The sequence below is a fragment of the Pantoea sp. X-Soil-TKNS-1280 genome (genome assembly GCF_059730475.1).
In genome coordinates, this window is record NZ_AP035962.1 from 3,959,515 (window position 1) to 4,074,857 (window position 115,343).

105 protein-coding genes (2 of these 105 only partly in view) are annotated in these 115,343 nt (G+C 55.7%); 50 read left to right on the forward strand and 55 right to left on the reverse strand.

Features of this window, described 5'->3' with window-relative positions:
- A protein-coding gene (gene tauA / locus AC6I8X_RS18500; RefSeq protein ID WP_497840257.1) for a taurine ABC transporter substrate-binding protein crosses the window boundary here: on the reverse strand, positions 1 to 673 show its 5' portion. The gene continues 308 nt to the left of window position 1, outside the view; 673 of the gene's 981 nt are visible here — the first part of the coding sequence; it begins with the start codon at positions 671 to 673; its stop codon lies off the left edge, out of view.
- 160 nt (positions 674 to 833) lie between these two features.
- Complete coding sequence (locus tag AC6I8X_RS18505) at positions 834 to 1,436, reverse strand: LysE family translocator (protein WP_313682990.1); 603 nt, start codon at positions 1,434 to 1,436, stop codon at positions 834 to 836.
- A 60-nt stretch (positions 1,437 to 1,496) separates the two neighbouring features.
- On the opposite strand from AC6I8X_RS18505, the gene AC6I8X_RS18510 reads away from it, so the two are divergent.
- From AC6I8X_RS18510 to AC6I8X_RS18520, 3 genes are all read left to right on the forward strand, one after another.
- Entirely contained in the window at positions 1,497 to 2,513 is a 1,017-nt protein-coding gene (locus AC6I8X_RS18510) for a hydrolase (protein ID WP_313682988.1), read from the forward strand.
- Between the two features lie 2 nt (positions 2,514 to 2,515).
- On the forward strand, positions 2,516 to 2,734 hold the full coding sequence (locus tag AC6I8X_RS18515) for a YheU family protein (RefSeq protein ID WP_041526013.1): 219 nt from the start codon (positions 2,516 to 2,518) through the stop codon (positions 2,732 to 2,734).
- A gap of 61 nt (positions 2,735 to 2,795) precedes the next feature.
- Positions 2,796 to 3,665, forward strand: coding sequence for a phosphoribulokinase (locus tag AC6I8X_RS18520; RefSeq protein WP_313682983.1), 870 nt, complete (start codon positions 2,796 to 2,798; stop codon positions 3,663 to 3,665).
- A gap of 124 nt (positions 3,666 to 3,789) precedes the next feature.
- Here AC6I8X_RS18520 and AC6I8X_RS18525 read toward each other — a convergent pair whose 3' ends face one another.
- The gene (locus tag AC6I8X_RS18525; RefSeq protein ID WP_497840258.1) at positions 3,790 to 4,194 is read right to left on the reverse strand and encodes an OsmC family protein; all 405 of its coding nucleotides are present in this window, start codon (positions 4,192 to 4,194) and stop codon (positions 3,790 to 3,792) included.
- Between the two features lie 301 nt (positions 4,195 to 4,495).
- Here AC6I8X_RS18525 and crp point away from each other — a divergent pair, with 301 nt between their 5' ends.
- Both crp and AC6I8X_RS18535 read left to right on the forward strand, forming a co-directional pair.
- Complete coding sequence (gene crp / locus AC6I8X_RS18530) at positions 4,496 to 5,128, forward strand: cAMP-activated global transcriptional regulator CRP (RefSeq protein ID WP_013510795.1); 633 nt, start codon at positions 4,496 to 4,498, stop codon at positions 5,126 to 5,128.
- Between the two features lie 58 nt (positions 5,129 to 5,186).
- On the forward strand, positions 5,187 to 7,262 hold the full coding sequence (locus AC6I8X_RS18535; RefSeq protein ID WP_299447586.1) for a YccS/YhfK family putative transporter: 2,076 nt from the start codon (positions 5,187 to 5,189) through the stop codon (positions 7,260 to 7,262).
- 1 nt (position 7,263) lies between these two features.
- On the opposite strand, the gene argD is transcribed toward AC6I8X_RS18535, so the two are convergent.
- The 5 genes from argD to ppiA form a co-directional block, all read right to left on the reverse strand.
- A complete protein-coding gene (gene argD / locus AC6I8X_RS18540; RefSeq protein ID WP_299447589.1) occupies positions 7,264 to 8,484 on the reverse strand; it encodes a bifunctional acetylornithine/succinyldiaminopimelate transaminase in 1,221 nt (406 codons plus the stop codon).
- Positions 8,485 to 8,571: 87 nt separating this feature from the next.
- Positions 8,572 to 9,147 (reverse strand): aminodeoxychorismate synthase component II, encoded by a 576-nt coding sequence (locus tag AC6I8X_RS18545; RefSeq protein ID WP_497840259.1) that lies wholly within the window; start codon positions 9,145 to 9,147, stop codon positions 8,572 to 8,574.
- A gap of 41 nt (positions 9,148 to 9,188) precedes the next feature.
- Positions 9,189 to 9,782: a putative adenosine monophosphate-protein transferase Fic gene (locus tag AC6I8X_RS18550; RefSeq protein ID WP_299447596.1), complete on the reverse strand. Its 594-nt coding sequence runs from the start codon at positions 9,780 to 9,782 to the stop codon at positions 9,189 to 9,191.
- Complete coding sequence (locus AC6I8X_RS18555; RefSeq protein WP_299447599.1) at positions 9,772 to 9,942, reverse strand: YhfG family protein; 171 nt, start codon at positions 9,940 to 9,942, stop codon at positions 9,772 to 9,774. The genes AC6I8X_RS18550 and AC6I8X_RS18555 overlap by 11 nt, the downstream gene beginning before the upstream one ends.
- A 99-nt stretch (positions 9,943 to 10,041) precedes the next feature.
- A complete protein-coding gene (gene ppiA / locus AC6I8X_RS18560) occupies positions 10,042 to 10,614 on the reverse strand; it encodes a peptidylprolyl isomerase A (protein ID WP_497840260.1) in 573 nt (190 codons plus the stop codon).
- 264 nt (positions 10,615 to 10,878) lie between these two features.
- Between ppiA and tsgA the strand changes: the two genes are divergently transcribed.
- The gene (gene tsgA, locus AC6I8X_RS18565; RefSeq protein WP_313682972.1) at positions 10,879 to 12,057 is read left to right on the forward strand and encodes an MFS transporter TsgA; all 1,179 of its coding nucleotides are present in this window, start codon (positions 10,879 to 10,881) and stop codon (positions 12,055 to 12,057) included.
- Between the two features lie 33 nt (positions 12,058 to 12,090).
- On the opposite strand, the gene AC6I8X_RS18570 is transcribed toward tsgA, so the two are convergent.
- Entirely contained in the window at positions 12,091 to 13,374 is a 1,284-nt protein-coding gene (locus AC6I8X_RS18570; RefSeq protein WP_497840261.1) for a cytosine deaminase, read from the reverse strand.
- A gap of 179 nt (positions 13,375 to 13,553) precedes the next feature.
- On the opposite strand from AC6I8X_RS18570, the gene nirB reads away from it, so the two are divergent.
- Genes nirB through cysG form a run of 4 tightly spaced genes read left to right on the forward strand, consistent with a single transcriptional unit; the run spans position 13,554 to position 18,660 of the window.
- On the forward strand, positions 13,554 to 16,094 hold the full coding sequence (gene nirB / locus AC6I8X_RS18575) for a nitrite reductase large subunit NirB (RefSeq protein WP_497840262.1): 2,541 nt from the start codon (positions 13,554 to 13,556) through the stop codon (positions 16,092 to 16,094).
- Positions 16,091 to 16,417 carry a nitrite reductase small subunit NirD gene (gene nirD / locus AC6I8X_RS18580; RefSeq protein ID WP_299447610.1) on the forward strand — a complete coding sequence of 109 codons (327 nt, stop codon included), beginning with the start codon at positions 16,091 to 16,093 and terminating at the stop codon, positions 16,415 to 16,417. Before nirB ends, nirD begins: the two co-directional genes overlap by 4 nt.
- A 30-nt stretch (positions 16,418 to 16,447) precedes the next feature.
- A complete protein-coding gene (nirC, locus tag AC6I8X_RS18585; RefSeq protein WP_497840263.1) occupies positions 16,448 to 17,251 on the forward strand; it encodes a nitrite transporter NirC in 804 nt (267 codons plus the stop codon).
- A gap of 44 nt (positions 17,252 to 17,295) precedes the next feature.
- A complete protein-coding gene (cysG, locus tag AC6I8X_RS18590) occupies positions 17,296 to 18,660 on the forward strand; it encodes a siroheme synthase CysG (RefSeq protein WP_497840264.1) in 1,365 nt (454 codons plus the stop codon).
- Positions 18,661 to 18,715: 55 nt separating this feature from the next.
- Here the strand turns inward: cysG and trpS are convergent, their stop codons facing one another.
- The 12 genes from trpS to pilM all read right to left on the reverse strand — a co-directional run bounded on the left by trpS (position 18,716) and on the right by pilM (position 28,787).
- Entirely contained in the window at positions 18,716 to 19,720 is a 1,005-nt protein-coding gene (trpS, locus tag AC6I8X_RS18595; RefSeq protein WP_313682961.1) for a tryptophan--tRNA ligase, read from the reverse strand.
- Between the two features lie 16 nt (positions 19,721 to 19,736).
- Positions 19,737 to 20,414: a phosphoglycolate phosphatase gene (locus AC6I8X_RS18600; RefSeq protein ID WP_497840265.1), complete on the reverse strand. Its 678-nt coding sequence runs from the start codon at positions 20,412 to 20,414 to the stop codon at positions 19,737 to 19,739.
- Complete coding sequence (gene rpe / locus AC6I8X_RS18605) at positions 20,398 to 21,081, reverse strand: ribulose-phosphate 3-epimerase (protein WP_084877443.1); 684 nt, start codon at positions 21,079 to 21,081, stop codon at positions 20,398 to 20,400. The genes AC6I8X_RS18600 and rpe overlap by 17 nt, the downstream gene beginning before the upstream one ends.
- A gap of 65 nt (positions 21,082 to 21,146) precedes the next feature.
- Positions 21,147 to 21,959 carry an adenine-specific DNA-methyltransferase gene (dam, locus tag AC6I8X_RS18610; protein WP_313682956.1) on the reverse strand — a complete coding sequence of 271 codons (813 nt, stop codon included), beginning with the start codon at positions 21,957 to 21,959 and terminating at the stop codon, positions 21,147 to 21,149.
- Positions 21,960 to 22,055: 96 nt separating this feature from the next.
- The gene (locus AC6I8X_RS18615) at positions 22,056 to 23,084 is read right to left on the reverse strand and encodes an SPOR domain-containing protein (RefSeq protein WP_313682954.1); all 1,029 of its coding nucleotides are present in this window, start codon (positions 23,082 to 23,084) and stop codon (positions 22,056 to 22,058) included.
- 170 nt (positions 23,085 to 23,254) lie between these two features.
- Entirely contained in the window at positions 23,255 to 24,346 is a 1,092-nt protein-coding gene (gene aroB, locus AC6I8X_RS18620; protein ID WP_497840266.1) for a 3-dehydroquinate synthase, read from the reverse strand.
- 38 nt (positions 24,347 to 24,384) lie between these two features.
- On the reverse strand, positions 24,385 to 24,906 hold the full coding sequence (gene aroK, locus AC6I8X_RS18625; RefSeq protein WP_041525861.1) for a shikimate kinase AroK: 522 nt from the start codon (positions 24,904 to 24,906) through the stop codon (positions 24,385 to 24,387).
- Between the two features lie 477 nt (positions 24,907 to 25,383).
- On the reverse strand, positions 25,384 to 26,640 hold the full coding sequence (gene hofQ / locus AC6I8X_RS18630; protein ID WP_313683002.1) for a DNA uptake porin HofQ: 1,257 nt from the start codon (positions 26,638 to 26,640) through the stop codon (positions 25,384 to 25,386).
- On the reverse strand, positions 26,588 to 26,974 hold the full coding sequence (locus AC6I8X_RS18635) for a HofP DNA utilization family protein (protein ID WP_313682950.1): 387 nt from the start codon (positions 26,972 to 26,974) through the stop codon (positions 26,588 to 26,590). Before AC6I8X_RS18635 ends, hofQ begins: the two co-directional genes overlap by 53 nt.
- Positions 26,964 to 27,458 carry a HofO family protein gene (locus tag AC6I8X_RS18640; RefSeq protein ID WP_313682948.1) on the reverse strand — a complete coding sequence of 165 codons (495 nt, stop codon included), beginning with the start codon at positions 27,456 to 27,458 and terminating at the stop codon, positions 26,964 to 26,966. Before AC6I8X_RS18640 ends, AC6I8X_RS18635 begins: the two co-directional genes overlap by 11 nt.
- Positions 27,451 to 27,993, reverse strand: coding sequence for a PilN domain-containing protein (locus tag AC6I8X_RS18645; RefSeq protein WP_497840267.1), 543 nt, complete (start codon positions 27,991 to 27,993; stop codon positions 27,451 to 27,453). Before AC6I8X_RS18645 ends, AC6I8X_RS18640 begins: the two co-directional genes overlap by 8 nt.
- Positions 27,993 to 28,787 carry a pilus assembly protein PilM gene (gene pilM / locus AC6I8X_RS18650; RefSeq protein ID WP_497840268.1) on the reverse strand — a complete coding sequence of 265 codons (795 nt, stop codon included), beginning with the start codon at positions 28,785 to 28,787 and terminating at the stop codon, positions 27,993 to 27,995. The genes AC6I8X_RS18645 and pilM overlap by 1 nt, the downstream gene beginning before the upstream one ends.
- 222 nt (positions 28,788 to 29,009) lie before the next feature.
- On the opposite strand from pilM, the gene mrcA reads away from it, so the two are divergent.
- Entirely contained in the window at positions 29,010 to 31,559 is a 2,550-nt protein-coding gene (gene mrcA, locus AC6I8X_RS18655; RefSeq protein WP_299447634.1) for a peptidoglycan glycosyltransferase/peptidoglycan DD-transpeptidase MrcA, read from the forward strand.
- A gap of 68 nt (positions 31,560 to 31,627) precedes the next feature.
- Here the strand turns inward: mrcA and nudE are convergent, their stop codons facing one another.
- The gene (gene nudE, locus AC6I8X_RS18660; RefSeq protein ID WP_313682941.1) at positions 31,628 to 32,194 is read right to left on the reverse strand and encodes an ADP compounds hydrolase NudE; all 567 of its coding nucleotides are present in this window, start codon (positions 32,192 to 32,194) and stop codon (positions 31,628 to 31,630) included.
- Positions 32,195 to 32,599: 405 nt separating this feature from the next.
- Here nudE and AC6I8X_RS18665 point away from each other — a divergent pair, with 405 nt between their 5' ends.
- From AC6I8X_RS18665 to pckA, 5 genes are all read left to right on the forward strand, one after another.
- Positions 32,600 to 34,741 carry an intracellular growth attenuator family protein gene (locus AC6I8X_RS18665; RefSeq protein WP_497840269.1) on the forward strand — a complete coding sequence of 714 codons (2,142 nt, stop codon included), beginning with the start codon at positions 32,600 to 32,602 and terminating at the stop codon, positions 34,739 to 34,741.
- A 52-nt stretch (positions 34,742 to 34,793) separates the two neighbouring features.
- Positions 34,794 to 35,462 carry a GMP/IMP nucleotidase gene (yrfG, locus tag AC6I8X_RS18670; protein ID WP_497840270.1) on the forward strand — a complete coding sequence of 223 codons (669 nt, stop codon included), beginning with the start codon at positions 34,794 to 34,796 and terminating at the stop codon, positions 35,460 to 35,462.
- Between the two features lie 13 nt (positions 35,463 to 35,475).
- On the forward strand, positions 35,476 to 35,877 hold the full coding sequence (gene hslR / locus AC6I8X_RS18675) for a ribosome-associated heat shock protein Hsp15 (protein ID WP_299447648.1): 402 nt from the start codon (positions 35,476 to 35,478) through the stop codon (positions 35,875 to 35,877).
- 25 nt (positions 35,878 to 35,902) lie between these two features.
- Complete coding sequence (hslO, locus tag AC6I8X_RS18680) at positions 35,903 to 36,769, forward strand: Hsp33 family molecular chaperone HslO (protein ID WP_313682933.1); 867 nt, start codon at positions 35,903 to 35,905, stop codon at positions 36,767 to 36,769.
- Between the two features lie 215 nt (positions 36,770 to 36,984).
- Positions 36,985 to 38,604 carry a phosphoenolpyruvate carboxykinase (ATP) gene (gene pckA, locus AC6I8X_RS18685; RefSeq protein ID WP_313682931.1) on the forward strand — a complete coding sequence of 540 codons (1,620 nt, stop codon included), beginning with the start codon at positions 36,985 to 36,987 and terminating at the stop codon, positions 38,602 to 38,604.
- Positions 38,605 to 38,668: 64 nt separating this feature from the next.
- On the opposite strand, the gene envZ is transcribed toward pckA, so the two are convergent.
- Positions 38,669 to 40,027 carry a two-component system sensor histidine kinase EnvZ gene (gene envZ / locus AC6I8X_RS18690; RefSeq protein WP_497840271.1) on the reverse strand — a complete coding sequence of 453 codons (1,359 nt, stop codon included), beginning with the start codon at positions 40,025 to 40,027 and terminating at the stop codon, positions 38,669 to 38,671.
- A complete protein-coding gene (ompR, locus tag AC6I8X_RS18695) occupies positions 40,024 to 40,743 on the reverse strand; it encodes an osmolarity response regulator transcription factor OmpR (RefSeq protein WP_001157751.1) in 720 nt (239 codons plus the stop codon). Before ompR ends, envZ begins: the two co-directional genes overlap by 4 nt.
- Before the next feature lie 512 nt (positions 40,744 to 41,255).
- Between ompR and yjbE the strand changes: the two genes are divergently transcribed.
- Positions 41,256 to 41,501 (forward strand): exopolysaccharide production protein YjbE, encoded by a 246-nt coding sequence (gene yjbE, locus AC6I8X_RS18700; protein WP_299448200.1) that lies wholly within the window; start codon positions 41,256 to 41,258, stop codon positions 41,499 to 41,501.
- A 99-nt stretch (positions 41,502 to 41,600) separates the two neighbouring features.
- Here the strand turns inward: yjbE and greB are convergent, their stop codons facing one another.
- Entirely contained in the window at positions 41,601 to 42,104 is a 504-nt protein-coding gene (gene greB / locus AC6I8X_RS18705; protein WP_497840272.1) for a transcription elongation factor GreB, read from the reverse strand.
- Between the two features lie 208 nt (positions 42,105 to 42,312).
- Between greB and AC6I8X_RS18710 the strand changes: the two genes are divergently transcribed.
- The gene (locus AC6I8X_RS18710; protein ID WP_409521716.1) at positions 42,313 to 44,643 is read left to right on the forward strand and encodes a Tex family protein; all 2,331 of its coding nucleotides are present in this window, start codon (positions 42,313 to 42,315) and stop codon (positions 44,641 to 44,643) included.
- Positions 44,644 to 44,769: 126 nt separating this feature from the next.
- Positions 44,770 to 46,458: an alpha-amylase family glycosyl hydrolase gene (locus AC6I8X_RS18715; RefSeq protein WP_497840273.1), complete on the forward strand. Its 1,689-nt coding sequence runs from the start codon at positions 44,770 to 44,772 to the stop codon at positions 46,456 to 46,458.
- Here AC6I8X_RS18715 and AC6I8X_RS18720 read toward each other — a convergent pair whose 3' ends face one another.
- Positions 46,459 to 46,737 (reverse strand): YdgH/BhsA/McbA family protein, encoded by a 279-nt coding sequence (locus AC6I8X_RS18720; protein ID WP_084877508.1) that lies wholly within the window; start codon positions 46,735 to 46,737, stop codon positions 46,459 to 46,461.
- 132 nt (positions 46,738 to 46,869) lie between these two features.
- Complete coding sequence (bioH, locus tag AC6I8X_RS18725) at positions 46,870 to 47,646, reverse strand: pimeloyl-ACP methyl ester esterase BioH (protein ID WP_313685721.1); 777 nt, start codon at positions 47,644 to 47,646, stop codon at positions 46,870 to 46,872.
- Positions 47,647 to 47,680: 34 nt separating this feature from the next.
- Here bioH and gntX point away from each other — a divergent pair, with 34 nt between their 5' ends.
- Both gntX and nfuA read left to right on the forward strand, forming a co-directional pair.
- Complete coding sequence (gene gntX, locus AC6I8X_RS18730) at positions 47,681 to 48,358, forward strand: DNA utilization protein GntX (RefSeq protein ID WP_313685719.1); 678 nt, start codon at positions 47,681 to 47,683, stop codon at positions 48,356 to 48,358.
- A gap of 58 nt (positions 48,359 to 48,416) precedes the next feature.
- Positions 48,417 to 48,992, forward strand: a complete 576-nt coding sequence (gene nfuA, locus AC6I8X_RS18735) for a Fe-S biogenesis protein NfuA (protein WP_084877517.1) — start codon at positions 48,417 to 48,419, stop codon at positions 48,990 to 48,992.
- Between the two features lie 39 nt (positions 48,993 to 49,031).
- Here nfuA and malQ read toward each other — a convergent pair whose 3' ends face one another.
- The 5 genes from malQ to glpE all read right to left on the reverse strand — a co-directional run bounded on the left by malQ (position 49,032) and on the right by glpE (position 55,650).
- A complete protein-coding gene (malQ, locus tag AC6I8X_RS18740) occupies positions 49,032 to 51,086 on the reverse strand; it encodes a 4-alpha-glucanotransferase (protein ID WP_497840274.1) in 2,055 nt (684 codons plus the stop codon).
- 13 nt (positions 51,087 to 51,099) lie between these two features.
- Positions 51,100 to 53,505, reverse strand: a complete 2,406-nt coding sequence (gene malP / locus AC6I8X_RS18745) for a maltodextrin phosphorylase (protein ID WP_497840275.1) — start codon at positions 53,503 to 53,505, stop codon at positions 51,100 to 51,102.
- Positions 53,506 to 53,655: 150 nt separating this feature from the next.
- Positions 53,656 to 54,414, reverse strand: a complete 759-nt coding sequence (locus tag AC6I8X_RS18750) for a DeoR/GlpR family transcriptional regulator (protein ID WP_084877524.1) — start codon at positions 54,412 to 54,414, stop codon at positions 53,656 to 53,658.
- A 50-nt stretch (positions 54,415 to 54,464) separates the two neighbouring features.
- On the reverse strand, positions 54,465 to 55,292 hold the full coding sequence (gene glpG / locus AC6I8X_RS18755) for a rhomboid family intramembrane serine protease GlpG (RefSeq protein WP_084878615.1): 828 nt from the start codon (positions 55,290 to 55,292) through the stop codon (positions 54,465 to 54,467).
- Positions 55,293 to 55,323: 31 nt separating this feature from the next.
- Complete coding sequence (glpE, locus tag AC6I8X_RS18760) at positions 55,324 to 55,650, reverse strand: thiosulfate sulfurtransferase GlpE (RefSeq protein ID WP_084878617.1); 327 nt, start codon at positions 55,648 to 55,650, stop codon at positions 55,324 to 55,326.
- Between the two features lie 228 nt (positions 55,651 to 55,878).
- Here glpE and glpD point away from each other — a divergent pair, with 228 nt between their 5' ends.
- A complete protein-coding gene (glpD, locus tag AC6I8X_RS18765; protein WP_313685711.1) occupies positions 55,879 to 57,387 on the forward strand; it encodes a glycerol-3-phosphate dehydrogenase in 1,509 nt (502 codons plus the stop codon).
- A 131-nt stretch (positions 57,388 to 57,518) separates the two neighbouring features.
- Positions 57,519 to 58,358, forward strand: a complete 840-nt coding sequence (locus tag AC6I8X_RS18770) for a DUF817 domain-containing protein (protein WP_497840276.1) — start codon at positions 57,519 to 57,521, stop codon at positions 58,356 to 58,358.
- A gap of 80 nt (positions 58,359 to 58,438) precedes the next feature.
- Here AC6I8X_RS18770 and iolE read toward each other — a convergent pair whose 3' ends face one another.
- From iolE to iolD, 3 genes are read right to left on the reverse strand one after another with little or no spacing between them, the layout of a single operon-like run.
- Positions 58,439 to 59,335 carry a myo-inosose-2 dehydratase gene (gene iolE, locus AC6I8X_RS18775; RefSeq protein WP_313685707.1) on the reverse strand — a complete coding sequence of 299 codons (897 nt, stop codon included), beginning with the start codon at positions 59,333 to 59,335 and terminating at the stop codon, positions 58,439 to 58,441.
- 12 nt (positions 59,336 to 59,347) lie between these two features.
- Complete coding sequence (gene iolG, locus AC6I8X_RS18780) at positions 59,348 to 60,361, reverse strand: bifunctional inositol 2-dehydrogenase/D-chiro-inositol 1-dehydrogenase (RefSeq protein ID WP_299448214.1); 1,014 nt, start codon at positions 60,359 to 60,361, stop codon at positions 59,348 to 59,350.
- Between the two features lie 59 nt (positions 60,362 to 60,420).
- Positions 60,421 to 62,355, reverse strand: a complete 1,935-nt coding sequence (gene iolD, locus AC6I8X_RS18785; protein WP_497840277.1) for a 3D-(3,5/4)-trihydroxycyclohexane-1,2-dione acylhydrolase (decyclizing) — start codon at positions 62,353 to 62,355, stop codon at positions 60,421 to 60,423.
- Positions 62,356 to 62,903: 548 nt separating this feature from the next.
- On the opposite strand from iolD, the gene AC6I8X_RS18790 reads away from it, so the two are divergent.
- From AC6I8X_RS18790 to AC6I8X_RS18800, 3 genes are all read left to right on the forward strand, one after another.
- Entirely contained in the window at positions 62,904 to 64,817 is a 1,914-nt protein-coding gene (locus AC6I8X_RS18790) for a bifunctional 5-dehydro-2-deoxygluconokinase/5-dehydro-2-deoxyphosphogluconate aldolase (protein WP_497840278.1), read from the forward strand.
- Positions 64,818 to 65,088: 271 nt separating this feature from the next.
- Positions 65,089 to 65,931 carry a MurR/RpiR family transcriptional regulator gene (locus AC6I8X_RS18795; RefSeq protein WP_084877544.1) on the forward strand — a complete coding sequence of 281 codons (843 nt, stop codon included), beginning with the start codon at positions 65,089 to 65,091 and terminating at the stop codon, positions 65,929 to 65,931.
- 24 nt (positions 65,932 to 65,955) lie between these two features.
- Entirely contained in the window at positions 65,956 to 66,870 is a 915-nt protein-coding gene (locus AC6I8X_RS18800) for a LysR substrate-binding domain-containing protein (RefSeq protein ID WP_313684666.1), read from the forward strand.
- A 132-nt stretch (positions 66,871 to 67,002) separates the two neighbouring features.
- Here AC6I8X_RS18800 and AC6I8X_RS18805 read toward each other — a convergent pair whose 3' ends face one another.
- On the reverse strand, positions 67,003 to 67,284 hold the full coding sequence (locus AC6I8X_RS18805) for a CBU_0592 family membrane protein (RefSeq protein ID WP_084877550.1): 282 nt from the start codon (positions 67,282 to 67,284) through the stop codon (positions 67,003 to 67,005).
- A 196-nt stretch (positions 67,285 to 67,480) separates the two neighbouring features.
- Between AC6I8X_RS18805 and AC6I8X_RS18810 the strand changes: the two genes are divergently transcribed.
- Genes AC6I8X_RS18810 through AC6I8X_RS18830 form a run of 5 tightly spaced genes read left to right on the forward strand, consistent with a single transcriptional unit; the run spans position 67,481 to position 74,488 of the window.
- Positions 67,481 to 69,070, forward strand: coding sequence for an ABC transporter substrate-binding protein (locus AC6I8X_RS18810; RefSeq protein ID WP_497840279.1), 1,590 nt, complete (start codon positions 67,481 to 67,483; stop codon positions 69,068 to 69,070).
- Positions 69,070 to 70,017, forward strand: coding sequence for an ABC transporter permease (locus AC6I8X_RS18815; protein ID WP_299448219.1), 948 nt, complete (start codon positions 69,070 to 69,072; stop codon positions 70,015 to 70,017). The genes AC6I8X_RS18810 and AC6I8X_RS18815 overlap by 1 nt, the downstream gene beginning before the upstream one ends.
- A gap of 3 nt (positions 70,018 to 70,020) precedes the next feature.
- Positions 70,021 to 70,851 (forward strand): ABC transporter permease, encoded by an 831-nt coding sequence (locus AC6I8X_RS18820; RefSeq protein WP_208716779.1) that lies wholly within the window; start codon positions 70,021 to 70,023, stop codon positions 70,849 to 70,851.
- Positions 70,848 to 72,470, forward strand: a complete 1,623-nt coding sequence (locus tag AC6I8X_RS18825; RefSeq protein WP_313684672.1) for an ABC transporter ATP-binding protein — start codon at positions 70,848 to 70,850, stop codon at positions 72,468 to 72,470. Before AC6I8X_RS18820 ends, AC6I8X_RS18825 begins: the two co-directional genes overlap by 4 nt.
- Positions 72,467 to 74,488, forward strand: coding sequence for a CocE/NonD family hydrolase (locus AC6I8X_RS18830; protein WP_497840280.1), 2,022 nt, complete (start codon positions 72,467 to 72,469; stop codon positions 74,486 to 74,488). Before AC6I8X_RS18825 ends, AC6I8X_RS18830 begins: the two co-directional genes overlap by 4 nt.
- Before the next feature lie 79 nt (positions 74,489 to 74,567).
- On the opposite strand, the gene iolB is transcribed toward AC6I8X_RS18830, so the two are convergent.
- Positions 74,568 to 75,383, reverse strand: coding sequence for a 5-deoxy-glucuronate isomerase (gene iolB / locus AC6I8X_RS18835; protein ID WP_313684676.1), 816 nt, complete (start codon positions 75,381 to 75,383; stop codon positions 74,568 to 74,570).
- Between the two features lie 11 nt (positions 75,384 to 75,394).
- The gene (locus AC6I8X_RS18840) at positions 75,395 to 76,900 is read right to left on the reverse strand and encodes a CoA-acylating methylmalonate-semialdehyde dehydrogenase (protein ID WP_313684678.1); all 1,506 of its coding nucleotides are present in this window, start codon (positions 76,898 to 76,900) and stop codon (positions 75,395 to 75,397) included.
- Positions 76,901 to 77,194: 294 nt separating this feature from the next.
- Here AC6I8X_RS18840 and AC6I8X_RS18845 point away from each other — a divergent pair, with 294 nt between their 5' ends.
- Positions 77,195 to 78,010, forward strand: a complete 816-nt coding sequence (locus AC6I8X_RS18845; protein ID WP_497840281.1) for a TIM barrel protein — start codon at positions 77,195 to 77,197, stop codon at positions 78,008 to 78,010.
- 186 nt (positions 78,011 to 78,196) lie between these two features.
- Here the strand turns inward: AC6I8X_RS18845 and AC6I8X_RS18850 are convergent, their stop codons facing one another.
- The gene (locus AC6I8X_RS18850; protein WP_313684682.1) at positions 78,197 to 79,417 is read right to left on the reverse strand and encodes an MFS transporter; all 1,221 of its coding nucleotides are present in this window, start codon (positions 79,415 to 79,417) and stop codon (positions 78,197 to 78,199) included.
- A gap of 234 nt (positions 79,418 to 79,651) precedes the next feature.
- Between AC6I8X_RS18850 and AC6I8X_RS18855 the strand changes: the two genes are divergently transcribed.
- The 5 genes from AC6I8X_RS18855 to AC6I8X_RS18875 all read left to right on the forward strand — a co-directional run bounded on the left by AC6I8X_RS18855 (position 79,652) and on the right by AC6I8X_RS18875 (position 85,788).
- The gene (locus tag AC6I8X_RS18855; protein WP_497840282.1) at positions 79,652 to 80,365 is read left to right on the forward strand and encodes an ABC transporter ATP-binding protein; all 714 of its coding nucleotides are present in this window, start codon (positions 79,652 to 79,654) and stop codon (positions 80,363 to 80,365) included.
- Positions 80,343 to 81,317, forward strand: a complete 975-nt coding sequence (locus AC6I8X_RS18860) for an ABC transporter substrate-binding protein (protein WP_310616994.1) — start codon at positions 80,343 to 80,345, stop codon at positions 81,315 to 81,317. Before AC6I8X_RS18855 ends, AC6I8X_RS18860 begins: the two co-directional genes overlap by 23 nt.
- Before the next feature lie 3 nt (positions 81,318 to 81,320).
- Positions 81,321 to 82,973, forward strand: coding sequence for an ABC transporter permease (locus AC6I8X_RS18865; RefSeq protein ID WP_497840283.1), 1,653 nt, complete (start codon positions 81,321 to 81,323; stop codon positions 82,971 to 82,973).
- Between the two features lie 276 nt (positions 82,974 to 83,249).
- Positions 83,250 to 84,854 carry an EAL domain-containing protein gene (locus AC6I8X_RS18870; RefSeq protein ID WP_497840284.1) on the forward strand — a complete coding sequence of 535 codons (1,605 nt, stop codon included), beginning with the start codon at positions 83,250 to 83,252 and terminating at the stop codon, positions 84,852 to 84,854.
- The gene (locus tag AC6I8X_RS18875; RefSeq protein WP_497840285.1) at positions 84,829 to 85,788 is read left to right on the forward strand and encodes a D-2-hydroxyacid dehydrogenase family protein; all 960 of its coding nucleotides are present in this window, start codon (positions 84,829 to 84,831) and stop codon (positions 85,786 to 85,788) included. Before AC6I8X_RS18870 ends, AC6I8X_RS18875 begins: the two co-directional genes overlap by 26 nt.
- 38 nt (positions 85,789 to 85,826) lie before the next feature.
- On the opposite strand, the gene AC6I8X_RS18880 is transcribed toward AC6I8X_RS18875, so the two are convergent.
- A complete protein-coding gene (locus tag AC6I8X_RS18880) occupies positions 85,827 to 85,952 on the reverse strand; it encodes a hypothetical protein (protein WP_313683704.1) in 126 nt (41 codons plus the stop codon).
- A 189-nt stretch (positions 85,953 to 86,141) separates the two neighbouring features.
- Between AC6I8X_RS18880 and proP the strand changes: the two genes are divergently transcribed.
- From proP to AC6I8X_RS18895, 3 genes are all read left to right on the forward strand, one after another.
- Complete coding sequence (gene proP, locus AC6I8X_RS18885; RefSeq protein WP_084877594.1) at positions 86,142 to 87,647, forward strand: glycine betaine/L-proline transporter ProP; 1,506 nt, start codon at positions 86,142 to 86,144, stop codon at positions 87,645 to 87,647.
- Between the two features lie 121 nt (positions 87,648 to 87,768).
- Positions 87,769 to 88,746, forward strand: coding sequence for a porphobilinogen synthase (hemB, locus tag AC6I8X_RS18890; protein WP_299448246.1), 978 nt, complete (start codon positions 87,769 to 87,771; stop codon positions 88,744 to 88,746).
- 111 nt (positions 88,747 to 88,857) lie between these two features.
- Positions 88,858 to 89,826, forward strand: a complete 969-nt coding sequence (locus AC6I8X_RS18895; RefSeq protein WP_299448248.1) for a GGDEF domain-containing protein — start codon at positions 88,858 to 88,860, stop codon at positions 89,824 to 89,826.
- A gap of 45 nt (positions 89,827 to 89,871) precedes the next feature.
- Here the strand turns inward: AC6I8X_RS18895 and AC6I8X_RS18900 are convergent, their stop codons facing one another.
- On the reverse strand, positions 89,872 to 90,894 hold the full coding sequence (locus tag AC6I8X_RS18900) for an alpha/beta fold hydrolase (protein WP_497840286.1): 1,023 nt from the start codon (positions 90,892 to 90,894) through the stop codon (positions 89,872 to 89,874).
- Positions 90,895 to 91,136: 242 nt separating this feature from the next.
- On the opposite strand from AC6I8X_RS18900, the gene AC6I8X_RS18905 reads away from it, so the two are divergent.
- Positions 91,137 to 91,628: a helix-turn-helix domain-containing protein gene (locus AC6I8X_RS18905; protein ID WP_313683702.1), complete on the forward strand. Its 492-nt coding sequence runs from the start codon at positions 91,137 to 91,139 to the stop codon at positions 91,626 to 91,628.
- A gap of 75 nt (positions 91,629 to 91,703) precedes the next feature.
- Here AC6I8X_RS18905 and AC6I8X_RS18910 read toward each other — a convergent pair whose 3' ends face one another.
- The 3 genes from AC6I8X_RS18910 to AC6I8X_RS18920 form a co-directional block, all read right to left on the reverse strand.
- A complete protein-coding gene (locus tag AC6I8X_RS18910; RefSeq protein ID WP_299448254.1) occupies positions 91,704 to 91,979 on the reverse strand; it encodes a YdgH/BhsA/McbA family protein in 276 nt (91 codons plus the stop codon).
- A gap of 168 nt (positions 91,980 to 92,147) precedes the next feature.
- Positions 92,148 to 92,498: a hypothetical protein gene (locus AC6I8X_RS18915; RefSeq protein ID WP_313683701.1), complete on the reverse strand. Its 351-nt coding sequence runs from the start codon at positions 92,496 to 92,498 to the stop codon at positions 92,148 to 92,150.
- Positions 92,499 to 92,559: 61 nt separating this feature from the next.
- Entirely contained in the window at positions 92,560 to 93,636 is a 1,077-nt protein-coding gene (locus AC6I8X_RS18920) for a nickel/cobalt efflux protein RcnA (protein ID WP_313683700.1), read from the reverse strand.
- A gap of 101 nt (positions 93,637 to 93,737) precedes the next feature.
- On the opposite strand from AC6I8X_RS18920, the gene AC6I8X_RS18925 reads away from it, so the two are divergent.
- Positions 93,738 to 94,013 (forward strand): metal/formaldehyde-sensitive transcriptional repressor, encoded by a 276-nt coding sequence (locus AC6I8X_RS18925; RefSeq protein WP_497840287.1) that lies wholly within the window; start codon positions 93,738 to 93,740, stop codon positions 94,011 to 94,013.
- A 26-nt stretch (positions 94,014 to 94,039) separates the two neighbouring features.
- On the opposite strand, the gene AC6I8X_RS18930 is transcribed toward AC6I8X_RS18925, so the two are convergent.
- Genes AC6I8X_RS18930 through AC6I8X_RS18940 form a run of 3 tightly spaced genes read right to left on the reverse strand, consistent with a single transcriptional unit; the run spans position 94,040 to position 96,929 of the window.
- Positions 94,040 to 95,332, reverse strand: a complete 1,293-nt coding sequence (locus AC6I8X_RS18930; RefSeq protein WP_497840288.1) for an NAD(P)/FAD-dependent oxidoreductase — start codon at positions 95,330 to 95,332, stop codon at positions 94,040 to 94,042.
- A 20-nt stretch (positions 95,333 to 95,352) separates the two neighbouring features.
- Positions 95,353 to 95,775 (reverse strand): Rid family hydrolase, encoded by a 423-nt coding sequence (locus AC6I8X_RS18935; RefSeq protein WP_497840289.1) that lies wholly within the window; start codon positions 95,773 to 95,775, stop codon positions 95,353 to 95,355.
- A 14-nt stretch (positions 95,776 to 95,789) separates the two neighbouring features.
- Positions 95,790 to 96,929: an ornithine cyclodeaminase family protein gene (locus AC6I8X_RS18940; RefSeq protein ID WP_497840290.1), complete on the reverse strand. Its 1,140-nt coding sequence runs from the start codon at positions 96,927 to 96,929 to the stop codon at positions 95,790 to 95,792.
- Between the two features lie 179 nt (positions 96,930 to 97,108).
- On the opposite strand from AC6I8X_RS18940, the gene AC6I8X_RS18945 reads away from it, so the two are divergent.
- On the forward strand, positions 97,109 to 97,942 hold the full coding sequence (locus AC6I8X_RS18945; protein ID WP_313683695.1) for a helix-turn-helix domain-containing protein: 834 nt from the start codon (positions 97,109 to 97,111) through the stop codon (positions 97,940 to 97,942).
- Positions 97,943 to 98,091: 149 nt separating this feature from the next.
- Positions 98,092 to 99,489 carry an APC family permease gene (locus tag AC6I8X_RS18950; protein ID WP_313683694.1) on the forward strand — a complete coding sequence of 466 codons (1,398 nt, stop codon included), beginning with the start codon at positions 98,092 to 98,094 and terminating at the stop codon, positions 99,487 to 99,489.
- 30 nt (positions 99,490 to 99,519) lie between these two features.
- On the opposite strand, the gene AC6I8X_RS18955 is transcribed toward AC6I8X_RS18950, so the two are convergent.
- The gene (locus tag AC6I8X_RS18955; RefSeq protein ID WP_299448271.1) at positions 99,520 to 100,704 is read right to left on the reverse strand and encodes a BaiN/RdsA family NAD(P)/FAD-dependent oxidoreductase; all 1,185 of its coding nucleotides are present in this window, start codon (positions 100,702 to 100,704) and stop codon (positions 99,520 to 99,522) included.
- Positions 100,705 to 100,945: 241 nt separating this feature from the next.
- Here AC6I8X_RS18955 and pitA point away from each other — a divergent pair, with 241 nt between their 5' ends.
- The gene (gene pitA, locus AC6I8X_RS18960; protein WP_299448273.1) at positions 100,946 to 102,445 is read left to right on the forward strand and encodes an inorganic phosphate transporter PitA; all 1,500 of its coding nucleotides are present in this window, start codon (positions 100,946 to 100,948) and stop codon (positions 102,443 to 102,445) included.
- Positions 102,446 to 102,492: 47 nt separating this feature from the next.
- On the opposite strand, the gene uspB is transcribed toward pitA, so the two are convergent.
- Entirely contained in the window at positions 102,493 to 102,828 is a 336-nt protein-coding gene (gene uspB, locus AC6I8X_RS18965) for a universal stress protein UspB (protein ID WP_299448275.1), read from the reverse strand.
- Between the two features lie 421 nt (positions 102,829 to 103,249).
- Between uspB and uspA the strand changes: the two genes are divergently transcribed.
- Positions 103,250 to 103,684: a universal stress protein UspA gene (gene uspA, locus AC6I8X_RS18970; RefSeq protein WP_299448277.1), complete on the forward strand. Its 435-nt coding sequence runs from the start codon at positions 103,250 to 103,252 to the stop codon at positions 103,682 to 103,684.
- 117 nt (positions 103,685 to 103,801) lie between these two features.
- Here uspA and rsmJ read toward each other — a convergent pair whose 3' ends face one another.
- Both rsmJ and prlC read right to left on the reverse strand, forming a co-directional pair.
- Positions 103,802 to 104,551 carry a 16S rRNA (guanine(1516)-N(2))-methyltransferase RsmJ gene (rsmJ, locus tag AC6I8X_RS18975; protein WP_313683691.1) on the reverse strand — a complete coding sequence of 250 codons (750 nt, stop codon included), beginning with the start codon at positions 104,549 to 104,551 and terminating at the stop codon, positions 103,802 to 103,804.
- Between the two features lie 8 nt (positions 104,552 to 104,559).
- On the reverse strand, positions 104,560 to 106,602 hold the full coding sequence (gene prlC / locus AC6I8X_RS18980; protein ID WP_299448282.1) for an oligopeptidase A: 2,043 nt from the start codon (positions 106,600 to 106,602) through the stop codon (positions 104,560 to 104,562).
- A 204-nt stretch (positions 106,603 to 106,806) separates the two neighbouring features.
- On the opposite strand from prlC, the gene AC6I8X_RS18985 reads away from it, so the two are divergent.
- On the forward strand, positions 106,807 to 107,649 hold the full coding sequence (locus AC6I8X_RS18985) for a 23S rRNA (adenine(2030)-N(6))-methyltransferase RlmJ (RefSeq protein WP_497840291.1): 843 nt from the start codon (positions 106,807 to 106,809) through the stop codon (positions 107,647 to 107,649).
- A gap of 6 nt (positions 107,650 to 107,655) precedes the next feature.
- Here the strand turns inward: AC6I8X_RS18985 and rnz are convergent, their stop codons facing one another.
- Complete coding sequence (gene rnz / locus AC6I8X_RS18990; RefSeq protein ID WP_497840292.1) at positions 107,656 to 108,567, reverse strand: ribonuclease Z; 912 nt, start codon at positions 108,565 to 108,567, stop codon at positions 107,656 to 107,658.
- Between the two features lie 123 nt (positions 108,568 to 108,690).
- Here rnz and gorA point away from each other — a divergent pair, with 123 nt between their 5' ends.
- Positions 108,691 to 110,043, forward strand: coding sequence for a glutathione-disulfide reductase (gorA, locus tag AC6I8X_RS18995; RefSeq protein WP_497840293.1), 1,353 nt, complete (start codon positions 108,691 to 108,693; stop codon positions 110,041 to 110,043).
- Between the two features lie 72 nt (positions 110,044 to 110,115).
- On the opposite strand, the gene dinD is transcribed toward gorA, so the two are convergent.
- Positions 110,116 to 110,976 carry a DNA damage-inducible protein D gene (dinD, locus tag AC6I8X_RS19000; protein WP_497840294.1) on the reverse strand — a complete coding sequence of 287 codons (861 nt, stop codon included), beginning with the start codon at positions 110,974 to 110,976 and terminating at the stop codon, positions 110,116 to 110,118.
- 339 nt (positions 110,977 to 111,315) lie between these two features.
- On the opposite strand from dinD, the gene AC6I8X_RS19005 reads away from it, so the two are divergent.
- Both AC6I8X_RS19005 and AC6I8X_RS19010 read left to right on the forward strand, forming a co-directional pair.
- Positions 111,316 to 112,248 (forward strand): nucleoside recognition domain-containing protein, encoded by a 933-nt coding sequence (locus tag AC6I8X_RS19005; RefSeq protein WP_313683686.1) that lies wholly within the window; start codon positions 111,316 to 111,318, stop codon positions 112,246 to 112,248.
- Positions 112,249 to 112,570: 322 nt separating this feature from the next.
- On the forward strand, positions 112,571 to 113,350 hold the full coding sequence (locus AC6I8X_RS19010) for an L-threonylcarbamoyladenylate synthase (protein ID WP_299448292.1): 780 nt from the start codon (positions 112,571 to 112,573) through the stop codon (positions 113,348 to 113,350).
- 105 nt (positions 113,351 to 113,455) lie between these two features.
- On the opposite strand, the gene AC6I8X_RS19015 is transcribed toward AC6I8X_RS19010, so the two are convergent.
- Entirely contained in the window at positions 113,456 to 114,472 is a 1,017-nt protein-coding gene (locus tag AC6I8X_RS19015; protein ID WP_299448294.1) for a zinc-dependent alcohol dehydrogenase family protein, read from the reverse strand.
- A gap of 71 nt (positions 114,473 to 114,543) precedes the next feature.
- Positions 114,544 to 115,343, reverse strand: the 3' portion of a protein-coding gene (locus tag AC6I8X_RS19020; RefSeq protein WP_497840295.1) for an epoxide hydrolase family protein. It continues 337 nt past the right edge of the window; 800 of the gene's 1,137 nt are visible here — the last part of the coding sequence; the start codon falls outside the window, past its right edge — the gene reads right to left on this strand; its stop codon occupies positions 114,544 to 114,546.

Consider the following 115,343-nt stretch of genomic DNA (forward strand, 5'->3'; position numbering starts at 1 on the left):
CCGTGACGATATCCGGGTGCTGCTGTGCAAAGTCTTTACGCACCACCCAGACATCCAGCGTCGGCGCGCCCCATTTGCCGACCTGTGAGGAGTCGGTCAGCACTTTGCCATCCTTTTCCAGTTCATTGACCGCCGGTGCCCAGACGTAAGCGCCGTCAATATCGCCACGCTGCCAGGCGGCAATGATTGCGGGCGGTTGCAGGTTAACCAGCTGCACATCGGTGGGTTTGATGCCCCAGTGCTTCAATGCGGCCAGCAGGCTGTAATGGGTGGTAGAGATAAAGGGGACGGCGATACGTTTGCCGATCAGGTCTTTGGGATGGCTGATGGATTTCTTCACCACCAGCGCCTCGGAATTACCGAGCTGCGATGCTAACAGGAAGGCTTCAATGGGCAGTTGCTGTGTGGCGGCCACCGCCAGCGGACTGGAACCGATATTGCCAATCTGCACGTCGCCGGAGGCCAGGGCGCGCAGCACGCTGGCCCCGCTATCGAACTTTCGCCAGTCAACGCTGGCTCCGCTCTCTTTGGCAAAGGTGTTATCGGCCTGTGCCACCTTGGCCGGTTCCGCGGAGGTCTGATACGCCACCGTGACGCTAACCGCCTCGGCCTGGAAGGTCAGCAACGCCAGCGCTGCGGCTAACGTGGTTATGGTTTTCTTCACTGCCATCATCTTGCACCCCAATATTTTTATGTTGGGTGCAGTGTCGCCAGCAGCAATGGTTTCATAAAGGAATTAAAAATTATCCCTAATGAAAATCGGTTCTTAGATCAACATCGGGCAAGGCTATGCGCAAACAGCAAAAAGGCGCGTTGCCGCGCCTCGGGTTTACTCAGTGCCAAATCAACAGCACACAGGCGGCAGTCAAAATCCCCATCGCCAGGTTAAAGATTTTCCACGCCCGTGGGCTGCGCAGCAGACGGCCGATGATCGAACCAAACCCCATCCAGATCACCCCGGAGACCACGTTGACCAGCGCCATACCAATGCTGATGGCCACCACGGAATGCAGATAGGCGGCCCCGGCCAGACTAAAGCTGGCAACCGCACCCAGCGCCATCAGCCAGGCTTTCGGGTTAATCAGTTGCAGCAGCCCTCCCTGCCAGAACGGCGTGGGTACCGGAGGGGCCGCATCCGTGTCCAGCGTCTCATACTCGGCGGTAGCAATTTTCCACGCCAGCCACAACAGATAGAGGCTACCGGCAATTTTAAGAACCAGATGAAGGGAAGGATAGAGTAGGATGAGGCTACCCACGCCAAAGGCCACCATCAGCAGCATCACCTGCATACCGATCATGATGCCGATTAACAACGAAAAGGTACGCAGAAAGCCAAAGTTGGCAGCGGAGGCGGTAAGTAACATATTATTAGGCCCTGGCGTGATCGCAGCGACCCAGAGAAAGCCCAGCATTGATAAAAACAGACTTAGTTCCATGTTGATTCGGGTGCTCCTCACCCAGGAAAGCCAAAAACCCATCGAAACTATCAGCGAGATATGCATCAGACAAGCGTTTACCACAGTAATTTTGATTCTCCGCCCGGCGAGACCTTCGTCCCGCTGAGTGGCTTTCGCAATCCGCATCTGCAAACCCTGCTCCCGCGCCTGCTGCGGCGGCGTGTCACCCTGCGTCCGCACTGGCAGCGTCTTGATTTGCCGGATGGTGATTTCGTCGATCTCGCGTGGAGTGAAGATCCGGCGCAGGCCGCCCATAAACCGCGCATGGTCCTGTTTCACGGCTTAGAGGGAAGTTTCCACAGCCCCTATGCCCACGGGTTGATGCAGGCATGTCAGGCGCGTGGCTGGCTGGCAGTGGTGATGCACTTTCGTGGTTGCAGTGGCGAACCCAATCGCCTGCATCGTATTTACCATTCCGGCGAAACGGAAGACGCGAGCTATTTCCTGCGCTGGTTAAGGCGTGAATGGGGTACCGTGCCAACCACTGCAGTGGGCGTCTCGCTCGGCGCGAATATGCTGGCGTGCCTCGCCGGGATGGAGGGCAGTGATGCGCCTTTTGATGCCGCCGTCGCTATCTCGGCACCGCTGCTGCTGGAGCCGTGCAGCCAGAAACTGGAGAACGGTTTCTCACGCTTTTATCAGCATTATTTGCTGACGCAGCTGAAAAAAAATGCGAAGCGCAAGCTGCGCGCCTGGCCCGGTACCTTGCCGGTGGATTTACGCCAGCTACGCACCCTGCGGCGTCTGCGCGACTTTGACGATGCCGTCACCTCACGGGCGCACGGATTTATCGATGCGGGAGATTATTATCACCGCGCCAGCGCCATGCCGCACTTAATCAATGTTCGTAAACCGCTGCTGATCATTCACGCCAAAGACGATCCCTTCATGACTGACGCAGTTATCCCGCAGCCGGAGCAACTGTCCTCGTCAATTGAATACCAATTGACGCAGCAAGGCGGCCACGTTGGCTTTGTCGGCGGAACATTGCTGCGCCCACAGATGTGGCTGGAACAACGCGTGCCACAGTGGCTATCAACTTATCTGGATATGTGATCGTGATTATACCGTGGCAACAACTCGACCCCGAAACGCTGGAAAACCTGATTGAAGCCTTTGTATTACGCGAAGGCACCGACTACGGTGAACAGGAACGCAGTCTGGCGCAAAAAGTCGCTGATGTGCGTCGCCAGCTGGAACGCGGTGACGCGGTGCTGGTGTGGTCAGAACTGCACGAAACCGTCAATATCATGGCGCGCGGTGAATTTCGCGGCTAATGCACATCCCGGCATTTCGTGCTAACAATGCTCATCGCCGGACTTCACAGGGAGCTTTGTCATGTCAGCCAGGCATCCAGTTATTGCCGTTACCGGTTCCAGCGGGGCCGGAACCACCACCACCAGCCTTGCCTTCCGGAAAATTTTCCAGCAGCTGGATCTGCACGCCGCAGAAGTGGAAGGCGACAGTTTCCATCGTTATACGCGTCCGGAGATGGACATGGCGATCCGCAAAGCGCGTGATCTGGGCCGTCATATCAGCTACTTCGGACCGGAGGCCAACGATTTTGGCCTGCTGGAGCAAACTTTCAAACAATACGGCCAATCCGGTCTCGGGCAGTCGCGCAAATATCTTCACACCTATGATGAAGCCGTGCCGTGGAATCAGGTTCCTGGCACCTTTACACCGTGGCAACCGCTGCCGGAAAACACGGATGTGCTGTTTTATGAGGGTTTGCACGGCGGCGTCGTGACGCAGCAACACAATGTGGCCGAACATGTGGATTTGCTGGTCGGCGTGGTGCCGATTGTGAACCTCGAGTGGATTCAGAAGTTGATTCGCGACACCAGCGAACGCGGCCATTCACGCGAAGCGGTGATGGATTCGGTGGTACGTTCGATGGAGGATTACATCAACTTCATCACGCCACAGTTCTCGCGCACCCATATTAACTTCCAGCGCGTACCCACCGTTGATACCTCAAATCCGTTTGCCGCACGTGAGATACCGTCGCTGGATGAAAGCTTTGTGGTGATCCATTTTCGTGGGCTGGAAGGCATTGCCTTTCCTTACCTGCTGGCGATGATTCAGGATTCCTTTATCTCGCATATGAACACCCTGGTGGTGCCGGGTGGCAAAATGGGGCTGGCGATGGAGTTGATTATGACACCGCTGGTGCAGCGGCTGATTGAAGGTAAACGGATTGAATAATGTAGCGGCGCGATTTATCGCGCAATTCCAGTGCGCGATATCGGAATAATCCGCGCGATAAATCGCCTGACCGTGCATGCTGCACGAAAAAATCCGCGCGATAAATCGCGCCGCTACGTTCGTGCTATAGCTCAATCACCTCATAGCTGTGGGTAATTTCTACCCCTTTGCCCAGCATGATCGCCACCGAACAATATTTCTCTGCCGACAAATCCACCGCACGCGCCACCGCTTTATCGCCCAGCGCTTTGCCGCTGACAATAAAATGCAGATTGATGTGTGTAAAAATCCGTGGCGCTTCTTCACGACGTTCAGAGGTGAGTTTCACCTCGCAATCGGTCACTTCATTGCGCCCTTTTTGCAGGATAGACACCACGTCAATCGCGCTGCACCCCCCCGCCGCCATCAGCACCATCTCCATCGGGCTCGGCGCTTTATCACCCGAGTTCCCATCCATTAATACCTGATGACCCGATGAGGATTCTCCGAGAAAGGTAAGCCCTTCCACCCATTTGACCCGTGCCTGCATTATTCTTTCTCCTGAATCGGCTGATTTGCCGCCAGAGTACGCTTTCACCTGAGAAACAGCAATCCAGACTAATCGCCCTTTTGCTGAAGCGAGACAACAGAAGACAGCTAGCAAAAGCTGTGCTACAAACAGAGCTGAAAATATTTTCGTCGTAATAGACGAAGGCGGGAAGAATCAGAAGCCTGGCTTAAGAGTCCACCCGAATAATTTCCTTTACTGGAAGCGCTCTACGATTTCACCGCCTGACAGGGAAAATTGCCCCCTGTGTTTTGGGCACGATTACAACAGAGGATAATAGCGAATGGTTCTCGGCAAACCGCAAACAGACCCTACACTCGAATGGTTCCTGTCCCATTGCCATATTCACAAATATCCATCCAAAAGCACCCTGATTCACCAGGGTGAAAAAGCGGAAACGCTCTACTACATCGTGAAAGGTGCCGTTGCGGTACTGATTAAAGATGAAGAAGGCAAAGAGATGATTCTCTCCTACCTCAATCAGGGGGATTTCATCGGCGAGCTTGGCCTGTTTGAAGAAGGTCAGGAACGCAGTGCCTGGGTACGAGCAAAAACTGCCTGCGAAGTGGCTGAAATTTCCTACAAAAAATTCCGTCAGCTGATTCAGGTAAACCCGGATATTTTAATGCGTCTTTCGGCGCAGATGGCACGTCGCCTGCAGGTGACATCAGAAAAAGTCGGCAACCTTGCCTTCCTTGATGTGACCGGTCGCATTGCGCAGACGCTGCTCAATCTGGCCAAACAGCCTGATGCCATGACCCACCCGGACGGGATGCAGATCAAAATCACCCGTCAGGAAATTGGTCAGATCGTTGGCTGCTCACGCGAGACAGTTGGCCGTATTCTGAAAATGCTGGAAGATCAAAACCTGATCTCCGCACATGGTAAAACCATCGTCGTTTACGGCACCCGCTAATTCCTTCTCACCCACGGCGTGATGGTCACATCGCGCCGTTTTTGTCTGCGATGAGCTGATGTGGCGTCGAATCATCTATCATCCCGAAGTTAATTACGCCCTGCGGCAAACGCTGGTGCTTTGCCTGCCCGTGGCTCTCGGCTGGCTGTTTGGTGACCTGCAAAAAGGGCTGCTGTTCTCGCTGGTTCCCGCCTGCTGCAATATCGCAGGCCTGGATACGCCCCATAAACGTTTCTTTAAACGCCTGATTGTTGGCGGTTCCCTGTTTGCTACCGGCAGTTTTCTGATTCAATGGCTGACGGATTACCACGTTCCTCTGCCATTGATTATGCTGGCTCTGCCGCTACTGGTGGGCGTCACTGGCGAAATCAGCCCGCTACATGGCCGTTTGCTGCCCGGCACCCTTATCGCCGCCATCTTCACGCTAAGCCTGGCGGGGCGGATGCCCATTTGGGTGCCACCGCTGCTGTATATCGGCGGGACGCTATGGTACGGGCTGTTTAACTGGCTTTGGTTCTGGCTGTGGAAAGAACAGCCGATGCGCGAAACTCTCAGCCTGCTGTATCGCGAACTGGCAGATTATTGCGATGCCAAATACACCCTGCTAACGCAGCTGACCGACCCGGAAAAAGCCCTGCCTCCGCTGCTGGCACGGCAGCAAAAAGCGGTCGATCTGATCACCACCTGTTATCAGCAGATGCATATGTTGTCTGCCAGCCGAAACAACAGCCATAAACGTCTGACGCGTGCCTTCCAGGTGGCACTCGATCTCCAGGAACACATCTCGGTCAGCCTGCATCAGCCTGAAGAAGTGCAAAAACTGGTGGAGCAGAGCCATGCTGAAGCGGTGATCCGCTGGAATGCGAAGACCATATCGGCGCGGCTGCGACTGTTGGCCGATGCTATCCTCTATCACCAGTTGCCGGAGCGCTTTCATATGGAGAAGCAGCTCGGGGCGCTGGAAAAGATTGCGCGCCAGCACCCGGATAATCCGGTCGGAAATTTTTGCCTGTACCACTTCAGCCGGATTGCCCGCGTCCTGCGCACGCAGAAACCTCTTTATACCCGTGACCTGATGGCCGACCGCCAGCGACGTTTGCCGTTTTTTCCGGCACTGCGCAGTTACCTGTCGCTAAAGTCCCCGGCGTTACGCACCGCAGCGCGTTTTGCCGTAATGCTGATGTTTGGCAGCGCGCTGGCGTTGTTCTTTAACATCCCCAAACCCTACTGGATTCTGATGACCACCATGTTCGTCAGCCAGAACGGCTACAGCGCCACTCGCGTACGTATCCAGCACCGTGCCCTCGGCACCTTCGCCGGGTTATTGATCGCGGCTGCCTCGCTGCGCTTTGCCGTGCCGGAATCCATCACCCTGCTGTTTATGCTGGCGATCACCCTCGCCAGCTATCTGGTGACGCGTAAATATTATGGCTGGTCAATGATTGGCTTTACGGTAACGGCGGTGTACTCGCTTCAGCTGCTGTCGCTCAACGGTGCGCAGTTCCTGCTGCCGCGCATGATGGATACGCTGATGGGATGCCTGATTGCCTTTGGCGGCATGATTTGGCTGTGGCCACAGTGGCAGAGCGGCTTGCTCCGTAAGAACGCACATGACGCGCTGGAGGCTGACCAGGAAGCGTTGCAGCTGCTGCTCGGGCCGGAGCAGTCGCCGGAGAAGCTGGCGTACCAGCGCATTAAGGTTAACCAGGCACACAACGCCATGTTTAACTCGCTCAATCAGGCGATGACCGAACCGGGTTTTAACCCGCAGTATCTGAAAGATATGCGCTTATGGGTGACGCACAGCCAGTTTATTGTCGAACACATCAACGCCATGACGATTCTGGCGCGCGAGCACACCATGCTGACGCCAAAGCTCGCCGAGAAGTATCTGCAATCCTGCGAAATCGCGTTGCAGCGTTGTCAGCAGCGGCTGGAATATGACGGGCCGGGCAACGACAGTAACGTGCTGGAAGCGCCAGAAAATATTAATGAGGGTGCGGTGACCATTGTTGAGCAGCATGTGAAGCGGATTCTGCAACATCTTAATGTGATGCACACCATCTCTTCACTGGCGTGGAGCCAGCGACCGCATCATGGTCGCTGGCTGATGGGCTTGCGGGTGAAAAACTGAATTACGCCGCCAGTACCTTCTCTACCGCCACGGCAAAGCGCGCCATCCCTTCTTCGATATCGGTCGGCTCAATCACCAGCGACGGGACAAAACGGATCACATCGGTACCGGCTGTCAGGATCATCAAACCTTCCGCCGCAGCGGCATGCAGGATATCGCGTGCTTTGCTGGCGTGCTGCGGCTTCAGCGCTGCACCAATCAGCAGGCCTTTGCCACGGATGTCACTGAACAGATCAAACTTGCTATCCAGCGCTTTCAGCGCCGCGACAAACTGCTGACGACGAGCTTCGACACCGTCCAGCACTTCAGGCGTGTTGATGATATCCAGCGCCGTTTCGGCAATCGCACAGGCCAGCGGGTTACCGCCATAAGTGGTGCCGTGCACGCCAGGTGCCATCACTGAAGCGATTTCATTGGTAGTCAGCATGGCGCTCACCGGGAAACCACCGCCCAGCGCTTTCGCCGTGGTGATAATGTCCGGGGTGATGCCGTAGTGTTCGTAAGCAAACAGTTTGCCACTGCGTCCCATGCCGCTCTGCACTTCGTCCAGTACCAGCAGCGCCTTGTATTCATCGCATAAGGCACGCAGACCCTGCATAAATTCTGGGGTAGCCGGCATCACGCCACCTTCGCCCTGAATCGGCTCGACCACGATGGCGCAAGTGTGATCATCAATGACCGCTTTTACCGCCGCCAGGTCGTTGTAAGGCACATGCACGATATCCGCCGGTTTTGGGCCAAAACCATCGGAGTATTTTGGCTGGCCGCCAACCGAGACGGTAAACAGCGTGCGTCCATGAAACGCATTGTGGAAGGCGATGATTTTGCTTTTGAACGGGCTGTGTTTTTTGCAGGCGTAATAACGCGCCAGTTTGAACGCGGCTTCGTTAGCTTCCGCACCGGAGTTGCCAAAGAACACGCGCTCGGCAAAGGTGGCCGCAATCAGTTTGCTTGCCAGGCGCAGCGCCGGTTCATTGGTAAATACGTTGCTGGTGTGCCACAAGGTTTCGCCCTGGGTTTTCAGCGTTTCCACCAGTGCTGGATGGCAATGGCCGAGCGCAGTCACTGCGATGCCGCCGGAAAAATCGATATATTCTTTGCCCTGCTGATCCCAGACTCGGCTACCCTTGCCTTTAACCGGCACAAACTGCGCAGGTGCATAAACAGGCAAAATTACGTTATCGAACGTTTCCCGGGTTACCGCTAGTTTTTCTGCTGCCATTGCCGACCTCATCGGGTTATTTGTTGAGTTGACGTGAAATTATAATCACAAAATATGCATAAAAAATCACACAAAGGCAAACACAACTTAAGGCCGCAGGAAATTTGCCAACAGCTGATGTCCCTGTTCACTGAGAATGCTTTCCGGATGGAACTGTACCCCTTCCAGTGGCAGCATTTTATGACGGAACCCCATAATTTCATCAGGCTCCCCCTCGCGCAGGCTCCAGGCCGTGACCTCAAACGCGTCAGGCAGAGAATCCCGCGCCACAATCAGCGAATGGTAACGGGTCACGGTGAGAGGATTGTTCAGCCCGCGAAACACACCGCTATCGTTATGGCGAATCGCTGACGTTTTGCCATGCATTACCTGACGCGCACGCACCACCTGGGCACCATAAGCCTGAGCAATCGCCTGATGACCGAGGCACACACCGAGGATCGGCAGACGACCGGCAAAATGGCGGATGGCCGCCAGCGAGATACCGGACTGATCCGGGGTACAGGGGCCAGGTGAAATCACCAAATGGCTCAGAGGGAGCGCATCCATCTCGTCCAGGGTGATGGCATCATTGCGCACCACCCTGACGTCAGCGCCCAGCTGGCAGAAATACTGGTAGAGATTCCAGGTGAAAGAGTCGTAATTATCAATTAGCAGCAGCATAACGCCCTCAGGCCGGTAAAACCGCCGCCATTCTACGCATTTTAACGGGCGGGACTTACCACTTTCGCAAATTGCGCGCTGAGCGCGGTTAAATCGCCCTCGACGGCATCGCGAATCGCCGCACGCCAGCTATCACGGTCCAGCTTATCCCACGTCAGCAGATAACCGGCATGTAACGCCAGCTGCTCGAAAAAGATACGCTGGGTTCGACCATTACCGGCCCGGAACGGGTGCAGCACATAGATCTCGCAATAGTAATGTGCAAGGCGCGCGACAAACTCATCCTGCGCCAGATGGGCCAGTCCTTCTTCATCCGCCAGCGCGCTCATCAGGCTGTTGCCTTCTTTCTCGATATAAGCGCAGTGGCAATAAGGGGTGTCATCGCGCCAGATATCGACCGTGCGCAACTCACCGGCCCAGCTGTAGAGATCCTGAAACAGCGTGCGATGAATATGACATAGCCATGGCATACCGCTGTTGCGCGGAGCCAGTTCCAGCGTGGCGAGTCGTGCAGCACTGAACGCCAGCTCAGCTTTGCGTAACTGTGCACTATCGTGAATATCCAGACGGTTTTTCAGCACGCTATCGTTGTGCCACAGATAGGGATCGCGTACCGCCAGAGTGTTATCCGCCATATTGCCTCCTTAGCGAGGTCAGCCGGGCTGAAGCCTGTTCAGGCGTGATCGCGGCTTCGTTCAGCGCATAACCCGCCAGACGGCAGCTGGCCTGATAACTGGCAGCACGGCGTTGTTGCCACAGCGTGGCTTTCTGTTTGTCGGTCAGTTTGCTGGTCATAGAGCCTCCGGCAAGCAATTTGCCCTAAGTATAAGCAGCAAATATTCGCTTTGCCGGAGAGCGGCAGGACGCGCCATCACGCAATGACGCGCCGATAAATCAGGGCAGGACTTTCGCGGAAAGGATAACGATCGGTTTTGACGGCACATTCTGGTACGGACCCACATCTTTGGTCGGCACCTGAGCCATCTTATCGGCCACATCCATTCCTTTCACAACTTTACCAAATACCGCGTAGCCGAAATCACGCTGACCGTGATCGAGGAAGGCATTGTCGGCGACATTAATAAAGAACTGGCTGGTCGCACTGTCTTTTTCTGCGGTACGTGCCATCGCGATGGTGCCACGCAGGTTACGCAGGCCGTTGTCCGCCTCGTTTTTAATCGGTGCGTTGGTTTGCTTCTGCTGCATATCGGTGGTAAAGCCACCACCCTGCACCATAAAGCCAGGGATCACACGATGGAAAATCGTGTTGTTGTAGAAACCGTTATTGACGTAATCAACAAAGTTTTTCACCGAAACCGGGGCTTTCTGTGCATTCAATTCGAGTTCGATATTGCCCGCAGAGGTGGTGAGCAGAACATGGGGATCGCCTTTCGCCGCCAGGGCGGAAGTGGAAATAGATGAGAGCGCTAACAGGGCTACGGCCGCTGTCAAAGTACGTTTAAACATGAAAGATTCCTTACCATGGAGAGCCAGCTCAAAAACGAGATTGATTGTAAAGAGCATGTAATACAAGAGCCAGCGTTTTACTTATATTTACGCGGCGACGGTAAATGTCCCCAATCCCGCGCCACGCAATCATTTGCGTGACCTGAATCACACTATTAATGAAATCTGATAACCATATTTCACTCTTTGTTTATTAAGGTCACAGTTGCATTTACAATTCATGACACTTTTTGCCAACTTCGGTGCTCAAAACAGGTTCCCAACATGACAAACCGTAATCGCATTGGCCTTACCTGGATTAGCTTTTTCTCATATGCGCTGACTGGCGCATTGGTGATTGTGACCGGGATGGTGCTGGACAATATCGCGCAATATTTCCAGTTACCCATCTCAGAAATGAGCAACACCTTTACCTTCCTCAATACCGGCATTCTGGTGGCCGTCTTTCTGAACGCCTGGTTGATGGTGATTGTGCCGTTAAAACGTCAGCTGATATTTGGCTTTGTGCTGATGGTGCTGGCGGTATTGGGTCTGATGACCAGCCACAACCTGTCCGTGTTCTCGCTGTGTATGTTTGTGCTCGGCGTGGTGAGCGGCATTACCATGTCGATCGGTACCTTCCTGATTACCCATCTGTATGATGGCCGTCAGCGCGGTTCACGCCTGCTGTTTACTGACTCCTTCTTCAGTATGGCTGGTACGGTGTTTCCCATCATTGCGGGTATTTTGCTTGCGCGTGCTCTGCCGTGGTACTGGGTCTATGCCTGCATTGGTGTGATTTACCTCGCCATCTTCGTGCTGGCGCTGTGCGTGGAATTCCCGGTGCTGAAAAACAACAGCGAAACCCAGGCGGCGGAAAAAGAAAAATGGGGTATCGGCGTGCTATTCCTGTCGATTGCCGCACTGTGCTACATCCTCGGTCAGCTCGGATTCATCTCCTGGGTGCCGGAATATGCCACCAAAACCATGGGCATGGATATCGCGGCTGCGGGCCAGCTGGTGGGGAATTTCTGGACAGCCTATATGGTGGGCATGTGGGTATTCAGCTTCCTGCTGCGCTTCTTTGATCTGCAACGCATCCTGATGGTGTTGGCAGCCATTGCCACCGTGCTGATGTACTGGTTTGTCAGCACCAGTGACGCCAATATGCTGCACTGGATCATCATGACGCTCGGTTTCAGCTCCAGCGCCATCTACACCACCATCATTACCCTCGGCTCGCTGCAAACCAAAGCGTCCTCACCGAAGCTGGTCAACTTTATCCTGACCTGCGGTACCGTCGGTACCATGCTGACTTTTGTGGTTACCGGCCCGATTGTGGCGAGTGGTGGCGCACATGCCGCACTGGCAACGGCGAATGGCTTGTATGCCGTGGTGTTCGTGATGTGTGTGCTGCTCGGCTTTGTCACCAAACATCGCCAGCACGGTCATATTACCCATTAAGATAGAGGGGCGGACGTCAGTCCGCCCTGCTCCTTAACGCCGGAAGGTGACCGCTTCCGCCTCCTGCAAATAGATTTCACTTCGCGCTGGCTCCGTTGCCGCCACCAGTTCGCCTTTTCTCAACGAATAACGCACCGGCACCTGACGCCGCACCGCATCAAAGCCGCTGTCTGCCGGCAGAATAATCAGGCTGGCATCGTTGCCCGGTTCGATACCGTAATGCGTCAGCTGCAGGGTTTTGGCGCTATGGGTGGTGATCAGCTGCAATCCCGCGTCAATCTGTTCATACCCCATCAGCTGGCAAACGTGCAGCCCCATATGCAGCACCTGCAACATGTTGGCGGTGCCCAATGGATACCAGGGATCAAACACATCATCGTGGCCGAAGCAGACATTGATATTGGCCTCAAGCATCTCCTTCACTCGGGTGATGCCGCGTCGTTTCGGATAGCTGTCAAAGCGGCCCTGCAAATGAATATTCACCAGCGGGTTGGCGACAAAGTTAATCTTTGACAGGCGCAGCAGGCGGAATAAACGCGAGGTGTAAGCGTTGTTATACGAATGCATCGCCGTGGTATGGCTGGCGGTAACACGTTCACCCATCCCCTCACTGTGAGCCAGCGCCGCCACGGTTTCCACAAAGCGCGACTGCTCATCATCGATTTCGTCACAGTGCACATCCACCAGCCGGTCATAACGATTCGCCAGCGCAAAGGCTTTATGTAACGACTCGACGCCATACTCACGGGTAAATTCGTAATGGGGGATCGCGCCCACCACATCGGCACCGAGGCGCAGCGCCTCTTCCAGCAGAGCTTCTCCGTTGGGATAGGACAGGATGCCTTCCTGCGGAAAGGCAACAATCTGGATATCAATCCACGGTGCCATCTCCGCCTTCACTTCCAGCATGGCTTTCAGCGCAGTGAGCGTGGGATCGGAGACATCCACATGGGTACGGACATGCTGGATACCGTTGGCGATTTGCCACTTCAGCGTCTGTTTCGCACGCTGTTTCACATCTTTATGGCTGAGCAACGCTTTACGCTCAGCCCAGCGTTCAATGCCCTCAAACAGCGTACCAGACTGATTCCAGGCAGGTTCTCCAGCGGTTTGCGTGGTATCAAGATGGATATGCGGCTCAATAAAGGGAGCGCTTGCCAGCCCACCTTCCGCATCCAGCACCCCTTCCTGCACGCTACAGGCTGCCGACTGGGGCACCACGCGGGTAATTTTTCCCTGTTCGATTTCGATTTGCCACAGCCCATCCCGCCCCGCTAAGCGCAGGTTGTTGATCCACTTCAGTGATGTCGTCGCCATGCCATTCTCCCGTTGAAACACAACGTCTTAAGCTAGCACGAACCTGACGTCGCTACGAATGTGTTCATAATCAGTAACATACCTCAAAATAGGTATATTAAAGTGCATTTGATATGCATCAATAAGCCCCTGAACGCGCACGTTAAGGTAGCCTCAGATATTTTAATTTTGAGGCAAGCATGAGCAAACACAACGTCGTCATTATTGGCAACGGCATGGTTGGCCACCGCTTTATTGAAGAACTGATCGACAAGGCTGAACCCGGCCAGTTTGCGATCACCGTTTTTTGCGAAGAGCCGCGGGTCGCTTACGACCGTGTCCACCTGTCCGCCTATTTTTCCCATCACACCGCAGAAGAACTTTCGCTGGTGCGCGAAGGTTACTATGAAAAACATCAGGTCAATCTGCTGTTGGGTGAACGCGCCATTACCATCAATCGTGATGAAAAACTGATTCACTCCAATACCGGCCGGGCGGTGCATTACGACACGCTGATTTTCGCGACCGGCTCTTATCCGTGGATCCCACCGATTCAGGGTTCGGAAGGCAGCGACTGTTTTGTCTATCGCACCATTGAAGACCTTAACGCGATTGAAGCCTGTGCGCGTCGCAGCCAACGCGGTGCGGTGATTGGTGGCGGTCTGCTTGGGCTGGAAGCCGCAGGGGCGCTGAAAAATCTCGGCATTGAAACCCATGTGATCGAATTCGCGCCGGTCCTGATGGCAGAGCAGCTCGACGCCCAGGGTGGCGTACAACTGCGTCGCAAGATTGAGCAGATGGGTGTGTATGTACATACGGCAAAAAACACCCGGCAAATTGTTCATCACAGCAAAGGCGGTAAAACCCTGCAATTCGCTGATGACAGCGCACTGGACGTCGATTTTATTGTGTTCTCCACCGGCATTCGCCCGCAGGACCAACTGGCGAAGCAGTGTGGCCTGCCACTCGGCCCGCGCGGGGGCATCGCCATTGATGACCGCTGCCAAACCAGCGATCCGGCCATTTTCGCCATTGGTGAGTGTGCCGCCTGGCAGAACCGGACGTTTGGTCTGGTGGCTCCCGGTTACAAAATGGCGCAGGTCGCCAGTGATACCTTAGTCGGCCGCGATAATATCTTTGCCGGTGCGGATATGAGCGCCAAGCTAAAACTGCTGGGTGTGGATGTCGGCGGCATTGGTGATGCCCACGGACGAACGCCTGGCGCACGTAGCTATGTCTGGCTCGATGAACAACGATCCATTTACAAGCGTCTGATCGTCAGTGAAGACAACAAAACGCTGCTCGGCGCGGTACTGGTGGGTGATACCAGCGACTACGGCAACCTGTTGCAGCTGGCGCTGAATAAAATCACCCTGCCGGAACGGCCGGAGTTGCTGATCCTGCCCGCAGGCAGCGGCGAGAAGCCGTCGATCGGCGTTGATGCATTGCCGGAAAGCGCGCAAATCTGCTCCTGCTTCGATGTCAGCAAGGGCGATATCGTCAACGCCGTGAAGAATGGCTGCCACACCGTTGCGGCACTGAAAGTTGAAACCCGCGCGGGAACGGGCTGTGGCGGTTGTATTCCGTTGATTACGCAGGTGCTGAATGCGGAACTGAGTCGTCAGGGTATCGAGGTGAACAACCATCTGTGCGCCCACTTCCCTTATTCGCGTCAGGAGCTGTATCACCTGATTCGGGTCGAAGAGATCAAATCGTTCGATGCGCTGCTGGCGAAATACGGCCAGGGTTATGGTTGCGAAGTGTGTAAACCGACTGTCGGTTCGCTGCTGGCCTCCTGCTGGAACGAACACATTCTCAAGCCTCAACACACGCCGTTGCAGGACAGCAACGATCTGTTCCTCGGCAACATCCAGAAAGACGGCACCTATTCGGTGATCCCACGCTCTGCAGGCGGCGAAATCAGCCCGGAAGGGTTGATGGCCATCGGCGCAGTAGCACGCCAGTATCATCTCTACACCAAAATCACTGGCTCGCAGCGTATCGGCCTGTTTGGCGCACAACGCGATGACCTGCCCGCCATCTGGTCACAGCTGATTGCCGCTGGCTTTGAAACCGGCCAGGCCTATGCCAAAGCGTTGCGCATGGCGAAAACCTGCGTCGGCAGTACCTGGTGTCGCTACGGTGTCGGTGACAGCCTGGGTTTCGGCATCGAACTGGAAAACCGCTACAAAGGCATCCGCACCCCACACAAGATGAAGTTTGGCGTCTCTGGTTGTACGCGTGAATGCGCCGAAGCGCAGGGCAAGGACGTGGGCGTAATCGCCACGGAAAAAGGCTGGAACCTGTACGTGTGCGGCAACGGTGGGATGAAACCACGTCACGCCGACCTGCTGGCCGCCGACCTCGATCGCGACACGTTGCTGCATTATCTCGACCGTTTCATGATGTTCTACATCCGTACCGGTGACCGCCTGCAACGTACCTCCGTCTGGCTGGAAAATATGGAGGGCGGCATTGATTACCTGCGCAAAGTGATTGTGGATGACAAACTCGGTCTGAACAGCCAGCTGGAGAGCGAACTGGCGCGCCTGCGTGACCTGGCAGAGTGCGAATGGGCGGCAACTGTTAACGATCCACAGCAGCAGAGCCATTTCCCCACCTTTATCAACAGCCCGCAGCGTGACCCGCTGATACAGAATATCAACGTCCGCGATCAGCATCGCCCGGCGCGCCCCGCCGAACGTATTGACGTCACCCTGATTGAGGAGACCAACGTATGAGCCAGTGGAATTCCGTCTGCGAACTGAACCAGATTCTGCCCGCCACCGGTGTATGCGCCCTGGTTCAGGGACAGCAAATTGCCATCTTCCGTCCCAGAGAGGATGAGCAACTCTACGCCCTGAGCAATATCGACCCCTTCGCCGAGGCCAGCGTGCTATCACGCGGCATTATCGCCGAGCATCAGCAGGCATTGTGGGTTGCCAGCCCGCTGAAAAAGCAACGCTTCCGCCTGAGCGACGGTCTCTGCCTTGAGGATGCCTCACGTTCAGTAGCGAGCTACCCGGTGCGCGTCAGTAATGGCCATGTGGAAGTGTGCGCCTGACTGATTTTTAACTTTATGAGATATTTTTTTATGTTTACTGATACCCTGGAAAAATGCGCCGCTAATGCGGCGCGCATAGCGCACACCGCGCAACAAAGCCCGCTGGCATTCTGGATAGGTGCGGCCATGGCAGGTGCCTATGTCGGGCTGGCGATTATCCTGATCTTCACCCTCGGCAATCTTGCCGACCCGGCATACCGTCCGCTGTTAATGGGGGCAACCTTTGGTATCGCGCTGACACTGGTGATTATCGCCGGATCGGAGCTGTTTACCGGTCATACCATGTTCCTCACCATTGGGGTGAAAGCGAGGACCATCACCCACGGCCAGATGTGGTGCGTTCTGCCGCAGACCTGGCTCGGCAACTTGCTTGGTTCGGTGCTGGTAGCGTTGATTTACTACTATGCGGCAGGAGCACTGCTGCCCAATCCCGGCTCCCTGATTCACACTGCTGCGCTGGCTAAAACCAGCCAGACCGCGATGGCGCTATTCTTTAAAGGCGCGTTATGTAACTGGCTGGTTTGCCTGGCGATTTGGATGGCCGTACGCACCGAAGGCACAGCAAAGTTTCTTGCCATCTGGTGGTGTCTGCTGGCGTTTATCGCCTCTGGCTACGAACACTCGGTCGCCAATATGACGCTCTTTGCGCTGTCATGGTTTGGTCAGCATAATGCCGACCTGACGTTGCAAGGTATCGGCCATAATTTGCTGTGGGTGACGCTGGGCAATATGTTCTCTGGCATGGTGCTGATGGGCCTCGGTTACTGGTACGCCACACCGCAGGCACAACGGCCACAGCCGGAAACCCAGACCAGCGCACTTAAATCGGCATAACGCATATGACAGCCCGCCCCAAGCGGGCTTTTTTAGGATCAGCTATGGATTACTTTCCCCTGTTTTGTCGCCTTCACAGCAAGCGTTGTTTACTGGTGGGCGGTGGTGATGTCGCGGAGCGTAAAGCACGCCTGCTACTGGACGCCGGTGCTGACCTGCATGTCGGCGCACTGGATTTCTCCCCTGCTTTTCAGCAATGGGCGCAACAAGGGAAAGTGGTGCTACTGAGCGGAGCTTTCACTGAGGCCTGGCTGGATGACTGCTGGCTGGTGATTGCCGCCACCGATGATGATGCGGTGAATCAGCAGGTGGGCGCAGCCGCAGAAGCGCGCCGGATTTTTTGTAATCTGGTGGATGCACCGGAGCAGGCCAGCGCCATCATGCCTTCGATTGTTGACCGCTCACCGCTCATGATTGCCGTCTCTTCTGGCGGCCGCGCACCGGTGCTGGCACGTCTGCTGCGCGAAAAACTGGAAGCCATGCTGCCACAACATCTCGGGCAACTGGCGACCCTGGCGGGTTCACTGCGTGAGCGGGTGAAAAAACGTTTTAACAGCATGGCGCAGCGTCGTCATTTCTGGGAGCGCTTCTTCGCCAGTGACCGACTGGCGCAAACACTTGCCAACGGTGATCAACCCCGCGCGGATGCCCTGGTCGATACGTTGTTCGATGCCCCGCTGTCGCAGCAAGGTGAAGTGGTGCTGGTGGGTGCCGGGCCAGGGGATGCAGGTTTGCTGACGCTGAAGGGTTTACAGCATATCCAGCAGGCTGATGTGGTGGTGTATGACCGCCTGGTGTCAGAGCCGATTCTCAACCTGGTCCGCCGGGATGCGGAGCGCATCTTCGTAGGTAAACACGCCGGACACCACTGCGTTCCGCAATCGGAGATCAATCAATTGCTGCTGGAGCAGGCACAACGTGGCAAACGCGTGGTGCGACTCAAAGGTGGCGATCCCTTCATTTTTGGTCGCGGGGGTGAGGAGCTGGAAGTGCTGGCGCAGCATGATATTCCTTTCAGCGTGGTGCCCGGCATTACCGCCGCATCAGGCTGTGCGGCCTATAGCGGCATTCCACTCACCCACCGCGATCATGCGCAGAGCGTGCGTTTTGTCACGGGCCATTTGCAACTGCATGGCGAAATTGAGTGGCAAAAGCTGGCAGCGGAACAGCAGACGCTGGTGTTTTATATGGGCCTGACGCAGGCACCGGAGATTCAGCGGCAGTTGATGTTGCATGGCATGGAGGCTGATATGCCAGTCGCGCTGGTGCAAAACGGCACCACGCCACAACAACGCGTGGCAACGGGTCGGCTTGGCGAGCTGGCGACGCTGGCTCAACAGTTTGCCAGCCCGGCGCTGATTATTGTGGGACGCGTGGTCGGCCTGCGTTCGCAGTTGCGCTGGTTCTGATAACAAAACGGCGGGCCATAATGGCCCGCCGCTCTTAGTTTACCTGTGCTGCCGCTTACGGCTGGGCAACAAAGCCAACGGCTTCGTAGACTTTCTTCAGCGTTTCCTGCGCATGAGCACGGGCTTTAGCCGCGCCATCACGCATCACCTGATTGAGGAACGCTTCGTCGTTGCGATAGCGATTGTAACGCTCCTGCAACTCGCTCAGCATGCCGGAAACCGCATCCGCGACCGCACCTTTCAGGTGGCCGTACATTTTGCCTTCGAACTCCTGTTCCAGCTCGGCGATGGTTTTACCCGTCACCCCCGCGAGAATATCCAGCAGGTTCGATACCCCGGCTTTCTCTTTGATGTCATAGCGCACCACTGGCGGCTCTTCGGAATCCGTCACTGCACGTTTGATCTTCTTCACCACCGCTTTAGGATCTTCCAGCAGACCAATCACGTTGTTGCGATTGTCGTCGGATTTCGACATCTTTTTGGTCGGTTCCAGCAGCGACATCACGCGTGCACCCGATTTCGGGATGAACGGCTCCGGCACCTTAAAGATCTCGCCATACAGGGCGTTGAAACGCTGCGCGATATCGCGGCTCAGTTCCAGATGCTGCTTCTGATCTTCCCCCACCGGAACCTGGTTGGTTTGATACAGCAGGATGTCAGCCGCCATCAGCACCGGGTAATCAAACAGGCCGGCGTTGATGTTCTCTTCGTAACGGGCGGATTTGTCTTTGAACTGCGTCATGCGGCTCAGCTCGCCGAAGTAGGCGTAGCAGTTGAGGATCCAGCTCAGTTGAGCGTGCTCCGGCACATGCGACTGAACAAAAATGGTGCTCTTGTTCGGATCGATACCACAGGCAAGATACAACGCCAGCGTATCCAGCGTAGCTTTACGCAGCGCTACCGGGTCCTGGCGAACGGTAATGGCGTGCAGATCGACGATGCAGTAAATGCAGTGGAAATCATCCTGCATCTGCACCCACTGACGCAGCGCACCCATATAGTTGCCAATGGTCAGTTCACCTGAAGGCTGGGCGCCGCTGAAAACGATGGGTTTGCTCATGCTTATGTCCTGATATTCACAGCCCGAGAGCGGGCAAAAGTTCATCAAAAGAGTCGAGAGTTAAATCGGGTTGGCTGCTGGCAATAGGTTCGCCATAGTTGTAGCCAAAGGTCATGCCGATGTTCGGTACGCCTGCCGCCTGGGCAGCGAGGATATCATTGCGTGAATCGCCAACAAACAGTAATTGCTGCGGTAGCACGCCAAATCGTCCCAGAACGAGGAAGATCGCGGCGGGATGCGGCTTTTTCACCACCACATCGTCACCGCCGATGATCAGTGAAAAGTATTCGGCAATCCCCAGCGAGGCCAGTAAAGGCGCAACAAACGGCGTGGGTTTATTGGTGACAATCGCCAACGGCAACCCTTTATCAGCCAGTTTTGCCAGCGTGGCTTTCACCTGGGGAAACAGCGTACTGCCCGCTTCCACCGTCTCCGCGTAATACTTATCAAACAGCGTACGCGCATCACGCTGTTCATTCTCTTGTGGTTCACGGCCCAGTGCCCAGGTTAATGCTCGGGTCATCATCACATCCGCACCGTTGCCAATCCAGGTCGAGGCGCGCGCCACGCCAGCGGGTGGCAATTGCAGATCGGCCAAAGCATGATCGATGGCTTGTGCCAGACCTGGCGCGCTGTCCACCAGCGTGCCATCAAGATCAAACGCCAGCGCGCGAATATCAGTGAAATGAGCCATTAACTTTCTCCAGTTCGCTGCGCATATCATCGATCACTTTTTTGTAATCGGGGTGGCCAAAAATGGCAGAACCGGCGACAAACATGTCGGCACCGGCGGCAGCGATCTGAGCGATGTTGTCAATTTTCACGCCACCATCCACTTCCAGACGGATATCGTAGCCGCTCTGGTCGATAAGGCGACGCGCCTGGCGCAGTTTATCCAGCGTACCGGGAATAAAGGATTGACCGCCAAAGCCAGGATTCACCGACATCAGCAGGATGATGTCCAGTTTATCCATGACGTAATCAAGATAGCTGAGCGGTGTCGCCGGGTTGAACACCAGGCCCGCTTTACAACCGTGTTCTTTGATCAGTTGCAGTGTACGATCGACATGCTGGCTGGCTTCAGGATGGAAGGTGATGTAGCTGGCACCGGCTTTGGCAAATGCCGGGATGAGTTCATCAACCGGTTTCACCATCAGATGAACGTCAATGGGAGCAGTGATGCCGTAATCGCGCAGCGCTTTCAGCACCATCGGCCCCATGGTCAGATTGGGAACATAGTGGTTATCCATCACATCGAAATGCACCACGTCACCACCTGCAGCCAGCGCCCTGGCGGTATCCTCACCCAGACGGGCAAAGTCAGCAGAGAGGATTGAAGGGGCCAGTAAAAATTGTTTCATCCGATTCTCCCAATTTTGTGCGCCAGCGTGCACTGGCGTAATGCGTTGGTCGCGGACGAAACAGGCTAGCGGAAAAGCGCCAGCAGTTCGTCTACGTGCGTGCGACCACTTATGCTTCGGCTGATGGAACGCCGGGCTTTGACAACGTGTAATACCGCATTCCGGTACCACTCACGCGTCAGCTTGGTATCGTGGTTGGAAATCAATACCGGGATCCTGCTCTCTTCCGCCAGCATTGCCGCCAGTTCCGCCAGATGCTGCTGCTCGTACAGGCTGAAACTGTTGGTGTGGTAGGCGGTAAAATTCGCCGTCGCTGTCAGAGGGGCATATGGCGGATCGCAATACACCACCGAGCCTTTATGAGCGCGGTTCAGAGTAACATCGTACGATTCGCAGACAAAGGTGGCTTTTTGCGACCGCTCAGCAAACCACAACAGTTCCGCTTCCGGAAAATAAGGTTTGCGATATCGACCAAACGGCACATTGAACTCGCCCCGCAGATTGTAGCGGCACAGGCCGTTGTAACCATGACGGTTGAGATACAGAAATAACACCGCCCGCTGATAGATATCCCGGCTGGCATTGAAAGCGATGCGCTGCGCGTAGTAAAACTCCGCAGAGTTGGTTTCCGGCGTGAATAGCTTACGGGCATCGTCAATAAATTCCGCAGTGCGCGTTTTGACAATGTTGTACAGATTAATCAGGTCACTGTTGATATCGGCCAGATGATAGCGCTCGTAGTCCGTGTTAAGAAACACAGAACCCGCGCCGACAAAAGGCTCGATCAAGCAGTCGCCTGGTGGCAAATGACGACGAATATCGTCAAGGAGCGGGTATTTCCCTCCAGCCCATTTCAGGAAAGCGCGATTTTTTTTCATGCTGTCGTGGTTATTACATCTTAATTATTGGCTGTGGCGGAACCGACAGCAGATCTGCGCTTAAAACGGGGCCACGTGAATGCGGCCCCACAATGATTATTCGCTCTCTTTTTTAACCTGGCTCAGGGGTTTCACCCAGGGATTCTGCGCCCGGACTTCAGCTGGCAGCGAAGAGACCGCGCGTTTGGCATCAGCCGGTGTGGCATAAGAACCACTCACCAGCACATACCATGGCTGACCATTACGGCTGGTTTTATACACATGGTAGCCACTGAGATTCTGTTTCTTCGCCCAGGCATTCAGGCTCTCGGCCTTCGATGCCCCACTCAGTTGCAGCGTATAGTTGCCTGAAGGCAGAGATTTGCTGGCACCACCACTGCTGACGGGTGCGGCGCTGTGGGCCACTGTCGACTGTGGTTTGCTCTCTCTGACCGCTGGCTTGCTGGCCGCTGGCGCTTTATGCGTACTCGGGTGCGTTTCACGCTGGCTGCTGGCACGTGGTTTCTCTTCGCGTGCAATCGGCGGAGTGATGGCTTTACCGCTGCCGCTTACGGTCGCGGGAGCTGTCGGCAGTGAACTGTTAACCTGTGCACCCTGTGCGGCGTTATCAACCTGCCCCTGCTGATTATTCAGCGCGCTGTTGAGATCGCCCGGCAAGGTGACACGCTGCTGGTTCGGAGGTGTTTCAACCGGTGCAGCCTGAGTAGGAGTCGATGATACGGAAGGCATCGAAATGGATTGAGAACCGTTCGCGTCCGCCTGCGGATTACTGGTATCTGGCGTCGCACCACCTGCGGTTGACGGTGCGGCGTTCTGCTGGCCGCTCATGGAGGTCGAGCCGGAGAGATCAATATTCTTTTCCGAACCGCCAGTCGCAGGAGCAGCACTGTTATTGCCGGTATTACCTGCCGTACTCGCTGGCTTCTTGCTTTCATCGCCGCCATTCAGTGCAGAGCCGATACCCAGCACCAACAGCAACAGAACCAAAATCCCGATACCCATCATCATATGCTGACGGGAAACCGGCACTTTTACTTTCGGTGCAGACGACGATTTGCGGGGCCGCGTGGGACGGCGGTCACTGGCATCAGGTTTTAACTCGTCTTCCGGTTTAAACTCATCCATTTAGCCTCCTCCGTAAAACGGCACGCATCCGACGCACCGCATCACCACTCTCTTTTTTACCCGTCATATTTTGCGTCGCAGCTGCGTTGGCAGCGATCTGGGACGATCAATAACCACTCCCTGGGATGCGCCCGCCAGCCGCGTTCCTGCGACTCGAATTATTCAGGGTATTATAATGACTTCTGACAATCGTTAATTGCAGCCAGCACCATATCATGTGCCACGCCAGCACGCACTTCAGAGCGACCAATAGCGAGAGGCAGCACCAGACGCAATTCACCCGCCAGAACTTTTTTATCGCGCATCATATGCGGCAGATACTCTTCGGCAGCCATACTGGCCGGGCCATGCACCGGCAAACCGGCACGCAGCAACAGCGCAATAATGCGATCGGTATCGACCGGGCTGAACTGACCAAGGCGCTCAGCCGTACGTGCGGCCATCACCATGCCAGCCGCGACCGCTTCACCATGCAGCCAGTTGCCGTAGCCCATATGGGCTTCAATGGCATGACCAAAAGTATGGCCGAGATTGAGCAGCGCACGCTGACCGGTTTCACGTTCATCGGCAGCGACCACTTCGGCTTTCAACTCGCAGCAACGGCGAATACAGTACGCCATGGCTTTTTCATCCAGGGCCAGCAGAGCATCAAGATTTTGCTCCAGCCACTGGAAAAAATCACCATCCAGAATGATGCCGTATTTGATAACTTCAGCCAGACCCGACGCCAGCTCACGCGGCGGCAGGGTTGCCAGGCAATCGGTATCCACCACCACAGACGCTGGCTGATAAAACGCGCCAATCATGTTTTTGCCGAGGGGGTGGTTAACGGCGGTTTTGCCACCAACGGAGGAGTCAACCTGAGAAAGCAGCGTCGTCGGCACCTGAATAAAGCGCACGCCACGCTGATAGCTGGCCGCAGCAAACCCGGTCAGATCACCAATCACGCCGCCACCAAGGGCAATCAGCGTGGTATCGCGACCATGCGGTTTTTGCAGCAATGCCGTAAACACATCATCCATCACGGCCAGCGTTTTGTACTGTTCACCATCGGGCAGGATCACCTGATCCACTTTCACCCCGGCCGCACTCAACAGTGCCGACAGTTTTTGCAGGTACATCGGTGCCAATGTCTGGTTGGTCACCAGCATGGCATTGTCACCTGCTTTCAGCGGCCAAAAAGAAGCCGGATCGTTAAACAGCCCGGCAGCTATGGTGATGGGGTAACTGCGATCCCCCAGTGAGACAGTGATCTTCTCCATGATGACCGATACCTATTACTTAGCCCTCAGGCGCTGGATCAACTTTTTTCCAGCATGTTGATGATCTGATTAGCCACTACTTTTGCGCTCTGATCGTCAGTGCGGATAGTGACATCAGCGATCTCTTCATAAAGCGGATTACGTTCGCCAGCCAGCGCTTCCAGCACTTCGCGCGGCGGAGAGTCAACCTGCAGCAGCGGGCGCTTTTTATCACGCTGGGTGCGGGCAAGTTGCTTTTCGATGGTGGTTTCGAGATAGACGACCACACCGCGGGCGGAGAGACGATTACGGGTTTCCCGGGATTTGACGGAACCGCCACCGGTCGCCAGCACGATGCCCTGCTTTTCGGTTAGCTCGTTGATAATTTTCTCTTCACGATCGCGGAAACCCGCTTCGCCTTCAACGTCAAACACCCAGCCTACATCCGCTCCGGTACGTCGCTCAATTTCCTGATCGGAATCGAAAAATTCCATATTGAGTTGCTGAGCTAACTGACGACCAATAGTGCTTTTGCCGGCACCCATCGGCCCAACCAGAAAGATATTGCGTTTCTCTGCCATTTTGTCGGTATTACTAAGAATTCGTTGATGATACCCCGCGTTCAGCTTTTGCTGGCGGGACAGGAACTGAGACCTCATGAGCGTTAGCAAGAGTCAGACGAAAAATTATCTCAACACTCATGGCCGTTTGGCAACCGAATAAATTGCCCCCGGCGACCTCTTAACAGGACCGGTCTGTGGTTCGCGAGACGGTAACGCACCTCCGCTACCCCTTTAATACTTCAGGTTACAGGTATACTGGTTGCGATCAGTTATCCCCAATCACCTACTGCTCCGGGGGATTCGCTCCCTTGTTGCCTTCCTGCAACACACATTATTTGGGGTGTACATTCTTCTGACGCCAGTATCGCTTGTGACTGTCGCCCACCGGGAGGTTTTTTGTCGCGTTCCGTTACACCGTTTAAAAATCGCTAAACCTTGTAAGCTAATTCCTGTCCTGCGTCAACGCAGTTGGCATCATTGAGCGAATTTTCCTCATTATCCGGACGTAAGCGCTGCTTCCCTGACCAGTCTGGGTGTGATGAAAATCACCAGCTCCTTTTTTTTATGCTCATCCGTTTGATGGCGAAACAGATTTCCCAACAGCGGTAATTCCCCCAGCCAGGGTACCCGATGCTCCCCCTGAGAACGCTGCTGCTGGAAAATGCCGCCCAGCGCTAAAGTTTCACCATCTCGCAGCGTTACCTGCGTGTCGATTTCCTGCTTATCGATACTTAACGCCTGATGATCCCCGGTGTTGATGGTGCGACCCGGCATGTTCTGGCTCAGTCGCAGTTTTAACTGAATGCGTCCGTTTCCCAGTACTACCGGCGTCACTTCCATCCCCAGCACCGCTTCTTTAAATTCAATCGCCGTCGCGCCGCTGTTACCGGATTTCACCTCGTAGGGGATTTCCGTCCCCTGTTTAATGGTGGCGGTTTGCTGATGCGAAGTAAAAAGCCGTGGACTGGCGATGATTTCAATCTGGCTTTCCTGTTCCAGTGCGCTTAGCTCAAGGTTGAGTAATTCTCCCCCTACCTGCCCGAGCGTCACACCCATGCGAAAGGCAGGATTGCTCACCGCCAGCGGAATCTCCAGTTGTGGATTGCGCAGGGCCTGCATCACGTCTTCTGCAGGCGACATCCCCCAATTAACCCCCAATTCGCGCAAATGCTCCTCGCTGATGGTCACGATATGAGCCGACAGCTCGACCTGCTCCAGCGGCAAATCCAGCGCGCTGAGCCAGCGAGTCGCCTCCTTTAATGCCTGCGGCGTATCCCGTAGCAACAGGCTGTTGGTACGACTATCCACTGTGGCGCTGCCGCGCGGTGTCAGTAGCGAGCGCTCCGCCTGCAAACTGCGCCAGACATCGCCAGCGTTGGCGTAATGAAAGGTCACGGTTTGCTGTGCCAGCGCAATTTGCTGCTGCTGTTCTTCGCGTTCCGCCTGGGCTTTTTGCGTCTGCCATTGCTGCCAGCTTTCCGGATAAACCAGCAATACTCCCTCTTCGTGCACCACACTCAGCCGAGCCAGCCGGGATACCAGCGACAGCGCCCGCTGCCAGTCAACATCTTCCAGCCGCAGCGAGAGCCGCCCTTCAACGCCAGGCGCGATCAACAGGTTAGTTTGCTGATAATCCGCCAGCGCCTGCAAAATACGCTCAACCGGCGCATCGTCAAACACCAGACTCAGCCGCTGATCATTAGCGTGCAGTGGCGCGGTCAGCCATAGCAGCAACAGTATCCATACCTTCATCCGTGGCATAAAAACCTCCTTTTATTTGTAGGGTGATCTGCTGCGCTGAGCAGCTCTGGTCCGCATGCAGGCGCAACGTTCGTGACGTTACCTGCTGCACGCGCCAGCTCGAAAAAGGTAAAAGCATCTGCTCAGTCAGTCTGATACTTTTGCCCTGTGGTGAGCGCAGCCAGGCAACATAACGCTGGGGAGTGCCGACGATGCCCTGCAACCGCCATCCTTCAACAGAGGTAACAACGTTATGACAAATGGCAGGCGCAACCGGCTGGAAAGGGTCACGGGCCAGCGCGAGGGCGCTGTACAGTATCAACAGCAGGACAACGCTACTGCGCATCACTTTTCTCCAGCCAGAACTCTGCCATCAAGCCCCCTTGTTCCGACTGCAACTGAAAGCGTTCGGGAACAGGCAATGTCGTGTGCGCCAGCTCAGCAAACAGCGGAGTGAACTGCTGCCAGTTCAGTCTTAACACCACCTGCTGTGGCTGGCTTTCCGGCTGCCATGTGTCCAGTTGAGCGCCCCGCGCAGCCAGGATGGACTCCAGCAGCTTTGGGGAGTCACCCATCACGAGGGGTTGCTGTAACCTGCTGATTTCAGCAATCAGTGCATCAGCTGTGGGCCACAAAGCCAGCTGCTGCTGACGCTGTTGTTCCAATTGGGTCTGCTGTATCAGCTGACGTTCCCGCTCAGCCCGCGCCTGTTGCTGGGGCAACAGCATGACCAACCAACCCGCCACCAATATCGGCAGTGACAGCACCAGCAGCCAGGCCGCTCGCCATGTGAGCGTCAGTTGTCGCCAGCGTTGCAGCCATTCATTCACCGCTCACCTCCTGGACCTGGGCACGCAGGGTGAAACGATAGTGTCCATCGGACTGGCGTTGCACATTTCCCTGACGAATCACCGCAAATAGCGGCAAGGTTGCCAATTGAGAGCGAAAATCACTCACCGCAGTCATCCCGGAGGCCAGCCCTTCCAGTAATAATTGCCCCTGCCTGCGTTCAATGCGGCTGAGCCACAACGTTTCCGGCATCAGTTGCGGTAATCGCTGCCAGAATTGCTGCCAGGCCTGGTGCTGCAACTGTCGGGTCTGTTGCCTGTGTTGCGCCTGCACCAGGAAATCGCGCTGATGCACTAATGCCTGACGGGTATGAATATGTTGTTCCAGCGCGCTAATCCTTTGAGAGATCGCATGTTGCTCAGCACGCTGTTGCTGCGCTGCGTGATACCCCTGCCAGCCGCCTGATAGCACCACCAGCAGAGCAATACCCGGGGCGCTCACCAGTATCATCAGGCTCCGCTGACGCTGACGTTGCCACTGCTGGACGCGCCAGGGGAGCAGGTTTACCGTCAACATCAGGTATCCTCCGGGCGCAACGCCAGCCCGAGAGCCAGCGCAAAAACGCCCTCGTTTTCCGGTTGTGGTAGCTGTAAATAGCGCAACAGCGAAAAGGGTTTGATGGCGGTAAACCCGTCGGCAGGTGCCGTGCACAGCATCGCCTCTGCCTGGGGAAACGTCTCCTGTAAATGCGTCAGCGACAGTGGCCCGGTACCTGATCCAGAAACAACCTCTGAACCGGCCAGATACCAAAGCCAGTGATCGCTTAACGGATGAATCAGCAATTGTTGAGGGTTGAGCCGCAGGCGCTGAGCAACCTGCGCCAGCGCCAGGCTGCTCAACTCAAACACATCGGGCTGTAAACCAGCTTGTTGTAAGGGGGTGAGCCATTGTGCAATCACTTCGCGCCGTGCCGCCGTGATACACAAGTGTGATAAGGAAGATGCGCGATAATCCAGCGCCAGCGAGGCAGGCTCCACCGGAAATAACCTTTGCGCAGACGCCTGCACATAGCGGTTCAGCGCAGGTTCGCGCAGCGTGGTGTCCGGCAGAGGTAACGCACGTTGCAACACCAGTTGCGGCGGCAGGCCAACACGCAATGAAAAGCGCCCGGGTAGCTGGCGTCGCCACTGCTGTAACACCGTCAGCAGTGCCGGTGAGGAGTGCAGGACACCGTTTCTTAACGTATCCTGCGGCAGTGCCTGCTGCTGCCAGTGCCTGAGTTGCCAGCCGTGACGCCGCCGCTGGATCGCCACCGCACAAAACTGTCCATTTTGAATATCCAACCCAATTTGCCAGCGCTGAAAAACCATGCGCGTATTCTCCTTATCCTTAGAGGTAAAAATCCTGAATATCCTGCGTTGCAGGATGGCAGCCGGTGCATAAACCCTCAGGTTACTGGCCCGAGAGAATACAGATAGCGAACGCTCCGGCAACTTGAAGTATGCCGGGTATATCAAAGCGTCAGGCTTGCCTTTATACTACCGCGCGATTGTTTATAAACTGCCCAAACGACAACAGATGGGAAATCTCAGGTGAAGTTCGTAAAGTATTTATTGATCCTTGCAGTGTGTTGCATCTTGCTGGGAGCCGGCTCGATTTATGGTTTGTACAAGTACATAGAGCCGCAGTTGCCCGACGTAAACACATTAAAAGATGTGCGCCTGCAAACCCCGATGCAGGTTTATAGCGCGGATGGCGAGCTTATCGCCCAGTACGGCGAAAAACGCCGTGTGCCGCTTACCCTGCAACAAATGCCGCCTGAGCTGATCAAAGCGTTTATTGCCACCGAAGATAGCCGTTTCTACGAGCATCATGGTGTTGATCCGGTTGGTATTTTCCGTGCTGCCAGCATTGCGCTGGTTTCCGGCCATGCTTCGCAGGGTGCCAGTACCATTACCCAGCAGCTCGCGCGTAACTTCTTCCTCAGCCCGGAACGCACCCTGATGCGTAAGATTAAGGAAGCGTTCCTGGCGATCCGCATCGAACAGTTGCTGACCAAAGATGAAATTCTTGAGCTGTACCTCAATAAGATTTACCTCGGTTACCGCGCCTATGGTGTGGGTGCTGCTGCGCAGGTCTATTTTGGTAAATCAGTCGATCAGCTATCGCTGAGTGAAATGGCGATGATTGCCGGCCTGCCAAAAGCACCGTCAACCTTCAACCCGCTCTATTCGCATCAGCGCGCACTGGCTCGCCGTAATGTCGTGCTGTCCCGCATGCTGGATCAGAATTACATCACCCAGCAGCAGTACGATGATGCACGCAACACGCCGCTGGTAGCCAGTTATCATGGCCCGGAAATCGCCTTCTCCGCCCCTTATCTGAGCGAGATGGTGCGCCAGGAGATGGTGAAGCGCTACGGTGACAGTGCCTACGAGGATGGTTACAAGGTTTACACCACCGTGACGCGTCGTTTGCAGGAAGCGGCACAGCAGGCTGTGCGCAACAACGTGATCGCCTATGATATGCGTCATGGCTATCGTGGTCCGACGAACGTGTTGTGGAAAGCAGGTGAAACCAGCTGGGATCAAACCCGCATCCAGAACGCGCTGAAAGACCTGCCCCTCTATGGCCCGCTTAATCCGGCCGTGGTCACCAGTGTCAGTAACGACGGTGCGACAGCCATGCTGAAAGATGGCAGCAGCGTGTCACTGGCAATGGCCGGTGTTCGCTGGGCCAGAGCCTACAAATCCGACACTCTGCAAGGTCCTACGCCGCGTAGCGTGTCTCAGGTGTTACAGGCAGGCCAGCAGATTTGGGTACGTAAGGTTGATAATGATTGGTGGCTGGGCCAGGTTCCGCTGGTGAACTCGGCTCTGGTATCGCTCAATCCTGAAGATGGTGCGGTACGCGCGCTGGTCGGTGGTTTTGACTTCAATCAGAGCATGTTCAATCGCGCGACCCAGGCGTTGCGTCAGGTTGGCTCCAATATCAAGCCATTCCTGTACACCGCCGCAATGGACCGTGGGCTGACGCTGGCTTCCATTCTGAACGACGTGCCGATTTCACGTTGGGATGCGGGTGCGGGAGCCGACTGGCGACCGAAAAACTCCCCGCCGACCTATGACGGCCCTATTCGTTTGCGTCAGGGCTTAGGTCAGTCGAAAAACGTCGTCATGGTACGTGCGATGCGTGCCATGGGTGTCGATTATGCAGCGCAGTATCTGCAACGTTTCGGCTTCCCGGCACAGAACATCATTCATACCGAATCGCTGGCGTTGGGTGCCGCTTCATTCACCCCGATGCAGGTGGTACGCGGTTACTCGGTGATGGCGAACGGAGGCTTCCTGATCGATCCGTATTTCATTACGAAGATTGAGAACGAACAGGGTGCCACAGTATTTGAAGCCAAACCGAAAATCGCCTGCCCGCAGTGCAATTTGCCGGTAATTTATGGTGATACGCAAAAATCCGTTGCGTTGAATGAGGAGAGCGTCGAAAACGTCGCTGTCTCCAGCCAGGCGCAGAACCAGACGGTTCCACAGCCGGAACTGGAACAGGTGCCAGCTCAGCCGCAACCGGCGGGCGACCAGCAGTATGCTCCGCATGTGATCAATACGCCGCTGTCGTTCCTGATTAAAAGCGCGCTGAACAGTAACGTCTTCGGCGAACCGGGTTGGATGGGTACCGGCTGGCGCGCGGGTCGTGACCTGAAACGTAACGATATCGGCGGTAAAACCGGTACCACCAACAGCTCGAAAGATGCCTGGTTCTCCGGTTACGGTCCTGGCGTCGTGACGTCGGTATGGATCGGCTTCGATGATTCTCGTGCGTTGGGCCGCACCACAGTTTCGGGTGCCATTCCGGATCAAATCTCTGGCTATGAAGGTGGTGCGAAGAGTGCACAACCGGCGTGGGATGATTATATGAAATCCGCACTGGATGGCGTTCCGGTTCAACCGTTAACACCGCCAGATGGCGTGGTAACGGTAACCATCGATCGCGGCACCGGCAAGCTGGCGAATGGCGGCGGTAATACGCGTCAGGAGTTCTTTATCAACGGTACGCAGCCGACCGAATATTCGGTCCATGATGTCGGTACCACCATTATGGACAACGGGCAAAGCCACGAATTGTTCTGATAAAAAAAGCCGGCAAATATGCCGGCTTTTTTATGATGCTCATCCGCAAGAACCTGATGCGTGATGCCTCAGTAACTCAGCCGCCCCTGTTTCACCAGCCATTCGCGCACCAAAAACAATGCACTCACGTTGCGGGCCTCACGGAAATCAGGTTCTTCCAGCAAAGCCAGCAGGTTATTGAGGGGCCAGCGGCGGACAATCAGTGGTTCTGGTTCATCCCCCTCCAGCTTTTCCTCATACAGCCCTTCCGCCACCACAATGTTCATCTTGCTGGAGAAATAAGAGGGAGCCATGGTGAGTTTGCCCAACGTTTCCAGTTTAGTCGCACCAAAACCGACCTCTTCTTTTAGCTCACGATCTGCCGCTTCAAACGCACTTTCACCCGGATCGATGAGTCCTTTTGGGAAACCCAGCTCGTAACTTTCCAGCCCGACGGCATATTCCTGAATCAGAAGCACATCGTCACCGAGGATGGGGACAATCATCACCGCTTCCCGATCGGAAGGTTTCATGCGCTCGTAAACCCGCCGGGCGCCATTACTGAAAGCGAGATCGACTGCTTCGATGGTAAACAATCGGGAGCGGGCCACCGCTGCCACGTTGAGGATGTCAGGTTTTTTCTGTGGAGTTTTCATATCAACCTCAAACTTTGCACGACCTTGTGATGCGATAATGCCAGCATCGGCACAGCATACCGAAGCCCGAATAAATGTGCGACAAACAGCGCAGGTAAACTAAGATGTCATATATTTACTAACCGGTACTAACAACATATTGTTATTTCAGCTTTAAAACTCTCACAATAAGTCAACCGGGAGAAGGTAAATTCAGAAAATACCGATTTTTAATTGAGTGGGGTCCCGATAATATTCCGATAAGGAATAATCTAATAATTTCTAATTTAATGATTTTGCGCGTTATTTTATCTGACATTTCACTTGTCAGAATGACATCAGCTCGCCAAAATTGACCTGTATTGATCATTCACCGGGAGCAGATCGTTAACGTGAAGGCAGTTTTTTGGCTGAACTGAGCATAGCATGAGCACAATTATCATTATTCTGGCCATCGTGATGGCTTGCTCAATGCTGGCAGGCATAGGTTATTGGTACGCTATGCGGCATCGTCCGCCGTTGGCGAAACCTCTGCCGTTCATTAATCCGCCCTGCCGTAAACTCACTGACGAAGAACGCGCTGCTGTTGAAAAGTACATTGCCTCGCTGGCGAAACAGCATCAACAGCAAGACATGCGCGCCAGCAAGAAACAGCGGGAACCTGAAGGATTAACGCTGACGGCGCAAAGCAACAATGTCTATCCTGTCACCCGTGCTATCACCCGTTATGGTTTATCGACCGATGCGCCGCAGAAATGGCGTTACTATCTGGATGCGGTCGAAGTGCATCTGCCGCCACTGTGGGAACAGTACATCGCCGATGAAAATTACGTTGAACTGATTCGCACCCAAACCCTGCCGCTGGTGATCTCGCTGAATGGTCATTCACTGGTGGACTACGCCGTTGAACAGCCCGCGCTGCCGCCACTGGTACGCTCGATGTCGACCAATGCCTCAATCCGCAAGGAGGAGAGTGAAAATGTCGAGCTGTTGCAGGTGCGTAAAGAAACGCCAGAAGAATATGCGCTGTCCCGCACCGATGGTACCCGCGAAGCAGCCACTATCTGTTTTGCTTTCCTGTTGTTCTTCCTGAGTCTGGTACTGCCTGGCAGCATGATGGTATGGATCGCCCTGCTGGGTGGCGCGATGATCGCCGTCAGTCTGTGGTTTCTCTACCGCTGCCCGGGTGAAAAAGATTTACGTGACGTGCATTGCCTGCGCGGCGCACCAAAACGCTGGGGGCTGTTTGGTGAGTCAAATCAGGAACAAAGCAACATCTCCCTCGGTATTATCGATTTAGTCTATCCGTCCCACTGGCAGCCCTACGTGGCACACGATCTGGGCCAGGTGACCGATGTCGAGATTTACCTGAATCGCCAGGTGGTACGCCAGGGGCGTTTCCTGTCATTGCAGGATGAAGTACGTAACTTCCCGGTACAGCGCTGGCGCAAAAATCTGGTGCTGGCCTGCGGTTCGCTGCTGGTGCTGATCATGCTGGTCAGCTGGATTCCGCTCAGCATGCCCATCAAGCTCAGTCTCGCCTGGGTGAAAGGCACCGAAAGCCTGGAAGTGAATAACGTTGATAAGCTGAATGCGATGCCGTTGCATATTGGTGATAGCCTGAAGGTCAGCGGTACCGGCATGTGTTCCGTGCCCGGTAACTACCAGAGCAATCGCAGCTACACTTTTATGCCGTTCGATTGCTCGGCCATCTACTGGAATAACGCCACGCCGCTGCCGCAGCCACAATCCGATATTATCGATAAAGCCGCCGCGCTGCTCGATACCACTACGCGCCAGCTGCACCCTGAAACCAACACCGACCCTAAACTCAACCCGCAACTCGCGTCTGCGATTCAGAAGTCGGGCATGATTTTACTGGATGACTTCTCCGATTTGGTGCTGAAAACTCAGGATTTGTGTAGCCAGCAACAGGACTGTGTGCGACTGAAAAACGCGCTGGTTAACCTCGGCAATGCCAAAGACTGGGATACGTTGATCCATCGCGCGGATTCCGGGCGTCTGAACGGTATGAACGTGCTGCTGCGACCGGTGAGCGCCGAGGCGCTGGAAAATCTGGTCAATACCGCGACCTCTACCTTCTTCTCACGCGAAACCCGCCGGGCAGCGGAAAATCTCAACAGCCCGCCGCCGGGTGGTTTTCTGATTATCAGCGATGAAGGTCGTCAGCTGGTGAACCAACCGCAACCGGCCGTGCCGCTGTTTGACCTTGATGCACCATCGCAGTGGCGCGAACTGCAACGCATGTCCGCAATGCTGCTGCACACGCCCTTCTCCGCCAGCGGTATCATTACCAGCATTACCACTGATGCCAACGGCACCCGCCACATCGCGCTACATAATGAACCCGATGCCATGGCGCAGTGGCGCTATCTCGGCACCGCGTTACTGATGGTGGTGTTGATTGCCTGCGCATTGATTAACGGCCTGCTGGCGTTACGCCGCGTGCATCGCAACCGCCGCCGTATGGCCGAGATACAGCAGTATTACGACAAATGTTTTAATCACAATCTCAGCACTATGCAGAGCGTGCGCTCACTGTTCTGAGCCTTTCCCTTCTGTGCTACCCTGTCGCCCTGTTTTCAGGGCGGGAATTAACATGCAGGCTACGCTTAACTGGACCGGAATCGACACCGTGCTGCTGGACATGGACGGCACCCTGCTCGATCTCGCCTTTGATCGCCATTTCTGGCTGGAACATGTACCAGAAACCCTGAGTCGTGAGCGAGCCATCACGCTGAACGAAGCCCATCAATTGATTCGGGAAAAGTATCATGCCGTGGCGCATACGCTAAACTGGTACTGTCTGGATTACTGGTCGCAAGAGCTGGCGTTAGATATTCGTGCCATGACCTTCGCTCAGCGTGAACGCGCTGCCCTGCGTGAGGATACGCAACCTTTTTTGCAGGCGCTGCGGGCGGCAGGTAAACGCACGATTTTGCTGACCAATGCCCATCCATACAATCTGGACGTCAAACTGGCGCAGACCGGATTGTCTGCCCACCTTGATTTATTACTTTCTACCCATACCTTTGGGTATCCGAAAGAAGACCAGCGTCTCTGGCAGGCGGTACAGCAGCAAACCGGTTTCAACAATGCGCGCACACTGTTCATTGACGACAGTGAACCGATTCTTGATGCCGCGACGCGCTGGGGTATCCGCTGGTGCTTAGGCGTAAGCAATCCGGATTCCGGTCGCCCGGATCAATCCTTCAGTCGCCATCAGGCAGTGAGGGATTATCGTGAGTTGCTTGCTTCGCTTCGTTAAATCAGGAGCCGCAATGAAAGAGAAAGACAGCGAAGGCGTACGCCTCGACAAATGGCTGTGGGCGGCGCGCTTTTATAAAACCCGAGCCATCGCGCGCGAAATGATTGAAGGCGGCAAGGTGCATTACAACGGCCAGCGCAGTAAGCCGAGCAAGCTGGTGGAACTGGAAGCAGAGCTGACGCTGCGTCAGGGCAATGATGAACGCACCGTGATCATCACTGCCATCAGCGATCAACGCCGCCCGGCCACTGAGGCCCAGGCGCTGTACGCAGAAACCGCCGCCAGTATTGAGAAACGGGAAAAGCTGGCTCTGGCGCGCAAAATGAACGCCCTGAGTATGCCGCACCCCGATCGCCGCCCTGATAAGAAGGAGCGCCGCGATCTGATGAAATTTAAATTGTCGGGCGAGGAATAACTCGCGCCCCAACGAGAGAAAATCTATGTCTGTTCAAGATCAACTGCACCGTTACCTGTTTGAAAATGCGGCCGTGCGCGGCGAGCTGGTGAATGTTTCAAAAACCTGGAGCGAGATCGTGGAAAACCACGACTATGCTGAGCCGGTAAAAAACCTGCTGGGCGAGTTACTGGTTGCCACCAGCCTGCTGACCGCCACGCTGAAGTTTGATGGTGACATCACCGTGCAGTTGCAGGGCGATGGCCCGCTGTCGCTGGCGGTGATCAACGGGAATAACCGTCAGGAGCTGCGTGGTGTCGCGCGAGTAAAAGAAGAGATCGCGCCAGACAGCAGCCTGAAGCAGATGGTCGGGAACGGTTATCTGGTCATCACCATTTCCCCGGAAAAGGGCGAGCGCTATCAGGGTGTAGTCGGTCTGGAAGCAGACACGCTGGCAGGATGCCTGGAAGATTACTTTATGCGTTCTGAGCAGTTGCCAACCCGCCTGTTCATTCGCACCAATGAAAAGGGTGCTGCCGGGATTCTGTTGCAGGTGCTGCCTGCTCAGGAGCCAAACCTCGACGATTTCAATCATCTGGCGACACTGACTGAAACCGTCAAAGCTGAAGAGTTGATCGAGCTGCCAGCCACCGATGTCTTGTGGCGTTTGTATCATCAGGAAGAAGCCACGGTGTACGATCCCACGCCGGTAAGCTTCAAATGTACCTGTTCGCGCGAACGCTGTGGCGAAGTGCTGAAAACGCTGCCGGTGGAAGAAGTTGATGAGATCCTCGAAGAGGATGGTGAAATCGACATGCACTGCGATTATTGCGGCGCGCATTATGTTTACGATGCCGTCGATATTGCGGCGATTCGTAATACACCAACCGGTAGCAGCGATCAGCTGCACTGATTGTCTGGGCGGCTACTGCCGCCCTTAATCCTTACTTAAATTACCTTCTTTTCTCTGACATTAGTTTTATAACTAATTGATTTACCTGCCAATGCGCGTTGAGTCGCATTTCTGACTAACAAACCTTTTCCCTCCTGCCCGGTGGAGTACACTGCGCGCGATCATCCCCCTCATAATTAATAATAAAAACAGACACCGATTAAAGGAGCATTCACATGCGCGTTAACGGCCTGACATCGCAAGATCTCGCCACTTTAGGCATCAACGACACCACGGAAGTGGTGTACAACCCGGACTTTGACACCCTGTTTCAGGAAGAAACCCGCCCTGAGCTGGAAGGCTATGCGCGCGGCATCCTGACACAAAGCGGGGCTATCGCTGTTGATACCGGCATTTTCACCGGCCGCTCACCAAAAGATAAATACATCGTGCGCGATGACACCACACGCAACACCCTGTGGTGGAATGACGTAGGGGAAGGCAAGAATGATAACCAGCCCCTGACAGCCGAAACCTGGCAGGCGCTGAAGCAGTGTGTTACCCAGCAGTTATCCGGTAAACGCCTGTTTGTGGTGGATGCGTTCTGCGGTGCCAACCCGGATACACGCCTCAGCGTGCGCTTCGTGATGGAAGTAGCCTGGCAGGCACACTTCGTCACAAACATGTTCATCCGTCCGAGTGATGAAGAACTGGCGCAGTTCACCCCGGATTTCGTGGTGATGAACGCAGCGCGTTGTACCAATCCCAACTGGCAGGCGCAGGGATTGCATTCAGAGAACTTCGTTGCTTTTAACCTGACAGAACGCATGCAACTGATTGGCGGCACCTGGTACGGCGGCGAGATGAAGAAGGGCCTGTTCGCTATCATGAATTATCTGCTGCCGCTGCAGGGTATCGCGTCGATGCACTGCTCGGCCAACGTCGGTAAAGCAGGTGATGTCGCGGTGTTCTTCGGTCTCTCCGGCACCGGCAAGACTACGCTGTCCACCGATCCCGATCGTCAGTTGATTGGTGATGATGAGCACGGCTGGGACGATGATGGGGTCTTCAATTTTGAAGGTGGCTGCTATGCCAAAACCATTAATCTCTCGGCGCAGGCTGAACCGGAAATCTATAACGCGATTCGCCGCAATGCACTGCTGGAGAACGTGGTGGTTAATGCTGATGGTAGCGTCGATTATGCCGATGGCAGCAAAACCGAAAACACCCGTGTTTCCTACCCGATTGAGCACATCGAAAACATCGTGCGGCCGGTGTCCAAAGCGGGTCACGCGCAGCGCGTTATTTTCCTCACTGCCGATGCCTTCGGCGTGCTGCCACCGGTGGCCCGCTTAACACCAGAACAGACGCAATATCATTTCCTGTCTGGCTTTACCGCCAAACTGGCCGGTACGGAACGCGGCGTGACTCAGCCAACGCCCACTTTCTCAGCCTGTTTTGGTGCCGCGTTTCTGACCCTGCATCCAACGCAGTATGCGGATGTGCTGGTTAAACGCATGGAAGCGGCAGGCGCGCAGGCTTACCTGGTGAATACTGGCTGGAACGGTAGCGGAAAACGTATTTCGCTGAAAGACACCCGCGCGATTATCAACGCCATTCTGGCGGGTGAACTGGATGATGTTGAGACGCAAACGCTGCCGGTATTTAACCTGCAAATCCCCACACGGCTGGCACAGGTGAGTGAGGCAATGCTCGATCCACGCGCCAGCTGGTCCAGCCCTGCGGCATGGCAGGAAGCCGCACAGGACCTGGCACAGCGTTTTATCAATAACTTTGAGAAATACACCGATAACGCCGCCGGAGCCGCGTTGGTGAACGCCGGACCGCAAATCTAACAACGGCCCTGACTCGTAGCGGCGCGATTTATTGCGCCGCTACAACAGGTTTTTGCTTTGCCTGTCAGGCGCTATGGTTGCTGTTGACCAGCGCGGTGCCGGTCTCCGGCACCGGCAACCAGGCGCGAATACGCAGGCCACCGTGTTCACTGACGCCAATTTCCAGCGACCCTTCATGCGCATCGATAATACGCTGCACAATCGCCAGACCCAGCCCGGTACCACTGGTACTACGCGCACTATCGCCGCGCACAAAAGGCTGGAACAGATGCTGTAGCTGTTCCGGTTTAATCCCCGGACCATCATCCTCCACCTGGAACCAGGCGCGATTCAGCTCCTGCCCACTGCTGACCTTGATCCAGCCGTTGCCATAACGCGCGGCATTGACCACCAGATTTGCCACGGCACGCTTAATCGACAGTGGGTTGATATCCAGCATCAACTCCTCCGGCATCACCGCATTCTCAATCTCGCGCTCATAACCACTCTCGGCTGCGACGACTTCACCCAGCACACTATTCAGATCGGCACGCTCAGTCTGCATCTCCTGGCCGGTACGCAGATAGTCGATGAACTGCTCGATAATTGCGTTGCACTCTTCGATATCTTTGTTAATCGACTCAGCCAGATAGCCGTCCTCCTCGCTCATCATTTCGGTAGCAAGGCGAATACGCGTCAGCGGGGTGCGCAGATCATGGCTGACACCCGCCATCAGCAGGGTACGGTCATCTGCCAGTTGCTTCACGCCAGCCGCCATCTGGTTAAAGGCGCGCGTCACCGAACGCACTTCCGATGCGCCATATTCACGCAGCGGCGGCGGAATAATGCCTTTCCCCACCTGCAAGGCGGCATGTTCAAGATCAACCAAAGGTCGGTTCTGGATACGGATAAACAGCCAGGCACCGCCTATCGCCAGCAGCATAATCGCCAGCGTGTAGCGGAACAGCGGCGAGAAATCCCCCTGATGGATTTCGGTCAGCGGCACACGCACCCAGATATCGGGTGACAACCAGGTTTTCAGCCACACCACGGGAGAGTTTTTATTCACTTCTACCCGCACATCGGTTGGCCCACCAAGCTGCTGCGCCATCTGCTCGCTCAGGAATTCGTAGTGTTGCGCCCAGCGCAACCCACTCTCTTCCGCCGCAGCATTGGTATACAGCGAGATCCCCAGCTCACGATAGATTTCACGTCGGAAGGCCGGAGGCACTTCCAGCTGCGTGCCATCCTCCAGTTGCAGGCGGTCGGTCATCAGCATACGGACTTCATAAGCGAGGACTTTGTTGAACTGCTGCAGGCTGGGAAGAATGGCGAAATTCAGCACCACCAGATAGGTCGTTACCAGGCTGACGAACAGCAAGGTAACGATCAATAACAGGGTGCGGGCAAACGAACTGCGAGGTGAGAAGCGCAATCGCCTCATGCTTTACTGCCGTCCGGAACGAATACGTAACCAAGACCCCACACGGTCTGAATGTAGCGCGGATGTGCTGGATCTTCTTCCACCATACGACGCAGACGGGAAATCTGCACATCGATGGAACGTTCCATCGCACTGTACTCACGACCACGCGCCAGGTTCATCAGCTTATCGCGCGACAACGGTTCACGCGGGTGGCTGACCAGCGCTTTCAGTACGGCAAATTCCCCGCTGGTGAGCGGCATAGGCTCATCTTCACGGAACATCTCACGCGTACCCAGGTTCAGCTTGAATTTACCAAAGGCAATAACGGCCTCTTCCTGCGAAGGTGCGCCCGGCAGCTCATTCGCCTGACGGCGCAGCACAGCACGGATGCGTGCCAGCAATTCACGCGGGTTGAAAGGCTTCGGAATATAGTCGTCGGCACCAATTTCCAGCCCGACAATACGGTCTACTTCTTCGCCTTTGGCGGTAACCATAATGATTGGCATTGGATTGCTTTGGCTGCGCAGACGGCGGCAAATCGACAAACCATCTTCGCCCGGCAACATCAGGTCAAGCACCATCAGGTGGAAAGATTCGCGGGTTAACAGACGATCCATTTGCTCGGCGTTGGCAACGCTGCGCACCTGAAAGCCCTGTTCGGTGAGATAGCGTTCGAGCAACGCGCGCAAACGCATATCATCATCGACGACCAGAATTTTGTAGTTCTCTTGCATGTTCAACTCCCAAAGGCGCCATTGCCTGAGCCAATATTGTTAAAAAAAGATGCCTTACAGTGACAGTCATTAATGGTTTATATTCTAGCCGAAATTGTTACAAAGCATATTAAACAGCAGCTTATCTTTAATTTCACCGCTTAATTGTGGCGCATTTCTCGCTTTTTGCTCGTTCGATCAATATGTTTGAGGGATCTCTGAAAAATCCCCCCCTTTTCTTTTTGTCACTGGTTCTGCTGACCCTGTCCTGGCGCGGAAGGCATCGTTTGCCATTTTTCTGACCATTCCTTCTCAGAATATCCCATCGAACCTCTGCCGGAAGCATAAAATGTGGTGTTTTTTTATTACGCTGCGCTTCTTCTCTCGGATGAATCTCTGGCTCTGACGAAATTAAGGCCAGAGTTAAATAAAGCAATAAAAATCAATCATTAACATCCACTTCCTTCTCCCGACATGATCTCAGACACTGCTTCCGTACCTGTTGAAATTGAGTTCATGTGGAGAGAAAGAAAATGAAAAAAAGTTTATTTCTGCTGAGCGTATTGGTGCTGACCAGCAGTACCCAGGTCCATGCAGCCCCCGGCATCGGAGAGGCGGCGGGTTCTCAGGCATCTGCAAACGCGAAAGGCACATCGGAAGCCGTCGGTATCGGTACCGTAGCGGCATTGCTGGGTGTGGCGTTAGCGACCGCTGGAGGTAACGGTAACGGCACCTCGACATCCACCTCAACCACTACCATGACCCATCCTGCTAAATAACGGATTGCAGGCGCGGCAGGAACGCGGCGCCTCAGGTGTTTTACCAGCCCTTTCGCCAGCGGAGAATAATTTTTACCCCCGGCTTTCTTACAAAAGCTCTTATTCTCCGCCCCTTTTTTCTTCTGTGTCTTTCACATATTCAATGCGGTTCACCAGCCAAAGCTTCTGCCCTTCCGGCGTCGTCACCGCCACTTCGTCATCCACTTCCTTTTTGATCAGCGCACGCGCCATCGGCGAATCAATCGAGATGTAATCTTTTACGTCGCCGTAGATCTCATCCGGGCCGACAATGCGAAACCGTTTCACATCTCCCTGTTCGTTCTCCACCTCAACCCAGGCGCCAAAGAAAACCTTCCCCTCCTGCTGCGGTGCATAATCGACGATCTTCAGCTCCGCCAGGCATTTACGCAGATAACGTACGCGGCGGTCGATTTGTCGCAGCAGGCGTTTGTTGTAGGTGTAATCGGCATTTTCCGAACGATCGCCCAGGCTGGCGGCCCAGGAGACAATTTTGGTGATTTCCGGACGCTTTTCATTCCACAAATGATCGTGCTCAGCACGCAATTTGTTATAGCCCTCGCGGGTAATCAGTTGGGTTTTCATCGCGTCAACTCGTCGTAGCAGGTCTTATTTAGCATAGTGGAGGCTAACAATATGCGACCAGGCGGACATCAGCAAGATCGGGGCGGCAATGTGCGAAACGCATTCAGAAAATGACGGATTCACCTGCCACCGTCTGGCAATTTTCACCCTCAGCCCGTATAACTGTCCCCTGTTTCTTAACCCCGTGTAAGCAAGACAGTAACTGATGATGAAAGATTCGCTGAGCCAGATTATCGCAAGTGAGCTGAAGGCGCGTGACGAACAGGTTGACGCCGCCATCCGCCTGCTTGACGAAGGGAACACCGTGCCGTTTATCGCACGCTACCGTAAGGAAGTCACCGGCGGGCTGGACGATACCCAGTTGCGCCAGCTGGAGAGCCGCCTCGGCTATCTGCGTGAGCTGGAGGAGCGCCGCCAGTCGATTCTGAAATCCATCGACGAACAGGGCAAACTCACCGCCGACCTCGCCAGTGCCATTAATGGCACCCTCAGTAAAACTGAGCTGGAAGACCTCTACCTGCCGTATAAACCGAAGCGCCGCACCCGTGGTCAGATTGCCATTGAAGCCGGCCTCGAGCCGCTGGCCGACACGCTCTGGCAGGATCCGTCGCACGACCCTGAGCAACTGGCTGCGGGCTATGTCGATGCCGACAAAGGCGTCGCCGATGTGCGTGCCGCGCTGGATGGCGCACGTTATATCCTGATGGAACGCTTTGCTGAAGACGCTACCCTGCTGGCCAAAGTGCGTGACTACCTGTGGAAAAATGCCCACCTGGTTTCCCGCGTCGTCGAAGGCAAAGAAGACGAAGGCGCGAAATTCCGCGACTACTTCGATCATCACGAAGCACTCAGCACCGTGCCTTCACACCGTGCGCTGGCGATGTTCCGTGGCCGCAACGAAGGCGTGCTGCAACTGTCGCTGAATGCCGATCCGCAATTCGAAGAAGCCCCACGCGAAAGCCACGGCGAAACGTTGATCGCCAGCCACCTGAATCTGCGTCTGAACAATGCCCCGGCAGACAGCTGGCGTAAAGCAGTAGTGAGCTGGACATGGCGCATCAAGGTGCTGCTGCATCTGGAAACCGAGCTGATGGGTACGGTACGCGAGCGCGCGGAAGATGAAGCCATCAACGTGTTTGCCCGTAACCTGCATGACCTGCTGATGGCCGCACCTGCGGGCATGCGTTCCACCATGGGTCTCGATCCTGGCCTGCGTACCGGCGTGAAAGTGGCGGTGGTCGATGCCACCGGCAAACTGGTAGCAACCGACACCATTTACCCGCATACCGGCCAGACGGCCAAAGCGGCAACGGCTGTCGCTGCGCTTTGCGCCAAACATCAGGTTGAACTGGTGGCGATTGGTAATGGCACCGCATCGCGCGAGACCGAACGTTTTTTCCTTGATGTGCAGAAGCAGTATCCGCAAATCAAAGCGCAGAAAGTGATTGTTAGCGAAGCCGGTGCATCGGTTTATTCCGCTTCGGAGTTGGCCGCGCTGGAGTTCCCGGATCTGGATGTGTCGCTGCGTGGCGCGGTGTCGATTGCCCGCCGTTTACAGGACCCACTCGCCGAGCTGGTGAAGATCGACCCGAAATCCATAGGGGTGGGCCAGTATCAGCACGACGTCAGCCAGAGCCAGCTGGCGAAGAAACTGGACGCGGTGGTGGAAGATTGTGTGAACGCCGTCGGTGTTGATCTCAACACCGCCTCGGTTGCGCTGCTGACGCGTGTCGCGGGCCTGACCCGTATGATGGCGCAGAACATTGTCAGCTGGCGTGACGAGAATGGCCGTTTCCAGAACCGTCAGCAACTGCTGAAAGTCAGCCGTCTTGGCCCCAAAGCCTTTGAACAGTGTGCGGGCTTCCTGCGCATCAACCACGGCGACAACCCGCTGGATGCCTCCACCGTGCACCCGGAAGCCTACCCGGTGGTTGAGCGCATTCTGGCCGCCACCGAACAGGCGCTGAACGAGTTGATGGGCAATCCTGGCAGCCTGCGTAACCTCAGCGCGCGTGATTTCACCGATGAGCGTTTTGGTCTGCCCACTGTCACCGACATCATCAAAGAGCTGGAAAAGCCGGGCCGTGACCCGCGTCCCGAGTTCAAAACCGCCCAGTTCGCCGAGGGCGTGGAAACGCTCAACGATCTGCTGCCAGGGATGATTCTGGAAGGGGCGGTCACCAACGTGACCAACTTTGGTGCTTTTGTCGATATCGGTGTGCATCAGGATGGCCTGGTTCACATTTCGTCGCTGTCGGATAAGTTTGTCGAAGACCCGCATCAGGTGGTGAAAGCCGGGGATATCGTCAAAGTCAAAGTGATGGAAGTCGATCTGCAACGTAAGCGCATCGCACTCACCATGCGTCTGGACGAGCAACCCGGTGAGAGCAACGTCCGCGGCGGTGGAAACCGCAATGCGGGTAAAGAGTCGGCGCGCCCGGCACAGGCGAACAAAGGCCGGGCAAAACCTGCCAGCCAGCCTGCCGGTAACAGCGCGATGGGTGATGCGCTGGCCGCTGCCTTCGGTAAAAAACGCTAACAACCTGCCCTGAAATGCGCGGTGGCTGCCTGGTCACCGCGCACATCAGGTTGATAAATCTCCTCATCCAGCTACGCTGAAAAAATCCGTGTGAAAAAATGACCTTCCGCGTGGCACAGCGATCTGATGGATATTATCAACGCCTTACTTGATGAGATTTATGCAGGCACCTTCCCCGTGGCGGCCCGTGAGCGTCTGCTTTCCCATATTCGCGCCGCACGTGATACCGTCAAAATCCCGCGCAAACCGCACTGGGATGAAAAGGATGTAGTGCTGATCACCTATGCCGATCAGTTTCGTGAGCCGGAAGTGCCCACGCTTGCCACCTTCTCCCGCTTTTACCAGCAACATCTGCAAGGCACCTTTTCGCTGGTCCACCTGCTGCCGTTTTTTCCCTACTCTTCGGACGATGGTTTTTCGGTCATCGACTATCACCAGGTCAACCCGATTTGTGGCGACTGGCAGGATGTGGCCGCACTGCATACCCATACCCGGCTGATGTTCGATTTCGTCTGTAACCATATGTCCGCACACAGCGCCTGGTTTCGTCACTTTCTGGCGCAGGACCCCGGCTGGGATGACTTTTTTATCAGTATGCCGCCCGCGACCGATCTCAGTGCCGTGACCCGCCCACGCACATCACCACTGCTGACGCCGTTCACCATGGCCGATGGTGCAACGCGTTTTATCTGGACCACCTTCAGCGCCGATCAAATCGATCTCAACTTCGCCAATCCGGAAGTGCTGATCCGCATGGTTAACGTGTTGCTCGATTACCTGAAGAAAGGCGCCGACTATGTCCGGCTGGATGCCGTGGGCTATATGTGGAAAACGCCGGGGACGAACTGCATTCATCTGCCAAAAACCCATCAGCTGGTGAAGCTGTTCCGCGCCATTGCCAATGTGGTCGCACCGGGGACAGTCATCGTCACCGAAACCAACGTGCCGCATAAAGACAACATCGGCTATTTTGGCAATGGCCACGACGAGGCGCAGATGGTGTACCAGTTTTCGCTGCCGCCGCTGGTGCTGCACGCCATTCATTCCGGCTCCGCGCGCGCGCTGCGCCAGTGGGCCAGCTCGCTGGAGCTCAGCAGCAATGACACCACCTTTTTTAACTTTCTCGCCTCGCATGACGGCATTGGCCTCAATCCGGCACGCGGTATTTTATCTGAGGTGGAGATTGTGGCGCTGGTGCGCGATCTGGCGCTGGAAGGCGCGCTGGTGTCATACAAAAACAATCCGGACGGCACCACCAGCCCGTATGAAATCAACGTCACCTATCTTGATGCGTTAAATCTCCAGGATGATGATGACCACACGCGACTGCGCCGTTTTCTGCTGGCCCATGCCATCCTGCTGGTCTTTCCCGGGGTGCCCGCGATCTACATTCAAAGCATCCTCGGCTCGCGTAACGACAACGAAGGGGTGCGCGCTGCCGGACATAACCGCGCCATTAATCGAGAGAAATACAGCTTACGCGAGATGGAGCAGTGCCTGAGTGGCGGCAATGCGCTGCGTCAGCAGGTGTTTGAACGCCTCAGCGCGCTGATTCAATTACGCATACGCCAGCCAGCCTTCCATCCGGACAACCCGATGACGCTGTTCGATAGCGATAACGCCTTGCTGGTGCTGCGCCGTCATAAGCCTGACAGCCAGGAAGGTTTACTTTGCGTGTTTAATCTCAGCAGTCGCGAGGTTGAAACAACATTGCCGCAGGTGCGACATTTTCACGATTTGATCAGCGGTGAGAAGATTGATGGCGGCCAGCCGATCACACTGGCCGCCTGGCAATTTATGTGGTTACGTGGCTGATTACTCGTAGACGTCTGCGATGCCGCTAAACTTCCCGTGCTCACGTCCTGCTATCACCAGAAAATATTTCCCGCCTTTTTCACCCGCCTTCTTCGCCAGAACGGCTTTAGCATCCATCGGCGAGGTGGTTTCATCTGTGGTGTGCACCGTACCAATTTTTTTCAGATGCATTTCCTTCACTTGTTCTTTAGTCACCTCTTTGGCCACCATGGCCGCCAGAGTTGAAAACGATACTGCCCCCATTACCACTGCCGCCAAAACTGTCTTGATGATTTTCATTAAATTACCCTCACTTATTATTGGCTTTTCCGGGATATGAGCGCATCAGGAACCGGGTTCCCAGGGTTTAATTCCAGAGGCAAACGATACGGCTCACCCGGAAAGTATTAACCTTTCCGGGAGAATTGCCAGTTAGCGCGGCAGGCGATCGCTAAAGCTAAGAATATGCTGACAAAATGCATCGGGATGGGAAATGAACGGCGCATGGGCCGCTTTATCCATCACCACTGAGGGTGAGTGCGGCCAGCGGGTGTCCAGCTCTGCCGCGATACGGCGCGGCACCAGACCATCCAGATAACCATACAGGCGCAGAAACGGCAGCCTGAGATCATCCAGCGCGCTGCGCAAATCACTGTGGCGCAGAATTTCCAGCCCCCCTTCCAGCACCGCAACTGAGGGCATTGGCTGCGACAGGACGATTTCTTTCAACTGACGTGCATCCTGGCGGGCGCTTTCGGTACCCAGCGTCTGCAAGGCCAGAAAGCGTTCTACGGTGCGCTGGAAATCGTTGCTCAACTGCTGCTGAAAACCATGCAGGGTTTCGGGTTTAATACCCGGCCATTCATCACTGGCGGTAAAACGGGGCGAGGAGGCAACGCTTATCAACCCACTCACGCGTTCCGGCTGCGTGAGTGCCAGCTGGCTGGCGACCAGTCCGCCCAGCGACCAGCCCAGCAGCAGGCTGCGTTCGGGCAGATGTGTCACCAGTTGTTGTGCCATGGCGGGCAGCGTCAGTGCACCAAAGCCCTGACTGCGGCCAAAACCCGGCAGATCGACCAGATGCAAACGAAAATGCGGGCTGAGTCGCGGAATGATGTTTTGCCACACTTCGGCATTCAATCCCCAGCCGTGCAGCAGCACAAGATCGCGATCTCCCGTGCCTGTGGTGTGCCAGTAGAGCGAACTCATCAGTTACTATCCTGAAAGTGAAAAGGAGGTCGCTATGCTATCAATCCCTGCCCTGTGTTGGCTATGCCGTCTGCCGCTACGGTTGGCGCAGCATGGCCTGTGCAGCAGCTGTTTACGCCTGTTGCCTGCGTTACCGGAACTTTGTCCATGCTGTGGCTTAGCCGCGTATGCCCATCAGCCCTGTGGCCGTTGCCTGCAACGTCCTCCCCCATGGCAGTACCTGATTTGCGTCAGCGACTATCAGCCCCCGCTCAGCCACTGGGTACAACAGCTGAAGTTTTCCCGCGCTACCGCACTCAGGGTGACGCTGGCGCGGCTGCTTTTGCTAAAGTGGTTAGCCATGCGGCGGCGTTATGCGTTGCCTTACCCGGATATCATTCTCAGCGTCCCCCTGCACCCGCGCCGTCACTGGCAGCGTGGCTACAATCAGGCGGCGCTGTTGGCGCAACCTTTGGCACACTGGCTGGGCTGCGATTATGTGGATGGCGTACGCCGGGTACGCAAAGCGGCGATACAGCATGAATTGAGCGCTTCGGCGCGCAGGAAGAACCTGCGTGGGGCATTTCGCCTTGAAATCCCGCTGCGCGGACGCCATATCCTGCTTATCGACGATGTGGTGACCACCGGCAGCACAGTGGCGGAAATCAGCCGCATGTTGCAGGCAGCGGGCGCTGCCAGCGTACAGATTGGATGCCTGTGCCGTACCTTGTAGAGCGTCGGCGTTGGGCGTATTATAACCAACTAAATTAGTCAACTATTGAGCAATCGCCATGATCCGTATTACTGATACTGCGCAAGAGCACTTCTCAAAACTTCTCTCAAAACAGGAAGATGGCACCCAAATTCGCGTATTCGTTATCAATCCGGGTACGCCAACCGCCGAGTGCGGCGTGTCTTATTGTCCACCCGATGCCGTGGAAGCGACCGATACCGAGCTGAAGTTTGAAAAGCTGTCAGCCTATGTTGACGAGCTGAGCGCTCCCTACCTGGAAGACGCGGAGATCGATTTTGTCACCGATAACCTCGGTTCCCAGCTGACGCTGAAAGCACCGAACGCCAAGATGCGTAAAGTCTCTGATGATGCACCGATGGTGGAACGTGTTGAGTATCTGCTGCAGGCGCAGATTAACCCTCAGCTGGCAGGTCACGGTGGTCGCGTTTCGCTGATGGAAATCACCGATGACGGTTATGCCATTCTGCAATTTGGCGGCGGCTGCAACGGTTGTTCGATGATTGACGTGACCCTGAAAGACGGTATCGAGAAAGAGCTGCTGGCAGCCTTCCCGGAGCTGAAAGGCGTGCGCGATCTCACCGAGCATCAGCGCGGCGAGCACTCCTACTACTGATTCTTTGCGCGCGACAGCGACCCGACGCTGTCGCGCGTCTTATTTCCCCCGGCGCCCGGCGCTCACTGCCTTCAGCAAACGCTGCACTTCCCCATCCGCAAACATCGTTTCCAGCGTGACGCTGAGTTTACGTCGCCAGTTGGGATATTGTTCAACCGTGCCCGGCACATTCACCGGTGAGTCCATAGCCAGCCAGTCTTCCGGTTGCAGGCCCAGCAGTGCGCTCTCGGTCGCGGCGAGAAAACGGTGAATCGCCAGATTGAGCGTGGGTGACATCGCAAGTTTCGTCGCCTGCTTAGCGCTACGCGCCGCTAACACACCCGCCTGATGCAACGCATCCAGCAATGACTGCTTCTGCTTTGCCCGCTGCTGTTGCAGGGATCGCAGCACGCTTTCGCCGGGATACAGCCCGAGTTTATTTCCCAGCAACAAATCACCTGCCTCCCAGAACCCGGTCAGCGTGGGTAGGTCATGGGTGCTGGCGCTGGCGATAGACTGGCGCGGATACTCGGCAGGCAGACGGTAGCTTTCATCGTGGTGTTGCTCAAACCACAGCACCTTCCAGGAAAAAATGCCGCTGTTGCGCAGCAGGCTGACAATTTCTTTGGGCACCGTCCCGAGATCTTCACCGATCACCATGCAGCGATGGCGCTGACTCTCCAGAGCGAGGATCGCCAGCAGCTCCTGTACCGGATAGGCGACGTACGCGCCTTTATCCGCCGTTTCCCCATAAGGGATCCACCACAAACGCAGCAGCCCCATCACATGATCGATACGTAACGCGCCACAATCGCGCATATTCGCGCGCAACAGATCAATAAACGGCTGGTAGCCGCGCGCGCGCATCACATGAGGATCGAGCGGCGGCAGCGACCAGTTTTGCCCGAGCGGGCCAAGGCGATCCGGCGGTGCGCCAACCGAGGCACGCAACTTATAGAGTTGCGGATCCTGCCAGGTTTCCGCACTCCCCTGCGCCACACCGACTGCCAGATCGCGATACAGCCCCACCGTCATACCCAGCTGCTGGCTCCGTTGCCAGCAGCGGGCAAACTGCTGCTGTGACAGAAACTGCAACCAGCTCCAGAACTGAATCTCGTCCTCATGCTGTGCGCACCACTGCTGTACTTCCGGCAACTGTGCGTTGCGCCAGCCTTCCGGCCAGTCGGTCCAGCCCCATGTCTGTTGATCCTCTGCGCAGCGTTCAGCCTGAATACCGTCAAACGCCGCCTGATAGCGCAGGTGTTCGCCACCTTGCACCATAAACTGCTGAAATTCGGGCCTGTCATGCTGACGGAACGTCTGCCAGGCGAGACGCAGCGCATGGATTTTAAGCTCTGCTACCGCGCGGTAATCCACCCAGTCACTGGCACGGGCTTGTTCCAGTGCCCGGCGGGTTTTGGCACTTTTCCACCAGCGTTGTGCCGCGCTGCTACACTGGAAATCCTCCAGCTGGCTGACATCGATATACAGCACATTCAGCCAGTAACGCGAGGTAGGACTGTAGGGGCTGGCCATCTCTGGCTGTGCCGGATAAAGCGCATGCAAAGGATTGAGGCCGACGAAATCACCGCCCTGCGCAGCCACCTGTTCCAGCATCCGCTCCAGATCGCCAAAATCGCCGATCCCCCAGTTTTGGTCGGAGCGCAGCGTATACAGCTGCACCAGCGCTCCCCAGCGTTTTTCTCCCTGCTCCAGCGGTGCAGGCAAATAACAACGACGTGGTGCGAGGATGATGCGTGTCAGCCACTGCTGGCGGCCTTTGCGCAGGGTCAGCTGGTGATAGCCTTGCGGCAGACGCGGCGGCAGGCGCAGCACCTCGCCGCCCTGCACGCTGCCCTGCCACTGTTTTCCCTGTTCGGATATCAGTTGCCAGCTGAATTCACCGTTGCCCTGTGGCACCAACTGGCGTTTGGCACGACCGGCAAACACCTGCACCGGTGGCAGCGGCGGCGTTTTGCCCGCCGGAGTCGCCATCACCTCCAGCAACGCACGTTTGGTATCATCACTGATGGCTGCCGGTTCGCCTTTGGCGTTGATAAAACGTAACGCAATACCGGCGTCTTGTGCCGCCTGATCCAGTTTGCTTAGCGTCATGGTTTCTCCGATTTTACCGCTTCGCCTGCCAGATGCGTTTCTGGTAATCACGAATCGAACGGTCAGAACTGAACATCCCGGTGCGCGCCGTATTAAGGATGGCCGCTTTGGTCCAGGCTTCCTGATCTTTCCACAGCGCTTCCACCTGCTGCTGTGCCGCGATATAAGCATCAAAATCAGCCAGCACCAGCCAGGGGTCGCCATTTTTCGTCAGGCTGTCGAGCAGCAGATCAAAGGCATGTTTATCACCATCGCTGAATTTGCCTTTCTCCAGTTCTTTCAGCAGGCCATCGAGATGTTTATTGGCCTTGCGCAGCTTTTTCGGGTGATACCCTTCCGCTTTCAGCGCTTTCACTTCATCCACGGTGTGGCCAAAGATAAAGATATTTTCCGCGCCGACTTCCGCCGCAATCTCCACGTTAGCCCCGTCCAGCGTGCCGATGGTGAGCGCCCCATTCAGCGCCAGCTTCATATTGCCGGTGCCGGAGGCTTCATATCCGGCCGTGGAGATTTGCTCGGAGAGATCCGCCGCCGGGATCATCAGCTCAGCGGCGGTAATACGGTAGTCCGGGATAAACACCACCTTCAGCTTATCCCCCACTTTCGGGTCGTTGTTGACCACCTGAGCCACTTTATTGATGGCATAGATGATGTTTTTCGCCAGGTAATACCCCGGTGCCGCTTTGGCCCCAAACAGGAACACCCGCGGCACGAAGTCCGGGTTGTGCGGATCGTCCCGGAGCTGGCGGTAACAATGGAGAATGTGCAGCAGGCTGAGGTGCTGGCGCTTGTATTCATGCAGACGTTTGATCTGCACATCAAACAATGCCTCGGGGTTCACCTGAATGCCGGTCACCTGATGGATATACTCCGTCAGCTGGTGTTTGTTGGCCTGCTTGATTTTGCGGTACTTCTGGCGAAAGGCTTTTTTCGTCGCAAAGGGTTCCAGCGCTTTCAATGCGTCGAGATTGTTGGCCCATTCAACCTGCAAGGTTTCGTCGAGCAGCGCCGACAGGCGTGGATTACATTGTTGCAACCAGCGACGCGGCGTGATGCCGTTGGTGACGTTGTGGAACTTCTTCGGCCACAGCTGGTGATATTCCGGGAACAGATCGTTGACCACCAGCTCAGAATGCAGCGCCGCCACACCGTTGACGGCAAAGCCGCTGACCACACACAGGTTCGCCATGCGTACCTGGCCATCCGCCACCACGGCCAGCTTGTGCCACACCGCCTCATCATCCGGCCATTGTCGCTGCACCAGCTTCTTCAGACGGCGATTAATTTCGCGGATAATTAACATATGCCGCGGCAGCAAGCTGCGCACCAGGCGCTCATCCCAGCGCTCAAGCGCTTCCGGCATCAGCGTATGGTTGGTATAGGCAAAAACGCGACTGGTGATATGCCAGGCATCATCCCAGCTCAGCTGATGCTCATCCAGCAACAGGCGCAGCATCTCAGGAATGGCGATGGTCGGATGGGTGTCATTCAGCTGAATGACTTCATAATCCGGCAGCTCATGCACAGAACGCCCGGCCAGATGGTGACGCCGCAAAATATCCCCCACCGCGCAGGCGCACTGGAAATATTGCTGCATCAGACGCAGGCGCTTCCCTTCCTGATGATTGTCGTTGGGATACAGCACCTTGGTGAGTTTTGCCGCCTCGATACCCGGCTGCTCGGACTGAAGAAATTTACCGTCATTAAACAGGCTGAGATCAAACGGATGGTCGCTGGTGGCTTTCCACAGGCGCAGCGGCAGGGTGACACCATTACGATAGCCCACCACCGGTAAATCCCAGGCCTCACCTTTCAGCCAGAAATCGGGTTGCCAGTAAAAACCCCCGCCCTCGGTTTTGACGACTTTACCGCCCATCCCCACCTGCACATCGTGCGCCGCGTTATGCCGGAACCACGGGTAGCGATCTCGTTGCCAGTCATCCGGCGCTTCTTTTTGCTGGCCGTCATCAAACGACTGGCGAAACAAACCGTATTGATAATTCAGGCCATGCCCCATCGCCGCCTGGCCGACAGTGGCCATCGAATCCATATAACAGGCGGCTAAGCGCCCCAGCCCGCCATTACCGAGCGCCGGATCGATCTCTTCTTCCAGCAGCTCGCTCAGGGAAACCTGATGCGATGCCAGCGCAGTCTGAACATCGTCATACCAGCCGAGGTTCATCAGGTTGTTGCCCGTCAGACGCCCAATCAAAAACTCCATCGATAAATAATTGACGTGGCGCTGGCCTTTGCGCGGCGTCAGCGGGGGCTGCGTTGCCAGCAACTCCGCCAGCGCAGCGCTCAGCGCCTGCCACCACTGATGCGGCGTCATTTGTTGCGCTGAAGAAAGACCAAGAGATTGCCACTGGCGAGTGAGAGCGGCGTCAAAGCGCGCTTTATTGAATTTTTGTTGCGACATATCAATCCCTTCCGAATCCGGTAACGGTTAAGCGAAATTGGGGAGCGCAGGGCCATGGAAGGCCTGAATGGATAAGTAAAGACGGGGCAGGAGAAAAAAGCGACAGAAAAACAAGGCGGGAGAGAAAAAAAGCCCGCCTGGCTGGAGGATTTAGCAGAGTTCGAGCTGGACTTCGTGCTGCTCAATCACTTTCATCACGCTGGCAGGCGGTACGAGGTCAGTGTACAGATAGTCGATCAGACTCATACTGCCCAGATTGACCATGGCGTTGCGGCCAAATTTCGAGTGATCCACCACCAGCATCACGCAGCGTGAGTTTTCAATGATGGCGCGTTTGGTACGCACTTCGTGGTAATCGAACTCCAGCAGCGAGCCATCCATATCAATACCGCTGATACCAAGAATGCCGTAATCAAGGCGGAACTGGGAGATAAAGTCGAGGGTGGCTTCCCCCATGATACCGCCATCGCGGGTGCGGACTTCACCACCTGCGATGATGACGCGGAAATCAGGCTTCGCCATCAGCAACATCGCCACATTGAGGTTATTGGTGACCACACGCAGATTGCTATGATTCAGCAACGCGTGGGCTACCGCTTCCGGCGTGGTCCCGATATCGATAAACAAGGTCGCGCCATCAGGGATCTGGCTGGCGACGCGCGCCGCAATGCGCGCTTTTTCCGCCGACCACATCATTTTGCGGTCCTGCCAGGCGGTGTTTTCTGAACTGGATGGCAGCGCTGCGCCGCCGTGATGACGCTGAATTTTGTTCTGATCGGCCAGATCGTTCAGATCGCGCCGGATGGTTTGCGGGCTGACCTCAAAATGATCCACCAGCTCTTCCGTGCTGACATATCCCTGACGCCGGACCAGATCGATAATGGCGTCATGACGTTGCGTCTGCTTCACATCTCTCTCCTGTTCACGGCTGCATGCCGCGATCTTCTTCTTTTTTGGTGCTAGCGGCGCAGCGCGCTCGAACGCGTATCGACAAACGCCATCGCCAGTCCAACCAGCAGGCCAGTGACGTGTGCCGCATTGGCAATCGACAAACCAAATGCGCCGTACCAGCCAATAATCAACCATACAATAGCGAAACCCATCAAACCGCGCTCAAGATAAATCCCACTTTCAGGATCGCGCTCGCCGCGCAGCCAGCAATATCCCATCAGCGCGTACACCACACCCGACAGACCACCAAACAGTGCGCCACTGAATTTAGCCTGCATCCAGCCGGTGAGAAGTGCGGAAATGAGCATAATCACAAATAACTTACCGCTGCCAAGACGCTTTTCTACCGCCCCGCCGAGGTACCACCACCACATCAGGTTGAACAGAATATGCAGCAGGGAAAAATGCAGCAGCGCATGGCTAAACCAGCGCCATACCTGGAAATATTGCTCCGGGCCATCGGGCCAGCCCAGCCAGCCGAGCACAGTTTCATCACCGACAATCTGCATCAGGATAAACACTGCCACACAGGCAATCATCATGGTCATGGTGAGCGGACCCGCGCGTTCGCGAATGTTCGCCCAGATATTGCTGCGCTCATAGCGCAAGCCGCTCTCGGTACTGCCGGTGTGCCAGCTGGCGGCCTGATAACGGGGGTGGTTGGGATCACGAACGAACTGTGCGAGCTCGTTTTCGACCATATCCAGTTTGCTTTCATCTTCCAGCAGAATGACGAAATGGCTTTCACGCTCAATCGTCAGCCTGACGCCGCGCGACGCCATATAATCAACAAACGCCTGAGCCATGCGCGGATTATTGAACTGGGTAATGCGCATCATGCGGTGCTCTCCTTCCTTTTATGTACGCTCACATTGAGCCAGTGGCTACCTGAGCCGGAAACGCCGCGCGCCAGGCGTCAAATCCCCCATCAATACTGTATGCCGCACTAAATCCCTGCCCTAACAGGAACTGCGCGGCACCTTTACTGCTGTTACCGTGGTAGCACATCACCAGAACGGGCTGGTCGAGTTTCGCCTGACTGATAAAGTCGGCAAGGTTGTCATTCGACAGATGCTGCGCACCGGCAGCATGGCCCAGAGAGAAGCTTTGCAGGTCGCGGATGTCCACCAGCTGGGCACCTTGTGCCAGATGCTCCTGAGCTTGCAGAACGTTAATACATTCGAAATTTTCCATGGTGTCTCTCATCACATCGTCACAATTGACGCCTAGTTTACCCTGAGTTGTCAGCGCCATAACCTGATAAAGAGTGTGGCTTTGTATTTTTTTTCCTGCCGGAATGTTAGCTGTATCACGCAAAGATGTTTTTATTAGGTTAACCGCTGGCATCGATGTTGGTTTCCGATTATTATTATGCTCGAAAACGAACATTTAAGAACTATTCCGAACATCGGAGGAGATGACGTGGAAACCAAAGACCTGATCGTTATCGGCGGCGGCATCAACGGTGCCGGCATTGCAGTGGACGCTGCAGGACGCGGACTGTCGGTGCTGATGCTGGAGGCGCGGGATTTGGCCTGTGCAACCTCCTCTGCCAGTTCCAAACTGATCCACGGTGGCCTGCGCTACCTGGAACACTACGAATTTCGCCTGGTGGGCGAAGCCCTGGCGGAACGTGAAGTGCTGCTGAAAATGGCACCGCACATTGCCTTCCCGATGCGCTTCCGTCTGCCGCATCGCCCGCATTTGCGCCCGGCGTGGATGATCCGCATGGGGCTGTTTATGTACGACCATCTCGGCAAACGCACCAGTCTGCCGAGCAGTAAAGGCCTGCGTTTTGGCGCGGATTCGGCACTTAAGTCTGAAATCACGCGCGGATTCGAATATTCCGACTGCTGGGTGGACGATGCGCGCATGGTAGTCCTCAATGCCCAGGAAGTGGTGAAACAGGGTGGCGAAGTCCGCACCCGTACCCGTGTGACCCGCGCCTGGCGTGAAAGTGGCCTGTGGATGGTCGAAGCGGAAGATATTGATACCGGTAAAACCTACACCTGGCGTGCCAAAGGTCTGGTGAATGCGGCCGGTCCATGGGTCAAACAGTTCTTCGACGATGGCCTGAAGCTGAAATCCCCGTATGGCATCCGTCTGATCAAAGGCAGCCATATTGTGGTGCCGCGCGTACATCGTGAAAAGCAGGCCTATATTCTGCAGAACGAAGATCACCGTATCGTATTTGTTATTCCGTGGATGGATGAGTTCTCCATCATCGGCACCACTGACGTCGAATATAAAGGCGATCCGAAAGAGGTGAAAATCGATGATAACGAAATCAGCTATCTGCTGAAGGTGTACAACGCACACTTCAAAAAACAGCTGACCAGCGAAGATATCGTCTGGACCTATTCCGGCGTGCGCCCACTGTGTGATGACGAGTCCGACTCACCGCAGGCGATTACCCGTGATTACACGCTGGATGTGCATGACGATAATGGTCAGGCACCGTTGCTGTCAGTATTTGGCGGCAAGCTGACGACTTACCGTAAGCTGGCGGAACACGCGCTGGAGAAACTGGCGAAATATTACCCGAACGCCGGTCCGGCATGGACCAAAAACGCGGTACTGCCGGGTGGCAATATCGCCGGTTCACGCGAGGATTACGCGGCCAATCTGCGTCGCCGTTATCCATTTATCAGCGAAGGCATGGCACGTCATTATGCCCGCACCTATGGCAGCAACACCGAAGTGCTGCTGGAAGGCGCACAGAGCCTGGCGGATCTCGGTGAGAACTTCGGCCATGAATTCTATGAAGCCGAGCTGCGTTACCTGGTGAAACACGAATGGGTGTATGAACTGGATGATGCTATCTGGCGTCGCACCAAACAAGGCATGTGGCTGAACGATGCCGAACAGGCGCGTATTCGTGAATGGCTGGCGACCCACCGCCAAAAACCGACGTTGTCGCTGGCGTCATAAGTTAGCTTCCAGCCAGATAAAAGGCTGTTATCCTGCAAAAGGATAACAGCCTTTTTGTATTCAATGCGCCGCTGGACAAAACAGCCGGTGCACAATCGGAAAGGGAATGCTCAATCTGCAGGGATGAAGTTATGTACAATCAAATCGATCAATTTTTGACTCACCCACCAGAAATGAAGCTAAAAGGGCTAAGGCGTATTAGCATTGAGTTTATCTGGTTCGGTATTAAAGAATTGCGTGCCTGTTTATTTGCCGGGCTATTTTTCCTCGCCATTTTCTGTGTACCTCGTTCAGGTATAGCGGGCATTGCGCGTTACGATATGCTGCTGATTATCGCGGTAGCCATTCAGTTCATTATGGTGATGACCCGGCTGGAAAGCTGGGATGAACTGAAAGCCATTACGCTATTTCATATCCTTGGATTTATTTTAGAAGTATTTAAAACCTCTTCAGCCATCGGCTCATGGCACTATCCAGAGGCGGGCTGGAGCAAGATCGCCGGGGTGCCACTATTTAGCGGTTTTATGTATGCCGCCATCGGTAGCTACATTATTCAATGCTGGCGACTAATGGATATGAAAATCCGCCACCATCCGCCCATCATCTGGGCGGTGATGCTTTCACTGGCGTTATACATCAACTTTTTTACGCACCACTTTATTGGTGATTATCGCTGGTATATCGCGTCGGTAGCTCTGGGGTTATACGCACGTTCAGAGGTGATATTTACGCCGTATGATCGGCCCCACCGGATGCCACTGCTACTGGCGTTTGTTCTGATCGGCTTTTTTATCTGGCTGGCAGAAAACTTAGGAACTTTTTTCGGCATCTGGCAATATCCGAATCAAATTGGTGCCTGGGCGACGGTGCATGTTGGCAAGTGGGGAGCCTGGTCACTGCTGGTAATAATGACGTTTACTATCACGCTATTTCTTAAAGATATTAAAAAACGCGTACATATTGCTCAGTAAAATTTAAACCCGCGCGATAAATTGCGCCGCTACAATAATTGCATATTCCGTAGCGGCGCGATTCATCGCGCATTTTGGTGTTAAAGCCCGGTATTTTCGCGAATATATTTCCGCGCTTTCACCGCATATTCAAATGGGTTCGCCAGCGCCGGGTCCTGCTCTGCTTCAACCACCATCCAGCCTTTATAACCAAAATCATCGAGGATTTTGAACACCGGTTTGAAATCAATCACGCCATCACCCGGAACGGTGAAGGTGCCTTTTTTCACGCCGTCGAGAAAGGACAGTGAATTTTTACGGACTTCCGCCACCACGCTGTCGCGGACATCTTTCAGATGCACGTGGAAAATACGCGGCAGGTACTGGGTCAGCACATCCAGCATCGCCTGCTGCGAACCCTCGGAATAATAAATATGGCCGGTGTCATACAGCAGGCCCACGTTCTCATTGGTGGATGCCATAAAACGGTCGATCTCGGCCGGTGTCTGGATCGCGGTGCCCATATGATGATGCAGGCAGACGCGCATCCCTTTCTGCGCGGCGATCTCCGCCAGCTCGTTGTAGCCTGCTGCTGTCAGACGCCACTCTTCATCGCTGAAAATGGGTTTCTGTTCCAGTACCGGCAGGGTGGTGCCCTGAATACTTTTGCTCTGCTCAGAGCAACCAATCACGCGCGCGCCCATGGCATGCAGGAAATTCATGTGGTTGGTAAATTCGTCGATGGTTTTCGCTTTTTCGCCGTTGGCGAAGAAGGTACTAAACCAGGCGTTGCAGATCTGTATGCCTCGGATATCCAGCATCGGCTTGAGCACCGCCGGATCGCGCGGATATTTGCTGCCCACTTCGCTGCCGGTAAAGCCTGCCAGCGCCATTTCACTGACAGTCTGCTGGAATGTGTTCTCGCTACCGAGCTCCGGCATGTCATCGTTGGTCCAGCCGATCGGCGCAATCGCCAGTCTTACATTGTCTTTGTTCATGGGAAGCCCTGATTATTTGTTATAGAAAGTCGGGCGCGGCGGCATTTCAACCGGCTCAATGGCACCACTGTTCTGCGCCTTCAGGCAGGCATCGGCCGCCACCGAGGCAGCAAAGCCATCCCATGCGGAAGGTCCGGTCAGCTGTCCGGCTTTGACGTCGTTAATAAATGCCTGCAGTTCCACGTCATACGCATCGATAAAGCGATCTTTCCAGTCAGTCAGAATGGCATTACCAAGGCGGGCATTTTTGCGCATCTGAATCGCAGAAGGTTCCGGCAGCTTCGCGATGCCCTCTTCTCCCACCACTTCGCATTGAATGTCGTAGCCATAAGCGCAGTTAACGAAGATTTCCACGTCAATGCGGATCCCTTTCTGCGTTTCAAACAGCACGATTTGCGGGTCTTTCAGTTTCGCGTGCGATTTCGACGTCACGCGCGGGAACACCACCTGCACACTTTTGTAATCGTCTTCGGTCAGCCAGCGCAGCACATCCAGCTCGTGAATCAAGGTATTGGTGATTGCCATGTCGGTAGTGTAGTTCTCGCCCACGCTCTGGTTGCGATGCGCGCAGTGCAGCATCAGCGGCTCACCGATTTCGCCGTCGGTAATCACCTTTTTCAGCGCGCGATAGCCTGAATCGTACGGGCGCATAAAACCAACCTGAACCAGACGCTTGCCGTGTTTCACTTCCGCATCAACGATGCGACGACAGCCGTCAGCGGTCAGCGCCAGCGGCTTTTCGCAGAATACCGGCTTACCCGCAGCAATCGCCGCCAGGGTGAACTCTTCATGCGTCGGGTCCCACGAGGTGACGAGCACCGCATCAACATTCGGTGAGTTGATGACCTGATGGCCATCCTGATACACCTCAGCCTCAATATTCAGACGTTGCAGCGCGGCACGCGCACCTTCAACGTTGATATCTGAAACCGCCACCACCTTCGCGCCCTGCAGCACGTTGTTGCAACGACGGATATGTTCCTGACCAATTGCACCGGTACCGATAACACCGAGTTTGAGCGTCATAATTACACCTGTAGAGTCGGATAAGGGTAAAACAAGGCCGGAGAATACCGGCCAGAAGATTAATACTTACGCGCCTGCTCGATATGCGCGTTAAGGTTGTCAGCCACTTTTTGCGTGCGCTCGGAAGTGGAGGCTTGCGCCACACCCACATGCCACCAGCTGAAATATTTGTGCACCATGGTTTTTGGCAGCACTTTAATGTCGATAAGGGTCGAAACCGTCTGCTTCTGCGCGTCAATCAACGCATCCTTGAGTTGCTCCAGCGTGGTGACGCGATAGGTTTTACAGCCGTAGCCACCCGCAATCGCGGCGAAGTCCACCGGTACAAAGCCACCATCCAGCTTGCCACCTTCCGGGTTGCGGAAGCGGAACTCGGTGGTGAAACTGTCCATACCGTGTTCCATTTGCAGGTTGTTGATGCAGCCGTTGGTCATGTTATCCAGCAGGATCACGTTGATTTTCGCCCCTTCCTGAATCGAGGTGACCAGCTCGGAATGCAGCATCATAAAAGAGCCATCCCCCACCATCGCGTAGACCTCGCGCTGCGGCTGTGCCAGCTTCACACCGAGCGCCGCATTCACCTCATACCCCATACAGGAGTAGCCGTATTCAACGTGGTACGAGTTGTAATCTTTGGTGCGCCACACGCGTTGCAGATCGCCCGGCAGACTGCCCGCGGCAGCCACAATCACCGCATCCTTTGGGAGTTGCTCGTTTAAGGTGCCCAGCACGCTGCTCTGCGTCAGTACCGATTGCGTCAGGCGCTGGAATTCCGCAAACAGCGCTTCACGGTCAATATGGTCGGCGATTTCCGGGATGAAATCGTCAGTGTTATAGACCGCGGCAAAAACGCGCTGGGTTTCTTTCAGCAGCTTGCTCTGCGCCTGGTCAATTTGGCCACCCCAGTGGTTTTCAAAGCCCTGCAAGCCATGTTCCAGCGCCGTCAGTCCTTCACGGGCATCGGCCAGCAGCTGCACCGCATCCAGCTTGTAACTGTCGAAATTGCTGACGTTAATATTGAGGTAGCTGACGTCCGGGTTCTGGAAAATCCATTTCGAGGCAGTGGTAAAGTCGGTGTAACGGGTGCCGATCCCAATGACCAGATCAGCCTCTTTCGCCAGCAGGTTAGCGGCCAGACAACCGGTTTCCCCCACGCCACCGACGTTCAGCGGATGATCGGAGACGATGGTGCCTTTACCCGCCTGAGTTTCCGCAAACGGAATATTGAAACGTTCCGCGAACTTCAGCAGGGCCTGACCCGCTTCGGAGTATTTCACTCCACCACCGACGACGATCAGCGGCTTGTGCTTACGCGCAATCAGCGCCAGAGCTTCTTCAAGCTGAGCGGCGGTTGGCAGACGACGATCAAGACGATGCACACGCTTCTGGAAGAAATATTCCGGGAAGTCCCAGGCTTCGCCCTGCACATCCTGCGGCAACGCGATAGTGACGGCACCGGTTTCCGCCGGATCGGTCAGAACGCGCATGGCATTGATACAGGCGGTCATCAGTTGCTCAGGACGGCTGACGCGATCCCAGTATTTGCTGACGGCGCGGAAGGCATCGTTGGTGCTGATGCTGAGATCGTGGCTCTGCTCGATCTGTTGCAGCACCGGGTCCGGCTGGCGCGTCGCGAACACATCGCCTGGCAGCAGCAGTAAAGGGATACGGTTCGCCGTTGCGGTGGCAGCGGCGGTGATCATATTGGCTGCGCCCGGTCCGACCGACGAGGTACAGGCGATGATCTGGCGGCGCAGCGATTGCTTGGCAAAGCCGATGGCGGCATGCGCCATACCCTGCTCATTGCGGCCCTGATGTACCACCAGATCGCCGCTGTCCTGCTCCAGTGCCTGTCCCAGTCCCAGCACATTACCGTGACCAAAAATAGCGAAAATGCCTTTCACGAACCTGGTTTCAACGCCATCCACGTTCAGATACTGGTTATTGAGAAATTTCACCAGCGCCTGTGCCGTGGTTAATCTGATTGTGCCCATATGATCTTCCTTTACATGCTGGTACCTGCGGACCAGGTACAACGCGGTTAACGTCAACGCACCGGAAATGGCGACCGCGGATAAGTGAAACGTGAGGCGATTATAAACAAATATTTTTTCCATAAAATATGATTACAGAAGAAACATTTCATTTTGCGATGGAGATCAAATTCAGCGATGAAACGGACACAGGGACAGGCCACAAACCGGGCAAAGTGGAACAGCTTTGAAGCATGCTGGGGGAATAACGAAATTTCATTTCACTTCAGTAGCTTCCTTTATTTCACAGTGATTTCCTGCGAGCTGGCTCACAAGCCAGAGCATCCGTGAAATTCATCGCTCCACCATCCGCTGTTTAGCACACTGGCAAGAGTTTTACCTGGTTCACAAAATCGTGACAGATATTTCATTTCATATTGTATTTGGAATTTTTATTCCCCATACTGCGACCATAGCCAATCAGGCACCTTGAGAACCCGGAAGCACAGTGCCCGATACCGGGCCACGCAGCCCGCAGTGTCTGCTTATCACAGAAGGAAACCATAGGTATGAGTACACAACAGAAGCGGCTTGATGTGATTTGTATCGGACGCATCGCCGTCGACCTCTACGGTCAGCAAATTGGATCACGACTGGAAGATATGAGCACCTTCGCCAAATATCTTGGTGGATCTTCCGGTAACGTGGCGTATGGCACGGCCATCCAGGGCCTGAAATCTGCCATGCTGGCACGCGTTGGGGACGAGCATAATGGCCGCTTTCTGCGTGAGACCTTGCAGCATGTGGGCTGCAACACCGATGGACTGATTACGGACAAAGATCGTCTTACTGCGCTGGTGATCCTCGGCATTAAAGATGAAGAAACCTTCCCGCTGATTTTTTACCGCGACAACTGCGCCGATATGGGCCTGGTGCCGGAAGATATCCATGAAGATTTCATTACTTCCTCGCGCGCCGTGGCGGTAACCGGTACGCATCTGTCACACCCACATACCCGTGCTGCGGTGCTGAAAGCGCTGGATATCGCCAAACGTAACGGCCTGCGCACCGCGCTGGATATCGATTACCGCCCGGTGCTGTGGGGTCTGACCTCACTCGGCGACGGTGAAACGCGTTTCATTGAGTCGAGTCAGGTGACGAAACAATTGCAGGAAGTGGTGCATTATTTCGATCTGATTGTTGGAACAGAAGAAGAGTTTCATATCGCCGGTGGCAGCACCGATACGCTGACCGCGCTGAAAAATGTGCGTCAGGCCAGCCAGGCGACCCTGGTGTGTAAACGTGGCCCGCTGGGTTGTGTGGTGTTTGAAGGGGATATCCCGGATAGCTGGGAGCAAACCAAACTGCATAGCGGCGTGCGCGTTGAAGTGCTGAATGTGCTGGGTGCTGGCGATGCCTTTATGTCAGGCCTGCTGCGTGGCTGGCTGAACGATGAAAGCTGGGGGCAGGCCTGTCGCTACGCCAACGCCTGCGGTGCGCTGGTGGTATCACGTCACGGCTGTGCCCCGGCGATGCCGACCAAAGAGGAGCTGGATGACTTCCTCAGCCGCGATAACGCGGTGAAGCGCCCCGACCTGGATTCCCGTCTCAACCATCTGCATCGCGTTACCACGCGAACCCAACAGTGGCCGGAGCTGAACGTGTTCGCTTTCGACCATCGCAAACAACTTGCCGATATGGCTCGCGAAGCGGGTGTCGATGAAAGCCGTATCCCACAGCTGAAATTGCTGTTGTTGCAGGCAGCTGAAGAGGCGGCACAACAGGCGGGTCTGGATAGCAAAAGCGGCATCCTGGCAGACACCACTTACGGCCAGAAAGCGCTGAACGCCATCACCGGCAAAGGCTGGTGGATTGGTCGTCCGATTGAATTGCCCAGCTCACGCCCGTTACGCCTCGAACACGGCAATATCGGCTCCCAGCTGGTTAGCTGGCCACAGGAACATGTGGTGAAATGCCTGGTGTTCTATCATCCGCACGACAGCGCCGAAATGCGTAAAGAACAGGATGACCTGATTCTGGATGTGTGGAATGGCTGTAATAAGAGCGGGCATGAGCTGCTGCTGGAAGTGATTCTGCCGGAGAGCAATCCGGATAAGAAAGAATCTTACTACGTCGATATGCTGAGCCATTTCTACAGTCTCGGCATCCAGCCGGACTGGTGGAAACTGCCGCCATTATCCGCCGAGACCTGGCAGGCAGTAAGCCGCCTGATCGAACAACAGGATCCCCACTGCCGCGGCATTCTACTGCTCGGCCTCGACGCACCGGAAGAGAAACTGAAAGCCGGTTTCGCCGCCGCCGCCCAGGCTCCGTGGGTCAAAGGGTTTGCGGTGGGTCGCACCATTTTCGGCCAGCCATCACGCCAGTGGTTACAGGGCGAGCTGGATGATCAGGCGCTGATCGAGACGGTGAAAGGCAATTACCTGCGGCTGATTGAGTACTGGCGCGCAGCACGCGGCTGAACAGCAACCACATAATGCACGAACGTAGCGGCGCGATTTATCGCGCGAGGTTTTCGCGATTTATCGCGCGGGGTTTTCCAACCGCGTGCACAGAATTGCGCAATAAATTGCGCCGCTACAAATTATGTCGTTAACCTCCCTGCATTTTGTGAGGCGTTTCATAAACCGATGAAATAACCTTCACGATGCTGTCAAACAAATGAAATTTTCCATCCATCTGGTACTATAGCGCTCATTATCCAGCCATAATTCTTATTAGCGGGCCGAAGTAATGACCAATAACCCCACCCAATTGACCTTGTTACAGGACGACATCCGTCGTCGTTATGAAACGCTGAGCAAACGCCTGAAACAGGTGGCGCGCTATATTCTTGATAACAGCAACAGCATTGCCTTTGATACGGTCGCCTCGATCGCCCAGCAGGCCGACGTTCCCCCTTCCACGCTGATCCGTTTTGCCAACGCCTTTGGGTTTAGTGGCTTCAACGAAATGAAACAGGTTTTCCGTCAGCACCTGATGGAAGAAACGGTGAACTACACCGAACGCGCGCGTCTGTTCCGTCAGACCGCGACCGACGACAGCGCCAGCTCACCGGAAAGCCCGGTCGAAATTCTGAATGTCTTCACCATGGTCAACAGCCAGGCACTGCAGCAGCTGGCAATGCAGGTGAACCCCGAGCAGCTCAACAAAGCGGTGAAGCTGCTAAATGAAGCAGAAAATATCTACATTATCGGCCTGCGTCGATCCTTCAGCGTAGCGTCGTATCTGGTGTACGCACTGCGCCATCTGGAACGTCGCGCCTTCCTGATTGACGGACTCGGCGGAATGTTCACCGAGCAGCTGAGCATGGTAAATCCCAAAGATGTGGTGATTGCCATCAGCTACTCGCCTTATGCGCGTGAAGCGGTAGAACTGGTGGAACTGGGTGCCAAACGGGGCGCGCATCAGATCGCCATCACTGACAGCCAGGTCAGCCCGCTGGCCGCCTTCAGCGATGTCTGCTTTGTGGTACGTGAAGCGCAGGTGGATGGCTTCCGCTCGCAGGTGGCGTCTCTGTGCCTGGCGCAAACCCTGGCGGTTTCACTGGCGCTGAATAACGTCGAAAAAGCCTGACCCTCAAGCACCGAGGCTTGATTGATGCAGATCGAACCTTTACCGCCACTCAACACGCTGATCGCCTTCGAGTGTGTCGCGCGTTATGGCAACATTTCGCGCGCGGCGGAAGAACTCAACCTGACGCAAAGCGCTACCAGCCGCCAGATTTTGCAGCTGGAGGAGATGCTGGGCTGCAAGCTTTTTACCCGCACCCAGCGCCGGGTATTGCTCACCCCACGCGGTGAGGCTTACGCAGTGCAGGTACGCCAACAGCTCTCCGCGTTATCACACGCCACAGCGGAAGTGATGGGCTGGAACGGTCTGCCTCAGGTGACTATCGCCTGCACCAGCGCCATGGGGTCATTGTGGCTGGCACCACGCCTCTCGGAATTGCATCGCGAACTGCCCAATCTGCAAATTCGGATGAAAATCTCCGACAGCTTCGCCGATATGCGCTCGTCGGAGTTCGATCTGGCGATTTTCTATCTGCGCGAACCGCCACCGGGCTTTCACGCCAGTCCGCTGTTTGACGAAATCTGTTATCCGATGTGCTCCCCGGCGTTTCTGACACGCCTTGACCCGGACGCCTCCGCCGAATCGTTGCTACACCAGATGTTGCTGATTCAGGATGACCCGCAGCGGGAATGGACCGGCTGGAGCGACTGGTTTGCCTCGCAGGACATACCGAGTTTTGTGCCGCGCCAGACCTGGCGAGCGAATAACTACCCGTTTCTGGTGCAGTCAGCGTTGCGCGGTGATGGGATACTGCTCGGCTGGGAAGGTCTGGTGCAGGATCACCTCAATCGCGGCGAACTGGTGCCCGCGCATGGCGGAAAACTGGCGGCCAACGGCAAATGTTTTCTGCTCACTCCACAGGATCGCTATATCAAACCGATTGTGCGCCATGTAATCAGCTGGCTACAGCATCAACATCAGACAGAAATTTCATCACGATAAAAAAGCGCCACAGAATATTATTTCTGTGACGCCTTTCGCACGGCAAATTATCTCTTCGACTCTTCACCATAACTTTTTCTTATATTTAAAGGTGCAACTAAAAACGCAAAGCCGCGATATTAATTCCCTTGTTTATTGTTGGGGATCTAACGGCGGAAGTTTATTTTTAATTGCACCGCGTCGGCGATGTGAAGAATGCATACCAACCAGCGTAAAAATTAACCACATCGATTGGGAAATCACCATTGCCAAATTAAAATCATGGCTCAATGAATAGAGTCCGCAAACGCCTCCCGCGATGTTAAGACAGGCATAAATGTCTGAATCAATGACCAATTTACGCAACTGAACCAGTGCGTATGCCAGTAAATAACAAAAAACGCCAATTAGCCCAACTATCGTATGCAGTTCCACATGCATTTTCCCTGGTGTTGCTCAGTGATCGGGAAATTATCTTTTTTGTGGGTGTTCTGCTGCGCGTTTTTCGCATAGTCTGATACGAAAATCTCATACATCAGGTTTTATTGGTTTTGATATAAATCAGAAATAACTGCGCTAAGGCCCAGGATGAGATAAGTAAAACAGGGTAAATAACAACGGAGAAAAATAAATGAAAGACGAGCAGGAAAACTTTAACAAATATCTTCAGGGCGCAAATTTGAGCCGCCGTTCATTTATCAATACTGCCGCGCTGGTTGGTGCGGGCGCAGCATTATCGCTCTCCCCCTTTTCCGGCTTTGCCGCTGAAGCCACCCCGAAAAAAGGTGGCCTACTGAAACTTGGCATGTCTGGTGGTAACACCAGTGACTCACTCGACCCGACGCTGTATAGCGACTGGGTACCGCTGAACCAGGCCTATATGCTGATGAACGGCCTGGTAGAAATTGATGAAAACAACAAGGCCACCCCGGAACTGCTGGAAAGCTGGAGCGCACAACCGGGCGCCCAGGAGTGGACCTTCAAAGTACGTCAGGGCGTCACCTTCCATAACGGTAAGACGCTGACGGTGGAAGATATCCTCTACTCCATCAACCTGCACCGTGGCGACCAGTCGCGCAGCGCCATCAAAACTCAGCTGGCAAGCATCACCGAGCTGAAGAAAAGCGGCGATAACGAAATCACGCTTAAACTCGACGGCGGCAACGCTGACCTGCCTTACCTGCTGGCGGATTATCACCTGGTGGTGGTGCCGGACGGTTTCACCGACTGGAAACACCCGATTGGCACCGGTGCTTTCGTCTTCGACCAGTATCAACCCGGCGTGCGTTCTTACTTCAAACGCAACCCGAACTACTGGAAACCAAACCGTGGCTTTGTTGATGCCGTGGAAGTGCTGGTGATCAACGATGCCACCGCCCGTACCAACGCCCTGATTTCTGGCCAGGTCCATGCCATCAACCGCGTGGATTTCAAAACCGTTGATTTCCTGAAACGCAGCCCGGCGCTGAACATCATCCGTTCTGCGGGCGGCCAGCACTTTACTTTCCTGATGGATTGTCGCGTCGCACCGTTCAATAACAACGATGTGCGCATGGCGATCAAATACGGTATCGATCGTGAAAAACTGCTGGCAACTGTGCTGCGTGGTTACGGCACCCTCGGCAATGACCATCCGATCCCGAAAACCGATCGCTTCTTCAACAAAGCACTGCCGCAGCGTGCTTACGATGCCGATAAAGCCAAATTTTATCTGAAGAAGGCCGGACTCAGCAGCCTGCCGGTGGAACTCTCCTCCTCCGATGCGGCCTTTGCCGGTGCGCTCGATGCCGCTGCGCTGTTCCAGGGCCAGGCCGCTCAGGCCGGGATTCAGGTCAGCATCAAACGTCAGCCTGCCGACAGCTACTGGGACGACGTGTGGATGAAAGCGCCGTTCAGCATGGGTTACTGGGGTGGACGCCCGACCGCAGACCAGATGTTCTCCACCGCGTGGCAATCCACCGCCAAATGGAACGATACCCACTGGAAGAACGAGAAATTCGACAGTCTGCTGATTCAGGCCCGTTCGCTGCTGGATGAGCAAAAACGCGCCGAAATCTATGGCGAATTGCAGCAAATCGCCAGCGATGACGGTGGCGCGATGATCCCGCTGTTTGGTGACTACCTCGATGCGGCCAGCAAAAAAGTGGGCGGCGTGAAACCGCATCCGATGTTCAACTTTATGGGTGGTCGCCTGGCAGAACGCGTTTGGCTGGAGTCGTAATGAAAAAGCAGATTTTACATCGCCTGCTGCTGGGCCTGCTCACGCTATGGCTGGTTTCGCTGCTGATCTTTGTCGGCACCGAATTGCTGCCCGGTGATGTCGCCAGCGCGATTCTCGGGCAGAACGGTACGCCGGAAACCATCGCCGCGCTGCGCACACAGCTCGGCCTGGATCAGCCTGCCATCTGGCGTTACCTGCACTGGCTGGGTGGCGTGCTACACGGCGATCTTGGCAACTCGCTGGCGAATAACCAGCCGATCAGCGCGGAGCTGCTGCCGCGTCTGGCGAATACGCTGTTCCTCGCCGGTTATGCCGCCATCATTGCTATCCCGCTGGCGGTGCTGCTCGGCATCGCCTCGGCGGTGTGGCGTGGTTCGTGGTTTGATCGCTTAGCCAACTCACTCACGCTGCTGAGTATTTCGGTGCCGGAATTCTTCGTGGGTTATGTGCTGGTGATCTTCTTCGCCATTCGCCTGGCGTGGTTTCCCAGCCTGGCGCTGGTCGATCCTGATGCCGGTGTGCTCTCACGGCTGTACGCCTGCACCCTGCCGATGCTGACGCTGGTGCTGGTGGTGCTGGCGCATATGCTGCGTATGACGCGCGCCTCCGTCGGCGCGGTAATGTCGAGCAGCTATATCGAAACCGCGCTGCTAAAAGGCATGTCACGCTGGCGCATCGTGCTCGGCCACGCGCTGCCTAACGCGCTGGCACCGATCATCAACGTTATCGCCTTTAACCTCGCCTATCTGGTGGTCGGGGTGATTCTGGTGGAAGTGGTGTTTGTCTATCCCGGCATTGGGCAACTGATGGTGGACGCCGTGACCAAGCGCGATCTGCCTGTGGTACAGGCTTGTGGGCTGCTGTTTGGCGGCACCTACATCCTGCTCAACACCGCCGCCGATTTGCTGGCGATCTGGTGTAACCCACGTCTGCGCCATGCGAGGTAAGTGATGAAAAAACTGAAAATCCGCACGGTGCCGATTTCCGCCATGCTTGGCCTGGCCATCATCGCCGTGAACCTGATTGCCGCGCTGTTCGCGCCCTGGCTGGCACCGCACAGCGAAACCGCGCAGGTGGGCGATATCTGGATGCTGCCCTCCAGCGCCATGCCGCTTGGCACTGACAGCCTGGGCCGCGACATGTTGTCGCGCATTCTGTTTGGCGCGCGTACCACTATCGCCATTGCACTGGCAATCACCGCCATTTCGTTTGTCATCGGCATTCTCACCGGCTTCACCGCCGCCATTTATGGCCGCTGGGTGGATGTGGTGCTGACGCGTATCGTCGATACGCTGATGTCGATTCCGGTGCTGATTCTGGCGCTGATCGTGTTGTCGGTGCTCGGCACCTCAATTCCGGTACTGGTTGGCACCATTGCCTTGCTCGATGCCACCCGCGTCTATCGTCTGGCACGTCTGGTGGCGCAGGGGATTGTCTGCCAGGAGTATGTCGAAGCAGCGCGTCTGCGCGGCGAAGGGCTGGGCTGGATCGTGCGTAAAGAGATTCTGCCCAACGCCATCCCACCGCTGCTGGCGGAGTTTGGCATGCGCTTCTGCTTCACGTTCCTGTTTATCGCCGGTTTGAGCTTCCTCGGGCTGGGCATTCAGCCGCCGTGGGCCGACTGGGGCAGCATGGTGCGCGACAATGCCCAGGCGATCAACTTCGGCCAGCTGGCACCACTCTACCCGGCTGCCGCTATCGCCCTGCTAACCATCGGCGTCAATCTGGTGGTTGACTGGCTGCTGGTACGCAACAACCTTTCGCTGGGGGAAGAGGGATGACACAACCCATTCTGGAAATGCGCGATCTGCGCATTGAAACCGACCAGGGCATTCCGCTGGTCCAGAACATTTCACTCAGCCTGAAACCCGGTGAAGTGCTGGGGCTGATTGGCGAATCCGGTGCCGGTAAATCCACCATCGGCCTTGCCGCGCTGGGCTATGCCCGTGCGGGCTGCCGCATTGCCGGTGGCGAAGTGCGTATCGCCGGGCGCGATATTGTGCCGCTCTCCAGCAAAGAGAAACGCGAAATTCGCGGCCGCCGCGTGGCCTATGTGGCGCAAAGCGCCGCCGCTGCGTTTAACCCGGCGCTGACCATTGGCAAGCAGGTGTGTGAAGGGCCGATTCGTCATGGCCTGATGAACGCTACTGAAGCGCAGGCGTGGGCAGTCACCCTGTTCCGCGCGTTGGATCTGCCGGAGCCAGACACCATCGGCCAGCGCTATCCGCATCAACTGTCCGGCGGCCAGTTGCAACGCGCAATGGCAGCGATGGCGATGTCCTGCAAACCCGATTTGCTGGTGATGGACGAACCGACCACCGCACTGGATGTCACCACGCAGATTGAAGTGCTGGTGATGCTGCGCAAACTGGTACGTGAGTTCAATACCGCCGCGTTGTACATCACCCACGATTTGGCCGTGGTGGCGCAGATTGCTGACCGCATCATGGTACTGCGCCAGGGCTGCGAAGTGGAAAGTGGCAGCACCACCGACATTCTGCAAAATCCGCTGGAAAGCTATACCCAGCGGCTGGTATCGGAACGCGCCCATGCGCTGACGCCGGTCCACGCGGAAAACGTGGCGCAGGGCCAGTTGCTGACGCTGCAAAATCTCTCCACCGGCTACAACGGCAAAACCGTAGTACACGGCGTGTCGATGAGCATTGCCAAAGGCGAAACGCTGGCGATTATTGGCGAGTCGGGCAGTGGCAAAAGCACCCTCGCGCGTGCGCTGTGCGGCCTGCTGGGCGATACCGCCGGTAACGTCAGCTTTGCCGGCAAGGTACTGGCGAACCGCTATCAGCAACGCGACAAAGAAACGCTGCGTCGTATCCAGATGATTTATCAGTTGCCGGATGTGGCCCTCAATCCGCGCCAGACCATTCTGGAAGCGATCGGTCGTCCGATCGCCTTCTACTTTGGACTGGATAAACGCCAGGTCCGTGCGCGGGTGGAAGAACTGCTGCGGCTGACCGAGCTGCCGCTCACCCTGATTGATCGTTATCCCGCTGCGCTCTCCGGCGGGCAGAAGCAGCGCGTCTGCATTGCGCGGGCGCTGGCGGCGCAGCCTGAGCTGATTATTTGCGATGAAGCCACCTCGGCTCTCGATCCGCTGGTCGCGGAAGAGGTGCTGAATCTGCTGCGCCGTTTGCAGGAGCAGCTCGGCCTGTCGTACCTGTTTATCACCCACGACCTCAGCACCGTGAAGCGCATCGCGCAGCAGGTGGCGGTGATGTATCAGGGCAACGTGGTGGCACAAGGACCGACCGAGCAGGTATTCAGCGCCCCGATGCACAGCTATACCGAAAAACTACTGACCTCAGTGCCGGAAATGCGTACCTCATGGCTGGATGAAGTGCTGGGTCAGCGTCAGAACAACGCAATGGCAGGAGCCTCATGAAAACCTTCGTAACGCAATTTCCCCACAGCGTCAGCGTGACGGAACATCTGTGGATTACCCTGAAAGACGGCACCCGCCTCGCCGCACGCATGTGGCTGCCGCTCTCCGCCAGCCAGCAGCCGGTGCCCGCCATTCTCGAATATATTCCCTATCGCAAGCGCGATGGGACGCGTACCCGCGATGAGCCGATGCACGGCTACTTTGCCGGGCAGGGTTACGCCGTGCTGCGTGTGGATATGCGCGGCAGCGGTGAATCGGATGGCCTGCTGGCCGACGAATATCTGTTGCAGGAGCAAGAAGATGCGCTGGAAGTGATCGACTGGATCAGCCAGCAGGCCTGGTGCAGCGGCGCTGTCGGCATGATGGGTAAATCCTGGGGTGGGTTTAACTGTCTGCAACTGGCGGCACGTCGTCCGCCTGCGCTGAAAGCCATCATTACCGTGTGTTCCACCGACGATCGTTATAACGACGATATCCACTACAAAGGCGGCTGCCTGCTGAATGACAACCTGTGGTGGGGCGGCATTATGCTGGCCTATCAAAGCCGTCCGCAGGACCCGCAACTGGTGGGGGATAGCTGGTATCAGGACTGGCTCAATCGTCTGGAAAACATGCCGTTTTTCCCGGCGCTGTGGATGGATCATCCGCTGAAAGATGCCTACTGGAAACACGGTTCGGTCGGCGAGGATTGGTCGGCGATTCAGTGCCCGGTGATGGCCGTCGGCGGTTGGGCCGACTCCTACAGCAACGCGGTGTTCCGCCTGATGGACAACCTTGATGTACCCCGCAAGGCGATTATCGGCCCGTGGGCGCATATCTATCCACAGGATGGCACGCCGGAACCGGCGATTGGTTTTCTCCAGGAAGCCGTCACCTGGTGGGATCGCTGGCTGAAGCAGGTGGACAACGACGCACTCGCTGGCCCACGCGTGCAGGCATGGCTGAACGACAGCCAACGCCCGGGTTCACAGCGCCCTCAGGCGTTTGGCGAGTGGATCGGCCTCGACGGCGATACCGACGAAGTGACCCAAGCGCAACGCTGGCATTTACAGCCCAGTACCCTTGCCCCGACTCCGCTGGAGCAGGATAACTGGCAGGCCATCTGTACCCAGCAAAACCACGGGCTATTTGCCGGGGAATGGATGGGCGCGGGCGTGCTGGGTGAAAGCCCGAGCGACCAGCGGATGGACGATGGCCTGGCGGAGAGCTTCGACAGCGCGCCGCTCAATGAAAGCCTGAGCATCTACGGTTTCCCGCAGTTCAGCGTCAAACTGAGTAGCGACAAACCGGCGGCGATGCTATATGTCCGCCTCTCCGATGTGGCACCGGATGGTGCATCAACCCGCGTTACCCACGGCTGGGTTAACCTCAGCCACTTGCAGGGGCAGGATAAAAACGTGCCGCTTCTGCCTGGTGAAACGGTGGATGTGCAGGTACAGCTGGATGGCATCGCCTGGCGTTTTGCCGCCGGGCATCGTCTGCGCATCTCGCTGGCGACCACCTTCTGGCCGATGATTTGGCCGATGGCGGAAGTCGCTACCCTGAAGGTGAATCTGGCGAGTGCCACGCTCGATCTGCCAGTCTGCCGTCAGGTGACACCGATTGCCGGCCCCAACCCGCAACCGGCCACTGCCGCCAATACGCCGCTGACATTGCTGTCGCCAGGACGGGTGGAGCGCGAGCTGCGTTATGACGTGGTGAATGACAGCTGGGAAAGCATCACCCATGGTATCGGTGGGGTGTTTGGCGAGGGGGTCTATCGTTTCGACGATATCGATACCACCGTCGATCATAGCCTGCGCCGTCAGCTGACCGTGCATAACCAGGACCCACTATCTGCCCATTATCTGCTGACGCAAAGCATGAAAATCGGGCGTGAAGGATGGTGGACGGAAACCGATATCGTGCTGGAAATGCGCAGCGATCTGACGCATTTCATCATCAGCGGTGAGATGAAGGTGCAGCACAACGGCGAAGCGGTATGTACAAAGCAGTGGGATCGACGCATTAAACGGTAAAAAACCGCGCGATAAATCGCGCCGCTACAAATACGTGCAGATATCGTAGCGGCGCAATTTATTGCGCGGGTTGTGCAGTTTAAACGCGCGGATACTTATCGCTATTCACCCAGGCGTGATCTTTCTCCCAGGTAAATTTCCACAGACGAACCGGCCCCGCCATCACGTTGAGATAATAGTTGTCATACCCCGCCAGCGTCGCCACCGGATGGTAGCCACGCGGCACAGTGACCACATCGCGGTTATACGGTGCCAGACATTCGTCCAGTGAACGGTCGTCGGTGTAGACGCGCTGCATGGCGAAACCGGGCTCCGGATCGAAACGGTGATAATACGTCTCTTCCAGATAGGTTTCGTCCGGGCTGTCTTTCTGATCGTGCTTGTGGCTCGGATAAGAACTGGTCGCCCCTTCGTCGGTGTAAACCTCCACCACCAACAGGCTATCGGCCGGTTTATTGTCCGGCAGAATGTTATGCACCAGACGCTGGTTGCGCCCCTTACCACGATGCTCGACCCCGACATCTTCCGGCGCAATCAGACGCGCCGGCAGGTTGCCCTGGCTGGGGGCGTTACACACCGCCAGCTCCAGATCGCTATCGGCGTAGACTTCCACCTCGTCGTTATGCGGCACATACACCGAATAAGGCGGAATCCGCTCGAAGGGTGACAAACGCTTGCCCAGATTCGGGAACTCAGCATGACGGGTTTTTACCGAGGCAAAGCCCGCCACCAGCACCAGACACAGCTCTTTATCGCCGCTGCTGAGTTTCAACGTCTGTCCCTTTTTCAGCAGATAAGCATCAAAGCCGACGTATCCCCAGCCCGCGCTTTCCGGCGTGACATGCTGAATACGACCATTGCTGTCTGGCTGCTGCGCTTTCGCAAGTAGTGACATCCCAATCCTCCTTAACCCAGAGTCGGCATGCTGAACTCAGAGACCGTCTGCTGACCGCTCGGCCAGCGCACGGTGGCGGTTTTCATACGGGTGTAGAAACGCACGCCATCCGGGCCGTGCACATTCAGCGCACCAAACACCGAACGTTTCCAGCCGCCGAAGCTGTGGAACGCCATCGGTACCGGGACCGGGACGTTAACGCCGACCATGCCCGCTTCCACATCCTGCACAAACTCACGCGCGGTGTGACCGTTGCTGGTAAAGATGGCACTGCCGTTGCCAAATTCGTGGCTGTTCACCAGTTGCAGCGCGCTGCTGAAATCCGGGGAACGCATGATGCTCAGCACCGGTCCGAAGATCTCTTCACGCCAGATAGTCATGTCTGAGGTCACGTTATCGAACAGTGTACCGCCTACATAGTAACCTTCAGCATGGCCTGGCACCTGATAGTTACGGCCATCGACCACCAGTTTCGCGCCTTCCTGCTCACCTTTGTCGATATAACCCAGCACTTTTTTCTGGTGCGCGGCAGATACCACCGGCCCCATTTCATTCTCTTCCGCACCTTTCTGGATACCCGGTCCGACGCGCAGCGCTTTGATCAGCGGCGTCAGGCGTGCAATCAGTTTGTCGGCAGTGCCCTCACCCACCGCCACCACCACCGGCAGTGCCATGCAACGCTCACCAGCAGAACCAAACGCGCCGCCCATAATGGCGTTCACCGTGGCATCCAGATCGGCATCCGGCATCACGATGGCGTGGTTTTTCGCTGCGCCAAACGCCTGGACACGTTTGCCGTGGGCACTGGCGGTTTTGTAAATATGTTCTGCCACGCCGGAAGAACCGACGAAGCTCACCGCCGCCACGCGCGGATCTTTATACAGTTGCTCGGCATCTTCGTTGGAAGAGTGGACCACGTTGAACACGCCATCCGGCAGGCCTGCTTCTTTCAGCAGCTCCGCCATACGCACCGAAGCGGATGGGTCCAGCGCCGGTGGCTTGAGAATAAAGGTGTTACCGCAGGCCAGTGCAATCGGGAACATCCACAACGGCACCATCGCCGGGAAGTTAAACGGGGTGATACCCGCTACCACACCCACCGGCTGCATCAGTGAATAGCTGTCCACGCCGCCACCCACATTTGGCGAGTTTTCGCCTTTAATCAGATGCGGAATGCCGCAGGCAAATTCGATCACTTCAATGCCGCGCGTCAGCTCACCCAGCGCATCGGACCAGACTTTGCCGTGCTCAGAGACGATCAGTGCCGCCAGCTCCTCACGGTGCTGTTCCATCAGCGCTTTAAAGTTGAACATCACACGGGCACGACGCAGCGGAGAGGTTTTGGACCATTCCGGGAATGCCGCATGAGCGACTTCAATCGCTTTAGCGACTTCATCTGAGGTGCTCTGCGTCAGTTCACGCACCACTTTGCCGGTCGCCGGATCGTACACCGGAATGGTTTCATTGCTGGCGCTGTGGGTAATCTGGCCGCCGATAAAGTTTCCTACGATGTTCATGTCGTTGCCTCTTTAATGTGTAAACCCGCGAGAACGAAAAAGCATGGTATGAAGCTATTACAGTGAAATAAATTTTTCAAATACTTATTTTTGGAAAATTTACTTTTAGCGGACTGGATCGCATTTTCCTGCCCATGACTTCCCTGTATCACGCCACACCTGAACATTAAACAAAACGAAAGCGGGAATTTTTGCGAGGAAGATCCAATATCTTAAATTTCATAATTCACTAACAATGAAATAAATGTTCTCTTTAGCACCATCTTACCCGCACCCCATTACAGGAGCCGTCACATGGCCATCGATCCAACCCGTTTCTGTATTAACCGTAAAATTGCCCCGACGCTGTCGCTGGAAGCCTTTTTCCAGCTGGTGCAGCGTCTGGGTTTAAACAAAGTGGAACTGCGTAACGATATGCCTGGCGGCAGGGTGACGGATGATCTGAGTGTGGCGCAACTGCGCGCGTTGACCGACAAATACCACATCGAAATCGAAACTATAAACGCGCTCTATCCGTTCAACCGTCCTGATGACACGCTGCTGGCCAAAGCCGAAGCCCTGTTGCAGGAAGCCCAGCAAATTGGCGCGAAAGCACTGGTGATGTGTCCGTTGAATGAAGGCATCGCCATTGCCCCGGAACAGACGCTGGCAGCGTTGCAAACCCTTGCTCCACGCTTTGCCCATTATGGCATCCAGGGACTGGTGGAACCGCTCGGCTTCCCGGTCAGCTCCCTGCGTTCCGCCGTGAAGACGCAGCAGCTCATTCGTGATGCGCAGGTGCCGTTCAAACTGCTGCTGGATACGTTCCATCATCATCTGTACGAAAACGCGGAGCAGGAATTCCCGCAGGAGATTGATGTTAACCAGATTGGCCTGGTGCATCTGTCCGGCGTGGAAGATACGCGCCCGACGGAGCAACTCACCGATGAACAACGCATCATGCTGAGTAATAACGATGTGCTGAACAGCGTGGCCCAGGTGAAACGCCTGGAGATGCTGGGTTACAAAGGCATCTACGCCTTTGAACCCTTCTCGTCTGAGCTGGAGAACTGGAGCGCCAAAGATATCGAACGTGAAATCCGCGCCAGCATTGAATTGCTGCAAGCCTGATAGAAAATTGGCCTGCACATGCCGTAGCGGCGCGATTTATCGCGCGTCTTTTGAAACTTGCGCGATAAATCGCGCCGCTACAAACCTGTCCCTGGAGGTTGCTGTCCGCAGCCCCCGCCTGCCAGACCCTTATCTGTGTCATTGACACAACGTTGTAGTGATTGGCCTCGGTCGGAGGCCACTTTTTTAATTCTCTTTAATCTCTACCGGCGGACTGTCAGGCTGGCGTCTACTCATCCGCAGCGTGCACACCAGTGCCAGACACACCAGCAGCGCGGTGAGGAAATAGACCAGCGGCACTCCGGCGAAACTCATGATGAAACCGGCGATTGGCCCGGTGATCCCCAGCGACAAATCCATAAACGCCGTATAGGTTGCCAGCGCGCTACCCTGATTCTGCTGCGGCACCACTTTTACCGCCACCACGCCAATCGCCGGGAACACCAGCGAGAAACCTGCGCCGGTAAAAAATGCCCCGACTTTTGCCATCCAGGGATCGAACGAACCCGCCACCAGGAACAGGCCCACGGCTTCCACCGCAAAACAGATGCTGGCGACCCGTAAGCCACCGAGACGATTGATGGCGTTGGGAAACAGCAGACGCGTACCGACAAATGCGGCGCTGAACAGCGTCAGCGCGAATGCAGCGCCATCCCAGCCTTTATCCTGATAAAACAGAGTGATAAAAGTCGCGATCACGCCAAACCCAGCCGACCCCATCGCCAGAATCAGGCCAAAGCCATAGATTTTCCCCAGCACATCGCGAAACGGCAGCGGTTTGGCTTTGCTGCCTTTCACCGGCGCACGCGGCAGCGCCAGCGCAATTGCCAGTACGCAAATGGCGATAATGATGCCGGACAGCAACAACAACCCACCGGCGCGGAAAATCACCACCCCAAGCGGGGCACCAATCGCCATCGCCCCGTAGGTGACGATGCCGTTCCAGGAAATCACCCGGCCAATATGCAGCGAGCCGACGCGCGCCACACCCCACAGCGAAGTGCCGGTACCGGAGAAACTTTGCCCGACACCGAGGATCACGCGGCCCAGGCACAGCAGCCCGAGGCTCAGCACCGACCAGCTTTCGGTTAGCGCCGATAGCAGAATGCACAAGCCGCTGAGGAAACAGCCGCATAGCCCGAGCACCACCACTTTTTTCGGTCCCCATTGATCGGCGTAACGCCCGGCATGGGGGCGGCTCAACAGGGTGGCAAGATATTGCAGGCTAATCACCAGCCCGGCCCAGAAAGCGCTGTAGCCGAGTCCGTCATGGACAAAACCCGGCAGCACCGCCAGCGGCAGGCCGATGGTGAGATAGCTGGCAAAATTGAACATCACGATGGAGAGAATCAGTAAATTCAGACGGAAAGGCGTTAAAGCAGGTTCCGCGGCAGGCAGGTCAGGCATGAGTGAGTGCGCTCGTGTTTGACGAATTTTTTATAATCGAGCTGTAACTATACGCTTTTTCGCCTGCTGCGCATCATAGTCTCTGATGATATTTGGTCATCTTTCCGTCATATCCCCGCCGTAGACTCGCCGCCAGTGAAATCCCAAAGAGGATAACAATCTGATGACGCTCCTGATAAACCATCGGGTGCGCGTGGCGTATGCCGACTCCCTGCTGCTGGCGGGAGGTGGCCGATGACGCGTGTCGCGCAACCTATCGAACTGAAAAATCTCAGCTGGTCAGCGGGTAACCTGACCATTCTGCACGATCTCTCCCTGACCATTCCCGCCGGACAAACGCTGGCGCTGCTCGGTCCCTCCGGCTGTGGCAAAAGCACGCTGCTGAAACTGCTGGCGGGCCTGCTGCAACCCTCGGCGGGTGAAATCTGGCTCGGTGACCAGTGCGTGGCCTCGGCACGTCACTGCGCTGCACCGGAAGCACGTAACCTCGGCATGGTGTTCCAGGATTACGCGCTCTGGCCGCATATGAGCGTGGTGCAGAACGTGGCCTTTCCTCTGCGAATGCGGGGTGTAAAGAAAACGGCGGCGCTGCAACAGGCGGAAGCCGCACTGGAGCAGGTTGGCCTCGCCGGGTTTGGCGATCGTAAACCCGCCATGTTGTCGGGCGGCCAGCAACAACGTGTGGCATTAGCCCGCGCGCTGGTGGCGAAACCGGCGATTCTGCTGTTTGACGAACCCTTATCCAACCTTGACCGCGATCTGCGCGAAACCCTCGCGCAGACCATGGCGCAGCTGCTGCGCGCTTTTGGTATCACCGCCGTTTACGTAACGCATGACCGCGAGGAAGCCAACACCCTGGCCGACCGCATTATCCATCTGGCGCAGGGCCAGATTGTTGCAGTGACTGACCTCTCAGGGGAAACCAATGCCATCTCTCAAATCTGTTAAAACAGGAGCCATCAGCGCGATGATTTTGACTTCCGCCATGATGATGATGAACGATGCCGAAGCACTGACGGTGTACACCGCCGGTCCTGGCTCACTGGCGAAAAGCCTCGCCACCGGGTTTGAAAAACAAACCGGGGTTAAGGTGAATATCTTCCAGGCCACCACCGGCAAAGTGATGGCGCGTCTGGAAGCAGAGCAGGCTAACCCGCAGGCGGATGTACTGATCTCAGCGTCATGGGACACCGCAGAAGATCTGCAACAACGTGGCTGGCTGCTGCCGTATCAAAGCCCAAACGCCGCGAACGTACCGGCGGCATTTAAAACCGATGCTTACGTCGCACAGGGCATTTCCGCACTCGGTATCGTGTGGAACACCAACAGCCATACGCCAGAACCCAAAACCTGGCAGGACCTCACCGGTCCGGCGTTCAAAGACAAAATCACCACCCCTGACCCGGCGCTGTCAGGTGCCTCTCTCGACCTGCTGATTGGTTTGCAGAATGGCGAAGGCGAGAAAGCATGGCAGCTGTTTGATCAACTGAAAGCCAATGGCATGGTGATCAGCGGCCCGAACGCGCAGGCCGTCACGCCGGTGTTGCAGGGGGCGAAAGCCGCGGTGTTTGGCGCGGTGGATTACGTGACTTACAACAACATCGCCCAGGGTGAAGCGGTGAAAGTGATTTTCCCGGAAAACGGCACCGTGGTGGCCCCGCGTCCGATGATGATCCTGAAAAGCAGCCAGCATGCCGCCGATGCCAAAGCCTTTATCGATTATGTCCTGTCGGATGAAGGCCAGCAGCAGGTGGCAAAAGCCTGGCTGATGCCCGCTCGTACCGATATCAAGGCGCAACGTCCGTTAATCACCGAGATCAAACTGTTGCCGGTGAATCAGGAAGGCGGCAGTGAACGCGCGGCGGTGCTGAAGCGCTTTGCCACGCTGTTTGGACAATAAACCATGTCGCGTGCCCTGTTTAACGGCCTGATCCTGCTGGCGCTGCTGGTACTGGTGGCGCTGCCGCTGTTGTTTATCGTGCTACAGGCGCTGTTTCCGCACCTGAGCGAGGGACAATGGCAGGGAGCTTTCAGTGCGCTGCCCGCGTTACTGGAAGATCCGCAGCTGGTGCCGATGTGGCTGGGTACGCTGAAAATTGGTCTCGGCGTGGCGCTCGGCAGCCTGGTATTGGGCCTGCCGCTCGGCGCGCTGCGCGGTTTGTTTCGTCTGCCAGCGGCGGCGCTGTGGGATTTGTTGTTTCTTATCCCCTTCCTGACGCCACCCTATATTGTGGCGTTGGCCTGGACGCTGGCGCTGCAACGCAATGGTTATGTTGAGCAGCTCACCGGCCTGAATTTTGACAGCCTGTTGTTCAGCAGCAGCGGCATGATGCTGGTGATGACGCTTAACATCTTTCCGGTGGTCTATTTCGCGGTGTCGCGCTCACTGATGGCAAGCGGACAGCGTCTGGCCTGGGTCGCGCGGGTACATGGCGCTCACGCCTGGCGCGCCTTTGCGCAGATAACCCTGCCGCTGACCTTACCCGCTCTGGCCGGTGGCGTACTGCTGGCGTTCACGCTGGCGATTGAGGAATACGGCGTACCTGCGGCGCTTGGCGCTCGCGCCGGGCTAACCCTGATGACCGTCGGCATTGAGCAAAAACTGGCTGACTGGCCGATTGATCTGCCGGGGGCCGCCTCGCTCTCGCTGATGCTCAGCCTGGTGGCGCTGCTGGCGTGGTTTTGTCAGCGTAAGCTTACCGGCAGCAGTGATGTCACGGCGGTGAGCGGTAAACCGGTGGCGCAGGAAGCCGCCAGCCCCGGTCGCTGGCAACTGCCGATGTTGCTGCTGTTCGTGCTAACCGCCCTGCTGGCGGTGGCGCTACCGCTCAGCGCGATGACGCTGAGCGGCCTGCTGAACACCTTGTCGGGCGGCATTCATCCCGGCAACCTGACGTTGCGTCATTTCACCGCGCTGTTCAGCCAGCAGGGTGATGCACTGGCGGCGTTCTCCACCAGCATCGGACTGGCGCTCGGCGCGGCATTGCTCACCGGGTTGCTCGGATTTTTGATTGCCTGGCGCGTGGCCGAAGGTAAAACACGTTTGCTGGCGCTGATGGATGGGCTGGCCTTGCTGCCTGCGGCGATGCCGGGGGTGGTGATTGGCGTCGGGCTGATTTTGTTGTGGAATCGCGGCTTCTGGCCGGTCTCCCCCTACAACACGCTGGCGATTTTGCTGCTTTCCTACAGCTGCCTGCTGCTGCCCTGGCCGGTGCGTTATGTCAGCAGCGCCCTGCGTCAGCTGGGTCCGACGCTGGAACCGGCAGCACGGGTGCACGGTGCCTCGCGTTTGCAGGCGCTGCGATTGATTGTGCTGCCACTGGTCACCCCGAGCCTGCTGGCGGCGATGATGATGGTGTTCGCCGTCGCCTCACGCGAGCTGGTCACCTCCCTGCTGTTGGCCCCGGCGGGGGTACAAACCGTGGCGATATTTATCTGGCGGCAGTTTGAGCAGGGATCGGTCGGACAAGGAATGGCGATGGCAACCCTGACGCTGTTCGCCAGCCTCAGCCTGATGTTAGCCGCGCTGGCGCTGCTGCGCAGGCAATCTTCTTAACCTGTTTTTGCGCGATAAATCGCGCTTTCTGTTAATGCTGCCTGCCGTCAGCAAACACCTCTTACCTGCAAATCCCTCTGACACGGCGTTTTTCTCCCTGGGAAACGCCAAAAACGGCAAAGCATTGTCAATAAACGCAAAGCAGAGTCGATAATTGACCTGAGTCAGTTTGGTTGAAAATCAAAACGCTAACATGCACGTCCCTGGGAAGTGCTATGCTGCTGAAACAGCAGCCTATCTCCCTTCCCGCTGCTTAAACCTACCGAGGAACGCCTGGTGCCACCGCAGAGAAAACATCGCGATTTTGGCTGGCTGTTGATTGTTTGTGCCGGGCTGCTGCCCCTGGTGCTCGGTATCTTGTGTACGGCGATTGAAGCGCGGCATACCGTGCATCAGCAGCAAATCAGCACCGCCAACTCTCTGCTGGCCCAGGCCGAAAAAATGAGCGACAGCGCCTGGGATATGATCACCAGACTGCGCCAATACCACTATCAACCCTGCACGGCCATTGAAGATATCCTGCAACGTGAAAGTAACCTGAACGCCTATTTCCGCTCCATTGGTAAGCTGGAAGGGGAAAACATCACTTGTTCTTCAGCCTATGGCCTGAAATCCGGCACCCTAAGCGAAATGATGATGCGCCAGCCCCCGGTGACCGGCAAAGCATGGTGGAGCATTTCCATCAGCGGCACCTCCGGCGTACCGGATCGGCCAGCGGTGGTTTTTGTCCGCCAGTTGCCCGACAGCGAAGGGTTTTGGGCGGTGATTGATGGCCAATATCTGATGGATTTTATGCAGGCGATTGGCGAATCGCGTGGCTATCGCATGAGTATACGATTTAACGAGGGTGCGGCCATAACCTACGGGCCACGCGAACAGCGACCGGAAACCTACCTGAAAAGCGAAACCTGGGCAGCGCAATCCAGCCGCTATCCGATCAGCGTCGAGGTTATCGTCCCTCCCAGCGAACTGCTGAAGGCCTGGCGGCAGGCGCTGTTTATTTTCCTGCCGATGGCAGCCATTTTCTCCATCCTGCTGATGATTCTCACCGCTAACTGGCTGCGCCGCCGCATCTCCTGGCGTGATGAAATTCGTCGGGCCATGCGCAATCGCCAGTTTTCCGTCCATTATCAGCCGGTGTATAGCGTGACTCAGCAACGCTGCGCCGGTGCCGAAGCGCTACTGCGCTGGCAATTACCGAATGGCGATACCATTCGTCCGGATATCTTTATTAGCGCGGCGGAAGAAGAAAGCATGATCGTCCCCCTGACGCGCCATTTGCTGGAGCTGATGGCAGAAGATATCCAGAGCTGGAATGTGCAACCCGGTTTCCATATCGGACTGAATGTGGCGGCAGAACATCTGCAACACCCCGAATTCGTTAATGATATTCAGCTGTTCGCCCGACGCGTGAAAGATAAACATGTGCAGATTACGCTGGAACTGACGGAACGCAGTTTGATTCACGACGGCGAAGACGTGGCGCGCAAGCTGCGCTTGTTGCAGTCACAGGGGATGAAAGTGGCGATTGACGACTTCGGCACCGGCCATTGCTCGCTCAGCTATCTGCAAACCTTCCCGCTTGATTATCTGAAAATTGATCGCGGCTTTATCAACGCCATTGAGCGGCTGGATGGCGAAACGCCGGTACTGGATGCCATCATCAACCTCAGCCATAAGTTGCAGCTTGAGGTGCTGGGTGAAGGGGTGGAGACTTGGTTACAATTCCAGTACCTGCAGCAACGTGGTGTGGTATTTATTCAGGGCTATTATTACGCCTACCCAATGGATAATGACCGGCTGCGTGCGTGGCTCAACGAGCAAGGAGCGCGGCCGCTACTCGCTGAGGAACGCCATGAATCTGAACTGCATCATTCTTGATGATTACCAGAACGTCGCACTGAATCTTGCCGACTGGACCACACTGGAACCGCTGGTCCGCACTCGCGCGCTGACCAGCCATATCGATAACCAGGATGCGCTGGTCAGCCAGATTGAGCACGCCGATATCCTGGTGGTGATGCGCGAACGTACCCCGCTCAGCGCCGAACTGATTGGCCGCCTGCCGAACCTGAAATTGATCGTTACCTCCGGTATGCGCAATGCCTCGATTGATCTCGACGCCTGTCGCGAACGCTATATCGCGGTTTGCGGCACCGCCAGCAGCAGTGCGCCACCACTGGAGCTGACATGGGGGCTGCTGCTCGGGCTGGCACGCCATATCCCCAGTGAAAACCAGGCGCTGCGCAGCAATGGTCCGTGGCAACAGACGCTGGGCATCGGGTTGCAGGGCAAAACGCTGGGGCTGCTGGGTCTGGGGAAAATTGGTGGTGCCATGGCGCAGGTTGCGCAGGCGTTTGGCATGGATGTTTGTGCCTGGAGCCAGAATCTGACTGATGAACGTGCAGCCGCCTGCGGCGTGAGGAAGATGGCATCGCTGCATGCCTTATTACAGGCAAGTGATGTGGTCTCCCTGCATCTGGTACTGAGCGAACGTACCCACCATCTGCTCGACGCAGCCGCACTGGCGCAAATGAAACCCGGCGCATTGCTGCTCAATACCTCGCGAGCGGGTCTTGTCAACCAGGCGGCGATGATTGCGGCATTACAATCCGGGCATTTAGCCGGGGCCGGTCTGGATGTGTTTGAGCAGGAACCGCTGCCCGCCGGGAGTCCATTACGCCAGCTGCCGAACGTGCTGGCGACGCCGCATCTGGGCTATGTCGCCGACAGCAACTACCACACTTATTTTACCGAAGCCGTGGAAGATATCGCCGGTTGGCTAACAGGCGCACCGCTGCGTTCACTGCTTTAGCGTAAAAGCACCTCCCAAATGCGCGATAAATCGCGCCGCTACCGCCGGGTGCCGATATCGTAGCGGCGCGATTTATCGCGCTCTTTCGCGGAATTTTCATTACCTGCCCGAATCCACGCCACCACAGCTTTAGCCACAAAATAGCCAGTTACTGGCGTAAACATGACAAATATCACGCAAAAACGGTATACTCTGTCGCGGGAGGCGATAATTACTCACGTAATTATCGCTATAGCAGGCCAGAGAAATCTCATCTTTACGGCTATGCTTTAATTTTCTCAACGCCGCGGCCTGAAAACTGTGAGTCGGTCCGCGCCGTTGAGGACTTTCTGATTCCAGGACAGGGTAACCTCATGAAAATTCGTAGGAAACGTGTAAAACCGATCGGGCTGGACGATGTCACTATCATCGACGACGCCCGTTTACGTAAGGCCATCACCGCGGCTTCTCTGGGCAACGCGATGGAATGGTTCGATTTTGGTGTGTATGGCTTTGTGGCTTATGCGCTGGGTAAAGTGTTTTTCCCGGGTGCTTCGCCCGGTATCCAGATGATCGCCGCACTGGCGACCTTCTCCGTGCCCTTCCTGATCCGTCCACTGGGCGGTCTGTTCTTCGGCATGCTCGGTGACAAATACGGTCGCCAGAAAATTCTTTCCATCACCATCGTCATCATGTCGATCAGTACCTTCTGTATCGGCCTGATCCCCTCTTACGAGTCCATTGGTATTTGGGCACCGGTGCTGCTGCTGATCGCCAAAATGGCGCAGGGCTTCTCCGTGGGTGGGGAATATACCGGCGCGTCCATCTTCGTCGCCGAATACTCACCCGACCGTAAGCGTGGCTTTATGGGCAGCTGGCTGGATTTCGGCTCCATCGCCGGTTTTGTGCTGGGCGCCGGTCTGGTGGTACTGATCTCCACCATCATCGGGGAAGACCGCTTCCTCGAATGGGGCTGGCGTCTGCCGTTCTTCGTCGCCCTGCCGTTAGGGATTATCGGTCTCTATCTGCGCCACGCGCTGGAAGAAACCCCGGCATTCCAACAGCATGTGGATAAGCTGGAACAGGGCGATCGCGAAGGTCTGCGTGATGGCCCGAAAATCTCGTTCAAAGAGATTGCCACTAAACACTGGAAAAGCCTGCTGGCCTGTATTGGTCTGGTGATTGCCACCAACGTCACCTATTACATGCTGCTGACCTATATGCCGAGCTACCTGTCGCATAATCTGCACTACTCGGAAGACCATGGCGTGCTGATTATCATTGCCATTATGATCGGGATGCTGTTTGTGCAACCGGTGATGGGGATGCTGAGTGACCGTTTTGGCCGCCGCCCGTTTGTGATTATTGGCAGCATCGCGCTGTTCATCTGCTCAATCCCGGCGTTTATGCTGATTAACAGTGGCGTTATTGGGCTGATTTTTGCCGGTCTGCTGCTGCTGGCGGTGATCCTGAATGCCTTCACCGGCGTGATGGCTTCGTCGCTGCCCGCAATGTTCCCGACCCATATCCGCTATAGCGCGCTGGCCAGTGCCTTCAACATTTCGGTGCTGGTTGCCGGTCTGACGCCGACCGTTGCCGCCTGGTTGGTGGAAGCCACCAACAATCTGTATATGCCCGCTTACTATCTGATGGTGATTGCGGTGATTGGCTTAATCACCGGTCTGTATATGAAAGAGACCGCCAACAAACCGCTGAGCGGCGCGACCCCAGCAGCCTCTGACCTCGCAGAAGCGCGTGAGATCCTGCAGGAGCATCACGACAACATCGAGCAGAAAATCGAAGATATCGATGCCGAGATCGCGAAGCTGGAAGCAAAGCGCAAAAACCTGGTACAGCAGCATCCGGATATCAACGAATAATCCCCCTCAACTCCCACGTCAGTGGGAGTTTTCATTTTCCCCGCAGCACACAAACCTTCATCGACCTCGGCAAAAAGGAGTAGACTGGCGCTACTTTTTTCACCTGTAAGTAAGAATGAGCATGTCTGATTTTTCTCTTATCCAGCGTCCAAGAAGGCTGCGTAAAAGCGCCGCGATGCGTGAAATGTTCCAGGAAACCAGCCTGAACCTCAGCGATCTGGCACTGCCAATTTTCGTTGAAGAAGGGGTGGACGACTACAAACCGATCACCGCCATGCCGGGCGTCATGCGTATCCCGGAAAAGCGTCTGGCGTATGAAATCGAGCGTATCGCCAAAGCGGGTATCCGTTCGGTGATGACTTTCGGTATTTCGCACCACACCGATGCCACCGGCAGCGATGCGTGGAACGAAAACGGCCTGGTGGCGCGTATGTCGCGTATCTGCAAAGACACCGTGCCGGAAATGATCGTCATGTCCGATACCTGTTTCTGTGAATACACCAGCCACGGCCATTGCGGCGTGCTGTGCGACCACGGAGTCGATAATGACGCAACCCTGATCAATCTCGGTAAACAGGCGGTGGTTGCCGCTCAGGCCGGTGCCGATTTCATCGCGCCGTCCGCCGCAATGGATGGCCAGGTAAAAGCGATTCGTCAGGCGCTCGATGCGGCCGGATTCACCGATACCGCGATTATGTCTTACTCCACCAAGTTCGCGTCCTCATTCTACGGTCCGTTCCGTGAAGCCGCAGGCACCGCGCTGAAAGGTGACCGTAAAACCTATCAGATGAACCCGATGAATCGCCGTGAAGCTATCCGTGAGTCGCTGATCGACGAAGCAGAAGGGGCTGATTCCCTGATGGTGAAACCGGCAGGTGCCTATCTCGATATCCTGCGCGATATCCGCGAGCGCACCACGCTGCCACTGGCTGCCTACCAGGTCAGCGGTGAATACGCCATGATCAAATTCGCAGCGCAGGCCGGTGCCATTGATGAACGCAATGTGGTGCTGGAAAGCCTTGGTGCCATTAAACGCGCCGGTGCCGATCTGATTTTCAGTTACTTTGCCCTTGATCTCGCCGAGCAAAAAATGCTCTGATCACCGTTACGCTTATCAGCCGTCTTTGCTGGCGGCTGATAATTGTTAACGCCATCCTTTTGGCACAACACCAGTTCTGTAACACCTGCATCTAATAAGAAGAGTAACGCGATGAAAGCACCTGCACTGCCCGCAGACGAATCAGATCGTCTGGCTCAGTTACGTGCGCTCAACATTCTGCATACCCCGGCAGAAGAGCGTTTTGACCGTCTGACCCGCCTCGCCCGCCGCCTGTTTGGTGTGCCGGTTGCACTGGTAAGCCTGCTGGAAGAGGACCATCAGTGGTTCAAATCCATTGCGGGTAAATCCGGGGAAACCGCGCCGCGCAATACCTCCTTTTGCGGTCATGCCATCCTCCAGGATGACGTGATGGTAGTGGAGAATGCGCTGGAAGATGATCGCTTTTATGATAATCCGCTGGTCACCGGTGAAAACCCGGTGCGCTTCTACGCGGGTTGCCCATTACGCACGCCAGCAGGGGCCAAAGTGGGTACCCTGTGCATCGTCGATCACCATGCCCGTTCATTTGATGCCGATGATTACCACACGTTGCGCGATCTGGCAGCGATGGCGGAAGCCGAACTGATTGCGTTCCAGACCGCCACCTCAGACGAGCTGACGCAAATTACCAATCGTCGTGGTTTTATGACGCTCGGGCAGCTGGCCCTGAATGAATGCCTGGTAAAACAACTCCCGGCCTGTCTGACATTTCTCGACCTCGACCGTTTTAAAGAGATCAACGATACCCTTGGCCACCGTCAGGGCGATCGTGCACTGATGGATTTTGCCGATGCCATGAAGGTCAGTTTCCGCCATGCGGATATTTTTGCCCGGTTGGGAGGCGATGAGTTTGTGGTGCTGTTTAACGGCCTGCAACAGTCGGATGCCGAAGGGGTACTGGCGCGCTTTGACCGGCAATTACAGCGACAGACGCTTGATCTGAGCCGTCTCTACCAGCTGCATTTCTCCTCCGGTATCGTGGAATTCGATCCCCAGCAGCCGCTGACGCTGGAGCAATTGCTGGAAGGCAGCGACGAGCGCATGTACGCCGCCAAGAAAGGAAAAAAACAGGCGCGGTAGCGCCTGGCTATTTGGTAGCGGCGCGATTTATCGCGCCGTTTTGCTTTAACCGCGCGCCAAATCATCAATCAAAATCTGATTAAACTTCTGCGGCTCCTCCATCTGCGGCGCATGCCCCATGCCCGGGAACTCGATCAGACGCGCACCAGGGATCAGTTTTGCTACCTGTTTCCCCAGCACATTGTAATGACCCAGCTGCGCTTTGACCGCTGGCGGGGCGATATCGCTGCCGATGGCGGTCGTATCGGAGGTACCAATCATCAGCGTGGTCGGCACTTGCAGATCTTTAAATTCGTAGTACACCGGCTGGGTAAAAATCATGTCGTAGATTAACGCCGAGTTCCACGCCACCCGGTTATGACCCGGTCCGCTATTCAGACCGGCCAACATATCCACCCATTTGTCATATTCCGGCTTCCACTGACCAACATAATAGGTCTGCTGCTCATACTTTTTGATCCCTGCGGCATTCAGCTTCAGCTCGCGCTGATACCACTGATCCACCGAGCGCCACGGTGCGCCTTTCGCTTTCCAGTCTTCCAGGCCAATCGGGTTCACCAGCACCAGTTTTTGCGTCTGCTGCGGGTACATCAACGCATAACGCGTCGCCAGCATACCCCCGGTGGAGTGACCAACAATCACCGCCTTTTCTATTCCAAGCTGTTGCAGCAGCTGATGGGTATTCTGCGCCAGCTGCTGGAAACTGTACTGATAATTGGCCGGTTTGCTGGAACTACAGAAACCAATCTGATCCGGTGCTACAACCCGGTATCCCTGCTGGCTCAATGCCTTGATGGTGTCTTCCCAGGTGGCACCGCAGAAATTTTTGCCATGCATTAGCACCACTGTCTGGCCGTTGGCATGCTGTGCGGGTTTGACATCCATATACCCCATGCTGAGCGGCTGCTGCTGGGAGGAGAAAGCAAAATGCTGTAACGGATAAGGATACTGGAAGCCTTCCAGCTGCTCACCATAGACATTAGCTGCCAGCGCCGATGCACTGCTCATCAACGCCATGGAGGCGAGCAGTATCGCCAATGAAGACTTCCCGGGAAAACGTAACGCCATCAGAACATCTCCGAATCAGGACAAAGCGTCGAGTGTGACATGTTACGCGCAACCGCGTATTGATGTGCTGTGCCCTCTATATCCTCAACAAATAAACAACATCTCACAGTCAATTCTCACGAATTACGGGAATGATCTGATAGCGGAAAAATAAAAACCGATTTCCTGATAAATCTTTACGTAACAAGGCACACAGAAAGATAAGTTAAATTACACTGTGCTCACTGAACTGGAGGTGCTATATGCAAGAGAGAAAGTACAATGAGGGTGTAATCGACTCAGTAACTCACTGGATTGAAAATAATTTAGATCAGCGTTTGAGCATTGATGATATTGCGCAAAAGTCCGGGTATTCAAAATGGTATTTACAGAAACTTTTCGCTCGCTGCCACAATGAAACCCTGGCACGTTATATTCGCAAAAAGAAACTGGCGGCCTGTGTTGTTGAGCTGAAAAATAGTGATGCAACTATTATCAGCCTGGCCGTAAAATACCATTTTGAAAGCCAGCAGTCCTTCACCCGCTCTTTTAAACAGATGATGGGATGCACACCGCTTTATTGCCGTAAACAACAATTAAGCGGCGAGAGAAAGCACCAGCTGGCAGCCAGTGATGATCCCTGCGCACTTTGCCGTCAGGAAGGTCTGGTCACCAGCGAATGCATGAAGGAGGTGCGCCCCCCAGCCGCCACTCCCGGCAAATTCCCCGCCCGCATTAGCTGTGCGATGGTATAAGAAAAAGCGCGATAATCGCGCTTTTTTTTCGTCCGAATAGAGACATAAAAAAAAGCCCCTTCCGGGGCCTGTTAATTATTTATACACCTGGGCGACAGCGTCAAAATTATTGCCATGCTGGCGGGCGGCTTCCACCACATAATATTTTCCGCCTTTCGCATCAGCCATCTCAGACAAGCGCTGGTGCAGATCCATCGGTGAGCTAATCGCGCCGCCGGTATCGGACACGCTAATATTCCCCAGCGATTCAAGCTTAAAATGGTCAGCTTCCTGGGCAGAAATATTATTGGCAGCCAGTACCGGAACGCTCGCACCCAACAGCAACGCAGACAGAATTAATTTTTTCATCATTTCGTCCTCTTCAATTGTCGTGGTAATTTTCTGAAACCATTGTCTGATTTATCGCCATCGAACATTGATCATTTTGAGTTCAAATCAGCCAGACTTAATATTTCGTTTTTACCTGATATTGAGCGACGTTATTTAAATAACAGGCCAGTATCGACTGGCCTGCTGCAATTAGTTCTGCAACTCCTGACCTGGTAACAATTTTTCTGACATCAGACGAAGACAGCTGTTGCGATCCTGATGTGCCTGCTGCTGCTGTTCCGGTGACAGATCCTGCCACACCGTTTGCAGATGCTCACCCAGACCTCGCTGGAAGTGGATTTTCTGCAAGGCGTAATCGGAATTGCTGCCTTCAATGATTTGCTGCATATCCTGCGGCGTGTTGCCGCGCCCATCATGGGTTAACGTACAGAACATGGCGATGTAATACGCTTTATCTTCATCGCTGTAATGGGGGGTGAGCCACCAGACTAAGGCACTGATCACAATCAGCAGCGGCAGGAGAAATTTGAGTTTTAACATGGGGATAATTACCAGATGGAAGAAAAACGCCGCGATCTTACCAGATTCGCGGCGTCGCGGCTCAGCGCAGGATGCCACTCAGCCCGTGATAGCCCATATAAATCGCCACCAGTGCAATCAGGGTGCCGGAAAACCAGGGCGCGCGACGTGCCAGCGTATCCAGCCCCTGCCAGCGCTGAGTCGCTTTTTGTACACTTAGCGCGGCGGCAGCCCCCACACCGACCAGCGTCATTGCCAGCCCGATACTGAAGCACAGCACCAGCGCGGCCCCCAGGCTAAAAGCTTTCACCTGGATGCATAGCAGTAGCACAGTGATCGCCGCCGGACAGGGAATCAGCCCACCGGTTAAGCCAAACAAAATGATCTGTCCATTGGTCACTTCACGGCTGGCAAAGCGTTTTTTGATATCACTGGCATGGGCGCGCTCATGTGCATCCTGAAAACCGCCATCATTTTCGCCAGGCCGACGCTGCACCTCCCCCTGCTGCCACGCAACGTCATAATCATGCGAGTGGCCGCGATGGCCGAGCGACAGACGCGCATTAAAGGTGTGTGGTTGCGGCACCGCCAGCGTGGATTGCAGCACGCCATCCTGAGCGGCGAAGGTGAATATTTGCGAGAACCCCATCCCCCGCCGGGTAGCAATACTCACCTCATTGGCCTGCCACGCGGCGCCATCCAGCGTGCGCAGTTGCCAGTGCCCCTGATGCAATGCCAGTTCGATATGGCCGTGACCGGTATCGATCACCTGAGCATCAGGGCGTTCTGTCTGCTGATGTTGCTTACGTTGCTGCTCGCTTTGCCAGGTGCGCCAGATCATCCACAACGCGGTAGCGAGGATGATGACGGCAGAAATCAGCTGGAACCACGGCTCTGCGGTATCGGCGGTCAGTTTACGGCTGACGTACATGCCCCCGAGGGCGATCAGCCAGACAATCAACGTGTGCGACAAGGTGGCGGCCAGTCCCAGCATCACCGCCTGCTTTACCGTGCCACGAATCGCCACGATAAACGCCGCCATCATGGTTTTGGAATGACCCGGTTCCAGCCCGTGTAACGCACCCAGTAAGATGGCGCTGGGGATAAACAGCCAGGCACTGGACGTACCCTGACTCAGCAGTGCAGCAAAATCGGTCATGATTTTTCTCATTGAATTAAAAAACGGCACAGCAGATGCAATTGCCGGACAACCCAAATATACTATACCCCAGTATTGTATCGATCAACGGACTTCACGCTATGTCACACACCCATAAAGATCAAAAGAAATTGCTGGCGCGCGTGCGTCGCATCAAAGGCCAGGCCGAATCGCTGGAAAAGGCGCTGATCGCCGAAGAAGAATGTCTGAAGATATTGCAGCAGGTAGCAGCGGTACGCGGCGCGATTAACGGGCTGATGAGTGAATTGCTGGAAGGCCATATCCGCGAGCATCTGATGAACCCGAATGCCAGCGAGCAGGAGCGCGCAAGCGATATGGAAGAGATTATCGCGGTGGTGCGCAGTTATATGAAGTAACGGCGCGATTGCTCGCGCCGCCTGCATCAGAATCGCTCAAACCGATACGGAGTCGGGTCGATCAGCGGTGTATGGCCGGAAACCAGATCGGCAGCCAGTTGCCCGGCAGCCGGTGACGTGCCGAAACCGTGGCCGGAAAAACCGGTCGCCAGCGTCAGGCCTGGCATCGCCGCCACCGGGCCGATCACCGGGTTGGAATCCGGCGTGACGTCAATCACCCCGGCCCACGCCTGCGCCAGCTCCGCTTGCTCAAACACCGGCCATGCCGCGCGCAGGTTACGCATCGCTTCCTGATTCAGCGCCGGATTGGCTGCCGGATCGAGAGTACGAATACGTTCGAATGGCGTGCGGCGGTCCCCCCGCCAGCGCCGGGCCAGCGCCAGGTCTTTGACGAAATATTTGCCGAGCGAGATACGCAGATTGTCACGCGCATGGCGCAGCTGCGGCAGATAACGTGCCCCCAGCAGCAAATGGTCGATCGTTAATGGCGCATCCAGCGCCCCGCGCTGAGTAATAATAAACCCGCCATCTTTATGCTTACGGAACGAAAAATCCGGCGCACCTACGGCAATATTGCTAGGTCCTTCCAACGGCTTTGTCCGCAGCACCGAGCAGATCAGCGGCAAGGTGGGCAACGCAATACCGAGATTGCCGAGAAAACGGCGTGACCAGGCTCCCGCTGCCAGCAGCACCTGATCGCAACGAATTTCACCGCGTTCGGTAATCACGCCGCTGACCTTCCCGTCGCTGGTCTCCAGCGTGCGCACCGCGCATTGCTCCACAATAATCGCGCCTCTGGCGATCGCAGCTTTGGCAATGGCGCTGGCTGCCAGCGTCGGTTCGGCGCGACCATCGGAAGCGGTAAAAATCCCCCCTGCCCAGCGCCCCTGTCCACCCGGCACCCGGACCGCAATGTCCGCAGGGCTGAGTAGCTTCGCATCCAGATCCAGCGGCTGCACCGCCTTCAGCCAGCTTTCATGCAGGGCCATCTGTGCCTCGTTGCGGGCAATAAACATAATGCCCGCCTGGCGATAACCCACGTCACTGCCGACGCGTTCCGCCATCCCGGACCACAGACGATCGGCAGCCTGTGCCAGCGGGATATCATCGGCGGCACGGCTGGTTTTGCGGATCCAGCCCAGATTACGCGACGACTGCTCCGCCGCGATGCGGCCTTTCTCCAGCACCACCACCGGAATATTGCGTTCCGCCAGTGTCAGTGCTGCGGTCAACCCAACAATGCCACCACCAATAATCACCACCGTAGTGGCGGAGGGAAAATCGGTGGATGTGGTGACGGGGGTAATTTCCGGTGACATAACGTGCCTCCTGCTACGCCTTACAGCGCAACGGTGATTTCCTGCACCTCGGCCTGAGCGGCCCCACGATACGCCGTGACTTCCAGCTCGACCTTATACACCGTGGAACCCAGCGGCGGGCAAGTGACCGTGGTCGCCGGATTGATACCGCGAAACTTATCGCCAATGATGTCCATCACCGTCGCGACATCGTCCGGGTTCTGAATAAACACCCGCGAGAACACCACGTCTCTGAGCGAGGCATCTATCGCGGCCAGTGCCGCCTCAATATTGGCGAACACCTGCAAAGTCTGTTCAGTGACGTCCGCTGGAATTTCTTTACTGACCGGATGACGGCCCGCGGTGTTGGAGACATAAATCCAGTTATCCACCGCGACAATGCGCGAATAGCTGCCCATCTCTTCAAATTTCGAACCGGTTTTCACTTTAATGATGTTGGTCATGCTGGTTTCCTTGATTAGCTCAGTACCGGGGTTTCCCACAGGTTTAATTTCACGCCGATGCCTTTTTCGATAGCGTTGCGATACACCACCGTGCCCCAGGCAACGTCTTCCACCGGCATACCGCCGACTGACATGATGATGATCTCCTCATCGTTCTGGCGGCCAGGAGCATCACCGGCGACGATTTTGCCGATGTCTTCCAGCTGCTCAGCTGCCAGCTTGCCTTCGGCGATCATGTCCATAAAACGCACGCCGATAACCGGGATGGTTTTGTGTGCGGGCTTGGGGACTTCCTCAAACCACGCGTGATAAAGGCCGGTGTTATCCAGCACTTTGCGCACGTCGGCCCGTTCCATACCGGCGTCGATGTTGCACAGCGCAGGCATCGCCAGGAAGGTGCCCGGCTTGACCCATTCACGCCTCACCAGCGGATAGCTGTCGGGGTCGCCCACTTCACCGGAACTGCAATAGGTCACGATATCGGAATCGCGTACTACCGCTTCCAGCGACTCGACGATTTCGATGTGTTTGATTTGCGGATAAGTTTCCTGCACCCAGGTGATGAAGTTATCCAGGCTACGCTGACCACGCCCTTTCACTTTGATGGTATCGATGTGCGGGCACACGGCGATAAACGCCGCCACCGCCGTTTTGCCCATCACGCCCGGCCCCAACAGGCCAATCACGCGGGAATCTTTACGCGCCAGATGACGCGCCCCCACGCCCGGCACCGCGCCGGTGCGGTAAGCCGACAGCAGGTTGGCGGACATATGCGCCAGCGGTGCGCCGGTATCGGCATCGTTGAGGGTGAACATCAGAATGGAACGCGGCAGCCCTTTTTCGCGGTTGGCAATATTCGAGCCATACCATTTCACCCCTGCGGTGCCAAAGTTGCCGCCGAGATAAGCTGGCATCGCCATCAGGCGACGATCGGCGGTCGGTTTTGGCATGGTGGGGAACGGTGAATTTTCCGGGAAGGTGACCATCGCGCCGTGTGAATCGTTATTGGCACCGGCCATGCGGTAGTCCCCCCGATACAACAGGCCGAACATCTCCTCCATGGTGTTCACGCAGGCGGGCATGTCGGTAACGCCTGCGCGGATCATGTCCTGCTCCGACAGGTAGATAAAATCAATCCGGGTTGAATCAGTCATGGTGTACGCCCTTTTCAGTCTTATTACGTATTCCCGCCGACGCAGCGCGTCCGGCGTGCAGGTGGATGCCTTTAGGAATACGTGACGACGAGTGGGCTGTATTGAATATTTGCGACATCCGCGTGGCACAGGGCTTGCATGATCGGTTTATCCCTGTTCAGCCTGTAGCGGAGCGCGCGATGTCTGAGAATCCCTTTTATCGTCATGGCGGCCGCTTTCATCCGGAACAGCCGTGGTTTGTGCTGAATGCCGCGCAACATTACTCGGTCATCGCCTCAGAAAACCCGGCGATTTCACACTTTTACAGCTTCGACGTGGCGCAATCGGCGGATATGACGCTGGCTGTCCCGGATGGCTGCGTGGATATTGTGTTTGATTGCGATCCGCTCAACCCCAAAGGTCGCGTGTGCGGCACCACGCTGGAAGCGCGCGGTGCCGACATGCTGCATAACCATCATTATTTCGGCGTGCGGTTCGCGCCGGGCGTTATCCCCGATTTTCTTGACGTGATGGCAGAGGAGATCCCCGACCATGAATTCAGCTTTCTTGATGTGGTACCTGATGCCCGACTGGCGTTTGAACAAATTGTGCAAAGCCACAGCTTTTCACAGCAAATTTCGTTATTTAACGCCCACTTCACGCCACGGCTGGTGCGCAAAGCCTCATCGGTAACGGCATCGATTATCCGTGCGATGCAGCAGCAAAAGGGCAATATTCGCGTTGATCAACTGGAAGCGCTGACCGGTTACACCTGCCGCACCATTCAGCGGCAGTTCCGCCAGGATACCGGTTTGTCGCCGAAGGCCTTTAGCCGCATTCTGCGCTGTCAGTCGGCGCTGAATAGCATCCATGCGCTGGGGGATATTTCCTTTAGCGATCTGGCATTTGACCTTGGATTTAGCGACCAGTCGCACTTCCTGCGCGAGTTTAAAAAGTTCGTCAGCACCACGCCGTGCGACTATCAACGGCGCATTGCCCATGATGCGTTGTTCCATCGTCTGCGCTATCACTGAGCACTAAAACGGTGCAGCTCTGCACCGTGGCTCTGTCCGATTTTTTCTATCCGCCGTCGTCGTCACTAAGAAATGATGCAGCGAAGTTACCTGCCTCAGGCGACGCAGAACGCCTGAGAAATTTCACTCTCTTCATAGAGGCGCTGGCGATGAACAACGATACCGGTTTACGCAAAAATACGTTGGGCTTGTTTTCTCTGGTCTTTTTTGTGGTTGCTGCGGCATCCCCGCTGACCGGGGTGGTCGGCGGCCTGCCGGTGGCGATTATCTCCGGCAACGGCGGCGGCATCCCGGTGTTTTACATCCTGTCGTGCGTCATTTTGATGCTGTTCGCGGTGGGCTTCATCGCCATGAGCCGCCACGTCAACAATGCCGGGGCGTTCTACACCTATATCTCCAAAGGGTTGGGGGATAACTGGGGGGCCTCCGCCTCGGTGCTGGCCCTGATGGCCTACTTCTCCATCCAGATCGCCATTGTTGCCATGCTGGGTTTCTTCACCCAGCTGTTCCTTGAGGAACACCTCGGTATGCACGTTCCCTGGTGGGCGCTGAGTATGTTGTTTGCCATCATTGCCTGGATACTGGGCATCAAGCGGGTGGAGGTGGGCGGCAAGCTACTGGGCGTGCTGATGCTGGCTGAAGTCGCCATCGTGCTGCTGACCGATGTGATGTTGCTGGTGAAAAAAACCGGTCCCTTCACCTTCCAGTCATTTGAACCCTCGGTGTTTATGCAGGGTAATCTCGGTATCGCTTTTATCTTCACCATCGCCGCGTTTATCGGTTTTGAATCGACCGCGATCTACGCCGAAGAGTGCCGCGACCCGCAGAAAACCGTGCCACGCGCCACGATTTGCGCGCTGCTGCTGATCACCGCCTTTTTCTGCTTTACCAGCTGGTCGCTGGTGCAGGCCTATGGTTTTGATGAGATCGTCGCCATCGCCAGTAAAGATCCCGGCAATTTTGTTTTCAACATTACCCGCCAGTATGTCGGCCAGTGGGCGGTGAATACCATGTCGGTGCTGCTGATCACCAGCCTGTTCGCGGCTACGCTGGCATTTCACAACAACATTTCACGCTACATCTTTAGCATCAGCCGCGATGGCCTGATCTGGAAGGAGTTATGCCGCACCCATCCGACCAACGGCACACCGCATAATGCCAGTCATGTACACAGCGTGATCCTGCTGATGTTGCTGGCCGGTATGGGCAGCGCCGGGCTGGACCCGATGGTACATATCTTTGCCATCGGTTCTGCGGTCGCAACCCTGTGCATCCTGATTCTGCAACTCGGGGTGTCCGCTGCGGTGGTGCTGTTCTTCCGCAGCAAAGCCACCGATGACAGCCGCTTGCAGGTATTCTGGGCACCGCTGCTGTCGATCATCTGCATGACCATCACCATCATCCTGGTGGTGAATAACCTGCAATCACTGAGCGGCAGCGATTCCAGCGTGGTGAAGATGATTCCGTGGTTTATCGCCGCCTGCGCCCTGGCGGGTTACGGTATGTCGCTGAAGCGTGGGATGAAACTCGCGGCATTAAAAAAATAATCTGCCTTTTACGCTCGGATTATGCCGATGTTACAACGCCTGCGCGCATGCCCAGGCGGAACTCCACGCCCACTGGAAGTTATATCCCCCCAGCCAGCCGGTGACGTCCACCACCTCGCCAATAAAATACAAGCCGGGCACATCGCGTGCTTCCATGGTTTTTGACGATAACAGGGTGGTATCCACACCGCCCAGCGTCACTTCTGCGGTGCGGTAGCCTTCAGTGCCGTTTGGCTGCACGCGCCACTGATGCAGCGTTTGCACCAGCTCGTTCTGCTGCTTACTGTTGAGTTGCTTCAGCGTGACATCAGGTAGCTGGTTCAGCACCTGCAACACTTCCACCAGGCGCTTCGGCAGGATTTTCGCCAGACTGTTCTTCAGGCTGAGATTCGGATGCGCGTCGCGCTGCACATTAATGAAATCATCCAGCGGCGTGGCGGGAGAGAGATCCACCGTGACAAATTCGCCCGGTTGCCAGTAACTGGAAATCTGCAACACCGCCGGACCGGACAGCCCGCGATGGGTGAATAGCATCGCCTCTTTAAAGACGGTGCCATCCTGCGCGGTGATGGTGGTGGGTAAGGCCACGCCAGACAGCGTATTCAGCTGCTCCAGCAGCGGCTTATGCAGGGTAAAGGGCACCAGCGCTGCACGCGTCGGGAACACCTTCAGGCCAAACTGTTCCGCCACTTTATAACCAAAGGGCGAGGCACCCAGCCCGGGCATCGACAACCCCCCACTGGCGATAACCAGCTTTTCCGCCTGCACGGCCATGCCGTTCAGCTGCAAGGTGTAACCCTGCTCGTCACGCTGCACGCTCAACACTTCGCTGCGCAGCCGCAGCGTCACCTGCCCGGCCTCACATTCTGCCAGCAGCATATCGACAATCTGCTGTGCGGAATCGTCGCAGAACAGCTGGCCGAGGGTTTTCTCGTGGTAAGCGATAGCATGACGATTGACCAGATCGATAAAATCCCACTGGGTATAACGTGCCAGCGCGGATTTGCAGAAATGGGGGTTGTGCGACAGGTAAGCTGCGGGTTCAGTGTACATATTGGTGAAATTACAGCGTCCGCCACCCGACATCAGAATCTTGCGCCCGGCTTTTTTGCCGTTATCGAGCAGCAGCACACGGCGGCCACGCTGACCGGCCTGCGCAGCACAGAACATGCCGGCAGCACCTGCACCAATAATGATAACGTCAAACTTTTCCACTGCTTTTACCCATTTCACCCGAAAGGCGCTGATTGTAGTGATCTGGACTCAGGGGCGCCAGTGTCAAAAAATTGCCGTAAATATGTCATATTGTAACTGACTAATATTTCAACCTTTTTCCCCTGAATTACCGTGCAGATTACAACTTTAAGTCAAAAAAAGGCTATATTTCCCTTTCCCATACAGCATGTTGTCGCGGATAATGCGCCGCGTTCATGTCCTCCTAAATGGCGTAACGTTTATGCTACATCTGTTTGCTGGTCTTGACCTGAGTACCGGCCTGTTATTAGTTCTTGCTCTGCTGTTTGTATTGTTTTATGAAGCAATCAATGGCTTCCACGACACAGCCAACGCAGTCGCGACAGTTATCTACACCCGTGCGATGCGGGCGCAGCTGGCGGTTGTGATGGCAGGTGTTTTCAACTTCTTAGGTGTTTTGCTGGGCGGATTGAGTGTGGCTTATGCCATCGTTCATATGCTCCCCACCGATCTGCTATTAAATGTTGGTTCAGCTCACGGCCTCGCTATGGTGTTCTCCATGCTGCTGGCTGCGATTATCTGGAACCTCGGCACCTGGTATCTGGGTCTGCCGGCGTCCAGCTCCCACACCCTGATTGGTGCCATTATTGGTATTGGTCTCACCAATGCCCTGATGACCGGGACTTCGGTAGTTGACGCGCTCAACCTGCCTAAAGTTCTCAACATCTTCCTTTCTCTGATCCTGTCGCCGATTGTCGGTATGGTGATTGCCGGTAGCCTGATTTTCCTGTTACGGCGCTACTGGAGCGGGACCAAAAAACGCTCACGCACCCATATGACACCGGCGGAACGCGAGAAAATCGACGGCAAGAAAAAGCCGCCGTTCTGGACCCGTATCGCCCTGATTGTCTCCGCCATTGGCGTGAGCTATTCACACGGCGCGAACGACGGTCAGAAAGGCATTGGCCTGATCATGCTGGTGCTGATTGGCGTCGCGCCTGCGGGTTTTGTGGTGAACATCAATGCGTCCGGTTATGACATTTCCCGTACGCGTGATGCGGTAAATCATCTGGAGCAGTTTTATCAGCAGCACAACAACGCGCTGACGCACATCGTGCAGATGGCGCCACCGGCTGTGCCTGCGCCAGAAGAAACCACCAGTGGGCCGCATGAGTTTCACTGCGACAGTACCCGTGCGCTGCCAGCCATTCAGCGTGCACAGGGTTTGCTCAACAACCTGCAAAGCTACGATCAGCTGACGGTTGACCAGCGCAGCCAGATGCGCCGCCTGCTGCTGTGTATCTCCGATACCGCCGATAAAGCCGCGAAGCTGCCGGAAACCAGTGCTGACGATCAGCGTTTCCTGAACAAGCTGAAAGGTGACCTGCTGGGCACGGTCGAGTATGCTCCGATCTGGATCATCATGGCCGTGGCGATGGCACTGGGTATCGGCACCATGATTGGCTGGCGTCGTGTTGCCACCACCATCGGTGAGAAAATTGGTAAAAAAGGCATGACCTATGCACAAGGCATGTCGGCGCAGGTCACGGCCGCCGTCTCCATCGGCATTGCCAGCTACACCGGGATGCCGGTCTCCACGACGCATATTTTGTCGTCGTCAGTAGCCGGAACCATGCTGGTTGATGGTGGTGGCCTGCAAAGCCGCACCATTAAGAATATCGCGATGGCGTGGGTGTTCACCCTGCCAGTGTGTATTCTGCTTTCCGGTTCACTGTACTGGATTGCCCTGAAACTGGTGTAAGCACGCCGGGCCAGACCCTTGAAGGGCGACAGCAATGTCGCCCTTTTTTATTGCCAGAGAGCCATCGCGATCAGGCTGACCACCACCAAACCACACAAACCGCTGGTCAGGATAAATTGCCCACGCACCCGTTCACAGCGCCGGATAAATTCATCGTCATGATGATCACGATAACGTTTCTCCCAGATATAGCGCACCAGGCGCACCTGTTTGCTGGGCTGGCCGTGCGAAGTAAAGAAACCGGCACCATCCACATATTGATACAGCAGCGGGTCGCAACCGCGTAGCACCGCCAGTAACGAGCGCAGAGAAGAGAAGTAGCGCGCCATATTCACCAGACAAACCACACACAGAGCCCAAAAAAGCGCGATAGTGCTGATCATGATCCCCTCCCGGCTGGAGCCGCGGAGACGCGCACAGCGGGGTAACGCTGACAACGCCCCACGAGAAAGCCTTCCACTGAATGAATCGAATTGCATTGTTGTTTTGCGAGCCGAGCGGTCCGTACCAGTAGCAATGTGACCGCCATTTTCAGTGTAGGAGATCTGGTAAAAATTTTTCCAGCGATGATTTTCGTTCACAGCGAGAGAAAAAAGAGATAACACTTGATCTGTCTCACAGGCGCACCGCGCCTTGCAGCATTTGTTAACAACTCTGGCTATACTGAAACCATAACAATAAACCGCCTGCAGGGCATAAATCTCGATGGGTGGCGCTTATCGCCGTTATGCGCAAAGGATTTCGCCAGCCGTGACGTGGCAGGAATTCGGGTTGCCCCCAGAATCTTGTGAAAGGAGTTATATCATGGCTTATAAACACATCCTGATTGCAGTAGACCTTTCCCCGGAAAGCCAGTTGCTGGTTGATAAAGCGGTCTCACTGGCTCGTCCTTACGAGGCGAAAATCTCCCTTATCCACGTTGATGTGAACTATTCAGACCTCTACACCGGGCTGATTGACGTCAATCTGGGGGATATGCAGAAACGTATCTCTGAAGAGACGCATACCGCGCTGAAAGAGCTTTCGACCAACGCCGGTTATCCCATCAGTGAAACCCTGAGCGGTAGCGGCGATCTCGGCCAGGTGCTGGTGGATGCGATTAGAAAATATGACGTGGATTTGGTGGTCTGCGGCCACCATCAGGACTTCTGGAGCAAACTGATGTCGTCAGCGCGTCAGCTGATTAATACGGTACATATCGATATGTTGATTGTGCCGCTGCATGATGACGACGAATAACAAATCAGGCCGGGAAACCGGCCTGATTTGTTGTAGCGGCGCGATTTATCGCGCGGGTTTTCCCGCATCACGCACAGGATTGCGCGATAAATCGCGCCGCTACGGAATCTACAGGCATCAACCAAGCGGTGGATAGATATCAAAACGATGGCTTTTGGTGACCACTGCTGACTGCGTCACCACGCCCGCTAACGGCGGTGCGTAATCCGGACGCTTCACCACAATACGTTTCTTCGCCAGACGGCGCGCCGGTTCCAGCAACGCATCCGCATCCTCATCCGCCCCGACCAGCGACTGAAACACCCGCATCTCCTTTTTCACCATGGCGCTTTTCTGCCGGTGTGGATACATCGGGTCGAGATACACCACATCAGGCGCAGGTGTAATCTCGCTCAGTGCCTGCTGGCTCACCACATGCAGCAACGTCAATCGCTCACGCAGCCAGCCGCCGATCTCAGGGTCGTCATAGCCACGGCGCAAGCCATCTTCCAGTAACGCCGCCACCACCGGATGACGCTCCAGCATGCGCACCCGACACCCCAGTGCCGCCAGCACGAAAGCATCGCGCCCTAAGCCTGCGGTGGCATCGACCACATCCGGCAGGTAATCGCCCTTGATGCCCACCGCTTTCGCCACCGCCTCGCCACGTCCACCGCCAAAGCGACGGCGATGTGCCATCGCGCCAGAAACGAAATCGACAAAAATGCCGCCCAGTTTTGGCTCATCGCGTTTACGCAGCTCAAGATGGCTGGCCGTCAGCACCAGCGCAAGCCCGGAATCTTCGTCCTGTTCCAGCCCCCAGCGTTGCGCCAGAAGTGATAAGGCACCGTCTCCGGTGCCTGTTTCGTCAACTAAACCGATTTTCACAGGCCGGTTTATCCCTGAATCCCGTAATGTTCCAGCATCGCATCCAGCTGCGGTTCACGGCCACGGAAGCGTTTGAACAGCTCCATCGGCTCCTCGGAACCGCCACGCGTCAGGATATTGTCGAGGAACGACTGACCGGTTTCACGGTTGAAGATACCCTCTTCTTCGAAGCGCGAGTAAGCATCAGCAGCCAGCACGTCGGCCCACAGATAGCTGTAATAACCTGCGGCATAGCCGCCAGCAAATACGTGGCTGAAGGCGTGCGGGAAACGGCCCCATTCCGGGCTGGGCACCACGGCAACCTGCTTTTTCACTTCGCGCAGGGTTTCGAGGATTTTTGCGCCCTGTTCAGGATTGAACTCGGTATGCAGACGGAAATCGAACAGGCCGAACTCCAGCTGACGCAGGATAAACAGCGCTGCCTGATAGTTTTTCGCCGCCAGCATTTTATCCAGCAGTTCTTTCGGCAGCGGTTCGCCGGTTTCATAATGACCGGAGATAAACGCCAGCGCCTCCGGCTCCCAGCACCAGTTCTCCATAAACTGGCTCGGCAGCTCCACCGCATCCCACGGCACACCGCTGATACCGGACACGCCCGGGGTTTCGATACGCGTCAGCATATGATGCAGACCGTGGCCGAACTCATGGAACAGGGTGATCACTTCATCATGGGTGAACAGCGCCGGTTTGCCCTGCACCGGACGGTTGAAGTTACAGGTGAGATACGCCACTGGTTTTTGCAGGCTGCCATCGGCTTTGCGCATCTGGCCGACACAGTCGTCCATCCAGGCACCACCGCGTTTGTGTTCGCGGGCATACAGGTCAAGATAGAAGCTGCCGCGCAGTTCGCCGCTTTCATCGAACAGGTCGAAGAAACGCACATCCGGGTGGTAAACATCCACATCTTTGCGCTCTTTCGCGCTGATACCGTAGATGCGTTTCACCACCTCAAACAGGCCGCTCACCGCACGCTCTTCCGGGAAGTACGGACGCAGCTGCTCATCGCTGATGGTGTACAGATGCTGTTTCTGTTTTTCACCGTAGTACGTCAGGTCCCACGGGTTCATTTCGTCAACGCCAAACTCTTTTTTAGCGAAGGCACGCAGCTGGGCCAGTTCTTTTTCACCCTGCGGGCGAGCGCGTTTTGCCAGGTCAGTCAGGAAGTCGATCACCTGAGACGGGCTTTCCGCCATTTTGGTTGCCAGCGATTTGTCCGCGAAGGAGTCGAAGCCCAGCAGTTGAGCCAGTTCGTGACGCAGCGCCAGTTCCTCGGCCATCACCGGGCCGTTGTCCCATTTACCGGCATTCGGGCCTTGCTCGGAAGCACGGGTGGAGTATGCGCGGTACAACTCTTCACGCAGCGCAGCGTTGTCGCAGTAAGTCATCACCGGCAGATAGCTCGGGATATCCAGCGTCAGCAGCCAGCCTTGCTGCTCTTTGGCTTCCGCCTGGGCTTTGGCCGCCGCCAGCGCACTTTCCGGCATCCCCGCCAGTTCCGCTTCGTCGGTAATCAGCTTGCTCCAGCCCATGGTGGCATCGAGCACGTTGTTGCTATAGGTTGACCCAAGTTCAGACAGGCGCGCCGCAATGGCGCCGTAGCGTTTCTGTTTTTCTTTATCGAGGCCGATACCGGACAGCTCGAAATCACGCAGGCTGTTATCCACCACTTTTTTCTGCGCGATATCCAGCGCAGCATAGTTATCGCCCTGCTTCAGGTTGACGTAAGCCTGATACAACCCTTCATGCTGGCCGACCCAGGTGCTGTACTCAGACAGCAGCGGCAGCGTCTGCTCGTAGGCTTCACGCAGTTCCGGGCTGTTTTTTACCGAATTCAGATGGCTGACCGGCGAGAAAATACGACCCAGACGGTCGTCAACTTCAGCCAGCGGCTGCACCAGATTGTCCCAGCTATAAGGCGCGCCCTGTGCCACTACGCGTTCCACCGCCGCACGGCAGTCGTCCAGCGCTGCGGTGACAGCGGGAACCACATGTTCGGGTTTGATGGCGGAGAATGGCGGTAGCGTATAAGGCGTGAGTAACGGATTGGTCATAAGCGCAGTCCTTTCATTGGGGTGTGGGGCGCGAGCAGGTCGCGCAACGCAATCGTATTAACATGCGGCCTGATCGGCGGAAAATCAATGCCACGAAGGCACTGCCTGACGCCGAAACGCCAGCAATTTTTATCCAGCGCGGCTATAATCGCGCCAGACACGATGTTCTGACTTCTTTGATCCAACCGCGGACCCCTCTTTTTTATGCTGAGTTATCGCCACAGTTTTCATGCCGGCAACCATGCCGACGTGCTCAAACACACCGTTGAGAGCCTGATCCTGACTGCCCTGATGGAGAAGGAGAAGCCTTTCCTCTATCTGGATACCCACGCCGGTGCCGGACGTTACCAGCTGAGCGGTGAGCACGCCGAGCGTACCGGTGAATATCTGGAAGGCATCGCGCGCATCTGGCAGCAGCCCGACGTACCGGAATTGCTGAAGCCTTATTTCTCCGCGATTCGTAACCTGAACCCTAACGGCACGCTGCGTTACTATCCCGGTTCGCCGCTGATTGCCCGCCATCTGCTGCGCCAGGACGATAAATTGCAGCTGACTGAGCTGCACTCCAGCGATTACCCGCTGCTGCGCAACGAGTTTAGCAAAGACAGCCGCGCCCGCGTCGAACGTGCGGACGGTTATCAACAGCTGAAATCGAAGCTGCCACCGCCCACGCGCCGTGGTCTGATTCTGATCGATCCGCCGTATGAGCTGAAAAGTGACTACCAGGCGGTAGTGAAAGGGATTCAGGAAGGCCACAAACGCTTCGGCACCGGTATCTACGCCTTGTGGTATCCGGTGGTGCTGCGTCAGCAAATCAAACATATGACCAAAGATTTGCAGGCCACCGGCATTCGCAACATTTTGCAGATTGAGCTGGCGGTGCGCCCGGACAGCGATCAACGCGGCATGACCGCCTCTGGCATGATCGTGATTAACCCGCCGTGGAAGCTGGAGCAGCAGATGAAAGAACTGCTGCCGTGGCTGCATCAGAAGTTGGTGCCCGCAGGCACCGGGCACACCCGCGTGGAGTGGATTACGCCGGAATAAGGTACGCTAAACGTCGAACACCGCGAAATCATGTGCCAGTACCGTCTGCGGAAAGACGGACTGGCACTCCGCCAGCAATCTCTCCCGATCCTGCGACAAATAACGTGAACTGAAATGGGTGGCGATCAGCCTTTTCGCTCCGGCCTGTTTTGCCACCTGCGCCGTCTGAATCGTAGTGGAATGGCCGCGGCTGTTGGCTTTCTCCTCCAGCGCCGCCTCCAGCGTGGTTTCGTGCACCATCACGTCCGCATCAGCCGCCAGTTGCAACGCCACCTCCGTCGGTCCGGTATCGCCAAAAATCGCCAGCACCTTGCCTTTGGTCGGTGGACCGAGATACTCCGCACCATCAATTTCGCGCCCATCTTCCAGCCGGATGCGCTCGCCCAGCTTCAGCTGCTGATACCAGGGACCACGCGGTACCCCTTCGGCCTTCAGACGCGGAGCATCGAGGAAGCCGGGTTTATCATGCTGCTCAATCCGGTAACCGTAGCATTCAACGACGTGATTCATCGGCCAGGCGGTGACGCGAAACGCACCATCGTCAAACACCAGCCCTGCACCGATCTCCACAATCTCCAGGGGAAAGCTGGTATAGGAACCACTCAGGCTGAGTGCCGTTTCAATAAACTGGCGAATACCCGGCGGGCCATAAAGGGTGAGCGGTTCTTTGAGTCCCGCCATCGAGCGGCTGGTTAACAGCCCCGGCAGGCCAAAGATATGGTCGCCGTGCAGATGGGTGATAAAGATTTTCTCCAGCTTGCCCGGCTTGAGATCTGAACGCATGTATTGGTGCTGCGTCGCTTCACCACAATCAAACAGCCAGGTTTCACCGCGTTTGGACAACGTCAGCGCAATGGCGGTGACATTACGTTGCAGGCTGGGCGCGCCTGCGCCAGTACCCAGAAAAGTCAGTTGCATGCTTGCTTCCGTGAAAATGGATTCGATTCAATGCTATTACAATCATAGGCGCAATCTTTGCGCCCTTTCCCCTGTCAGCGTTACACTCTAACCCAATTTTCCTCCTGCAAATGGACACATCTGATGACCCGACATTTTGACTACCTTGCCATTGGTGGCGGCAGCGGCGGTATCGCCTCAATTAACCGCGCGGCGATGCACGGCCAGAAATGCGCCCTGATTGAAGCCAAAGAGCTGGGGGGCACCTGTGTCAACGTCGGCTGCGTACCGAAAAAGGTGATGTGGCATGCAGCGCAAATCGCCGAAGCTATCCATCTTTATGGCCCGGACTATGGTTTCGATACCACGGTAAACCGTTTCGACTGGTCAACACTGGTAAAAAATCGCAGCGCCTATATCGATCGTATCCACACCTCCTACGACAACGTGCTGGGTAAAAATAACGTGGAAGTGATCAAAGGGTTCGCACGTTTTGTCGATGCGCACACCGTTGAAGTCAACGGCGAAACCATCACCGCCGATCATATCCTGATTGCTACCGGCGGCCGCCCGAGTCACCCACAAATCCCTGGCGCAGAACACGGCATCGATTCAGACGGTTTCTTTGAACTGGACGCCCTGCCGCAGCGCGTTGCGGTGGTCGGCGCAGGCTATATCGCCGTTGAACTGGCGGGTGTGGTCAACGCGCTCGGCGCAGAAACCCACCTGTTCGTACGTAAACACGCACCGCTGCGCAGCTTTGATCCGTTGATTACCGATACGCTGGTGGAAGTGATGCAGGCTGAAGGCCCGTCATTGCATACCGACTCCATCCCCAAAGCGGTGATCAAAAACGCGGATGGCAGCCTGACGCTGCAACTGGAAAACGGCCACGCGCAGACCGTGGATTGCCTGGTGTGGGCGATTGGTCGTGAACCAGCCAATGACAACTTCAACCTGGCCGTGACCGGCGTGGCGCTGGATGAAAAAGGCTATATCAAGGTCGATAAGTTCCAGAACACCAGCGTGCCAGGCATTTACGCGGTGGGCGATAACACCGGTGCGGTGGAGCTGACGCCGGTTGCGGTTGCCGCAGGCCGTCGCCTGTCAGAGCGTCTGTTTAACAACAAGCCGGACGAACATCTGGACTACAGCAACATCCCGACCGTGGTGTTCAGCCATCCGCCGATTGGCACCGTCGGCCTGACGGAACCCGAAGCGCGCGAGCAGTACGGTGATGACCAGGTGAAGGTGTATAAATCCGCCTTCACCGCCATGTACACCGCCGTCACCCAGCATCGCCAGCCGTGCCGCATGAAGCTGGTGTGTGTGGGGCCGGAGGAGAAGATCGTCGGTATCCACGGCATTGGTTTCGGCATGGATGAAATGCTGCAGGGCTTTGCGGTCGCACTGAAAATGGGTGCCACCAAAAAAGACTTTGATAATACCGTGGCTATCCACCCGACGGCGGCGGAAGAGTTTGTGACGATGCGTTAATAAACCCGACGCTTATTATGAGTGAGCGCATCCGCACTCACTCATTCAACAATCAAACTGAATTTCACTAAGCTATTCACTATCCTCCTGCCCTTTATCCAGTTTCTCCGGTCTGGTTAGTGACTTTTTTTCAGCTGAAGCCAATCGACGCTCAACCTTTTTCACATCTTCAGCAGGTGTCAGATTTTCCGGGCGAATGCCGCGATTTAATAACGTTTGTCGTACTGCTTCGTTATTACTTACATGCTCGCCAGAAATTTGTTGTTCATTCTGCATCTGCTGATTGCGAGCATTATGAATCGTGATTTCAGTAGCAAAGTCCTTGGCTTTCAAAATAATCGTTGGAGCAAAGTCTGCCAGCGGGCGGTTATCCGGCACTAACCATTGGGCTTTCATCGCCTGAGTGCTCTTACCAAACAAAGCAAAATCGCCTTTGCTACGAATAAGTGCAAAGTTCTGGTTACCGCCGGTTTGTTCGTAAATAACGTTGGAAAGTTCTTTCTCGGTGTCTGACAGCTTCCTGCGCGCCTCTACCCGTTCAGCTTCTAATAGCCGTTGCTCAATCAGCTCTGCCTTGCGTGTCTGCATCGCAAAGTAGGTTTGTGCGAAGGCGATCTGTTGCTTTCTTGAGTCGCCATTTTGAGCGATGAGGTAACAGGCATAACGAGTCAGCATCACATCATCGATTTCACGTTGCCCACCCTTGCCCAGTTCGATCATTTTCCCGACGTCAGCAAAATGATCGGCAATGGTATGATCCGAGATTTCGCAGGCGGTTTTAGCTTTGGAAATCACGCTCTGAAAGTTATCCCATTTGTCATAACCCAGCAGGTGCTGCAGGTCACGAGCTAACCAATATTCCACGCCAGTCTCTGTCTGTTGGGAGCGGCCTTCAAAAGTTGTTGTAAGCTGCTGAATATGTTGCTGTTCCATGCTTTTTTCCTCTTCCAGTTGTTATTTTCACTCAGATTTCGTCTGATTACTGCTCATTTTGCGACCATAATGCAGCAGCAGTAAACCCAAACTTCAGGGCGCCATAACACCCAACTGGTAGGTTTTACAGTTTTGTTAAAGGATTCCCATGCCTACCCCCTCCCATTTCCTGCAAGATAAAAACCTTTTTATTCACTACTCAATCCCCTCTGACAGGGATAACATTTGCCCCTTTGCTGACGCGGGCGCGCTGGCATTTTTCTGGTGAATTATTTGGCTAAGGGAGGCTGGCGTGAATCTCTGTTTTGCGCGGCGGTGGTTAAGCAGTAAGGGTCAGGCATGAATATTATCAGCATCATTATGTCGGCGGGCAAAGCCTCGGTGGATGTTGCGCTGTACACGCTGATTCCCATTATGGTGGTCATGCTATGCGTCATGAAATATCTGGAGGCAAAAGGCGTACTCGATTTTATTGTGCGTCATACCACGCCGTTATTAAAACCACTGGGTATTACCGGGCTGGCGCTATTTGCCCTGATTCAACTCAATTTTGTTAGTTTTGCCGCACCGCTGGCTGCGCTGGCCATCATGGAAAAACGCGGCACCTCCGATCGGCATATGGCGGCCACGCTGGCGATGTTATTTGCCATGGGTCAGGCCAATGCCTTTTATCCCTTAATTCCCGCTGGCTTGCATTGGGGAGCGGCGATTCTGATCTCCATTTGCGGCGGCATACTGGCGGCAGCCAGCACTTATCACCTGTTTGGCCGCAAACTGTCGGGTGTCGCGCTGCGTGATGAAGACGAAGGGATCAGCCATAGCGAGGCGAAACCTGGCCTGATTAGTATCATCAATAACGCCGGTTCCGATGCGATTCGCCTGGCGCTGGGTTCACTGCCGATGCTGATCCTCTCGTTATCCGTGGTTGGCATACTTAAAGAGGCGGGCGGTGTCGAGTTTCTGAGCCGGGTGCTCTCACCGGTTCTGGCGCGGCTGAACATTTCCGAGGTCTACATTCTGCCCGCGCTCACCAAGTGCCTGGCCGGTGGTACCGCCTATTACGGCGTGGTGTCTGACTTGATCGCAAAAGGCCTGTACAGCGCCCACAATATTAACGCCTCTGCGGGTCTGCTGATTCAGACCTTCGACCTGCCTGGCATCGGGATTTTTCTCGGGCTTTCCACCCGTTTCCCGCGCCTGTTTCGTTTTGCTGTTCCGGGCATTCTGCTGGGCATCGCCCTGCGCGCCGTTTCGCATAGCCTCCTTTTTTAAAGATTGCGCTAAACAGGTAACAACCTGTTTAGCGTTTTTACTTCTTAAAATAACACCATAATTTTCAGGTGTTATTTAAGATTAACCCTTTCAATTCCATTGTTATTTTCATCGATTGCACTCCTGATATTTTTAGTATTATTATCTGAAGAACATCATCACGGCAGATGTAATTAACCCCCATGATTATGATGATTTATTGCAAGCGGATCATGGCGCCATATATCTCAGAGAAATATCAGGTTAATTACCTAATTCCTTAATTTTATCGCAGGTAATATTCCTGTTCGGCATATATTGAACACCAAGATAGGGTAGATCCATGAACGGTAAGAAAATAACCTGGAATGGCGGTTTGCAGCACGAAGCCATCGACATTCTGGCGAAAGAGGGCGGCATGATCGTCAGCCCGACCAAAGTCGGCTACATTATCATGACCTCAGATAAAGCGGGCCTCGAACGCAAGTTTGAAGCGAAGAACCGCAAACGTAACAAGCCCGGCGTGGTGCTGTGCGGCTCGCTGGAGCAGCTGCGCTCACTGGCTCAGCTCAACCCGGAAATTGACGAGCTGTATCAGCGTCATTGGGATCAGGACATTCTGCTGGGCTGCATTTTGCCATGGCGCGAAGAGGCGTTATCACGTATTCCTGACGACGGTTCCAAAGAGCTGATGATGGATGGCCGCCAGACCAGCTGTTTCGTGATTAAGTTTGGCAAGCCAGGTGAAATACTGGCAAAAGAATTGTGGGAAAAGCACGGCAAATTCTCCTTTGCCAGCTCCGCAAATCCATCAGGCCAGGGCAACCGGGGTCTGGTGGAAGGTATTGGCGAACGCATTGAATCCCGTGCTGATTTAATTATTGCCGCCAACGATTACGTGAAATCCATTCAGCCAAACGACGAAAATAAAGTGCGTTATGAGCAGGGTGTGATGGTGTCGATGGTGGATAGCACAGGCCGTTTGATTCCGGAACAAAAAGGCGAGCGTAAAATCACACCCTGTCCGGTGCTGATCCGCAAAGGCCTTGATGTTGATAAGATCATGTCACTGCTGTCGGATATTTTCCCATCATGGGATTACCGCCACGGCGATTATTATTAAGGTCAAAACAACGCGATAAATCGTGCCGCTACAGAGTTTGCAATGTTTTGTAGCGGCGCGATTCATCGCGCGGGTTTTACCGGAATTGCGCAATAAATTGCGCCGCTACCACTCCACCGTAATCTTGCCGAAGTGTCCGGCATTTTCCTGATGGCGGAACGCCGCTGGTAAATCACTCAGCGCACCAAAACTATCGCTGATCACCGGGCGCATGCCGGTCTGCTCCAGCGCACGAACAAAATCCTGCTGCTGGCGACGATGGCCAACGATCAGGCCCTGAATCCGCGCCTGCTTCGCCATCAATCCGGCTGTCGGGATCACCCCTTCAAAGCCGGTCAGCACGCCGATTAACGCAATATGTCCACCGACACGCACCGCCTCAATGGATTGCGCCATGGTGCCGGGCCCACCCAGTTCAATCACCACATCCGCGCCTTTACCCCCTGTCAGCTGCTGTACTGCTTTGCCCCACTCGGGTGTGCTGCGGTAGTTAATCACCTCATCGGCCCCCAGCTCACGCGCATGTTCCAGCTTTTCATCCGAGGATGAGGTCACAATCACGCGCGCACCCATGCTTTTGGCGATTTGCAGCGCGGTGATGGAAACACCACCCGTGCCCAGCGTAAGAATGGTATCGCCAGCTTTGATCTGCGCATCCCCCACCAGCGCCCGCCAGGCCGTCAGACCGGAGGTGGTGATAGTGGCGGCTTCAGCATGACGCCAGCCAAGCGGTGCGAGGGTAAAATGGCTGGCCGGACGCACCACCACTTCGGCGGCAAAGCCGTGGGCACCATCGCCAGGCGTCTGGGTGAAATTGCCAACCTGTTGCTCAGGCAAACCATCCTGCCACTGCGGAAAGAAGCCGGACACCACATGGTCACCCGCCTTAAATTCACTGACGCCCGCACCGACTTCTTCCACCACGCCCGCACCGTCCGCCATCATGATGCGGCCATCGGCGGTGGGAATGGATCCTTTTGCCACCAACAGATCGTGATAATTCAGAGAGGTGGCATGGATCGCCACCCGGATCTCACCCGGCCCCGGCTTACCCGGATCCGCCAGATCAACCCGTTGCAAATTCTCCAGTCCGCCAGGGCTTTTTAAGATCATCGCTTGCATTGTCTGTCATCCTCATCAGCAAAAAAGTAAGTGTGGCAGCGATGGCGAATCGCTGCCTTCGCCGATGGTGCTTAGCGTAGTGGGCGATAAAAAGTTCTGATCTCCTGCGCCAGCAGCTCCGGTTCTTCCATCGCGGTAAAATGTCCGCCGCGCGGCATCTCGGTCCACTGCTGAATATTAAGATGCTGCTCGGCCCAGCGCCGTGGCGGCGGCACCAGATCGTGAGGAAAACGCGCCAGCCCGGTCGGCACGCGAATATCGCCAATCGGCGGCAGCGAATGGCTGTTCTCATAGTAAAGGTTGGCCGAACTGCCGAAGCTGCCGGTGAGCCAGTACAGCATGATGTTATTGAGCAACTCATCCTTGCTGAACCGGCTAAACAGATCCCCCTGACAATCGCCCCAGCTACGGAATTTTTCCATAATCCAGCTCGCCAGCCCGACCGGCGAATCGTTGAGCGCGAACGCCAGCGTTTGTGGCTTGGTCGATTGCAGCGCCATGTAGGCTCCTTCCTGGGCTATCCACTTCAGCGCCACTGCCTGATAGTCACGCGCTTCATCCGTGAGATCGTCGCCTGTCGCCTGCATCAGCGGGCGAATTAACCCAACATCGGTGAGGTGAATCCCCACCAGCCTGTCAGGATGCTGCACCGCCAGATAACGCGTCACGCCAGAGCCGATATCCCCGCCAGCGGCGGCGAAACGGGCATAGCCCAGTTCCGTCATCATCTGCGCCCATAAGTCAGCAATTTGTGCGTTGTGGACCCCCTGCGGCGGGCAGGGAGAGAAGGCAAAGCCCGGCAGCGACGGCACGATAACGTCGAACGCATCCTCGGCCTTACCGCCAAAACGCACCGGGTCAGTCAGCAGGG

Coding starts and splice junctions, on each gene's coding strand:
- AC6I8X_RS18900 (WP_497840286.1), bottom strand. CDS start 90,894: ATGGCGTTACGTTTTCCCGGGAAGTCTTCATTGGCGATACTGCTCGCC.
- AC6I8X_RS18845 (WP_497840281.1), top strand. CDS start 77,195: ATGGCCATCGATCCAACCCGTTTCTGTATTAACCGTAAAATTGCCCCG.
- aroK (WP_041525861.1), bottom strand. CDS start 24,906: ATGGCAGAGAAACGCAATATCTTTCTGGTTGGGCCGATGGGTGCCGGC.
- malP (WP_497840275.1), bottom strand. CDS start 53,505: ATGTCGCAACAAAAATTCAATAAAGCGCGCTTTGACGCCGCTCTCACT.
- prlC (WP_299448282.1), bottom strand. CDS start 106,602: ATGACCAATCCGTTACTCACGCCTTATACGCTACCGCCATTCTCCGCC.
- AC6I8X_RS18545 (WP_497840259.1), bottom strand. CDS start 9,147: ATGCTGCTGCTAATTGATAATTACGACTCTTTCACCTGGAATCTCTAC.
- nirB (WP_497840262.1), top strand. CDS start 13,554: ATGAGCAAACACAACGTCGTCATTATTGGCAACGGCATGGTTGGCCAC.
- AC6I8X_RS18860 (WP_310616994.1), top strand. CDS start 80,343: ATGCCATCTCTCAAATCTGTTAAAACAGGAGCCATCAGCGCGATGATT.
- rnz (WP_497840292.1), bottom strand. CDS start 108,567: ATGCAACTGACTTTTCTGGGTACTGGCGCAGGCGCGCCCAGCCTGCAA.
- hemB (WP_299448246.1), top strand. CDS start 87,769: ATGTCTGATTTTTCTCTTATCCAGCGTCCAAGAAGGCTGCGTAAAAGC.
- AC6I8X_RS18810 (WP_497840279.1), top strand. CDS start 67,481: ATGAAAGACGAGCAGGAAAACTTTAACAAATATCTTCAGGGCGCAAAT.
- AC6I8X_RS18525 (WP_497840258.1), bottom strand. CDS start 4,194: ATGCAGGCACGGGTCAAATGGGTGGAAGGGCTTACCTTTCTCGGAGAA.
- AC6I8X_RS18865 (WP_497840283.1), top strand. CDS start 81,321: ATGTCGCGTGCCCTGTTTAACGGCCTGATCCTGCTGGCGCTGCTGGTA.
- nfuA (WP_084877517.1), top strand. CDS start 48,417: ATGATCCGTATTACTGATACTGCGCAAGAGCACTTCTCAAAACTTCTC.
- malQ (WP_497840274.1), bottom strand. CDS start 51,086: ATGACGCTAAGCAAACTGGATCAGGCGGCACAAGACGCCGGTATTGCG.
- glpE (WP_084878617.1), bottom strand. CDS start 55,650: ATGGAAAATTTCGAATGTATTAACGTTCTGCAAGCTCAGGAGCATCTG.
- iolE (WP_313685707.1), bottom strand. CDS start 59,335: ATGAACAAAGACAATGTAAGACTGGCGATTGCGCCGATCGGCTGGACC.
- AC6I8X_RS18915 (WP_313683701.1), bottom strand. CDS start 92,498: ATGTTAAAACTCAAATTTCTCCTGCCGCTGCTGATTGTGATCAGTGCC.
- ompR (WP_001157751.1), bottom strand. CDS start 40,743: ATGCAAGAGAACTACAAAATTCTGGTCGTCGATGATGATATGCGTTTG.
- AC6I8X_RS18770 (WP_497840276.1), top strand. CDS start 57,519: ATGTACAATCAAATCGATCAATTTTTGACTCACCCACCAGAAATGAAG.
- AC6I8X_RS18555 (WP_299447599.1), bottom strand. CDS start 9,942: ATGACCAGCAAACTGACCGACAAACAGAAAGCCACGCTGTGGCAACAA.
- AC6I8X_RS18815 (WP_299448219.1), top strand. CDS start 69,070: ATGAAAAAGCAGATTTTACATCGCCTGCTGCTGGGCCTGCTCACGCTA.
- AC6I8X_RS18895 (WP_299448248.1), top strand. CDS start 88,858: ATGAAAGCACCTGCACTGCCCGCAGACGAATCAGATCGTCTGGCTCAG.
- AC6I8X_RS18875 (WP_497840285.1), top strand. CDS start 84,829: ATGAATCTGAACTGCATCATTCTTGATGATTACCAGAACGTCGCACTG.
- cysG (WP_497840264.1), top strand. CDS start 17,296: ATGGATTACTTTCCCCTGTTTTGTCGCCTTCACAGCAAGCGTTGTTTA.
- iolD (WP_497840277.1), bottom strand. CDS start 62,355: ATGGGCACAATCAGATTAACCACGGCACAGGCGCTGGTGAAATTTCTC.
- AC6I8X_RS18820 (WP_208716779.1), top strand. CDS start 70,021: ATGAAAAAACTGAAAATCCGCACGGTGCCGATTTCCGCCATGCTTGGC.
- AC6I8X_RS18850 (WP_313684682.1), bottom strand. CDS start 79,417: ATGCCTGACCTGCCTGCCGCGGAACCTGCTTTAACGCCTTTCCGTCTG.
- AC6I8X_RS18905 (WP_313683702.1), top strand. CDS start 91,137: ATGCAAGAGAGAAAGTACAATGAGGGTGTAATCGACTCAGTAACTCAC.
- AC6I8X_RS18950 (WP_313683694.1), top strand. CDS start 98,092: ATGAACAACGATACCGGTTTACGCAAAAATACGTTGGGCTTGTTTTCT.
- greB (WP_497840272.1), bottom strand. CDS start 42,104: ATGAAAACCCAACTGATTACCCGCGAGGGCTATAACAAATTGCGTGCT.
- bioH (WP_313685721.1), bottom strand. CDS start 47,646: ATGAGTTCGCTCTACTGGCACACCACAGGCACGGGAGATCGCGATCTT.
- AC6I8X_RS18910 (WP_299448254.1), bottom strand. CDS start 91,979: ATGATGAAAAAATTAATTCTGTCTGCGTTGCTGTTGGGTGCGAGCGTT.
- envZ (WP_497840271.1), bottom strand. CDS start 40,027: ATGAGGCGATTGCGCTTCTCACCTCGCAGTTCGTTTGCCCGCACCCTG.
- AC6I8X_RS18855 (WP_497840282.1), top strand. CDS start 79,652: ATGACGCGTGTCGCGCAACCTATCGAACTGAAAAATCTCAGCTGGTCA.
- AC6I8X_RS18600 (WP_497840265.1), bottom strand. CDS start 20,414: ATGGCTCATTTCACTGATATTCGCGCGCTGGCGTTTGATCTTGATGGC.
- nudE (WP_313682941.1), bottom strand. CDS start 32,194: ATGAAAACTCCACAGAAAAAACCTGACATCCTCAACGTGGCAGCGGTG.
- argD (WP_299447589.1), bottom strand. CDS start 8,484: ATGGCAGCAGAAAAACTAGCGGTAACCCGGGAAACGTTCGATAACGTA.
- yrfG (WP_497840270.1), top strand. CDS start 34,794: ATGCAGGCTACGCTTAACTGGACCGGAATCGACACCGTGCTGCTGGAC.
- hofQ (WP_313683002.1), bottom strand. CDS start 26,640: ATGAAGGTATGGATACTGTTGCTGCTATGGCTGACCGCGCCACTGCAC.
- uspA (WP_299448277.1), top strand. CDS start 103,250: ATGGCTTATAAACACATCCTGATTGCAGTAGACCTTTCCCCGGAAAGC.
- pitA (WP_299448273.1), top strand. CDS start 100,946: ATGCTACATCTGTTTGCTGGTCTTGACCTGAGTACCGGCCTGTTATTA.
- AC6I8X_RS18930 (WP_497840288.1), bottom strand. CDS start 95,332: ATGTCACCGGAAATTACCCCCGTCACCACATCCACCGATTTTCCCTCC.
- AC6I8X_RS18920 (WP_313683700.1), bottom strand. CDS start 93,636: ATGACCGATTTTGCTGCACTGCTGAGTCAGGGTACGTCCAGTGCCTGG.
- AC6I8X_RS18665 (WP_497840269.1), top strand. CDS start 32,600: ATGAGCACAATTATCATTATTCTGGCCATCGTGATGGCTTGCTCAATG.
- crp (WP_013510795.1), top strand. CDS start 4,496: ATGGTTCTCGGCAAACCGCAAACAGACCCTACACTCGAATGGTTCCTG.
- AC6I8X_RS18985 (WP_497840291.1), top strand. CDS start 106,807: ATGCTGAGTTATCGCCACAGTTTTCATGCCGGCAACCATGCCGACGTG.
- AC6I8X_RS19015 (WP_299448294.1), bottom strand. CDS start 114,472: ATGCAAGCGATGATCTTAAAAAGCCCTGGCGGACTGGAGAATTTGCAA.
- ppiA (WP_497840260.1), bottom strand. CDS start 10,614: ATGTTTAAACGTACTTTGACAGCGGCCGTAGCCCTGTTAGCGCTCTCA.
- aroB (WP_497840266.1), bottom strand. CDS start 24,346: ATGGAGAAGATCACTGTCTCACTGGGGGATCGCAGTTACCCCATCACC.
- AC6I8X_RS18840 (WP_313684678.1), bottom strand. CDS start 76,900: ATGAACATCGTAGGAAACTTTATCGGCGGCCAGATTACCCACAGCGCC.
- AC6I8X_RS18645 (WP_497840267.1), bottom strand. CDS start 27,993: ATGTTGACGGTAAACCTGCTCCCCTGGCGCGTCCAGCAGTGGCAACGT.
- iolG (WP_299448214.1), bottom strand. CDS start 60,361: ATGACGCTCAAACTCGGTGTTATCGGTACCGGTGCAATTGGTCAGGAA.
- iolB (WP_313684676.1), bottom strand. CDS start 75,383: ATGTCACTACTTGCGAAAGCGCAGCAGCCAGACAGCAATGGTCGTATT.
- AC6I8X_RS18790 (WP_497840278.1), top strand. CDS start 62,904: ATGAGTACACAACAGAAGCGGCTTGATGTGATTTGTATCGGACGCATC.
- AC6I8X_RS18830 (WP_497840280.1), top strand. CDS start 72,467: ATGAAAACCTTCGTAACGCAATTTCCCCACAGCGTCAGCGTGACGGAA.
- AC6I8X_RS18800 (WP_313684666.1), top strand. CDS start 65,956: ATGCAGATCGAACCTTTACCGCCACTCAACACGCTGATCGCCTTCGAG.
- hslR (WP_299447648.1), top strand. CDS start 35,476: ATGAAAGAGAAAGACAGCGAAGGCGTACGCCTCGACAAATGGCTGTGG.
- dam (WP_313682956.1), bottom strand. CDS start 21,959: ATGAAAAAAAATCGCGCTTTCCTGAAATGGGCTGGAGGGAAATACCCG.
- hslO (WP_313682933.1), top strand. CDS start 35,903: ATGTCTGTTCAAGATCAACTGCACCGTTACCTGTTTGAAAATGCGGCC.
- AC6I8X_RS19010 (WP_299448292.1), top strand. CDS start 112,571: ATGAACGGTAAGAAAATAACCTGGAATGGCGGTTTGCAGCACGAAGCC.
- AC6I8X_RS18535 (WP_299447586.1), top strand. CDS start 5,187: ATGTGGCGTCGAATCATCTATCATCCCGAAGTTAATTACGCCCTGCGG.
- AC6I8X_RS18710 (WP_409521716.1), top strand. CDS start 42,313: ATGAAAGATTCGCTGAGCCAGATTATCGCAAGTGAGCTGAAGGCGCGT.
- dinD (WP_497840294.1), bottom strand. CDS start 110,976: ATGGAACAGCAACATATTCAGCAGCTTACAACAACTTTTGAAGGCCGC.
- AC6I8X_RS18615 (WP_313682954.1), bottom strand. CDS start 23,084: ATGGATGAGTTTAAACCGGAAGACGAGTTAAAACCTGATGCCAGTGAC.
- AC6I8X_RS18720 (WP_084877508.1), bottom strand. CDS start 46,737: ATGAAAATCATCAAGACAGTTTTGGCGGCAGTGGTAATGGGGGCAGTA.
- AC6I8X_RS18505 (WP_313682990.1), bottom strand. CDS start 1,436: ATGGAACTAAGTCTGTTTTTATCAATGCTGGGCTTTCTCTGGGTCGCT.
- AC6I8X_RS18520 (WP_313682983.1), top strand. CDS start 2,796: ATGTCAGCCAGGCATCCAGTTATTGCCGTTACCGGTTCCAGCGGGGCC.
- AC6I8X_RS18635 (WP_313682950.1), bottom strand. CDS start 26,974: ATGCGCAGTAGCGTTGTCCTGCTGTTGATACTGTACAGCGCCCTCGCG.
- gorA (WP_497840293.1), top strand. CDS start 108,691: ATGACCCGACATTTTGACTACCTTGCCATTGGTGGCGGCAGCGGCGGT.
- glpG (WP_084878615.1), bottom strand. CDS start 55,292: ATGCGCATTACCCAGTTCAATAATCCGCGCATGGCTCAGGCGTTTGTT.
- gntX (WP_313685719.1), top strand. CDS start 47,681: ATGCTATCAATCCCTGCCCTGTGTTGGCTATGCCGTCTGCCGCTACGG.
- AC6I8X_RS19005 (WP_313683686.1), top strand. CDS start 111,316: ATGAATATTATCAGCATCATTATGTCGGCGGGCAAAGCCTCGGTGGAT.
- AC6I8X_RS18715 (WP_497840273.1), top strand. CDS start 44,770: ATGGATATTATCAACGCCTTACTTGATGAGATTTATGCAGGCACCTTC.
- tsgA (WP_313682972.1), top strand. CDS start 10,879: ATGACAAACCGTAATCGCATTGGCCTTACCTGGATTAGCTTTTTCTCA.
- nirD (WP_299447610.1), top strand. CDS start 16,091: ATGAGCCAGTGGAATTCCGTCTGCGAACTGAACCAGATTCTGCCCGCC.
- AC6I8X_RS18935 (WP_497840289.1), bottom strand. CDS start 95,775: ATGACCAACATCATTAAAGTGAAAACCGGTTCGAAATTTGAAGAGATG.
- uspB (WP_299448275.1), bottom strand. CDS start 102,828: ATGATCAGCACTATCGCGCTTTTTTGGGCTCTGTGTGTGGTTTGTCTG.
- pilM (WP_497840268.1), bottom strand. CDS start 28,787: ATGGTTTTTCAGCGCTGGCAAATTGGGTTGGATATTCAAAATGGACAG.
- AC6I8X_RS18825 (WP_313684672.1), top strand. CDS start 70,848: ATGACACAACCCATTCTGGAAATGCGCGATCTGCGCATTGAAACCGAC.
- AC6I8X_RS18510 (WP_313682988.1), top strand. CDS start 1,497: ATGCATCAGACAAGCGTTTACCACAGTAATTTTGATTCTCCGCCCGGC.
- rpe (WP_084877443.1), bottom strand. CDS start 21,081: ATGAAACAATTTTTACTGGCCCCTTCAATCCTCTCTGCTGACTTTGCC.
- AC6I8X_RS18570 (WP_497840261.1), bottom strand. CDS start 13,374: ATGGCGACGACATCACTGAAGTGGATCAACAACCTGCGCTTAGCGGGG.
- AC6I8X_RS18945 (WP_313683695.1), top strand. CDS start 97,109: ATGTCTGAGAATCCCTTTTATCGTCATGGCGGCCGCTTTCATCCGGAA.
- proP (WP_084877594.1), top strand. CDS start 86,142: ATGAAAATTCGTAGGAAACGTGTAAAACCGATCGGGCTGGACGATGTC.
- AC6I8X_RS18925 (WP_497840287.1), top strand. CDS start 93,738: ATGTCACACACCCATAAAGATCAAAAGAAATTGCTGGCGCGCGTGCGT.
- AC6I8X_RS18550 (WP_299447596.1), bottom strand. CDS start 9,782: ATGGCGGATAACACTCTGGCGGTACGCGATCCCTATCTGTGGCACAAC.
- AC6I8X_RS18940 (WP_497840290.1), bottom strand. CDS start 96,929: ATGACTGATTCAACCCGGATTGATTTTATCTACCTGTCGGAGCAGGAC.
- yjbE (WP_299448200.1), top strand. CDS start 41,256: ATGAAAAAAAGTTTATTTCTGCTGAGCGTATTGGTGCTGACCAGCAGT.
- AC6I8X_RS18795 (WP_084877544.1), top strand. CDS start 65,089: ATGACCAATAACCCCACCCAATTGACCTTGTTACAGGACGACATCCGT.
- AC6I8X_RS18880 (WP_313683704.1), bottom strand. CDS start 85,952: ATGTTTACGCCAGTAACTGGCTATTTTGTGGCTAAAGCTGTGGTGGCG.
- pckA (WP_313682931.1), top strand. CDS start 36,985: ATGCGCGTTAACGGCCTGACATCGCAAGATCTCGCCACTTTAGGCATC.
- nirC (WP_497840263.1), top strand. CDS start 16,448: ATGTTTACTGATACCCTGGAAAAATGCGCCGCTAATGCGGCGCGCATA.
- trpS (WP_313682961.1), bottom strand. CDS start 19,720: ATGAGCAAACCCATCGTTTTCAGCGGCGCCCAGCCTTCAGGTGAACTG.